99 protein-coding genes, 1 tRNA gene and 2 pseudogenes (1 of these 102 running past the window's edge) are annotated in these 115,343 nt (G+C 59.3%); 61 read left to right on the forward strand and 41 right to left on the reverse strand.

The window, feature by feature from the left end; all coding sequences use genetic code 11:
* Positions 1-1,065: 1,065 nt before the first annotated feature.
* From B9Z49_RS03165 to B9Z49_RS03175, 4 genes and pseudogenes are all read left to right on the forward strand, one after another.
* Complete coding sequence (locus tag B9Z49_RS03165; protein WP_158273404.1) at positions 1,066-2,613, forward strand: IPTL-CTERM sorting domain-containing protein; 1,548 nt, start codon at positions 1,066-1,068, stop codon at positions 2,611-2,613.
* Positions 2,614-2,669: 56 nt separating this feature from the next.
* A pseudogene (locus tag B9Z49_RS22160) lies at positions 2,670-2,843 on the forward strand (M3 family metallopeptidase); the annotation flags it as partial.
* 382 nt (positions 2,844-3,225) lie between these two features.
* Entirely contained in the window at positions 3,226-4,122 is an 897-nt protein-coding gene (locus B9Z49_RS03170; protein WP_146188455.1) for an IPTL-CTERM sorting domain-containing protein, read from the forward strand.
* Positions 4,115-5,779 carry a beta-propeller fold lactonase family protein gene (locus B9Z49_RS03175; protein ID WP_158273405.1) on the forward strand — a complete coding sequence of 555 codons (1,665 nt, stop codon included), beginning with the start codon at positions 4,115-4,117 and terminating at the stop codon, positions 5,777-5,779. The genes B9Z49_RS03170 and B9Z49_RS03175 overlap by 8 nt, the downstream gene beginning before the upstream one ends.
* A 798-nt stretch (positions 5,780-6,577) precedes the next feature.
* Here B9Z49_RS03175 and B9Z49_RS03180 read toward each other — a convergent pair.
* A pseudogene (locus B9Z49_RS03180) lies at positions 6,578-6,826 on the reverse strand (integrase core domain-containing protein); the annotation flags it as partial.
* Positions 6,827-6,832: 6 nt separating this feature from the next.
* Between B9Z49_RS03180 and B9Z49_RS21730 the strand changes: the two are divergent.
* Entirely contained in the window at positions 6,833-7,126 is a 294-nt protein-coding gene (locus B9Z49_RS21730; RefSeq protein WP_233254491.1) for an IPTL-CTERM sorting domain-containing protein, read from the forward strand.
* Positions 7,127-7,181: 55 nt separating this feature from the next.
* A complete protein-coding gene (locus B9Z49_RS03190) occupies positions 7,182-7,631 on the forward strand; it encodes a hypothetical protein (RefSeq protein WP_108352012.1) in 450 nt (149 codons plus the stop codon).
* 162 nt (positions 7,632-7,793) lie between these two features.
* On the opposite strand, the gene B9Z49_RS03195 is transcribed toward B9Z49_RS03190, so the two are convergent.
* The 10 genes from B9Z49_RS03195 to B9Z49_RS03240 all read right to left on the reverse strand — a co-directional run bounded on the left by B9Z49_RS03195 (position 7,794) and on the right by B9Z49_RS03240 (position 20,065).
* Positions 7,794-9,017, reverse strand: coding sequence for a phytanoyl-CoA dioxygenase family protein (locus B9Z49_RS03195; RefSeq protein WP_108352013.1), 1,224 nt, complete (start codon positions 9,015-9,017; stop codon positions 7,794-7,796).
* A gap of 440 nt (positions 9,018-9,457) precedes the next feature.
* The gene (locus B9Z49_RS03200) at positions 9,458-10,792 is read right to left on the reverse strand and encodes a dicarboxylate/amino acid:cation symporter (RefSeq protein ID WP_233254492.1); all 1,335 of its coding nucleotides are present in this window, start codon (positions 10,790-10,792) and stop codon (positions 9,458-9,460) included.
* A 56-nt stretch (positions 10,793-10,848) separates the two neighbouring features.
* Positions 10,849-12,018, reverse strand: a complete 1,170-nt coding sequence (locus tag B9Z49_RS22165; protein ID WP_233254493.1) for an ABC transporter substrate-binding protein — start codon at positions 12,016-12,018, stop codon at positions 10,849-10,851.
* On the reverse strand, positions 12,015-14,216 hold the full coding sequence (locus B9Z49_RS03210; RefSeq protein WP_108352014.1) for an adenylate/guanylate cyclase domain-containing protein: 2,202 nt from the start codon (positions 14,214-14,216) through the stop codon (positions 12,015-12,017). The genes B9Z49_RS22165 and B9Z49_RS03210 overlap by 4 nt, the downstream gene beginning before the upstream one ends.
* Positions 14,217-14,267: 51 nt before the next feature.
* On the reverse strand, positions 14,268-14,912 hold the full coding sequence (locus B9Z49_RS03215) for a formyltransferase family protein (protein ID WP_108352015.1): 645 nt from the start codon (positions 14,910-14,912) through the stop codon (positions 14,268-14,270).
* Between the two features lie 382 nt (positions 14,913-15,294).
* Positions 15,295-15,582, reverse strand: coding sequence for a hypothetical protein (locus B9Z49_RS22485; RefSeq protein WP_369913367.1), 288 nt, complete (start codon positions 15,580-15,582; stop codon positions 15,295-15,297).
* A complete protein-coding gene (locus tag B9Z49_RS03225) occupies positions 15,579-17,084 on the reverse strand; it encodes an amidohydrolase family protein (protein WP_108352016.1) in 1,506 nt (501 codons plus the stop codon). Before B9Z49_RS03225 ends, B9Z49_RS22485 begins: the two co-directional genes overlap by 4 nt.
* Positions 17,085-17,245: 161 nt before the next feature.
* Positions 17,246-18,499 (reverse strand): MFS transporter, encoded by a 1,254-nt coding sequence (locus tag B9Z49_RS03230; protein ID WP_108352017.1) that lies wholly within the window; start codon positions 18,497-18,499, stop codon positions 17,246-17,248.
* Complete coding sequence (locus B9Z49_RS03235) at positions 18,496-19,245, reverse strand: GntR family transcriptional regulator (protein ID WP_108352018.1); 750 nt, start codon at positions 19,243-19,245, stop codon at positions 18,496-18,498. The genes B9Z49_RS03230 and B9Z49_RS03235 overlap by 4 nt, the downstream gene beginning before the upstream one ends.
* A 13-nt stretch (positions 19,246-19,258) precedes the next feature.
* Positions 19,259-20,065 carry an SDR family NAD(P)-dependent oxidoreductase gene (locus tag B9Z49_RS03240; protein WP_146188457.1) on the reverse strand — a complete coding sequence of 269 codons (807 nt, stop codon included), beginning with the start codon at positions 20,063-20,065 and terminating at the stop codon, positions 19,259-19,261.
* A 181-nt stretch (positions 20,066-20,246) separates the two neighbouring features.
* Between B9Z49_RS03240 and B9Z49_RS03245 the strand changes: the two genes are divergently transcribed.
* From B9Z49_RS03245 to B9Z49_RS03270, 6 genes are read left to right on the forward strand one after another with little or no spacing between them, the layout of a single operon-like run.
* Positions 20,247-21,116 carry a tripartite tricarboxylate transporter substrate binding protein gene (locus B9Z49_RS03245; protein ID WP_158273407.1) on the forward strand — a complete coding sequence of 290 codons (870 nt, stop codon included), beginning with the start codon at positions 20,247-20,249 and terminating at the stop codon, positions 21,114-21,116.
* A 5-nt stretch (positions 21,117-21,121) separates the two neighbouring features.
* Positions 21,122-22,282, forward strand: a complete 1,161-nt coding sequence (locus tag B9Z49_RS03250) for a CaiB/BaiF CoA-transferase family protein (RefSeq protein ID WP_199224969.1) — start codon at positions 21,122-21,124, stop codon at positions 22,280-22,282.
* On the forward strand, positions 22,279-23,076 hold the full coding sequence (locus B9Z49_RS03255; RefSeq protein WP_108352021.1) for an enoyl-CoA hydratase/isomerase family protein: 798 nt from the start codon (positions 22,279-22,281) through the stop codon (positions 23,074-23,076). Before B9Z49_RS03250 ends, B9Z49_RS03255 begins: the two co-directional genes overlap by 4 nt.
* Before the next feature lie 36 nt (positions 23,077-23,112).
* A complete protein-coding gene (locus B9Z49_RS03260; RefSeq protein WP_108352244.1) occupies positions 23,113-24,063 on the forward strand; it encodes a hydroxymethylglutaryl-CoA lyase in 951 nt (316 codons plus the stop codon).
* Positions 24,064-24,118: 55 nt separating this feature from the next.
* Positions 24,119-25,312, forward strand: a complete 1,194-nt coding sequence (locus B9Z49_RS03265) for an acyl-CoA dehydrogenase family protein (RefSeq protein WP_108352022.1) — start codon at positions 24,119-24,121, stop codon at positions 25,310-25,312.
* A gap of 1 nt (position 25,313) precedes the next feature.
* Positions 25,314-26,705: an MmgE/PrpD family protein gene (locus tag B9Z49_RS03270; protein WP_108352023.1), complete on the forward strand. Its 1,392-nt coding sequence runs from the start codon at positions 25,314-25,316 to the stop codon at positions 26,703-26,705.
* A gap of 238 nt (positions 26,706-26,943) precedes the next feature.
* On the opposite strand, the gene B9Z49_RS03275 is transcribed toward B9Z49_RS03270, so the two are convergent.
* The 4 genes from B9Z49_RS03275 to B9Z49_RS03290 all read right to left on the reverse strand — a co-directional run bounded on the left by B9Z49_RS03275 (position 26,944) and on the right by B9Z49_RS03290 (position 33,571).
* Entirely contained in the window at positions 26,944-31,005 is a 4,062-nt protein-coding gene (locus tag B9Z49_RS03275; RefSeq protein WP_108352024.1) for an IPTL-CTERM sorting domain-containing protein, read from the reverse strand.
* Positions 31,006-31,634: 629 nt separating this feature from the next.
* The gene (locus B9Z49_RS22490; protein ID WP_108352245.1) at positions 31,635-31,985 is read right to left on the reverse strand and encodes an FMN-binding negative transcriptional regulator; all 351 of its coding nucleotides are present in this window, start codon (positions 31,983-31,985) and stop codon (positions 31,635-31,637) included.
* Positions 31,898-32,647 (reverse strand): IclR family transcriptional regulator, encoded by a 750-nt coding sequence (locus tag B9Z49_RS03285; protein WP_158273408.1) that lies wholly within the window; start codon positions 32,645-32,647, stop codon positions 31,898-31,900. The genes B9Z49_RS22490 and B9Z49_RS03285 overlap by 88 nt, the downstream gene beginning before the upstream one ends.
* 69 nt (positions 32,648-32,716) lie before the next feature.
* Entirely contained in the window at positions 32,717-33,571 is an 855-nt protein-coding gene (locus B9Z49_RS03290; RefSeq protein ID WP_108352026.1) for a carbon-nitrogen hydrolase family protein, read from the reverse strand.
* A gap of 131 nt (positions 33,572-33,702) precedes the next feature.
* Between B9Z49_RS03290 and B9Z49_RS03295 the strand changes: the two genes are divergently transcribed.
* The 5 genes from B9Z49_RS03295 (at position 33,703) to B9Z49_RS03315 (ending at position 38,854) form a co-directional block, all read left to right on the forward strand.
* Positions 33,703-34,674, forward strand: coding sequence for a tripartite tricarboxylate transporter substrate binding protein (locus B9Z49_RS03295; protein ID WP_108352027.1), 972 nt, complete (start codon positions 33,703-33,705; stop codon positions 34,672-34,674).
* A gap of 20 nt (positions 34,675-34,694) precedes the next feature.
* Positions 34,695-35,912 carry an amidohydrolase family protein gene (locus tag B9Z49_RS03300; RefSeq protein ID WP_158273409.1) on the forward strand — a complete coding sequence of 406 codons (1,218 nt, stop codon included), beginning with the start codon at positions 34,695-34,697 and terminating at the stop codon, positions 35,910-35,912.
* Entirely contained in the window at positions 35,912-37,150 is a 1,239-nt protein-coding gene (locus tag B9Z49_RS03305; protein ID WP_108352029.1) for an FAD-binding oxidoreductase, read from the forward strand. The genes B9Z49_RS03300 and B9Z49_RS03305 overlap by 1 nt, the downstream gene beginning before the upstream one ends.
* A gap of 26 nt (positions 37,151-37,176) precedes the next feature.
* Complete coding sequence (locus B9Z49_RS03310; RefSeq protein WP_108352030.1) at positions 37,177-38,154, forward strand: tripartite tricarboxylate transporter substrate binding protein; 978 nt, start codon at positions 37,177-37,179, stop codon at positions 38,152-38,154.
* A 385-nt stretch (positions 38,155-38,539) separates the two neighbouring features.
* A complete protein-coding gene (locus B9Z49_RS03315) occupies positions 38,540-38,854 on the forward strand; it encodes an NIPSNAP family protein (RefSeq protein WP_108352031.1) in 315 nt (104 codons plus the stop codon).
* Positions 38,855-39,718: 864 nt separating this feature from the next.
* On the opposite strand, the gene B9Z49_RS03320 is transcribed toward B9Z49_RS03315, so the two are convergent.
* The gene (locus tag B9Z49_RS03320; protein ID WP_108352246.1) at positions 39,719-40,543 is read right to left on the reverse strand and encodes an IclR family transcriptional regulator; all 825 of its coding nucleotides are present in this window, start codon (positions 40,541-40,543) and stop codon (positions 39,719-39,721) included.
* Between the two features lie 98 nt (positions 40,544-40,641).
* Between B9Z49_RS03320 and B9Z49_RS03325 the strand changes: the two genes are divergently transcribed.
* The 7 genes from B9Z49_RS03325 to B9Z49_RS03355 all read left to right on the forward strand — a co-directional run bounded on the left by B9Z49_RS03325 (position 40,642) and on the right by B9Z49_RS03355 (position 50,858).
* On the forward strand, positions 40,642-41,808 hold the full coding sequence (locus B9Z49_RS03325; protein WP_108352032.1) for an acyl-CoA dehydrogenase family protein: 1,167 nt from the start codon (positions 40,642-40,644) through the stop codon (positions 41,806-41,808).
* Positions 41,809-41,946: 138 nt separating this feature from the next.
* Positions 41,947-42,900, forward strand: coding sequence for a tripartite tricarboxylate transporter substrate binding protein (locus B9Z49_RS03330; RefSeq protein WP_158273410.1), 954 nt, complete (start codon positions 41,947-41,949; stop codon positions 42,898-42,900).
* A 7-nt stretch (positions 42,901-42,907) separates the two neighbouring features.
* Positions 42,908-44,071 (forward strand): acyl-CoA dehydrogenase family protein, encoded by a 1,164-nt coding sequence (locus B9Z49_RS03335; protein ID WP_108352034.1) that lies wholly within the window; start codon positions 42,908-42,910, stop codon positions 44,069-44,071.
* Between the two features lie 95 nt (positions 44,072-44,166).
* Positions 44,167-46,296, forward strand: coding sequence for an acetate--CoA ligase family protein (locus B9Z49_RS03340; RefSeq protein ID WP_108352035.1), 2,130 nt, complete (start codon positions 44,167-44,169; stop codon positions 46,294-46,296).
* Between the two features lie 179 nt (positions 46,297-46,475).
* The gene (locus tag B9Z49_RS03345) at positions 46,476-47,777 is read left to right on the forward strand and encodes a DUF1254 domain-containing protein (protein WP_108352247.1); all 1,302 of its coding nucleotides are present in this window, start codon (positions 46,476-46,478) and stop codon (positions 47,775-47,777) included.
* A 4-nt stretch (positions 47,778-47,781) separates the two neighbouring features.
* Positions 47,782-49,080, forward strand: coding sequence for a DUF1254 domain-containing protein (locus B9Z49_RS03350; RefSeq protein ID WP_108352036.1), 1,299 nt, complete (start codon positions 47,782-47,784; stop codon positions 49,078-49,080).
* A 62-nt stretch (positions 49,081-49,142) separates the two neighbouring features.
* The gene (locus B9Z49_RS03355) at positions 49,143-50,858 is read left to right on the forward strand and encodes an AMP-binding protein (protein ID WP_108352037.1); all 1,716 of its coding nucleotides are present in this window, start codon (positions 49,143-49,145) and stop codon (positions 50,856-50,858) included.
* A 13-nt stretch (positions 50,859-50,871) separates the two neighbouring features.
* Here B9Z49_RS03355 and B9Z49_RS03360 read toward each other — a convergent pair whose 3' ends face one another.
* Positions 50,872-52,848: an alkyl/aryl-sulfatase gene (locus tag B9Z49_RS03360; protein ID WP_108352038.1), complete on the reverse strand. Its 1,977-nt coding sequence runs from the start codon at positions 52,846-52,848 to the stop codon at positions 50,872-50,874.
* 280 nt (positions 52,849-53,128) lie between these two features.
* Here B9Z49_RS03360 and B9Z49_RS03365 point away from each other — a divergent pair, with 280 nt between their 5' ends.
* The 9 genes from B9Z49_RS03365 (at position 53,129) to B9Z49_RS03405 (ending at position 62,024) form a co-directional block, all read left to right on the forward strand.
* On the forward strand, positions 53,129-53,857 hold the full coding sequence (locus B9Z49_RS03365) for a TetR/AcrR family transcriptional regulator (RefSeq protein ID WP_108352039.1): 729 nt from the start codon (positions 53,129-53,131) through the stop codon (positions 53,855-53,857).
* 1 nt (position 53,858) lies between these two features.
* On the forward strand, positions 53,859-54,941 hold the full coding sequence (locus B9Z49_RS03370; protein ID WP_108352040.1) for a Zn-dependent alcohol dehydrogenase: 1,083 nt from the start codon (positions 53,859-53,861) through the stop codon (positions 54,939-54,941).
* Between the two features lie 11 nt (positions 54,942-54,952).
* Entirely contained in the window at positions 54,953-55,825 is an 873-nt protein-coding gene (locus B9Z49_RS03375) for an SDR family NAD(P)-dependent oxidoreductase (RefSeq protein WP_108352248.1), read from the forward strand.
* Between the two features lie 29 nt (positions 55,826-55,854).
* Positions 55,855-56,175 carry a 2Fe-2S iron-sulfur cluster-binding protein gene (locus tag B9Z49_RS03380; protein ID WP_108352041.1) on the forward strand — a complete coding sequence of 107 codons (321 nt, stop codon included), beginning with the start codon at positions 55,855-55,857 and terminating at the stop codon, positions 56,173-56,175.
* Between the two features lie 28 nt (positions 56,176-56,203).
* Complete coding sequence (locus B9Z49_RS03385; protein WP_108352042.1) at positions 56,204-57,466, forward strand: cytochrome P450; 1,263 nt, start codon at positions 56,204-56,206, stop codon at positions 57,464-57,466.
* A gap of 14 nt (positions 57,467-57,480) precedes the next feature.
* A complete protein-coding gene (locus B9Z49_RS03390) occupies positions 57,481-58,968 on the forward strand; it encodes an NAD(P)/FAD-dependent oxidoreductase (protein ID WP_233254494.1) in 1,488 nt (495 codons plus the stop codon).
* Positions 58,969-59,021: 53 nt separating this feature from the next.
* Entirely contained in the window at positions 59,022-59,993 is a 972-nt protein-coding gene (locus tag B9Z49_RS03395; protein WP_108352044.1) for a tripartite tricarboxylate transporter substrate binding protein, read from the forward strand.
* A 97-nt stretch (positions 59,994-60,090) separates the two neighbouring features.
* Positions 60,091-61,059: an alpha/beta hydrolase gene (locus B9Z49_RS03400; protein ID WP_158273411.1), complete on the forward strand. Its 969-nt coding sequence runs from the start codon at positions 60,091-60,093 to the stop codon at positions 61,057-61,059.
* Positions 61,056-62,024 carry a tripartite tricarboxylate transporter substrate binding protein gene (locus tag B9Z49_RS03405; RefSeq protein ID WP_108352046.1) on the forward strand — a complete coding sequence of 323 codons (969 nt, stop codon included), beginning with the start codon at positions 61,056-61,058 and terminating at the stop codon, positions 62,022-62,024. The genes B9Z49_RS03400 and B9Z49_RS03405 overlap by 4 nt, the downstream gene beginning before the upstream one ends.
* 860 nt (positions 62,025-62,884) lie before the next feature.
* Here the strand turns inward: B9Z49_RS03405 and B9Z49_RS03410 are convergent.
* From B9Z49_RS03410 to B9Z49_RS03420, 3 genes are all read right to left on the reverse strand, one after another.
* Positions 62,885-62,961 (reverse strand) — tRNA-Val (locus B9Z49_RS03410).
* A 61-nt stretch (positions 62,962-63,022) separates the two neighbouring features.
* Positions 63,023-65,263, reverse strand: coding sequence for a bifunctional (p)ppGpp synthetase/guanosine-3',5'-bis(diphosphate) 3'-pyrophosphohydrolase (locus B9Z49_RS03415; RefSeq protein ID WP_108352249.1), 2,241 nt, complete (start codon positions 65,261-65,263; stop codon positions 63,023-63,025).
* 64 nt (positions 65,264-65,327) lie between these two features.
* Positions 65,328-66,188, reverse strand: a complete 861-nt coding sequence (locus B9Z49_RS03420; RefSeq protein WP_369913380.1) for an alpha/beta fold hydrolase — start codon at positions 66,186-66,188, stop codon at positions 65,328-65,330.
* 180 nt (positions 66,189-66,368) lie between these two features.
* Between B9Z49_RS03420 and B9Z49_RS03425 the strand changes: the two genes are divergently transcribed.
* The 4 genes from B9Z49_RS03425 to rpoD all read left to right on the forward strand — a co-directional run bounded on the left by B9Z49_RS03425 (position 66,369) and on the right by rpoD (position 72,132).
* Positions 66,369-67,139 (forward strand): 3-hydroxybutyrate dehydrogenase, encoded by a 771-nt coding sequence (locus B9Z49_RS03425; protein ID WP_108352251.1) that lies wholly within the window; start codon positions 66,369-66,371, stop codon positions 67,137-67,139.
* A gap of 4 nt (positions 67,140-67,143) precedes the next feature.
* Positions 67,144-67,872, forward strand: a complete 729-nt coding sequence (ompR, locus tag B9Z49_RS03430; protein WP_108352047.1) for a two-component system response regulator OmpR — start codon at positions 67,144-67,146, stop codon at positions 67,870-67,872.
* Positions 67,859-69,250: an ATP-binding protein gene (locus B9Z49_RS03435; RefSeq protein WP_108352048.1), complete on the forward strand. Its 1,392-nt coding sequence runs from the start codon at positions 67,859-67,861 to the stop codon at positions 69,248-69,250. The genes ompR and B9Z49_RS03435 overlap by 14 nt, the downstream gene beginning before the upstream one ends.
* Before the next feature lie 377 nt (positions 69,251-69,627).
* Positions 69,628-72,132: an RNA polymerase sigma factor RpoD gene (gene rpoD / locus B9Z49_RS03445; protein ID WP_199224970.1), complete on the forward strand. Its 2,505-nt coding sequence runs from the start codon at positions 69,628-69,630 to the stop codon at positions 72,130-72,132.
* Positions 72,133-72,220: 88 nt separating this feature from the next.
* On the opposite strand, the gene B9Z49_RS03450 is transcribed toward rpoD, so the two are convergent.
* The 5 genes from B9Z49_RS03450 to paaZ form a co-directional block, all read right to left on the reverse strand.
* Positions 72,221-72,625 (reverse strand): YkgJ family cysteine cluster protein, encoded by a 405-nt coding sequence (locus tag B9Z49_RS03450; protein ID WP_019430691.1) that lies wholly within the window; start codon positions 72,623-72,625, stop codon positions 72,221-72,223.
* A 7-nt stretch (positions 72,626-72,632) separates the two neighbouring features.
* A complete protein-coding gene (locus B9Z49_RS03455) occupies positions 72,633-72,926 on the reverse strand; it encodes a HigA family addiction module antitoxin (RefSeq protein ID WP_108352050.1) in 294 nt (97 codons plus the stop codon).
* On the reverse strand, positions 72,926-73,204 hold the full coding sequence (locus B9Z49_RS03460; protein WP_108352051.1) for a type II toxin-antitoxin system RelE/ParE family toxin: 279 nt from the start codon (positions 73,202-73,204) through the stop codon (positions 72,926-72,928). The genes B9Z49_RS03455 and B9Z49_RS03460 overlap by 1 nt, the downstream gene beginning before the upstream one ends.
* Before the next feature lie 81 nt (positions 73,205-73,285).
* Positions 73,286-73,636, reverse strand: coding sequence for a hypothetical protein (locus tag B9Z49_RS03465; protein WP_108352052.1), 351 nt, complete (start codon positions 73,634-73,636; stop codon positions 73,286-73,288).
* A 199-nt stretch (positions 73,637-73,835) separates the two neighbouring features.
* Positions 73,836-75,881, reverse strand: coding sequence for a phenylacetic acid degradation bifunctional protein PaaZ (paaZ, locus tag B9Z49_RS03470; RefSeq protein WP_108352053.1), 2,046 nt, complete (start codon positions 75,879-75,881; stop codon positions 73,836-73,838).
* A 209-nt stretch (positions 75,882-76,090) separates the two neighbouring features.
* Between paaZ and B9Z49_RS03475 the strand changes: the two genes are divergently transcribed.
* The 4 genes from B9Z49_RS03475 to maiA all read left to right on the forward strand — a co-directional run bounded on the left by B9Z49_RS03475 (position 76,091) and on the right by maiA (position 80,021).
* Positions 76,091-77,302 (forward strand): 3-hydroxybenzoate 6-monooxygenase, encoded by a 1,212-nt coding sequence (locus B9Z49_RS03475; RefSeq protein ID WP_108352054.1) that lies wholly within the window; start codon positions 76,091-76,093, stop codon positions 77,300-77,302.
* Between the two features lie 18 nt (positions 77,303-77,320).
* Complete coding sequence (locus B9Z49_RS03480) at positions 77,321-78,358, forward strand: cupin domain-containing protein (protein ID WP_108352055.1); 1,038 nt, start codon at positions 77,321-77,323, stop codon at positions 78,356-78,358.
* A 226-nt stretch (positions 78,359-78,584) separates the two neighbouring features.
* A complete protein-coding gene (locus B9Z49_RS03485; protein WP_108352056.1) occupies positions 78,585-79,298 on the forward strand; it encodes a fumarylacetoacetate hydrolase family protein in 714 nt (237 codons plus the stop codon).
* A gap of 87 nt (positions 79,299-79,385) precedes the next feature.
* A complete protein-coding gene (maiA, locus tag B9Z49_RS03490) occupies positions 79,386-80,021 on the forward strand; it encodes a maleylacetoacetate isomerase (protein ID WP_108352253.1) in 636 nt (211 codons plus the stop codon).
* Positions 80,022-80,077: 56 nt separating this feature from the next.
* Here maiA and B9Z49_RS03495 read toward each other — a convergent pair whose 3' ends face one another.
* Positions 80,078-81,082, reverse strand: coding sequence for an aldo/keto reductase (locus B9Z49_RS03495; RefSeq protein ID WP_108352057.1), 1,005 nt, complete (start codon positions 81,080-81,082; stop codon positions 80,078-80,080).
* Positions 81,083-81,255: 173 nt separating this feature from the next.
* Here B9Z49_RS03495 and B9Z49_RS03500 point away from each other — a divergent pair, with 173 nt between their 5' ends.
* The gene (locus tag B9Z49_RS03500) at positions 81,256-81,642 is read left to right on the forward strand and encodes a diacylglycerol kinase (RefSeq protein WP_108352058.1); all 387 of its coding nucleotides are present in this window, start codon (positions 81,256-81,258) and stop codon (positions 81,640-81,642) included.
* A gap of 10 nt (positions 81,643-81,652) precedes the next feature.
* Here B9Z49_RS03500 and B9Z49_RS03505 read toward each other — a convergent pair whose 3' ends face one another.
* The 3 genes from B9Z49_RS03505 to B9Z49_RS03515 are packed head-to-tail and all read right to left on the reverse strand — an operon-like array spanning position 81,653 to position 85,521.
* Positions 81,653-83,344, reverse strand: a complete 1,692-nt coding sequence (locus B9Z49_RS03505) for a phosphoethanolamine transferase (protein WP_108352059.1) — start codon at positions 83,342-83,344, stop codon at positions 81,653-81,655.
* Positions 83,345-83,401: 57 nt separating this feature from the next.
* Complete coding sequence (locus tag B9Z49_RS03510) at positions 83,402-84,844, reverse strand: histidine kinase dimerization/phospho-acceptor domain-containing protein (protein WP_108352060.1); 1,443 nt, start codon at positions 84,842-84,844, stop codon at positions 83,402-83,404.
* Complete coding sequence (locus B9Z49_RS03515) at positions 84,844-85,521, reverse strand: response regulator (RefSeq protein ID WP_199224971.1); 678 nt, start codon at positions 85,519-85,521, stop codon at positions 84,844-84,846. Before B9Z49_RS03515 ends, B9Z49_RS03510 begins: the two co-directional genes overlap by 1 nt.
* A 176-nt stretch (positions 85,522-85,697) precedes the next feature.
* On the opposite strand from B9Z49_RS03515, the gene B9Z49_RS03520 reads away from it, so the two are divergent.
* Positions 85,698-86,411, forward strand: coding sequence for a phosphatase PAP2 family protein (locus B9Z49_RS03520; protein WP_233254495.1), 714 nt, complete (start codon positions 85,698-85,700; stop codon positions 86,409-86,411).
* A gap of 11 nt (positions 86,412-86,422) precedes the next feature.
* Here B9Z49_RS03520 and B9Z49_RS03525 read toward each other — a convergent pair whose 3' ends face one another.
* The 8 genes from B9Z49_RS03525 to B9Z49_RS03560 all read right to left on the reverse strand — a co-directional run bounded on the left by B9Z49_RS03525 (position 86,423) and on the right by B9Z49_RS03560 (position 93,651).
* Complete coding sequence (locus B9Z49_RS03525) at positions 86,423-87,304, reverse strand: sugar phosphate isomerase/epimerase (protein WP_108352062.1); 882 nt, start codon at positions 87,302-87,304, stop codon at positions 86,423-86,425.
* A gap of 94 nt (positions 87,305-87,398) precedes the next feature.
* Positions 87,399-88,274 carry a 4-hydroxyphenylpyruvate dioxygenase gene (locus B9Z49_RS03530; protein ID WP_108352063.1) on the reverse strand — a complete coding sequence of 292 codons (876 nt, stop codon included), beginning with the start codon at positions 88,272-88,274 and terminating at the stop codon, positions 87,399-87,401.
* Positions 88,275-88,295: 21 nt separating this feature from the next.
* Positions 88,296-89,129, reverse strand: coding sequence for a shikimate dehydrogenase (locus B9Z49_RS03535; RefSeq protein WP_108352064.1), 834 nt, complete (start codon positions 89,127-89,129; stop codon positions 88,296-88,298).
* Between the two features lie 154 nt (positions 89,130-89,283).
* Positions 89,284-90,279, reverse strand: a complete 996-nt coding sequence (locus B9Z49_RS03540) for a TRAP transporter substrate-binding protein (RefSeq protein WP_108352065.1) — start codon at positions 90,277-90,279, stop codon at positions 89,284-89,286.
* A gap of 91 nt (positions 90,280-90,370) precedes the next feature.
* Positions 90,371-91,648 carry a TRAP transporter large permease subunit gene (locus B9Z49_RS03545; RefSeq protein WP_108352066.1) on the reverse strand — a complete coding sequence of 426 codons (1,278 nt, stop codon included), beginning with the start codon at positions 91,646-91,648 and terminating at the stop codon, positions 90,371-90,373.
* A gap of 17 nt (positions 91,649-91,665) precedes the next feature.
* On the reverse strand, positions 91,666-92,199 hold the full coding sequence (locus B9Z49_RS03550; RefSeq protein ID WP_108352255.1) for a TRAP transporter small permease: 534 nt from the start codon (positions 92,197-92,199) through the stop codon (positions 91,666-91,668).
* 99 nt (positions 92,200-92,298) lie between these two features.
* Positions 92,299-93,060 (reverse strand): TetR/AcrR family transcriptional regulator, encoded by a 762-nt coding sequence (locus B9Z49_RS03555; RefSeq protein WP_108352067.1) that lies wholly within the window; start codon positions 93,058-93,060, stop codon positions 92,299-92,301.
* Between the two features lie 81 nt (positions 93,061-93,141).
* Positions 93,142-93,651 carry a MarR family winged helix-turn-helix transcriptional regulator gene (locus tag B9Z49_RS03560; RefSeq protein WP_108352068.1) on the reverse strand — a complete coding sequence of 170 codons (510 nt, stop codon included), beginning with the start codon at positions 93,649-93,651 and terminating at the stop codon, positions 93,142-93,144.
* A 119-nt stretch (positions 93,652-93,770) separates the two neighbouring features.
* Between B9Z49_RS03560 and badH the strand changes: the two genes are divergently transcribed.
* The 12 genes from badH to B9Z49_RS03620 all read left to right on the forward strand — a co-directional run bounded on the left by badH (position 93,771) and on the right by B9Z49_RS03620 (position 104,923).
* A complete protein-coding gene (gene badH / locus B9Z49_RS03565) occupies positions 93,771-94,538 on the forward strand; it encodes a 2-hydroxycyclohexanecarboxyl-CoA dehydrogenase (RefSeq protein WP_108352069.1) in 768 nt (255 codons plus the stop codon).
* Between the two features lie 34 nt (positions 94,539-94,572).
* Positions 94,573-95,355, forward strand: coding sequence for a 2-ketocyclohexanecarboxyl-CoA hydrolase (gene badI / locus B9Z49_RS03570; protein WP_108352070.1), 783 nt, complete (start codon positions 94,573-94,575; stop codon positions 95,353-95,355).
* Between the two features lie 225 nt (positions 95,356-95,580).
* Positions 95,581-96,432, forward strand: a complete 852-nt coding sequence (locus tag B9Z49_RS03575; protein ID WP_108352071.1) for a branched-chain amino acid ABC transporter permease — start codon at positions 95,581-95,583, stop codon at positions 96,430-96,432.
* A gap of 16 nt (positions 96,433-96,448) precedes the next feature.
* Positions 96,449-97,429 carry a branched-chain amino acid ABC transporter permease gene (locus tag B9Z49_RS03580; protein WP_108352072.1) on the forward strand — a complete coding sequence of 327 codons (981 nt, stop codon included), beginning with the start codon at positions 96,449-96,451 and terminating at the stop codon, positions 97,427-97,429.
* A gap of 18 nt (positions 97,430-97,447) precedes the next feature.
* Positions 97,448-98,167 (forward strand): ABC transporter ATP-binding protein, encoded by a 720-nt coding sequence (locus B9Z49_RS03585; RefSeq protein ID WP_108352256.1) that lies wholly within the window; start codon positions 97,448-97,450, stop codon positions 98,165-98,167.
* Positions 98,164-98,868, forward strand: coding sequence for an ABC transporter ATP-binding protein (locus B9Z49_RS03590; RefSeq protein WP_108352073.1), 705 nt, complete (start codon positions 98,164-98,166; stop codon positions 98,866-98,868). Before B9Z49_RS03585 ends, B9Z49_RS03590 begins: the two co-directional genes overlap by 4 nt.
* Positions 98,869-98,943: 75 nt before the next feature.
* On the forward strand, positions 98,944-100,131 hold the full coding sequence (locus B9Z49_RS03595) for an ABC transporter substrate-binding protein (RefSeq protein WP_108352074.1): 1,188 nt from the start codon (positions 98,944-98,946) through the stop codon (positions 100,129-100,131).
* A gap of 108 nt (positions 100,132-100,239) precedes the next feature.
* Positions 100,240-100,743: a PaaI family thioesterase gene (locus tag B9Z49_RS03600; RefSeq protein WP_108352075.1), complete on the forward strand. Its 504-nt coding sequence runs from the start codon at positions 100,240-100,242 to the stop codon at positions 100,741-100,743.
* An 18-nt stretch (positions 100,744-100,761) separates the two neighbouring features.
* On the forward strand, positions 100,762-101,016 hold the full coding sequence (locus B9Z49_RS22495; protein WP_108352076.1) for a MaoC family dehydratase N-terminal domain-containing protein: 255 nt from the start codon (positions 100,762-100,764) through the stop codon (positions 101,014-101,016).
* Positions 101,017-101,282: 266 nt separating this feature from the next.
* Entirely contained in the window at positions 101,283-102,440 is a 1,158-nt protein-coding gene (aliB, locus tag B9Z49_RS03610) for a cyclohexanecarboxyl-CoA dehydrogenase (protein ID WP_108352077.1), read from the forward strand.
* Positions 102,441-102,476: 36 nt separating this feature from the next.
* The gene (gene aliA / locus B9Z49_RS03615; protein WP_108352078.1) at positions 102,477-104,132 is read left to right on the forward strand and encodes a cyclohexanecarboxylate-CoA ligase; all 1,656 of its coding nucleotides are present in this window, start codon (positions 102,477-102,479) and stop codon (positions 104,130-104,132) included.
* 14 nt (positions 104,133-104,146) lie between these two features.
* Entirely contained in the window at positions 104,147-104,923 is a 777-nt protein-coding gene (locus B9Z49_RS03620) for an enoyl-CoA hydratase (RefSeq protein ID WP_108352257.1), read from the forward strand.
* Between the two features lie 190 nt (positions 104,924-105,113).
* Here the strand turns inward: B9Z49_RS03620 and B9Z49_RS03625 are convergent, their stop codons facing one another.
* Positions 105,114-106,040: a helix-turn-helix domain-containing protein gene (locus tag B9Z49_RS03625; RefSeq protein ID WP_108352079.1), complete on the reverse strand. Its 927-nt coding sequence runs from the start codon at positions 106,038-106,040 to the stop codon at positions 105,114-105,116.
* Positions 106,041-106,145: 105 nt separating this feature from the next.
* Between B9Z49_RS03625 and B9Z49_RS03630 the strand changes: the two genes are divergently transcribed.
* The 6 genes from B9Z49_RS03630 (at position 106,146) to B9Z49_RS03655 (ending at position 112,169) form a co-directional block, all read left to right on the forward strand.
* Complete coding sequence (locus B9Z49_RS03630) at positions 106,146-106,964, forward strand: SDR family NAD(P)-dependent oxidoreductase (RefSeq protein WP_108352080.1); 819 nt, start codon at positions 106,146-106,148, stop codon at positions 106,962-106,964.
* A gap of 10 nt (positions 106,965-106,974) precedes the next feature.
* Positions 106,975-108,675: an FAD-dependent oxidoreductase gene (locus B9Z49_RS03635; RefSeq protein ID WP_108352081.1), complete on the forward strand. Its 1,701-nt coding sequence runs from the start codon at positions 106,975-106,977 to the stop codon at positions 108,673-108,675.
* A gap of 36 nt (positions 108,676-108,711) precedes the next feature.
* The gene (locus B9Z49_RS03640; protein WP_108352258.1) at positions 108,712-109,512 is read left to right on the forward strand and encodes an SDR family NAD(P)-dependent oxidoreductase; all 801 of its coding nucleotides are present in this window, start codon (positions 108,712-108,714) and stop codon (positions 109,510-109,512) included.
* A 111-nt stretch (positions 109,513-109,623) separates the two neighbouring features.
* On the forward strand, positions 109,624-110,415 hold the full coding sequence (locus B9Z49_RS03645; RefSeq protein WP_108352082.1) for an SDR family NAD(P)-dependent oxidoreductase: 792 nt from the start codon (positions 109,624-109,626) through the stop codon (positions 110,413-110,415).
* 1 nt (position 110,416) lies between these two features.
* On the forward strand, positions 110,417-111,196 hold the full coding sequence (locus B9Z49_RS03650) for an SDR family NAD(P)-dependent oxidoreductase (RefSeq protein ID WP_108352083.1): 780 nt from the start codon (positions 110,417-110,419) through the stop codon (positions 111,194-111,196).
* A gap of 91 nt (positions 111,197-111,287) precedes the next feature.
* Complete coding sequence (locus B9Z49_RS03655) at positions 111,288-112,169, forward strand: NAD(P)-dependent oxidoreductase (RefSeq protein WP_108352084.1); 882 nt, start codon at positions 111,288-111,290, stop codon at positions 112,167-112,169.
* A 191-nt stretch (positions 112,170-112,360) separates the two neighbouring features.
* Here B9Z49_RS03655 and B9Z49_RS03665 read toward each other — a convergent pair whose 3' ends face one another.
* From B9Z49_RS03665 to B9Z49_RS03675, 3 genes are all read right to left on the reverse strand, one after another.
* The gene (locus B9Z49_RS03665; RefSeq protein WP_108352085.1) at positions 112,361-113,854 is read right to left on the reverse strand and encodes a tripartite tricarboxylate transporter permease; all 1,494 of its coding nucleotides are present in this window, start codon (positions 113,852-113,854) and stop codon (positions 112,361-112,363) included.
* Positions 113,851-114,360: a tripartite tricarboxylate transporter TctB family protein gene (locus B9Z49_RS03670; protein WP_108352086.1), complete on the reverse strand. Its 510-nt coding sequence runs from the start codon at positions 114,358-114,360 to the stop codon at positions 113,851-113,853. Before B9Z49_RS03670 ends, B9Z49_RS03665 begins: the two co-directional genes overlap by 4 nt.
* A 94-nt stretch (positions 114,361-114,454) precedes the next feature.
* Positions 114,455-115,343: the 3' portion of a tripartite tricarboxylate transporter substrate binding protein gene (locus tag B9Z49_RS03675; protein WP_108352259.1), read on the reverse strand. 125 nt of this gene lie beyond the right edge of the window; the window shows 889 of its 1,014 coding nt (coding positions 126-1,014); the start codon falls outside the window, past its right edge — the gene reads right to left on this strand; the stop codon is at positions 114,455-114,457.

Consider the following 115,343-nt stretch of genomic DNA (forward strand, 5'->3'; position numbering starts at 1 on the left):
ATCTTGTCGGTCTCGGTATTCGAGAAAACCGAGGTTTCAAGCGCCTTGCAGCTCGATGGCAACACAATCGACAACCCGTCCGACGCTAACCAGTTGAATTTATTCACTTTTTAACCGGACACTACTGTAAGTACATACAGATTCAGACCGTTGGTGTCGGCAGTTGCAGTAGTCAGTAGTTTTTGCTTTTGGCACACAAGTGCTTGGGCTGTTTGTACTGGGGATTCCGTCATCAACTCAGCCGTCACCACAACACAAGTTATTTCAACAGAGTTGTGCAGTTTTACGGTAGCAAATAGTCGATCTATTACTACTTCCACAGATTACAGCTATGGCATTCAAAATAGCACTGGCACGATCACATCGTTAAGCAACTACGGCTCGATTTCAACCAATGGCAGGGAAGCCCACAGCATCCTCAATTTTTTCGGGACAATCACATCACTGAAAAACACCGGCTCGATATCTTCAGCCGGCTCTCTCAGCAATGCCATTCTCAACGATTACAGCACCATCACCACGCTCACCAATACCGGCACCGTATCAGCGCCCAATGGTGCTGGCATCTCTAATAATTATGGTGCCATTGGCACACTGAACAATCAACAGGGTGGAAGCAGCCCCCTGACCTACTCAGGTCAGTTGCCAGCCAATTACAACATCATGATTGGCAGCTCGACCAATTACGGTAAGTTGTCGGTGACAGCTCCCACAAATGCTTCGGATACGAGTGGCATCACGTTTAACATTTATGGAAATACCGGCACAACACTGCTGTCAGGTGTTTCTGCATCGACTTTGGCCGCCGGTACTTATAGCGAAGTGATCACTGGATTATCAGCCAGCAATATCGCGAGCAGCAGTTTAAGCGGCACCTTCCCAGGTGGTTTCAATTGGCAATTGGCGGCTAATGGAAACGTTATTGGTTCCACCACTTGGGATTTGGTCGTAACTGCTCCACAAGCTGCTCCACAAGCGACCCTTTCGGCAGTATCAACACCCAGCAGCATCACCGTCAGCGGCACTTCTACACTGAGCACAACCGGCGGCAGTGGCTCGGGTAATGTGACCTATTCATTGGTCAGTGGCCCATGCACCTTGAGCGGTGCCACCTTGACAGGAACGGGCGCGGGCAGTTGCATCGTGACCGCGACCAAAGCCGCCGACAGCACTTACGCTTCTGCCACGTCTTCACAGCTGTCGGTCGGTGTTTCTCTGGCCCCTCAAACAACCCTTGTGGTTGCCACAACTACAAGCAGCATCAATGTCAATGGAACAACAACACTGAGCACAACCGGTGGAAGTGGCACGGGCGCTGTGAGCTATTCACTGATCAGTGGCCCATGTACCTTGAGCGGTGCCACCTTGACAGGAACGGGCGTCGGCAGTTGTATTGTGACCGCATCCAAGGCTGCCGACAGTACCTATTCTTCTGCAACGTCATCACAGTTGACCGTCACCATCACTGCGTCAGCAAGCCCATCCACCACCATTGGGGCTGGCTCCTCCGTATCTGTCAGCAACTTGGGCGTTAACCCCGCCTTGTCAGGTGGCACACTGGTTCTAAATTCCGGAGATTCTTCTACGGTTGCTATTGCTATCACCAACAGCAGTGGGACCATTCAACAGCCGACTTCGGGTTCTGCCACCCTCTCGGGTGTGTTTTCTGGCAGCGGGGGCTTAACGTTCATCGGCAATGGCATTACCATCTTTTCAGGTGCCAACACCTACTCGGGTGGCACCACGGTTTCAGGCGGCACGCTGGTGGTCGCTGGCCCTTCGCCAACGGGCACTGGCGATATCTTTGTGGCAACGGCAGGATCGTTGATGGGCACCGGCACCATTGCGGGCAATAGCATTGTTTCCGGTGTTATCAAACCCGGTAACTCACCCGGCCACCTGTCCATACTGCAAAACCTCACCTTGAATTCTGGCGCCACATTCATTGAAGACATTGCCGGTACCACCCCATCGAGCAGCACAACACCGGTTGGCGCCACGGGTTATTACGCGGTTTTGAATGTGGGCGGCCAGTTGACGATCAATTCAGGCGTCACCTTGACCCCGCGTTTGTCCAACCTGTTCAGCTCAGGTGAACCGGGCTACGGAAGTGCCATCTACGTTCCCGTGCTGGGCGATGTGTTTCGTATCGCCACTGCCGCGGGCGGCATCTCTGGGCGCTTTGCCACACTGACGCAACCGGCAGAGTTAACCAGCGGCACGCAGTTGCTCGCGTTTTACAACGTGAACAACAGCAACAGCCTCGATCTGGCGGTGGTGCCCACGTCGTACAGCGCAAGCCTGGCGGGCAGCACGCCCGCAGTGGTGTCAGCGGCCAGCGTGTTGGACCAGTGGGTGGCTTTGAACAAAGCAGGCACAGCAACTGCAACGCAAAACCAGCTGCTGTTGGGTGTGGCCAGTCAAACCGCGGCCAACCTGTCTGCTCATGTGCAGCAGAACGCAGCACAAATTCTTGCAACTGCCGCAGCAACTGCCCCCATCCCAACCCTGAGCCAATGGGCCATGATTTTGTTGGTCAGCTTGATGGGGATGCTGGGCTTTGTGCGGATGCGCCGTGGCCGCCAGCCTGGCTTTGCTGGGGACATTGCCTGAAGAGGCTTGAAGCCGAGTCTGGGTGGCATGCGGAAACGGGCGAGCCCCTACCCCTGTTCGACAAAACCGCCGCCGACGGCACGCCCAGTGTGGGAACCGGACGCCTGTACCGCTAGGCCATTCTTAAACCGGGCGGCAACCATCAGGCGCTCGAATCATTCAAAGCCTTCCGGGGCCGCGAGCCCAGCTTAGACGCCTTGCTGCGGCATCAGGGCATGGTCGCCGGTTGAGGGCTAGCGAGGCCAAGCTTGATCCAGTTGATGGCCGGATTGACGTTGGCCCTGCCGTTTGGGCAAGTCCAACCTTGGCATGGGTACAGCTCATCAAAAAACTCTTCCGTGGATTGACAAAAACCATATTTTCGATACAGTAGTTCCGAAATTTGAAACTCGTTATCTTTTTTGCGTGTGACGAACACCCAAATTTATTTGGCTTCATCCATACAAATTCCTTTTTTGGGGTGTCCATGAGTTTCCTTGAACGTCAAGTGGTGCTTTTTTGAACCTCGTAAAACCCGTTGCCAATTGTCTTGTATGGATGCTCTTGGCCTTTTGCGCCCCAGCGGCCGCAACCCCCATTGACCTGTCCCAATTGTGCGGTTCAGGTGATTGCGTGGTTTCCGCCAACACCACCATCGGCTCTGCCAGCAGTCCTCTGGCGGTGCAAGGCAACTTCACCATCAATTCGGGCGTCGTCCTGGAATACCGCGTTCCCATCCGCATCGATGTTGCCGGCAACATGCTCTTGGCGGGTACGCTCGGCGCACCCGGTCACGGCGGCGATGGGGGCGTAGGCGGCAACTCGGGCCAAGCGGGGGGAGCTGGAGGAAGCGCGCCTGCGGTGGTCAGTGGGCTTTTCAACGTACAAGGATCGATCACCCTTGGCGCGAGCGCGGCCGCTGCGGCCGATGGCGGCTCCGGTGGCTCAGGTGGTTTACCCGGTTTTGGGCTAAGCACGGGAGGTGCCGGAGGCAGCGGAGGGGCTGCAGGCACCCTCACCTTCAACACCTGCGGCTCATTCACCAGCGCCACCGGTGCACGAATTTTGACCAACGGTGGCGCCGGCGGTATTGGACAAATCGGGGCTTTGGGCGGTGTCGGTGGAGCCGGCGGCTCGGTCATCATTCAGGCCAAGCAGACCATCGTGAGCAATGCGGGCATCACCGCCTTGGGCGGTGCAGGTGGCAGTGGAGGATCGGGGGCCGGAGCCCAAGGGGCAGACGGGTCGATTGCGCTGACTGCGTTGGGATCGATCACGTTTGGCGCAGGCACCCTGAACTCTGGGGCCAACACAGCTTCTGTCAACCCAAATCAGACATCCATCGCTTCATTGAGCTACTGCACAGCACCCAATGGAGGTGCCAACCTTCCCGCCATTCCAACACTGTCTGAATGGGCCATGGTGTTACTGGCTTCTTTGGTGGCGATGTTGTCCATGTTGATGTTGCGCCGCAAAGCCGGATCGCGTTCAAACCCCAAGTCTGGGATGAAGGCGAAGACCCATGCGTAAACAGTCTTTTTTAAATCCTCTCCTTGCTGTTTTGTTGGCTTGGGTGGCCCTGTCTGGACAGGCGCATGCGGTGGCGTCTGCCAATGGCGCAGGTGGTGCCGGTGGTGCCGCAGCCTCGTTGCTGGGCAACGGCGGCAAAGGGGGCAATGGAGGTACGGGAGCGAACGGTTTGAACGGTGTGGGCGGCGCAACCCCAGGCGCTGCTGGGGGGGCAGGCGGTAACGGAGAAGATGGCGGCGCAGGCGGTGCAGGCGGCCGTGGTGGATCGCTCGCGGGCAATGGCGGTGCGGGTGGCAACGGCGGCAATGCCGGTTTGGGGGGTAATGGCGGCCAAGGTGCGGCAGGCAACGCTAGCACGCCCAATGGCGGCGCTGGCGGCAATGGTGGCAATCCGGGAGCGGCAGGCGCGGGCGGTTCAGGCGGCTCTGGCGCAGTGGCTGGCGTCACAGGTGCTGCGGGAGCCGCAGCAACCTCAGGCGGCAATGGCGGCAATGGCGGGGCGGGTTATGACGCCAGCGCCGACTTGAGCGCGGTCGCGGGCACGGCGGGCGGCAACGGCGGCGCTGGCGGCAATGGCGGCTCGGTGGGCAATGGCGGCAACGGCGGAGCCGCGGGGAGTGGTGTTGCAGGAGGTCTGGCTCCGGCCCCCAACACCGTGACCAACACCATAGTTGTAGGCAGCAACCCGAGCTGGGTTGCGGTCAACCCGGCCGGCACCCGCGCCTACGTCGCCAACCCAAGCGGAAACTCGGTGTCGGTGATCAACACGGCCAACAACACCGTGACTGCCACCATCAGCGTTGGCGCCTTCCCTCTCGCGGTGGCGGTCAATCCCGCGGGCACCCTTGCTTACGCCACCAACGCAGCCGCAGACTCGGTGTCGGTGATAGCCACGGCCACGAACACCGTGACTGCCACCATCCCTGTTGGCGCCTTCCCGTTCGCGGTGGCGTTCAATCCAGCCGGCACCCGCGCCTACGTCGCCAACGCAAACGGCGATTCGGTGTCGGTGATCGACACGGCCACCGACAACTCGATCGCCACCATCCCTGTCGGCGACTTCCCGGTCGCTGTGGCGGTCAACGCGGCCGGCACCCTCGCCTACGTCACCAACCAAAACGGCAACACGGTATCGGTGATCAACACGGCCAACAACAACGTGACCAACATTGCGGTCGGCCGATACCCGCGCGGGGTGGCGTTCAACCCGGCCGGCACCTTCGCCTACGTCACCAACCAAAACGACGACACGGTATCGGTGATCGAAACGGCCACGAACAACGTGACCGTCACCATCGCTGTCGGCAACCTCCCGAACGGGGTGACGGTGAACCCGGCCGGCACCCTCGCCTACGTCACCAACCTAGGCTACAACTCGGTGTCGGTGATCGACACGGCCACGAACACCGTGACCGCCACCATCCTTGTCGGTGGCACCCCGATCGCGGTGGCGGTCAACCAGGCCGGCACCCTCGCCTATGTCACCAACCAACGCGACAACTCGGTGTCGGTGATCGACATCGCCTCCCCGGTGGTGGCCGGCGGCAACGGCGGCAACGGAGGCGCGGGTGGCGCCGGCGGCCTGACGGGCAACGGCGGCAACGGTGGCAATGGCGGCGCCGCGGGGAGTGGTGGCACTGGCGGCACTGGCGGCTAGGTCAGACGGTAAAAATAGAGATTGTTTTTATCGTGCTGACTGTCGGTGCACCCAGCGACAGATGTGGAGTTGGCAGGCCAAAGTTGATCGGGGCGATGGCGGCGCTCCTAGCTTGGTCAGATCCAGTAGCGCCACGAGTGGCCAACATGTGATGAGGGCTAACCAAAGATGGTTGCCGCAAAAAAGGGCCGCACGGCCCAAAGTTTGGCTGTCTGTGAAGTCCCGATGAAAGCAAGAAACAAAAAATGTTTGACGCCTGCTTCATGGCTTCATCGGGTCTGGTCTGGTCTGGTCTTGAACCCAAAACCCAGTACCCACGGGATTGTGATTCAGGGGTCTGACTCACTGACTACATAGCTGGAAACTCAGCGCGATGCAGCGCTTAAAGACGGGCTTCACGCCACAGATCGCGATGGTGGCCTATGCAAATTTTTCGGTTTCTAACGAAATTGTAATTTTCTAATTTAAAAAATTTCGTAAAATTAAATTTATTATTTCTAGTATTAAAGCAATAGCAAACTTAAACCAGCGCCTCAATGGCCTCGGGTTCGTTTTATAGCTTACAACATCAAAGTTTTTTGAAAATGCAACTCTCTGACTGGATTCGTATTTGCCGAATGAAGTGGACCCCAAAGTCAGGACAGACTTGATGGCAGTTTAAGTTGCACTCAACTTCTCGCAGCTGGACGGCGCTGCCCCGGTTTTTGCCTTTTGTCTTGCAGGCTCAATCTTAATCCTGACTTCCCCGGTCGCAGTCCCGCTGGAGCGCAGCGCAACTGGGTGGCTTTCTCCAGTCCGGTATTTGTCCACGATCATCGCACCGCCGCCGCTTGAAGTCTTGTGAACCTCTTGCGGTGTCTGGTTGTCCAGTGACTGGTGGGGGCGCTCAGTGTTGTAGAAGGCAAAGTATTTCGTCAGGCCGACCAACAACTCGCCCATGGTGGCGTAGCCGTTGAGGTAGATGTCTTCATGCTTGACGCTCCTCCAAAGCCGCTCCACAAAGATGTTGTCATACGCCCGACCCCGGCCGTCCATGCTGATGGCAATGGGGTTTTGAACAAAGCAGGCACAGCGACTGCAACGCAAAATCAGGTGCTGTTGGGTGTGGCCAGTCAAACCGCGGCCACCCTGCCCGCTTATGTGCAGACGCACTTGGCGGAAATTCTGGGGACTGAAAACGCCCCCATCCCGACCCTGAGCGAATGGGCCATGATTTTGTTGGTCAGCTTGATGGGGATGTTGGGGTTGGTGTGGATGCGCCGTGTCAAATCGCCATGCCACACTACAAGTCCGTCAGCGTTAACGCTGCGCCGTCAAGCGCTGAGCCCAATAACCCCCAAGCCTTGAATCTGCCCCTTTTGAATACACAATAGCACTTATCAAAATTTTTTGGATTCATATCATGCGCAAAACCAAACAAATCTTAGCCTTGGCATTTGCTGCCTGTGTTGTGGGTGCGCATGCGGCTGACTCCAGCCCGTCAGAGCCTGCGTCATCTTGGCAAGCTCAAGCCCAAAAAGAAATCAAGGCAAACAATTATTCAGGAGCGATCAGTACGCTGGAGGCGGCCAACCAAAGCAACTCAGCCGATTGGAATAACCTGCTGGGCTATGCACAGCGAAAAAAATCCACCCCAGATTTGGCCGCAGCTGAGCGCTTTTACCTGGCAGCGCTCAAGATTGATCCCAAACACAGGGGCGCTTTGGAGTATTACGGTGAACTCTTGCTCATGAAGAACGATCTTGCAGGCGCTGAACAGATGTTGGCGCGCTTGGACAAAGCCTGTGTTTTCTCTTGCGAAGAATTTCGTGATTTGAAAGAGGCCATCGCGCGCTTCAAGAGCAAGAAATAGCGGATTGGTAGATCTGCAGTTCACCTGCGATTACTTATTGGCACCCCAGATGGTCGGTTTTCGGTCAGCGGCAACAGTCCCCGCTTGCCCACCCGCCTGATGGTCTCGCTCCTCAACCCCAAAAACGCCTTCAACGAAAGCGACGAAGACTTGATTCAGCGCTCAGATGCTCAGGTCCAGCCGGTTGTAGTCCTTCAACGTCGCGCGCACGGTCTCGTCCCAGCTGAAACGCTCGCCAGATTCGGCGTGCGGCCGATAGACGAAGGGCGTCTCCTGTGTGAAGCGCTGCCGCCGGGCGTCGATACCGTAGCCGATAGCGCGGGCCCGCTCGCGGATGCGGGCGTCGTCGAACACCGCCGGCGTCGCATGGATGCCGCCGCCCATCACGCCGAGCACCGAGCGTCGCCGGTGAAAGCCGAGGTTGAGCGTGATCCGCCAGTCGGGGCTGGTGTTGGCGAACGAGCCGTGCACCGCCTGCCGGTTGGTGATCGCCACGTCTCCGGGCTGGCAGATGATCGGTACCGCCTCGGGCAACCGGTCGGAGCCGGCCCGCGCCACCATTGCCTTGATGTCGACGCGGCGCTGGGCGTGCGACCCGGGCACCACCCACACGCCGTTGGCGGGCGTGCAGCCGTAGACCTGCGCCATGAAGTTGAAACCGTGCGAGCCGGCGTCCCAGTCGGGGCTGTCCCAGTGGGTGAGGCCGTCACGGTGCCAGGCCACCGATGCGCCCAGGCCGGGCTCCTTGATGAACAGCGCCTCGTTGAAGGGCACGAAGTCGTCGCCGTTGACCGCGGCGGCCACGGCGAGCAGGTCGGGATGCCCGTAGACCCGCAGATGTGTCTCGGAGAACTGCAGCGAGCCGAGGATCAGGTAGACGATTTCGTCGGGTGCACCAGCTGCCGCCGTAGGTTCATGCATCTTCACCGGATGGCGGCCCCCGGCAAGCGCGGTGCCGCCGAACGGATCGGCCAGGGGCTTCGACCAGAACAGGGTCGGTGCGGTGTTGTCGACCGCCAGCGCGGGCCGTCCCAGGGCATCCACGGCAGCGCCGCGATGGACGGGCAACCGGCCGAGCACGTTGTCGCGCAGGTCGGCCTCGATGTCGGCCAATTCCTCCGGGCCCAGCACGCCTTCGAGCACGTAGAAGCCGCAGCGCCAGTAGGCGTCGAGGATCTCGGGGTGGATTTGGCCGTCTGCGGTGCGGCGGATGGGGCCGCGGTTGCCGAGCGCGAAGGCCCGGGCCTCGCCGTCGCGCAGGTAAGACTGCATCGCGGCGGCATGCGCTTCTTGCGTCTCGTCAGCCGCGCTGACCGTGTCGGCGGCAGATGACGTGGATGAAGCGGATACCGCCGTTGTTTCTTGCCGGTTGTTCGGATGTTCCATTGCCTGGTCTCCTGACGATCGTGATCGGTGTTGCGTTGCTGATACCCTGAAGCCGTCCGTCGTTCAGTCCGGCAGCGAGAATCGGTCCTAGCGCCAGCGTGACTTGGCGTCCACAATGGTTCGCGGCCGCTTGCCACAAACTTATACCACACGAAGCGCGGGCCACCGGAGGTGGCACAAACACATGGGTGGTGTGATTCCAAAGAGCCGTATGTTGCCGCAGATCCAATATTGACCACCTGGGGGTGCGGCTAAAAACTTGGACTGGTTTATGCCGTAAGTCCCAGGCTGTTTCTATATTGGATCGGCGTCAAAACTATAGACGCCGAAAGTCCATCAAAGCTGCCTCAACGCCGCCTCGAATATCTCCAGAGAGAGTTTGCCTGGACATTGCTGAAGGCATGTCCTTCTGCAAACTACACGAGAAGCAGTGCTGGCGACTAAGCCATGATGGAATCGAGGGGTTCAGGCGGCGGCGGTGGCGGAGGCTTAGGACAGATGATGGCAACTGATGCACATCCGGCAACAACGGTCACCGCCGTTCTTGCCATCGCGCAAAGCGGGTCAACTGCTACAAACAAGATAAACGCCGCTTCAAAGGGTAGGTTGAGGTATCCGCACACGGTACCAACCAGTGTAATGGTCACTATTCCGGCCATGCCCGAAGAAGCGAACCCGGAAAGAATAGAAACAATTACAACGATACCCATGTCCGCCATTCCAATGGGTCTGTCATACAACTCCGCAACGAAAAGTGTTGCGCAAACGAAATAGGCAACAGCCCCCACTTTGAGCAAAGAAACACTCAATGGAACCAGCAACTCCACTTGAGTCTTCGAGAAACCCAAGTGTTTGACAAGAGACTCAATCATCGCCGGCATACATGTAACGCTATTGTTGGTTGCAACGCCCAACGCAAACGGAGCGCGCATGGCGTGTGCCGCTCGCAAAAATGGAACCGATGCCCGACGACTCAGCGCATACGTTGAAATCACCAACAGTAAGGTACTCAGCGCTAGAAACGTGATCACAAATCCTGACATGGCCTTTAAAGGTTCCAGACCTGTTTCTGCGAGCTGGCTGGCCGCAAGACAAATCAGAACAAGCGGTATCGGTAAATTGACCCAATGTGTCAGTGTTTGGCACGCTTGATAAACGGTTTCAAGTGTTCTGTTCAAGCCATCAGAGACATGCGTTGGCACCTGCCCCACGGCAAAGCCAAACAATATGGCGAACACAAGGGCCTTGAGGGTGTCGCCTGTTGCCAGTGCACTAAAGATGTTCGATGGAATAAGGGATGTCAGAACGTCACCCACTGTTGTCTCCTTCGGAATTTCGTCGGCTTTTCTCAAATACATTTCAAGATTGCTACTTTGTGTATCAGCACCAACAATCTTCCCAAGTGCCGACGTAACACTCTCCGGCATGTTGTCACCAAGACTGGTGGTAGCGAAGAATCCTGCTGAGAGTAAGGCGGATGCACTGGCAAAGACTGCAAAGACGACAACTACCCTGCCAATGATTTTTGCGGCCCCACCCTCATGAAACAGGTTTTGAAGGGAGAAGATGACCGCTGACAACATAAACGGCAGAACGATCATCTTCAAGAGATCCACATACACCACACCCACCACAGCCAGGTTCTTCGAGAGATTCGGTAGGCTCAAACCCAGAATGGCGCCGAGAATCACACAACCCAACACGGTCAGTGGATGCGTAGCAAAGACTTTGTATTTTTGCATCTGGGTTATGGGCTTTGGAATGGCATCTTTCATGGCGGTTTCCTGAAAAAACGCGGGTGAAGTCATTGCGTTTTCTGGATTATTTGCGTTCACTTCAGCTCCTTTAGCATCTCTTCGACAGTCGGAATTTCCGTGCGTTGGGCGATGACTTCATCGATGAAAGTCAACAACGAGACATCATTGATTCCCACCATCACACTGATTGGCGAATAAAGGTCATTGAAGGTTACGGTCCGCAGGGTCAACGCAAGTTCAGGGTTGGGACGCATGATCTGCTGGATTTCGAATTCGTCGCGGTAGATGGCAACGACCTCCCCTTTCTTGACGGCCTCAACTGTCTTGGCCCAAGTTGGATAGGGCACGATCTTGGCCTTGGGGAAGTTTCTGCGCCCAAATTCTTCCCACGCAGAATTAGCAATCACGCCCAACTTGCCGGTGAAGTTTCTGATAACCCGTGGCGCAGCCCGGTCGCCCGAGATCTTGGCGAATTCCACTCGGTTGATTAGGAACGAGTGTCCCAGTCGGATGTAGACCTGACTGAAGTTGACCTTCTGCGACCTCGCAAGGGTTCTTGCAAGTCGTCCCATGGCAATGTCTGCGCGCCCGTCTGCGGCCATCTCTACGGCTGCATCGAAGGTCTTTGAGGTACGGTCAAACCGCACTGGCACTCCCAACTCTTTGGCGATCAAACGCGCCAGATCAATATCCGTTCCGACGTGTTCGCCGTCTTTATTTATGGAAAAAAACGGGAATGAGTCTGTGCCGATGAATGCCACCACCAGCTCCCCTCGACTCAGAATTCTGGCAATATCAGCGGCGACCATCTTGCCATTTGGTGCCTTGACCAGGGGTGACTTGCGCGCTGGAACAGATGTCGGTGGCACTTCAACGGCGGACTGCGGTACGGCGGCACCTGGCTTGGCCGGAACTGCCTGAGGCGCGACGACGGCCGGCTTTGCAGGTACTGCTTGCGGCGCTGACGTCGTGGGCTTCACAGGCAGCGCTTGCGGTGGCAACGTTGCGGCCTTGGCGGGGACCGCAGCCTGTGGAGCAGATGCAACTGGCTTGGGTTGGGTCGCCTGCGCAAAAGCCGGTGCATGCAGGCCCACCGAGAAAGCGATGGCGGCGAAAACGCGCACTAGGCGCTGGGTCAAACTCTGCCGGCCCGATTCAGCTCGCATGGGTTTTTGTGGAATCACGGATTCTCCTGTAAATGCTTCTTGTGGCGACAACTTGGTGCTGGGCTGAAACAGGCTCACGTAGCCATCCTTTCACGACATCTCTCCATCATGATGTTGGACAGCCCGTCGTCGTAGGTCTCGATAATCTTCTTGTACAGGTCACCCGCCTCTTTGTATTTGGCCGCCGTGTATAAAGTGAATGCCTCCCGCGTCAACTTGCACAGTTGCACATCATTCTCAGTTGCCGAGATTTCGGGTTCGTCACCGCAGATCGCGACCACTTCGTAGATAGGGATCTCACCCTTGCGGCCCTTCACGGTAATCACATCGATTGGGCGCGTCCAAAGACGCTCGCCAGCCTCCTTGTAGGTCGCGTGGCTGATACAGATGGAAGTAGCGAATTCCTTGTTGATACCCTCCAGGCGGGCTGCAACGTTCACACCGTCCCCCATGACCGTGTAGCTCATGCGCTCGGCAGAACCGATGTTGCCCACCAGAACCGCATCGGAGTGGATACCGATGCGGACGGTTAGGGGCGGCAGTCCTTCCTCAACTAGCTTGCGGTTCAATTCAACCATCCTGCGCTGAGACTTCACGGCTGCTCTGCAGGCGTGGTACGCATGATTCTGGTCCAGGAGCGGCGCCCCCCAGAAGGCCATCACCGAGTCCCCAATAAATTTATCGACCGTTCCCGATTCCTCCCGCACTGCATAGGTGACCAAGGACAAGTATTCCGAGACGAGTCGGACCAATTCGCGCGATGGAGTGACCTCGGAAATGGACGAAAAGCCCTGAAGGTCGGTAAAGAAAATCGTCAGGTAGCGACTCTCGCCACCGAGTTCAATGTCATTGCCATTTTTGAGTAAATCGTTGACCAGATCCCGAGGCACGTAAGAGGTAAATGCTTTGAGCGTATTACGCAGTTTATTGACAGTATTATAGAGAATGGTGATTTCCAAAATTCTGGACTTGATAACCTTCCTGGGTCGATTGAATTCGAGCAAATCACGAATCTCTTCGGTAAGGGTTTCAATAGGTCGAGAAATGGCTCGTGACAGGATGAAGGTCAGCAGCACCAGAAAAATGCATGTTGAGCCGCCGTAGACAATGAGTCTGCTATTGATCGCGTTGAGTCCAACCAGAAAGTCACTGACTGGAGCCAGCGTCAAAACTTCCCAATTCTTGTTGAAATTGTTGGGAAACGCTGTGAATCTGGCGAGGTAGGTCTCCCCGGTCAGTTCATTCTTGAACTCAAACGCGCGATCCTGTGTCGACAAGTACCTGTCATACGCCTGCTTGACCGCCTTGCCGCTGGACTCACGCACATTTTGCTTTTTCAGCCCTAACTTAATGATCGTGTACCCGTTGTCGGCAGCCGTACTGACCACAATATTGCCATCGACATCAATGATGTAGGACTCACTGTTTTTGCTGATCTGAATCGATTTGAGGAATTTGGCGATGGAGTTCAACTCGAAAGACTCACCAACCATTCCCTTGAAAACATTGTCTTTGAATATTGGCGTAGAGACAGTCATCGTGGCCTGAGAAGTGCTGCCCGACACATAGGGCTCGTCGAGCAGCAGGAAGCGATTTCGCTTCTCCTGGGGGATCTTTTCGACGGTCGAAAGCAAACTCTTGTAGAAGGGTCGGCCACGCGGATCGTAGTTATTCGGAACCGCAAACGTCTCAATGGGTGCGGCATCGCGGGTCTTGTAGAACTTGAAGACCGACTCCACCGGCTTTCCAGTCTTGGACGCGTCAGCAGGCATGCCAGAACGGTCGACGCTCCAGAAGTTAAAAACGGCGTCCGGTGACGGCACGCGATTGGCGATAATCATGCCTTCCCGCATGCGCTGGACTTGGCGGAAGTTTCCCTTGTCTGACGCCACAAATATAGACACCAGATTAGGGTTGTTCTCAAGGTGCAGCAACAACGTGTCGTTGACGTTATCAGTGTCAAACAGCCTTGGGTCATCACGCACTTGTTTGGCAATAGTCAGCAATGAGTCACCGATGGGGTCAAGCAGCGCAAGCAGCTTGTCAGTCATCTGGGTGTTGTGATTGGTGATGAGCGCTGCCGCGTTTTCCTTATATATCCCCAAATTGGTTTTGTAGATAAAGGCCACAAACACCGCGAATGCCGGCAATATCAAGCACAGAAAAAGTGTTGAGATGCTGACGTGAAGCTTGATCGCGAGTTTTGATACCTGCTCTTGTACGACGCCATTAACGGGCGCAATTACAGAGAGGTCTTTTGTGTGCGAACTTACCATGGTGATTTGCTTGTTGAAGTGAGCGAGAGTTGGCTCCCCTGGCTTTCAGGCTTATGAACTCGCAGCCTCATGTTTGGCAAAGATTTTTTGCATCTCCCGACTGGCCAATTGAGCCGCTTCATAACTGGTCGCCTTGTGCATGTCCGTCACAGTGGCTTCCTTTGGCATCGCGATCTTGCCCGACATTCCCAGCAGCGGGCCCGTGTCGAAACCCAGGTCCACTGAATGGAATGCAATGGTGCAGTAGGTCTTGCCATCGCGTTTAAGGGCATCGAACGGGTTACCGCCAACGTACTTCGATGGCCAACTGTCGTCAATACAGGGGTGCATGTTGTAGAACCCAAGTGGCGGGGTGTTAATGAGGCGGTCTTTGATGCGCTGTCCAAAGGTTGCCATCACGCAAATATCGGGCTTCCAGCCATCGATCACTTCGTAGAACGCGTCTTCATTTACTCGACCGGTAAAGCAGTCAATCCCGTTTTCTTTGGCAAGCTCGGCCACCATGACCTCTTCGTAGTCCGTATGGGGATACTGCCAAACACGCTTGTCCGCGCTGATGAAGGTCGCTTTTGGGTCGTCGGTGGCGACACCAACGACCGTCACCTTCTCGCTGATTTCGCCTATCAGCAGTTCACTGAGCAAGTTGAGTCCGCGGTAGTAACTCCCAAACATTGACACTCGGTATTTCTTGCCCATTATTCATTCCCTTACTAGTAAAAGCCTTCGCCTAACAATTAACACACTCCAGCGTCAACAATCCGCCTCCCGCTAAGGCGGGCTGATCATGGTCAATTCATCAAAAGATAGAAAACTGTTAAGTATGGCATATGATTGTGACTTCTCATGACCCACATTGGGATATGCTTGGATGATTGCACCGGGCCAGTTGCCCGAGGTTTTTCGAGATTTTTCGCCATGACCCGTTTTGGGCGGCGCCAGGCACAGCCATTCCCCGCAACGTTGGCAAAACCGCTGTTGCCCCCCTTACCAACTCAACTCACCAATTGACGCATGCGTGGTGACTCTGCACCCACCACGATGTGCTCCAGTATCTGCCGAATGTCGGCGCTGTGCGTGATCAAGGCGATGATTCGCATTGGCCCGCTACAGATGGGCATACCAGCGGGAACACCTCGTAGATGCGGGCGATCAACACCGCCCACAGGTAGTGCGCCGGGCGCTTGGGTGGCACCAGTTGGGCCGACTCGGCCTGAGTTGGGAGTGGGTTGCCTGCCCCAAGTGCGCCCTCGCCTGCATCGGTGCTGGTTGGCTCGGCCTGCGCCGGTCTGCTTGGCGCAGCTGTAGACCAGCTCTCTGTCCGCCTTGCGCAGCCGCTTACAGGGCTGAGGGCTGTCAAACCGCTCAAGCCCTTTGCATATAACCGTAACGCAAGTTGGTGCGGCCTTCGCCGTGCAAGTCGTATTCGGCGCGGGCCAGGGCCACGGGGTCGCCGTCCAGCGCGGCGCGTTGTTGCGGTGTGAAGGCATAGAGGCGCGCTGAGTTGCCGCCAAAGATGGCGTTCTTCACTGCGCCGTCGGGCGCGCCAAGGGGGGCAAAGCCGTATTTCTCTTGCATTTGTTGTGGAATTTCCAAGCGCCGCAGGCCTTCGATTTGCCATTGCGGCGCGCCAGTCCACACCGCGTCCGAGCCCCACACGATGTGGTCGGCGCCCAAGCCCTTGACCAGTTGACCCATCATGGCTGCGCACAAGCGCGGCTCGGCCAAGGTGCTTTGGGCAAAGATTTGACCCAGGTCGCCGTAAACGTTGTTGACGCCGTACTTTTGCGGGATCTCGGCCAGGTCGGTGACCCAGTCGATGCGCCCGGTTTGTTCAAACTGCTCCCAGCCCGTCATGTGGGCCCCACCGGTAAAGCGAAAGCCCGAGTGGTAGATGATGAAGTTGAGATCGGGAAAGTCTTTGGCCGCTTTGCCCACGTCGCGCACGTCAGCGTATTGCAGCAAGTTTGGAAACTGTTTGGTGGTGGAGGGCGGGAACAGGCCTTTGTGCACACACACATTGGCCAGGCTGGGTTTGGTTTTGCTCCATTTGACCAATTTTTCATAAAACGGGTAGAGCAGTTTTTCGTCGTCCAAATGCCAGGGGTGGCGCGCCAAACGTTTGTTGGTGTTGTCGCCAATGGTGTAACCCTTGAACGAGTCGGGCCGCAAGGTCTCGTGGTCTTGCTCGGCTTTTTCCAGCCAACCGGGCATCCCGGGCATGAAGATGGCGTGCGAGAACATGCGCTGGCTGCCCGCTTGTTGGTTGACGTTGCTGCGCGTTTGCGCCTTCATCTCGTTGGTCAAAAACCAGTCGCGAGGCTCCTCCGAACCCGAGCCAGAAATGAGCGCCACCTTGGTGTCGCTGTCGAGGTAAATTTCTTTGAAGTAGTTGGCAAACTTCAAGTCGTCCAGGGTTTGCGGTTTGTTCACCAGCGTGGGGTTCCAGCCCGCTCTGCCCACTGCTTCGCGGGATCGCACAAAGCCTTCGAGCCGCGTGTCGTCGCGCAAAAAGTGGGTGTGCATGTCCATGATGAACTGGCCCTTGAGCGCATTGGCCCGGGCATTGGCCATCTCGGGGGTTTGCGCTTCGGCACTGCTAACCATGTACAGCGGGCCGTAGGTCTCGTTCATGGCCAGATAAGCGGCAGCCATGCCCGCGGCACCTTGGAAAAATTTACGCCGCGAGACGCCTTGTTTTTTGGCCAGCGCGCTGCCGATTTGCTTGATGCGGGCTTCAAACTCGCGCTGCCTGGGCGTTTGGGCGGCGGGGTAAAACTCGTCGCTGGACACCGACTGGGTGGGGATGGGCGAGCGAAATTTAGCGTTTTCAGCGGGGATGAGCTTTTCCATCTCGTCGGTTGTCAGCATGGCGGTCTCCTGTGGGGTGTGGGCGCGGGGCTACAGTTGTTGTGCTCAACAATTTAGCCACAAGCGCAGTAGCGCGCAAGGCGAGAAACACGGGTTTATTTCGGGTGGCAAATTGCTAAAGCTTGTCTTAGAAGCAATCTGAACTGATGGCCATTTCAGATTCACCGGCCCCGTGATTCGGTAGATGGAATAGTCACCGCCGCATCCGCCGGCGTGCGCAGCATGGCCAAAGCCGCCAATGCGGTGACACCCGCCAGGAACAGGTAGCCCAGCGCATGGCTGCCGCCCTGCTGCACCAGCGCACTGAAAAGCACCGGGCCGAGCATGCCGCCGAAGAAGATGAAAAACTGCGTACCACCGCTGCTGGCCACCAGGTCTTCGCGCGGAACGGTGCGCAGCAACTGCGCGAAGAAGACACCATTCCAGCCCATGGTCGTGGCGCCGCAGGCGATCACGACCATGGTGATCACGGCGAAGCTGGCGTCGCGTGGCAGCAGCCCCAGTGCCAGGCAATTGAGCGCCATGCACAAACCCATGACGGAGAGCAGCACGCGCGGGCTCACCCAGCGATCGGCCACATGGCCCAGGGTGATGCGTGCCACCACACACGCCACCTGCGACGCCGCCAGTAGCCCAGCCGCCAGCGCCAGCGAGAGTCCCAGCTCCAGATAGAGACGGGCCACCACGAAGGTGAGAAAGCCTTGCTGCGCCAACGCATAGACACAAGTCACCAGGCTCAGTGCCCGTAGCGGCGGGTGGCGTAACACGGCGAGGAGATTGCTCAGTCCGCCCGGACCGGTGGGTACCTCGGTGCGTGTGCGTGTGCGTGCGCGATCTGCGCCGTCGAGCCGGCTGACGGCCGGCCCCAAGGCCAGCGCCAGCAGCAGGCAGGCGAAGGCCACGGCCCAAGCGGCGCCTCGCCAGCCCACAAGGCCCAGGCCCAAGGGCATCAGCATTCCCGCCAAGCCCACCCCGATCGGAACGCCAGTTTGCTTGAGCGAAAAGAACAGGCCGGGCGCGCCGGGTGGTGCATGGCGCCCGAGAATGTCGGCGGCCGCCGGGTTCACCGTGCCATAGCCCAGACCGATCAGGCCAGCCGCCAACCCAAACAAAATCAGGGGCTGGCCGATGGCGCCCAGCATCGTGCCAGCGGCAATCACCACCAGCACGCCCTGCGTCACTCGACCTGCGCCAAAGCGCGCCACCAACGGACCGCTGGAGAGGCCGGCGACCATCGCGACGGCATACACGCCCCCGACGAAAAAGCCCACCTGCTCTGGGGCCAACCCCAGCGCGGGCGCCACCGCCGGCGCCAGAATGGGGGCGACACTCATCACGAAGCTGGCCATGACCTGCGCAGCCAGCGTGACCTGCAAGGCCAGCCAGGGTCGTCGCTGCGGCGGCACGTCGCTCATGTTCCCCCGCCGCCGCCACCACCTTCTTCCAGGTGCCAGCGCGTCGTGAGCTCAAAACGTCCCACCGGGTGCACGTTGATGGAAACCGAGAGCAACCGATCGTTGCGACCGATGTAGAAGCGGCGCACCAGCAAGCCCGGCGACTTGGGCTTGACCCCCAGCACCCGCGCGCTCTGGGCGGGCACCGCGACGCTGCTGACCACCTGCTGCGCCTCCAGGATGCGCTCACCGCCGTATTTCTCGACCAGCCCGAACACCCAGGCCTGCCCCTCTTCGAGCTCGCGCTGCAGGCCGTGTGCCTCGGGGCGCACAAAGACTCGCATGTGCACGATAGGCTCGTCGGTGTCCAGCGTCTTGCGGCAGGTATTGAGTTCGAGCCAGGACTCGCCTAGCCCACATCGCAGCTGGTGGGCGAGCTCGGCGTCGGCTTCGATTGCGCGCGCACCAAGTACCTCCAGCCGTGTGTCTTGCGCGTAGGCCATGAGGTCGCCCAGAGACGACAGCGAGGCGACGTATTGCTTGCCACTGCGCAGCGCCCGCACTCGCGTGCCCACGCCCTGGTGACGCGACACCAGCCCCAGCTCGCACAGGTGGCGCACCGCCTCGCGCACCGTGTGCCGCGACACCGCAAAGCGTTGGCACAACTGAGGCTCGGGCGGTAGCAGCGACCCGACCGGGTAGCGGCCCTCACCGATCTCGCGCACGAGCGTGGTGGACAGCTGCTGGTAACGGGGCGAGGTGTTCACGGCGGCGTCCCGGTCAATACATGTAGTGGCCGCCGTTGACGTGGATCACCTGGCCGGAAATGAAGCCGCCGCGGTCGCCGCACAACAGGTCGCAGGCGGCAGCGAGTTCGTCGGTCGTGCCGTAGCGGCCCAGCGGAATTTCTTTCTCGAGTTGCTCGCGTTGCTGGTGGGTGTACTGCGACCAGTCGCGAACGGTGTCGATTGCGCCCGGCGCCACGGTGTTGGCGGTGATGCCGTCCACCCCGAACTCGCGCGCTAGGGCCATGGACAGACCGTGCAGGCCGGCCTTGGCGGTGATGTTGTGGGCCCGGTGCGTGACCTGCCCCCAGAAGCCGTCAAAGCCGGAGATCAGCACGATGCGGCCCCAACGACGCGGCTGCATGAGGGGAATGGCATGGCGGGTCAGGTAGAAGGCGGCCGAGAGGTTGGTACGCATCACCTCATCCCACTGCTCGGGCGTGATCTGCAGATAAGGCTGCTTGCGTCGGATGCCGACGTTGGACACCACGATATCCATCGAGCCAAAGTGCTCGGCGCCCGTGTGCACCAGCCGGGCCACCTCCGCATCGACGCTCACGTCGGCCATGACGCCCAAGGCCTTGCCACCTTGGGCGCGGATCTCGTCGACCACCCCATCCACCGCGGCGCGGTCGCTGTGCCCATTCACCACCACCTGCGCGCCTTGGGCGGCCAATGACAGCGCGATGGCACGACCAATGTTGCGGCCAGAGCCCGTGACCAGGGCCGTGCGGCCTGCGAGCGGGGCGAGAGGGTTGGCGGCAGTGACCATGGGAGTATTTCGGTTGACTTGGAGATGCACATCAGCATAACATGCGGACGTCCGGACGTTATCAGTCCAAGCGGGCACCGCCTACCCCACAACAGGAGACAACATGATCAACAAACGCCAAGCCGGCCTTGCACTGGCCACCCTCGTCCTTTCCCTCTCGGCGGTCGGCACGGCGCTGGCCCAGAGCTATCCGGACAAGCCTATCCGCCTCGTGGTGCCCTACCCCCCCGGCGCCTCCACCGACGCAGTGGGCCGCATCGTCGGTCAGAAGCTCTCGGCCAACATCGGCCAGACCGTGATTGTGGACAACCGCGCGGGCGCCAGCGGCAACATCGGCACCGAGTTTGTGAGCCGCTCAGCACCCGACGGCTACACCTTCGTGATGGGCACGGACGCCACCCACGCGTCCAACTCCTTCCTCACGGCCAACCCGACCTTCGATCCGATCAAGGACTTCACGCCCCTGGCCATCGTGGCAATGAACCCGATCGCGCTGGTGGTGCACCCCTCGGTGCCCGCCAAGGACTTGAACGAGCTCGTCGCCTGGCTCAAGGCCAACCCGGGCAAGGGCGGCTTTGGCAGCTCGGGCACCGGATCGCCCCACCACTTGGCGGGCGAGTTGCTCAAGGCCCGCACGGGCGCGCCGCTCATTCACGTGCCCTACCGTGGCGGCGGCCCGGCCCTCAACGACCTGATGGGCGGTCAGATCAGCCTGCTCTTTGCCAGCGCCATCACGGTGGTGCCCCATATTCAGAGCGGCAAGGTCAAGGCCATCGCGCTGACCAGCGCTAAGCGCTCGGGCATCCTGCCCAATGTGCCCACCATGGGCGAGAGCCTGGACGGCTTCGAGATGCCGTCGTGGCTGGCCTTCTTCGGCCCCGCCAAAATGCCCGATGCCGTGACCCGGCGCCTGAGCGACGAGCTGGTCAAGGTGCTGAGCGACCCTGACGTGCGCACTCGTCTGACCGCGGCAGGCATGGACGTTGTCGCCGGCGGCCAAGCAGAACTCACCGAGCTGCAGCGACGTGAATACCAGAGCCGCGGCAAGCTGATTCGTGACGCCAACATCAAAGGGGAGTGATCGTCTTGACACAAGCTTCTCCTGCCGCGGGCGCTGCGCCGCTCGCCGGCATCACGGTCATTGAGCTCGGTCACAGCGTGGCGGCCCCCTTCGCCGGGCAGATCCTGGCCGACCTTGGCGCCGAGGTGATCAAGATCGAAAAGGCCGCCGGCGACGACGCGCGCCACTGGGGGCCGCCCTTTTTGGATGGCGCGGCCGCCACCTTCCAGGGCATCAACCGGGGCAAGCGCTCGTGGGTCCTGGACCTGCGCGACCCCGATTGCCTGGCGCAGCTTCACGCGCTGATCGAGACTCGGGCCGACGTCGTGCTGCAGAACATGCGGCCCGGCCAGGTCGAGAAGCTGGCTCTGGACGCGGCCAGCCTGCGCGCGCGCAAGCCGGCGCTGGTGTATTGCAACCTCGGCGCCTTCGGCTCGGTCGGCCCCCTGGCCGATCGCCCTGGCTACGACCCGCTGATGCAGGCCTTTGGCGGCATCATGAGTGTGGTCGGCGAAGCCGGCGGCGCGCCGGTGCGGGTGGGGCCCTCCATCGTCGACATGGGCTCGGGCATGTGGGCGGCGATGGGGATCCTCTCACTCCTGATGCGCCGGCACACCACGGGCGAAGGCGGCGTGGTGGACGTCTCGCTGTTCGAGACCGCCGCCTGCTGGATGACCATGTACGCCACGCAGTACATGGCCGGCGGCGCGATGCCAGGCAAAAACGGCTCCGGCCAAGCCGGCATCGCTCCCTACCGCGCCTACCGCACCATCGACGGCGACCTGGTCGTCGCCGCGGGCAATGACAAACTTTTTCGTGCCTTGTGCGGCGTGGTGGGCCACCCCGCGTGGGCCGACGAGCCGCGCTTTGCCAGCAACGCGCTGCGGGTGGAAAACAGCCCCGCCCTCTACGCCTTGCTTGAAGCCTGTTTTGCTACCCAAACCACGCAGGCGTGGACCGAACGTCTCGACGCCGACGGCGTGCCCTGCGCCCCGGTGCAAAACGTCGCGCAGATGCTCGAGCACCCGCAGACCCAGGCCCTGGGCCTGATGCAGGACGTGCCTGGCAGCTCCGTGCCCCTGATGGGCCTGCCGCTGCGCCTAGACGGCCAGCGCCTGCGGCCCCACGGTCCCTCTCCCCGATTGGGTGAAATGAACGAAGACGCCACGGCGTTGCCCACCGCATGAACCTGCCGACTTACGACACGCTGCAGCTCACGTTGCATGACCCGCACCTGCTGGTAGTGACCCTCAACCGGCCGGACGTGCTCAACGCGATCAACACGCAAATGGGCCGTGATTTGTTGGATTTGTGGACCCGGCTCATTGTTGATGGTGAAGTGATCCGCGCGGTGGTGCTCACGGGCGCCGGCGATCGCGCGTTTTGCGCGGGCGGCGACCTGAAGGAGCGCCACGGCATGACGGACGAGACCTGGCGGCGCCAGCACGAGATCTTCGAGCGTGCGTTCTTCGCTCTGCAGGACTTACCGATGCCGGTGATCGCCGCAGTCAACGGCCACGCCTACGGGGGCGGATTGGAAACCGCGCTCGCCTGCGACTTCCTGTACGCCAGCCGCAACGCGAAGTTCGCGCTGTCCGAGACGCGCCTGGGCATCATGCCCGGTGGCGGCGGTACGCAAAATCTGGCACGCGCCGTCGGCGAGCGCCGGGCCAAGGAATTGATCCTGCGCGCGCAGGCCTTTGACGCCGAGCAGGCCCTGGCTTGGGGCCTGGCCAATCACTTAAGCGAGCCGGGCCACGTGCTCGAGGACGCCCTGGCCAGCGCCGCCGGCATCGCTGCCAACGGGCCACTGGCCGTGCGCCAGGCCAAGAAATCCATTCACTTCGGTTTGCAAGGCGACCTGCTGACCGGCTGCCGCTTCGAGATAGAGGCCTACAACCGGCTCGTCTCCTCCGAGGACCGTCGCGAGGGCGTACGAGCCTTCAACGAGAAACGCGCGCCCGACTTCAAGGGACACTGAACCCCCATGACCCACTCCCCAATGACCCACTCCCCCATGACCCACTCCCCCATCGACGTGCTGGTGCGCGAAGTCGGCCTGCGCGACGGCCTGCAGAACACCGCCACGATTGTTCCCACTGAAGGCAAGCTGGCCTGGATAGTGGCCGAATTGGCCGCTGGCGTGCGCGAGATCGAGGTCACCTCGTTCGTGCCCCCCAAACTGATACCACAGTTCGCCGACGCTGAAGAAGTGGTGAGCCGCGCCCTGAAGTTGTCGGGTCTCACGCTCATGGCGCTGGCCCCCAACCTGCGCGGCGCCGAGCGCGCCTTCGCGCTGGGTGTGCACAAGGTCGACTACGTCACCTCCGTGAGCCGCACACACAACCTCAAGAACGTGCGCCGCGAGCGCGAGGAATCGCTGGCCGACTTCGTGCGCATCGTGCAGGCGCGCGACGCCGCGGGCCTCAAGGGCCACATCGAACTGGCCGCCGGTTTGTCCACCGCGCTGGGCTGCTCCTACGAAGGCCGCATCGCGGTCGACGAGGTGCGACGCTGCGCCGCCTTCCTGGCCGAGGCTGGCGCCGACGAGATCATGATTGCCGACACCGTGGGCTATGCCGACCCGCGCCAGGTGCGCGAGGTGTTCACTGCTGTCCTGGCCGAAGTCGGCACAGTGCCAGTCGCCGCGCACTTTCACGACACGCGCGGCACGGGCCTGGCCAACGTGGCAGCCGCCCTGGAGTGCGGCATCCGCCGCTTCGACAGCTCGCTCGGCGGCTTGGGCGGATGCCCCTTCGCCCCAGGTGCCAGCGGCAACATCGTGACCGAAGACCTGTGCTTCATGCTCGACTCCATGGGCCTGAGCACCGGCATCGACCTCGAGCGCCTGCTCGCCGTGCGCGAGATCGCAGCGTCCTACCTGGGCAGCGACAGCCTCTCGGGCGCGCTGGCCCGCGCCGGCCTGCCGCGGCACTACCAGAGCGCTGCTGCGCGCGCGAGCGCCTGACGCGCCACTGGGCGCGAACCCTTCTTCCAATTCCCAATTTCCAACAGAAAGCCCCATGAGCCAAGCCGCCCCTGACCTGTCCGCCGTCTCCATGGACCTCGGCGAGGACTACCCTGAGATCCGAGCAAGCGTGCGCCGCATCTGCGCTGATTTTCCCGGCAGCTATTGGCGTGATCTCGACGAGAAAGAAGCCTATCCCAGCGACTTCGTCCAGGCCATGACCGACGCCGGCTTTCTCTCGGCGCTGATCCCCGAGGAATACGGCGGCGCTGGCCTGCCCCTGCGCGCCGCGGGTGTGGTGCTGGAAGAAATACACGCCTGCGGTGGCAATGCCGGCGCAACGCACGCCCAGATGTACACCATGGGCACCGTCCTGCGTCATGGCAGCGCTGCACAGAAATCACTTTACCTGCCCCAGATCGCCAGCGGCGCGCTGCGCCTTCAGGCCTTCGGTGTTACCGAGCCCACCAGCGGCACCGACACCACCAAGCTCAAGACCCGCGCCGTGCGCGAAGGCGACGAATACGTGATCAACGGCCAGAAGATCTGGACTTCGCGCGCGCTCTACTCCGACCTCATGCTGCTGCTGGCGCGCACCACGCCGCTTGAGGACGTGAAGAAAAAATCCGAGGGCCTCTCGGTCTTCCTGGTGGACATGCGCAAGGCTGTGGGCAACGGCATGACGATCCGGCCCATCAAGGCCATGATCAACCACAACACCACTGAGGTGTTCTTTGACAACCTGCGCATTCCCGCCGACAGCCTGATCGGCCAGGAGGGCCAAGGACTGCGCTGCATCATGGACGGCATGAACGCCGAGCGCATCCTGGTCGCGCACGAGTCGATCGGCGACGCTAAGTGGTTCATCAAGACGGCCGTCAAGTACGCCAACGAGCGCGTGATCTTTGACCGCCCCATCGGCAAGAACCAGGGCATCCAGTTCCCCATCGCCAAGGCCTATGCGCAGACACAGGCGGCCGAACTGATGCTGCGCAAATCCGCTGCGGTCTACGAAGCCAACCAGCCTTGTGGCGAATATGCCAACCTCACCAAGCTGCTCACGGCCGAAGCCGCCTGGGAAGCGGGCGAGGCTTGCATGCAGACGCACGGCGGCTTCGCCTATGCGCGCGAGTACGACATCGAGCGCAAGTGGCGCGAGGCCCGCGTTCAGCGCACCGCACCGATCTCCACCAACCTGATCCTGTCCTATATCGCCGAGCACGTGCTGGGCCTGCCGCGTTCGTATTGAGATGGACGCGCTCACGCAGACACCGCCGACGGCGCCAACAGCGCTCACGGCCGATCTCGGACGCTTCATCGCGGACATGCCCGCCCACGCCTTGCCGGCGCAGGCCATCGCCACGATCCGCCGCGGCATCGCCGACACCGTGGGCGTGGCCTTTGCCAGCGTGGGCGAGCCGGTGCTGCGCCATGCACGCGACCTGATCACTCTGGGTCCGACCGGCCAGGCGCGGGTCTGGACCGAAGGCGGCTTTGCGGCGTCGGCTGACGCCGCGTTCATGAACGCGGTGGCGGGCCATGCACTTGATTTCGACGATACCGGCCTGGACGGCCACCCCAGCGTGGTGCTCGCACCGGTGGTGCTGGCCGAGGCCGAGCGCCTGGGCGCCGACTGGGCTGCGGCGGTCACGGCCTATGCGGCCGGTTATGAAGTCTGGGCCGAACTGCTAGGGCGCGACGCGGACAAGCACCACGGCAAAGGCTGGCATCCGACCGCGGTGTTCGGTGCGGTGGCCTGCGCTGCGGCCAGCGCCTGCCTGCGGCGGCTGGACGCGCAGCGATCGGCGCACGCCTTGGGCATCGCGGCGTCGATGTCGGCGGGCCTGGTCGCCAACTTCGGCTCCATGACCAAGCCCCTGCAGGTGGGCTTCGCGGCGCGCAATGGCATCCTTGCGGCGCACCTCGCCGAACAAGGCCTGACCGCTTCGCACGATGCGCTGGAGAGTCCGCGCGGCTTTCTGGCTGCGATCTCGCCGCGCGGCGATGTGCGGCTGCATTCCCCGATCCACGCGGGCACGCCTTGGCAGATGCTCGAGCAGGGTCTCAACATCAAACGCTACCCGGTGTGCTACGCCACCCATCGCATCATCGACGCGGCACTGGAGCTGCAGCCCCATGTTGCCGATCGCCTGGACGCCATCGAGGCGGTGGTGGCCACCCTGGGCCAACTCCAGGCGGACATGCTGCGTTCGAGCCGGCCCACCAACGGGCTGGATGCGAAGTTCAGCGCCGAGTACACCATCGCCTGCGCCCTGGCCCGCGGCCATGTGCATCTTCAGGACCTGAGCGACGACGCCGTCAACGACACGATCGTGCAGGCCCTGCTTCGAAAAGTGCGTGTCGAGATCGCCACCGAGCGCGATGCGCTGGAGCCGCTGTTCTCGCCGCAAGACCTGTTGTCGGTTCGATTGACCGACGGCACCACGCTCGACGCCGAGCCCGTTCGGCGCGCGCGGGGCCACGCGAGCCGGCCGGTGAGCGACCAGGAACTGCAAGACAAATTCAGGGCCTGCGCGCGAATGTCGCTTGACGATGCGCAAGCGAGCGTCTGGTGGGAGGCGGCCATGGCGGCGCCCGAGCGCATGGTCACTTGGCCGGACTCACCGGGGTCCGTCAGGTAGCGCCGTCAGCTTGATAAGCTTGGCCAAACCGCGGCCGAAAAGCGCATCGGCTGAAAGGCGGTTCGTCATAATATCGTCATACCGACAGGCGAAAAAAAGCACTGGGCGTTTCCGCCAAGTGCTTGATTTCCCTACCGATTTTGGTAGGCGCGACTAGATTCGAACTAGCGACCCCCACCATGTCAAGGGGCATTACGCGGTGAAAAGTAAATGCCAGCCTGGTATGGCTATGTACTGGTTAAACTTGGGACGACATGTGGGCTTTTGCGACAGCGCTTGCACGGCGAGTGGCAACGAAGGCCATCAAGCCAGCCAACACCATCAGCATCCATGCGCTCAGCGTCGGAATAGGCGCCATGCTGCTGTCGTCGGCAACTGTGATGCCACCCGGATCACTGATCTCGCCTGCTGTTGGGTTGGTGTCACCCGGCTGTCCATCCGTCAAAGTCAGGATGACCGTGTTGCCAACGATGCTCACATTAGCTGTCCAATCTACCCAGTTGCCGTTGATCAGCTTGTGGTACTTGGCATTGGGCGCGATGGAGTTCGGGTAGGTTTGTGTAATGGTGACAGAGCCCCCTGGCCCACAGCCCAATACCGTGAAGCTGAATGCACCATAGGGGAATCTCTGACCCGCAGGCGCAGTGCCTGGCATGTTGTATTGGGCCGAGCCATCTTGGAAACCTGCACAACTGCCGCCTGTGATGGCTGCCGTCACGCTGCCGCCAGCAGTGGTGCCGGTGTAGCTGGTGGCTAACGAAGTTGCGGGTGTGACGCTGTTGCTGGCGGCCGATGCCGCACCCGCTCCCGCGCCATTCGTCGCCGTCACCGTGAAGGTGTAGCTTGTTCCGTTCGTCAGACCCGTGACCGTGATCGGGCTGCTCGCTCCCGTGCCCGTCAACCCACCCGGATTGGTCGTCACCATGTAGCCCGTGATCGCCGCGCCTCCGTTGTTTGCCGGTGCGGTGAACGTAACCGTAGCTTGAGAATTGCCCGCGATGGCTGAGACCGCGGTGGGGGCGCCGGGTGCTGCCAGCGAGACAGCCGTCACTTGCGCCGAGCCACTGACATACCCAGTTTGGGTAGTAGTGACGGTGGCCGTGGATGACGTATTGGTGGCTACTCCGCTGACCGTGACCAAACCGGTGCCGGATATCGACACGGTCCCACCCGCAGTGGCGGTGCCGCCATAGGCAAAGTTGGCATCGTAGTTGCTGATCTGAACGGTGAAGCCAACTGCAGTTCTCGTTGGCGTGCCAAACGTCGGCGTGTTGGCTGCATTCAACGACGTCTCAGCCACCTGGGCAGAGCCGTTCTCGTAACCAGCTCGGGTGGTGGTGATCGTTGCAGTGAATGAAGTGTTGACTGCAACGCCGCTCACCGTGACAAGACCAGTGTTCGATATCGCTACGGTGCCACCCGCAGTAGCGGTATCACCATAAGCGAAGTTGGCATCGTAGTTGCTGATCTGAACGGTGAAGCCATCTGCAGTGCTCGTTGGCGTGCCAAACGTCGGCGTGTTGGCAGCATTGACAACGGCAGCAGTCTGCCCCGTGAAAGCGATGCTGTTTAAAAGCACGCTGGTATTGTCAGAGTCGAAATTTGCAGTGGCGATATCGAGTCTGCCATCGCCGTTCAGATCGCCCAAGGCGACCGCGAGTGGGCCATCACCTGCGGCGAAGGTGGATTCAGTTTGAAACTTGCCATCGCCATTGCCTAAAAGCACGCTGGCGGTGTCGGAACTGTAACTCGCGGTGATGATGTCGAGTCGACCATCGCCGTTTACATCACCCAAGCTCACGGAGTGTGGACTGTTCATTGCGAAGGTGGATTGTGTTTGAAAGGTGCCATTGCCATTGCCCAGGAGCACGCTCAAGCTGTTGCCACCGAAATTCGCGGCGATGATGTCAAGGTTGCCATCGCCGTTCACATCGCCCACCGTCACAGCGAGTGGGTTACTTCCCGTGGCGAAGGTGGCTTGAGCCGCAAAGGTACCATCGCCGTTGCCCAAGAGCACGCTGACGTTGGAGGAGCCATCATTCGCCGTGATGATGTCAAGTTTGCCATCGCCATTCACATCGCCCAAGGTCACAGCGCTTGGGGTAGATCCCGTGGCGAACATGGCTTGAGCTTGAAAGGTGCCATTGCCATTGCCCAAGAGCACGCTGGCGGTTTTGGAGAAAGCATTCGCGATAACGATATCGAGCCTGCCGTCGCCGTTCACATCCCCCAAGGTCACAGAGCGTGGGAAATCCCCCGTGGCGAAGGTGGCTTGAGGTTGAAAGGTGCCATTGCCATTGCCCAAGAGCACGCTGGCGTTGTTGGAGGTGCGATTCGCGGTGACGATGTCGAGTCTGCCATCGCCGTTCAGATCGCCCAAGGCGACCGCGTTTGGGTAACCACCTGCGGCGAATGTGGATTGAATTTGAAACGTGCCATCGCCAATGCCTAAAAGCACGCTGGCGGTGTCGTCGCCAACATTCGCAGTGACCATGTCGAGCCTACCATCGCCGTTCACATCCCCAAGCGCTAGAGACTGTGCACCATTTCCCGCAGCGAAGGTTTGCTGGGGCGTGAAAGTAGCAAAAATGGCACTCCCACCCGTGCCCAACAGCACGCTGGCGTCATCCGAGTTGTAGTTCGCGGCAACGATATCAAGTCTGCCATCGCCGTTCACATCGCCCAAGGTCGCAGATTGCGAATTAGTTCCCGTGGCGAAGGTGACTGCAGATTTAAAGGTGCCATTGCCATTGCCCAAGAGCACGCTGGCGTTGGTGGACCCAAAATTCGCGGTCATGATGTCGAGCCTGCCATCGCCGTTCACATCGCCCAACGTCAAGGAGCGTGGGTTCGTTCCCGCACCGAATATTATCTGGGATTGAAAGGTGCCATCGCCATTGCCCAAGAGCACGGCAATGGCGGTGTTCGTATTTGCCGTGACGATGTCCAGCTTCCCATCGCCGTTCAAATCGCCCAAGGCCACGGCGAATTGATTATCACCTGCGCTGAAAGCTTGGGACGCTTGGAAGGTGCCATCGCCATTGCCCAGAAGCACGCTGACCCTACTGTCGCTCCTATTCCCGGTAACGATGTCAAGCTTACCATCGCCATTCACATCGCCCAAGGCCACGGAGTATGCCCCATTTCCCGTGGCGAATGTGGCTTGACGTGCAAAGGTCCCATTGCCAGTGCCCAAGAGCACGCTGACGTTATTGGAGTCTTGATTGGCGGTGACGATATCAAGTGTTCCATCGCCGTTCACATCGCCCAAAGTCACGGAGCGAGGCCGAGTTCCCGTGGCGAAAGTGGTTTGAGCTGCAAAGGTGCCATCGCCATTGCCCAAGAGCACGCTGACATTATTGGAACCTTCATTGGCGGTGATGATATCGAGTGTTCCATCGCCGTTCACATCGCCCAACCTCACGGCGAATGGCTGAGTTCCCGTGGCGAAGGTTTGCTGGCCTTGGAAATTGCCATTGCCATTACCCAGGAGCACGCTGACGTTGCCGGAGTTGAAATTTGCGGTGATCATGTCGAGCTTGCCGTCGCCATTCACATCGCCCAAGGTCACGGAGGCGGGCTTGAATCCCGTGGCGAAGGTGGCTTGCGTTGCAAACGACGGCAAGGCGGTAATGGTCGCCAAGTTCGCGAGGCTCACACCAAGGGTGCCGGCACCGGTGATCCCGGTAACATTGACGGTGTAGTTTGCCCCTGAACCAGTTACGGAGGAGATGGTTCCGTTGGCCGCCGTTCCAGTAGCCATCAAATCGAAGTCGGCAGCATCCACCCCGGTAACAGGTTGATTAAAACTAACTGTGAACGAAGCGGAAGTGGTGACAGCACTTCCAGGTGCAATGATGGACAGGGCATGCGGAAATGCCGGCGAGAAAGGAACAGCGGCCGGAATAAGATCACCAGCAGTATAGTTAAATGATGTATTCGCTGTCGTTGAATTCGTTCCATCGGGAGTTGTCACCAACACATCTGCAGCCCCAAAGGTGCCAGGTGGTGTGACTGCAGTAATTTTTTGTCCGTTCACCACGGTAAAACTAGTCGCAGGAATGCCGCCAATGGTGACAGCAATGGCGCCGGCCAAGTCGGTGCCTGTGATGGTGATGCTCGTACCGCCTACAGCAGGTCCGGCAGAAGGCGAAACACTCGTTACCGTGGGTGCTGCGGCCGTTGCGGGTGTACTGAATAAGCTCAGACACAGCAACAGGCTCCAGAGCAATGCAAGCCATGAAAACCTTTTCAGGCTCTTGTGGCCTGGACCAAACTGCAGCGCTTTTGACTCGTTCATCGAATTTCCATAAATAATTCTCGAAAGCCATCACAAATTTGCGGAATATTTTACCCGTCGTTCCCGTTTTTTCTACCACTTGAAAAATTAATTGCAGTCGGAATTCACTCTTGCTCGGGGTAAAACCCTTTCAAGCAATGCTGAAAGGACGCCTGCGTTTGAAGTTGATCCCCGGCACCTGAGTAATGTTGTTTTGAGTGCCATCGAGTGCAGATTCGACTTATAGGAACGATAACTTTACTGGCGCTGTTACTGAGGCTATGAATCGCGGGTCCTTCCAGGAATCGCGATTTTGTCGATCATCAATTAATAGATTGAGATTCGTGGTTCGTACAAATGCCTCCGTGACCTCTTTGGGCCATCGTTTGAGGCAATTCAGCACTGATTCGCCTTTTACCTCACGGTTGCGGTAGACGGCCAGCACTCCCTAAACGTTTACCAACACGCTGTACCAATTACCAACAGGTTCGACCGCTTCGGTTTGCCACGACTGGATGATTGAACCGCCCCTGAAGTAAGCCGCCAACGCCCTTTGAGTGAGGCTGTTTGCAATTTTGGTTCAATACGGCAACCGTACGGCAAAAGCGATCCATCATCATTTGCCTAGGTCACCCTGATTTGTACGGCTTTTAGACTGTCTTTGCCGTATGTTTGACATACGGCCAAAAAAAAGCACCTAGCGATTCGGTGTTCAATATTGGATCGGCGTTAACAGCCTTGCCCTTCATCCGGGCGATCTCGAATTCGATACCCACGATCGCCTTGAGCATGCCGTCGATGAACTCGGCGGTGAAGTCACCCATCTTCCACGGATTGAATTCGCCGGCTTCACGGGTACGCGTCAGGCGTGTCACCCCGCCGCGCGCGAACCGAGGCGGAGCCCAGCGCGCAGCTACACCGACCGAAGATCCCGCCCGATGACGGCTGCCGTCTTCAGCAGCGCGGGCACCAGCTGCGCCAGCACCTCCTCGAGCCGCCAGCGTGGCGAGGGCACGGCGATGTTGACGGCAGCCAACGGACGGCCCGCCGGGCCCAGCAACGGCGCCGCCACGGAGATGTCGCCGACGAAAGCTTCTTGGTCGTTGAGCGCATAGCCCCTCTCGCGCGCGTTCTGCAAGGCCTTGCTCAGGCCGGGCAGGTCGGTGAGGGTGCGCTTGGTCATCGCCACGCGGCGCACGCCCTTCAGGCGGGCCATCGCCTCGGCGGGGTCCATGTGCGACAGGATGGCGCGGCCGGCCGCGGTGCAGAACGCCGGCAGGCGCGAGCCGACGTGCAGATCGACGCTTACCGCATGCAGGCTGGGAAAGCGCGCCACGTAGACGATCTCGTCGCCCTCGAGCTCCATCAGGTTCACCGTTTCGCCGGTGCGCTTGTTCAGTGCGTCCAGATGCGGCTGCGCCCGTCCGCGCACGACGTGGGTGGCCAGTACGGTGTGGCCGAACTCCAGCATCCGGCCCGACAACCGGAACGCCTTGCTTGCCGGGTCTTGCCGCAGGTAGCCCAGCACCCGCAGTGTGTGCGTGATGCGCTGCACGCCGCTGCGGTCCAGTCCGGCCAGCTCGGCCAGCTCGGTCAGGCCGACCGGGCGGCTGGCGGTGTTCAGTGCCTCCAGCACCTGGAAGCACTTGGCCAGCGAGCCCATGTAAAGCGGACTTTCAGCGTCCAACGCGCCGCGGCGGGCCCTGGTGGGTATCGCGCTGGCCATCGCCGGTCAGTCGTTGGTGACCAGCGGTCCGTACAGGTCGGGGCGGCGGTCACGCCACCACGGAAATTTCTTGCGCGCCGACGTCACGGCATCCAGGTCGACCTCGACGGTCAGCAGCTCGGGCGCCTCGGTGCCCGCCTCCTGCACGATCATGCCGCGCGGGTCGATCACCATGCTGCGCCCCAGGTGGTGCCGTGCCCCCTCGGAGCCGACACGGTTGCAGGCCAGCACGAACACGCCGTTCTCGTAGGCGCGGGCCCGCAGCGGGATCTCCCAGATCGAGGTGCGCTGGGCCGGGTCGGCGTAGGTTGAATAGGCGATCGGCATCACGATAATCTCGGCGCCCTGCAGAGCGAGGGCCCGCGAAGCTTCGGGGTACAGCCGGTCGTTGCAGATCTGCACGCCGATGCGCGTGCCGGCCACCGCATAGGTCTCCAGCTTCGCGCCCGGCGTGAAGTAGAACTTTTCGAAGCTGCCGGTGCCGCCCGGCCCCTCGGTGGGGAAGTAGGCCGGGATGTGGGTCTTTCGGTAGCGGCCCGCTTCGCGGCCGTCTGTGTCGTAGACGAAGGCGCTGTTGTAGTAGCCGTCGTTGGCCTTCTCGGCGAAGGGCAGCACCAGTGCGATGCTGTGCCGGCGCGCCTTCTCGCGCAGGCCCAGCAGCACCGGGTGGGCGTCGTGCAGGAACCAGCGGTCGAAGTCCTCCACCAGCTGGTTGGCGAAGAAGGGCGTGAGGAACAGCTCGCCGAAGGTGAGCAGCCGCACCTGCCGGCGCGCGGCCTCGTCGAGCAGGGCGTGGGCCGCGGCTTCAATGGTGCGAAGGTCACCGTCCTCCACGCTGCCGGTCTGGGCTGCGGCAAGCATGAGCGATCGAGTCAAGGAAATTTCTCCAAGTTATTGCAATGCAATTTTAACGTATTGCATCGCGATACGGCGGGTCCATACAATAAGCTTTTTGCCGATGGCCTCTTGTCGCCGGCCAGCCAGGAGAACTAATGCAACGCCGTACCCTCCTCAGTGGTTCCGCCGCCGCCCTGGTGCACGGTTTCGCCGCCGCCCAGACGCCTGCCTGGCCCGCGCGCCCGTTGCGCATCGTCATCGCCTACCCGCCCGGCGGCAGCACCGACGTAGCCGGCCGCCTGTTGGCACAGCAGCTTGGCACCCGCCTCGGCCAGCAGGTCGTGGTGGAGAACCGCGCCGGCGCCGGCGGCACGCTGGGCGCCAACTCGGTGGTGCGGTCCGACCCCGACGGCTACACGCTGCTCCTGGCCGCCTCTCCCGAGGTGTCCATCGCGCCCATCACCATGAAGACCATGCCCTACGACCCGGTGCGCGACCTGCTGCCCATCACGGGTGTCGGCCAGGTGCCGTTCTTCCTGGTGGTCAACCCCGCGTTGCCTGTCCGCACGTTGGAAGAGTTCATCGCCTACGCCAGGGCCAACGGCGCGAAGCTCAACTATTCCTCGTTCGGCAACAACACCTCCAACCACCTGGCCGGCGAGCTGTTCAAGTCGCTCATCGGCACACGGAGCGTGCACGTTCCGTACAAGGGTAGCGGGCCGTCGATCATCGACCTGATCGGTGGCCAGGTCCAGTACAGCTTTGATACGCCGCCCGCGGTGCTCGAACACGTGCGGGGCGGTAAGTTGCGCGCATTGGCGGTGGCCTCGCGCCAACGCCTGCCCAGCGCGCCGGAGGTGCCCACCTTTGCCGAAGCTGGCCTGCCCGCGTTCTCAGGCGGTACCTGGTTCGGCCTGCTTGCCCCCGCCAAGACACCGCGCGCCGTGATCGACCGCGTCAACAGTGAAGTGGTGGCCCTGCTCACGGGCACCGACCTGGCCAAGGCCTTCAACGACCGAGGCATCGTGCCGTTTCCGCAATCGCCCGAGGAGTTCGGCCGCTTCGTGCAGGCCGAGGGCGCCAAGTGGAAAGACCTGGCGGCCAAGGTCGGCATCGTGGCCGAATGACGCTCACCTGCCAAGCCTCGATGCGCACCCTCCTCACCCACGCCACGCTGATCGACTGCGTCGACCCGCAGGCTCAAGCAGACTGCGCCGTCCTGCTGCAGGACGGCAAGATCCACGACATCTTCCCGGCCGGCAGCGCGCCTGCCGTTGGCGACGCGCAGGTGATCGACCTCAAGGGCGCCTACCTCTTGCCTGGCCTGTGGGACGTGCACATCCACCCCGACTACTTTCAGTCGCTGACCGACATGCCGCTGGCCGAGCAGGTCACCCTGTTCGGCCACAAGATGCAACAGGCGCTGCTCGAATCGGGCATCGTGGGCCTGCGCTGCGCTGGTGCGCACAACTACATGGACGTGGCCTGGAAGCGCGCCTTCGACTCCGGCCAGCATCTGGGCCCGCGCCTCTTCGCGGCCGGCCACTTCCTCACCACCACCGGCGGCCACTTCCTCACCTCGGGCCACGCGCTCGAAGTCGACGGCCCGTACGGCTGGGTCACGGCCATCCGCGAGCAGATCAAGAACGGTGTCGATCACATCAAGATGAACCTCTCGGGCGGCATCCTGGGCCCGGCCTGGGACCTGCACCGCCATTCCTTTCTGCTGCCCGACGAGCTGAAGGCAGCATTCGAGATTTGCAAGCAGCGCGAGTTCAAGGTGATGGCGCACGCCACCAACCCCGATGCGGTAAAGGCCGCCATCGTGGCCGGCGCGCACAGCATCGAGCACGGCTACATCCTCGACGACGAGTGCATCGAGCTGTTCCTCAAGCATGGCACCTGGTACGTGCCCACGCTGTCGATCAGCCACCTGACACCCGGCCAGGCCACCAACGACTGGGAGAAGCGCTGGGTCAAGAACCGCAACCTCGCGGTTTCCCTGTGCTGCCGCGCCGACGCGGCGGCCGATGTGCACCAGCACGGCTTCCTGAAGGCGCTGAAGGCGGGCGTGAAGATGGCGCTGGGCTCGGACATCCGGCCCCTGAAGGACGCCGCGCTGCTCGAGCTCGGCCTGTGGGTGCGCGACGGCGCCACGCCCTGGCAGGCGCTGGTGGCGGCCACGCGCAACGGCGCGGCCATCTGCGGCATGGGCGATCAGCTGGGCACGGTCGAGAAGGGCAAGATCGCCGACCTCATCGTGGTGGGCTCCAACCCCCTGGACGACATCAACAACGTGCGGCGCCTGCAGCTGGTGCTCAAGGACGGCCGCATCGTCTCCGACAAGCGCGCCAAGGCATCTTGATGCAAGAACCCGTTCGCATCGCCGTGATCGGCGCCGGTATCGTGGGCACGAGCACTGCGCTGGCACTGCGCAAGCGCGGCGCCGACGTCACGCTGATCGACCGGGGCGAGCCCGGGTCGGGCTGCAGCGCCGGCAACTCGGGCGCGGTCAGTCCCGCGTCGGTCGCGCCGCTGGCCATGCCGGGCGTGCTGGCCTCAGTGCCCGGCATGCTGTTCGATGCCGAGAGCCCGCTGTACCTGCCCCTGCGCCACCTGCCGCATGCGCTGCCCTGGCTGCTGCGCTTCGTCGCGTCGGCGCGACCAGCGGCGGTGCAGGCCGCCGCCGCGAAACTGAACGCCATCCATGCCGGCGCGCTCGATGCGCACGAGGCCATGACGCGCGAGCTGGGCGTACCCGAGCTGTTCCTGCGCCAGGGCCACCTGCACCTGTACCCCGACGCTGCGGCGCTGGCCAAGGACGCCGGCGGCTGGCGGCTGCGCGAGTCCTACGGCTTCAAGGCCGAACGGCTGGACCGTGGCGGCATCGAGGCACTGGAGCCCGGCGTCGCGGCGCGCTACCAGGTCGGCATGTTCCTGGCCGACCACGCCACCATCCTCCATCCGCTGCGCTACGTTCAAGCCATGGCCGGCGCCTATGCCAGCGCCGGAGGCCGCGTGGTGCGCGCCGGTGTCGCCGGCCTGCTGCCCGAAGGCGGCCGGTGGCGGCTGCAAGGCCCGACGGAGTCGCCGTTCGACCATGTGGTGGTGGCGGCCGGTGCGTGGTCCAAGGCGCTGCTGGCGCCGCTGGGCGTGCACCTGGCGCTCGAGAGCCAGCGTGGCTACCACCTGCAGTTCGAGGGCGCGCGCGACGTGGTGTCGCGCACCGTCATCCTGGCCGACCGAAAAGTGTTCGTCACGCCGATGGAAGAGGGCCTGCGCGTTGGCGGCACAGTCGAGATCGGCGGGCTGGTCGCGCCGCCTGACGAGCGCCGTGCCGCCATGCTGGGCCGCATTGCGCGCGACACTTTCAAGGGACTCGAGCACCTGCCCACCCGCACCTGGATGGGCCATCGCCCCTGCATGCCCGACTCGGTGCCGGTGGTCGGGGCGGCACAAGGCCATCCGGGCCTGTGGCTGGCCTGCGGCCACGGCCACCTGGGCCTGACCGATTCACTCAACACCGCGCAGCAGATCGCCCAGGCGCTGCTCGGCGTTGCCCCGGTTTCCACGCGGTCCGGCGTCGCACTGGCCGCGGCCTGAGCGCCCTTGCTTTCCCAGGAGTCTTCATGCTGCCCTCCCTCTCCCGCAGCGCGGTCATTGTTGCTGCGTCCCTCGTACTGGCCACCAGCGCGGCTGTCGCCCAGGCCTGGCCCGCAAAGCCGATCCGGATCGTCGTGCCGTTCCCGGCCGGCGGCTCCACCGACATCGTCGGCCGTCTGCTGGCCGACAAACTCTCGCAATCGCTGGGGCAGGCCGTGGTGGTCGACAACCGCGCGGGCGCCGGCGGCACCACCGGGTCCGATGTGGCGTCCAAGTCGGCGCCCGACGGCTACACCTTCCTTCTGGGCACCAGCAGCACGCACGCCATCGCGCCAGCGTTGTATCCCAAGCTGGCTTACGACCCGGTCAAGGACTTCGCACCCGTGTCGTTGGTGGGCACTGCCACCATCCTGATGGTGGTGCACCCCTCGGTTCCAGCGAAGTCGGTGGCCGAGTTCGTGGCGCTGGCCAAGGCCAAGCCAGGCTCGATGATGTTCGGCTCCACCGGCAACGGCAGCGTGTCGCACCTGACGGCCGAGTACTTCAAGTCGTTGGCCGGCATCGACATGCAGCACGTCCCCTACAAGGGCGACGCGCCGATGACGCTGGACCTGGTGGCAGGCCGCGTGCAGGTAGCTTTCGGCACCGCGGTGGCCTTCCTGCCGCAGGTGCAGGGGGGCAAGCTCAACGCGCTGGCGGTCACCGATGCCAGGCCGTCGCCGGTGGCGCCGCAGCTGCCCACCGTGGCCGCATCGGGCCTGCCCGGCTTCGAGGTGCTGCAGTGGTTCGGCCTGCTGGCACCGACCGGCACGCCCCGGGAGATCGTGGCGCGCGTAAATGCCGACGTCGGTAAGGCGCTGCAGCTGCCCGAGGTGCAGGACAAGCTCAAGGGCCTGGGCATGCAGATCGTCGGCGGCCCGCCCGAGCAGTTCAGCGGCTTCATGCGCGCCGAGGCCATCAAGTGGGGAAAGATCGTTAAGGATTCGGGCGCGAAGGTCGATTGACGGCGGCCGCGACGCCGCGATCGATGCGGTCCTTCAAGCGCTACACACTGCGGTCCGACCAGCACCCGCAATGCCGCGCCGACGCGCTCAGAAGGAGGCACAAGCCCCGAATCCCGATACCCCTTACAACGGTGCCGCCACACCCCTTTGCCGCTTCACGGCCGGTTTAACGTGCGCTGGTTTTGGTAAGCACCCGTGGGCCTGTGCAGTGCACTGGGGCCCAAACTATCAACCTAATCAGCCCTTGTTTGTAAAGGTTCAACTACGGTGTCCCAGAGTGTTTACCCTTGTGAGTAGTGAATTGCCACCAAAAATTATGGCTAGGGGGGTATAAGCGAAACGGGGTTCAATTTTGAGCTCATGCAACTCAATCGAAAGATAAACCATGTCACAAGCAGTTGTTTCTCAAGTTGTATTCAGTCCGAACCCAGGAGCTGACATGACAAAGCTCATGGCGCTGGTTGCTGAAAGTGCTGCCATTTTTCGCAAGCACGGTGCCGAAGTCTCTGTCTGGGCAGTTTCTACCGGTGAAATTGGCAACATGGTTTTCACCACACGATATGAAAGTTATGAAGCCTACGGCAAATGCGCGGATGCCGTTTATGCTGATCCAGCTTACCAAGCATGGAGCCAAAGAGGTGTTGCAAGTGGACTCAGCACTTGGGTCCGAAGCAATCTGGTTCGACAGTTGCCAATTTGATTTTTCGATGGACACACGAAGCCTTCAGTTAGAAACAATGCGGTTTCAGACAATGGCTTGAGTACAACCTAGGTTTTCAAAATTTGTCGTCACAGCAAAAATATTGTTGCGATTTTTTATGGTTGCCCTTTTTGCCTTGTGAAATTAAGCTGTGTGTTGATTAGCCAGACAAACTGAGCCAGTGGCTCAGTTTTCAAAGCCAATCAACAGTCCGGCCCAACTGAGCGGCACCTCAGCCGCGATGACGCCGGGCCTAACCCATTGATTTCATTGAACTTTTCATGAGCGAATCTTCTACGTCCTTGCGGACGGGTTGCCCTTTACCGGGCACCCGTCCAAGCGACGCGACTTGAAATCACCACAGGAGGTCATTGTGTCGACATATTTAGAGCATGTAAAAAGTCATGTCACGGCATGCGAAGCTAGTGCCGCAGAGCAACAAGCTGCTGAGACTTCGAAATGGCTAGAGCGACTCACACCGCTAGAAGATCGCCTTGCCAAGCTGTTGGCAAACATCCCCGCAGAGATCAAGAGCCAAGGGCTCTCACTACCTGCAATCCGAACCATGTTGGCAGGCAAATGGCGCGGGAAATGCCACCCGGGCGAGCTGGGTATAGCGCTAAGACGACTGGGCTATAAGCGCCGCCGGAACTGGTCTGATGGTAGTCAGAGTTTCTGCGCTTTGTGGTATCAGTCCGACGTTGAAAAATAGGCGCGAAGTGCAACTCAACGATTGAGCAAAAGTTGACTGGCAGAAGTCGATATAAAGTGGACTTACGTTGAGCTGGGATCGATGTCTGCATTGCAGCTGTTGCGGCTGGTCGTGTCCCGCAGTCACTTCTGGGCTTCCAGCCAGAAGCACACTTAGCGCACTCCGACTTGACGTCCGGCCATATTAACCAATTGAACCAGCGCTGGTCCTATCGTCTTTAGTAAATCATTGGGCTTGGCACGGTACCCTGGTACAGCACAGTTAAATAACAGCCTGCGCGAGCCGTAACGGATGTCAGAAGCCACGCCAACAGCCAGAACACCAAGACCGGCATCCCCCATATTGATCGCGAAGCCGCGCTTGCTGTAATGAGTGATACTTTCTTTCAGACCCTCTGTGCTGCGGGTGTATTCATCGGGCCTCTCCTTGCGTGCTCTCACAAGAAAGCGGTTTCGATCGGCAACTGAAAGTTGCGAGAGCCAAGAACGTCCCATCGCTGTTTCGACGATACCGCGCACTGCCCCCACACCCGGCCGCTTGAGCGTACCACTCTCGTGTGTACATGTTTCGATATAGACAACGTCAAGGTCCATGGTCACGCCGATAGAAACAGCACCTTCAAAGCGATCGGCCATTGATTGAAGAGCCGGCCTCAGGTGCGTAAGCAAGGGTGTATTGATCACATAGGGATACCCGAGTGCTACTGCGGCTGGGCCAATAAAGTACCTGTCCAGCCTTTCATCGTGGTCAAGAAATCCCAATGCTTGAAGACTTCGACACAAGCGACTGACCGTTGAGCGCGGAATTCCCAAGATTTCAGCGAACTCGCTGTTCGCATGAGCGCGCGGATTACGAACAAAACATTGCAGAATCATCAATCCCTTGGCGAGCGTCCCGGAAAAGTCGGGGTCATCCGCACGCACGCGCTGGAGGTCCAGCTGGTTTTTTAATTGATGAACTGTTCGTTCTTGTCGCATATTGACATTTTCGCGTGGAACACACTTGTCTGCACATCTCGGTTCCAATAGTTGAAACATTGGTTTGAAGTCAAGGAAGACTTGCCTAAAGTACTTGCATGATTCGCAATGACGCAAAACTTGACGCCCTGCTTGACGACATACGTTCATTTGTTCGCGAACGATGGCATCCCATAGAGGATGAAATCGAACGCTCTGAAGAGATTCCTGAGTCAATCGTCTCAGAACTGCGTAACAAGGGGTACTTTGGCTGGAGTATCCCCGAGTCATATGGCGGCCTGGGTCTCACGGCAGAAGAACTTGTCTTGTGCGCGATGGAACTCTCCCAAGCTTCAGTAGCGCTGCGCGCGCGCGTGGGAACGAATACTGGCATCGGCTCAGAAGCACTCGTCGCAGATGGCACTGAAGAGCAGAAAAGGCGCTGGTTACCGCGTATGGCCACTGGCGAGCTCACTGGCTGCTTAGCACTCACTGAACCGGACGCAGGATCTGAAGCGACCAATATTCAGACCACTGCACGCCGGGATGGCGACAACTATGTGCTCAATGGAATGAAGCGCTACATCACCAATGCGCCTGTCGCAGACGTGTTCACAGTCATTGCACGGACTGAGGAGGATTCACGTGGTCATGCAGGTCTGACCGCCTTCCTGGTTGAACGGGGACCGGGATTGCGAACTGGCGCGCAGTACAAAAAAATGGGGCAAGCTGGATCGCCGGTTTCAGATGTTTTTTTCGAGAACTGCCGTGTGCCCGCCGTTAACATGATCGGTGAAAAGGAAGGCGTTGGCTTCCAAACCGTGATGAAGGTTCTGAACAAACAAAGGATGCACTTGGCAGCGCTTTGCACCGGACCGGCAATCCGCATGCTTGATCTCGCTGTGACTCATACGACGCAACGTGCACAGTTCGGCCAATCAGTTGCCAACTTCCAGTTAGTTCAAGCGATGATCGCTGACTGCCGTACAGAAATTTTTGCTGCGCGCTCCATGATTCTCGAAGCAGCGCGTGCACGTGATCGTGGAGAGGATGTAGCCCTCGCGGCTTCCATGTGTAAATACTTCGCCTCTGAAATGTGTGGTCGGGTTGCAGACCGCTGCGTTCAGATGTTTGGCGGTGCTGGCTACATCGCAGACTTCAGCTCAATCGAGCGTTATTACCGCGATGTGCGTCTCTTCCGCTTGTATGAGGGTACGAGCCAAATTCATCAACTCAACATCGCCAAGCTGACACTGCGTGAACATGAAAAAGCAGCTGTCAAATGAAATTGCGTGAAATTGAGCTTGACCAAATGATCACATCCCTTGCAGACCACCAAACCCTGAGCGTGCCCGCGAAGAATTTTCTGCAGGGCCTGAAAAGTTGATCACTTTCCTTAACCAAAAAACCACCAGGAGATGCAAATGAAAAGACGTTCCATGATCCTTTCGGGGGCAGCTATCGCCGCATTGCCTTACAAGGCCCTGCAGGCGCAAGAGGCGTTTCCCGCAAAACCCATTCGAATCATCGTGCCTTATCCTGCAGGTGGTGTGGTGGACGTTCAAACACGGGCCATGGCACAAGGTCTAGAACTGGGTCAACCGGTTGTTATTGAAGCGCGACCAGGTGCTAACGCCAATATCGCCGCAGAAGCCGTTGCGCGAGCTAACGCGGATGGTTATACCTTGCTGGTGTCAGCACCCTACCTGCTCAACAATCCATTGCTGGAACAAAATCTCCGATGGGCGCCAAAAGACTTCATCCCTGTCGCGCGCTTTTCTCTATCACCCAGCTACCTTTGCGTACCCGCTTCATCACCCGCACGCAGTGTGCGAGAGTTCATCGAAATGGCGCGTAAGGCGAATCCGGCATTGCAGTATGGTGATGGCGGCTCGGGCACCACCCAAACCATGGCCACCGAAATCCTCAAGCAAGTCACCGGCATCAAGCTTGACCCGATTCCCTACAAAGGCGCACCACCGATGGCTGTAGACCTGATCACGAACACCTTCGCGGTGGGGATTTTGCCTTCCAGTGTGGCCTTTCCTCACATCAAATCAGGCAAGTTGCGCGCTCTGGCCAACACCAGTGCCAACCGCTCACCCCAACTGCCAGAGGTTCCCACCATTGCTGAAGCAGGATTTCCAGAAGTGACTGTGTTGTCTTGGTACGGTCTGCATGCGCCAGCAGGAACCCCACCGGAGGCCATTCGCAAACTTGAAGCTGGTGTGCAGGCTGCTTTACAAAAGAACGATACAAAAGAACGGCTGACCACTGCGGGTGGCGAAGCCGCTTTCTTGTCCACTGCCGATTTCAGCCAATTCATGCGCAATGACTTGCAGATGTGGGAACGCATCAACCGCATGCTCAAAAAGTGACAAAGCCATGACCGCTCACTCCCCTTCCGTGCAAGTATTGCTTGAACGGGCCAGACGCTTCATTGATGAAGAAGTCATTCCGCGTGAAAACCTGCGCCGTGCACACGAGCGAGACTACAACTTGGCCTTGGTGCAAGAGTTGCGTGCGCTGGCCGTCTCCCAAGGTCTGACAGCGCCTCGTGGCGCCGTGGCCGATGGCGGTCTGGGCCTGAGCTGGGCGCAGTGCTGTGCTTACCTTGAAACTGCTGGCCGCAGTTTTCTTGGACCGGGGGCGCTGCAGTGCGCGGCCCCGGGCCAGCCGGACATCACCACACTCGAGGCTTTGGCCACACCATTGCAGCGCGAACGTTACTTGCGCCCACTGTTACAAGGGACCCAGCGCTCGTGCTTTGCAATGAGCGAACCAGCCCCGGGTTTAGGGTCAGATCCTCGCATGCTCAGCAGCCGCGCTGAGCGTACGGCACGGGGTTGGCGACTCAATGGCCACAAATGGTTCGCCACTTCAGCCTCAGTGGCTGATTTCGCCATCGTCATGGCACGTACCGAAATCGGCCCCTCGCTTTTTTTGGTCGATGTCCAGCAGCCAGGCTTTGATATCGTGCGAGACGTCCACACGGTCGAGCCCTTTGACTTGGGCGGTCACGCCGAGATTCGTCTGCAAGACTGTGAAGTGCCTGCCGATGCGTTGCTGGGTGAAGAAGGAAAAGGCCTTGAACACGCGCAGCTGCGGCTAGAGGGCGCCCGCCTGTTTCACTGCATGCGTCTGATCGGTCTGTCCTCGCGCGCCATGAGCTTGGCGCAGCAATATGCTCTCGAACGTCAATCACACGGTGCCCGGGTATCCGAGCACCAAATGGTGCAAGCCATGGTGGCCGATGCGCACATCGAGTTGCATGCTGCACGCCTGATGACTCTGGACACCGCTCAAAGGCTCGATGCAGGTGAATCGATTCGACACCATTCGGCCATGACCAAAGTCTTCGTGTCAGAGGCCGTTAACCGCGTAGCTGATTCAGCTGTACAGATCACAGGTGCTCTGGGTATTTCTGAAGATTGGCCACTGTCCATGATCCAGCGACTGTTGCGCCCATTCCGTATTTACGACGGGGCCTCCGAAGTTCACCGATCCGCCATTGCACGGCGCGTGTTCCACCAAGGTCTGGAAGCATGAGATCCATCTGAAGCACATGTCAAAAATAGATGCCCATATTTGAAAATTTGGGCCAGACAAAAATCCACCATCCTTAAGAAGAACATAAAAAAGACATGTCCACTGCCCAATTCGACCTCTTGCGCATGTTCAGCGCCCGCAGCATCGCCGTCATTGGTGCCTCCACCACGGGCAGCAAACCCAGTGGACAGCCTTTGCTGCACCTGCGTAATCTGGGCTATGAGGGCCAGGTCTACCCAATCAACCCGCGCTACACAGAAGTTTTTGGCTGGCCGTGTTTTCCGGACGTGGCTGCGTTGCCCGAAGTGCCCGATGTGGCGCTGATCGCAGTGAGCGCCGATCAGGTCATCGCCCAACTGGAAGCTTGTGGTCGCAAAGGCATCTGTCAGGTCATCGTGATCACCTCCGGCTTTGCCGAGATGGGCGGTGAGGGTGTGGCTGCCCAGCAAGCACTGGTCGATATGGCCAATCGGTATGGCATCGCCATGATGGGGCCCAATTGCCAAGGCATGATCAGCGTGGGGCAGGGTTTCAGCTTGGGATTTGGTGCGCCCTATGGGCTGCGGTACCGAAAAGGGCCCATCAGCATGAGCTCACAAAGTGGTGCCTGGGGCAACACCGTGCTGATGCTGGCCAACGATGCTGGACTGGGTTTCCAGCACTACCAATCTACCGGTAATGAAGCCCAGACCACCAGTCTCGACCTGGTGCAAGCTTGGGCAGACGATCCGCAGACTGGCATGGTGGTGTCGTATGTCGAAGGCTTTAAGGACGCCCACCGCATCGTTGATGTAGGTCGTCATATTTTGCGGGCCGGTAAACCTTGGTTGCTGTGGAAGGTGGGCACTTCCGAGGCCGGTGCACGCGCTGCCGCCTCCCATACTGCCAATTTGGGCGGGGACGCTGCGCTGTATCAGGCTGCATTTGCTCAAGCTGGGGCCATCGAGGTCACGGATGTTCAAGACCTGGCTGACCGCGCCCTGGCACTGCTGTCGCCACGCCAGCCCACTGGACCGCGTGTCGCGGTGGTCACGCTTTCGGGTGGAGCGGGCGTGCTGCTGGCCGACCACTGCGCACCCGCAGGCTTGGTGCTGCCGCCTCTGTCAGAGACAACCTTGGAGGCGTTAAGACAAGTGCTGCCGCCCTATGCCGGACTGCACAACCCGATCGATGTGACGGGCAACATCATCGCTCAAGAAGACAAGCTGATCACCTCCCTGCGTCTGATCGTGAACGATCCTGCGGTAGACATGATGGCCGTGTGCCTGGCAGCTGTCTCCGGGCCGGTGGGTATCAGGTTGGCCCAATGGGTGGCCGAGGTGGCTCAGGCGACCGACAAGCCGGTGCTGGTGTCCTGGACCGCCGACACCGCCACCACACAAGCCGGATATGACGCGTTGCTGGAAGCGGGTGTGCCGCGCTATGACACTCCTGTTCGCTGTGCCACCGGTATGGGAGCCATGTGGCAATTTGTCGCTGCCTGCCGTCGCGAAGCCGAGCGTGCGCGGGAGCCGGTGCTCAACTGCTCTCGCCCGTTGCGGCGCCAGCAACTGGCCACTGCCCACAAGGACCTGACCGAATACGAGGCCAAGCAGCTGCTGGCCGACTATGGCCTCCCGGTCACAGCCGAAGCATTGGCACACAGTGCTGACGAGGCCGTGCAGCAGGCTGCTGCCATTGGTTTTTCAGTAGCCTTGAAAGTGGTCTCACCCGACATTGCACACAAGACCGAAGCGGGGGGTGTGCGCATCGGCCTTAGCGATGCCGATGCCGTGCGTCAAGCTTACGATGAGATCCTTCTCAATGCGCAGCATCATGCGCCACACGCCACCATCGACGGGGTGCTGGTGCAATCCATGGTCCCTAGCGGGGTCGAGGTGATCTTGGGGGTCACGAACGATCCGCTGTTTGGGCTGGCCATCATGTTCGGTCTGGGCGGCATCTATGCAGAGGTACTGCGTGACGTGAGCTTCAGGATGTTGCCCATCACCCGCAGTGAAGCCGAGGCCATGGTGTGCGAGATCCGTACCTTCGCCTTGCTGGATGGTGCACGCGGTCAGCCCAAGGCCGATGTCGATGCGCTGGTGGACACCATCCTGAAGCTGGCGGCATTGGCACAAGATTTAGGCGAACACATCTCCGGCATCGACATCAACCCCTTGTTCGTAAAACCGGCTGGGCAAGGTGTTGTGGCGGCCGATGCGCTGATCCAGATCAAGCGCTGACCATCGGCCAGCGACCAGCCACGCCAATACCTGCCCTGGGTGGTCAGTGCGCCTGCGTCCATCCGCATGCATCGAACGGGCTGGTTTGTCGTATAGGTGACGAAAAAGCTGTCACCCACGTGCCATTCACAGGGTTTTTGGCGTTGTCAGAGTGGTTCAGTTTGACTACGCTCAAAAACATGAATGCACATTCACAAAATCAATCACCCCAAACGGCGGTCACTGCGGTGATGGCCAAGCCTCTAGTGCTGTGGGGCTACCCCTTGCTCGAAGTCCTTCGAACCTGCCAAGTGCAAAGCAATCCAGAAGCCACACCTGCATTCGGTCGCGGCCCCTTCGGGATGTTCCACGGCAGTGACAGACCCTGGACACACGAAGACCGAGATATCGTCACACCCTCGTGCGATCTGTTGTATTACAACGCTTGGATCTGGATCGGAGCTTCCCCGGTTCGACTGCACATCCCTCCGAACCACGGCCGGTATTACGTGGTGCAACTGATGGATGCCTGGAGCGAAAACTTCCACAACGTGGGTCTGCGCAACACGCCAGCCGAAGGTGCGGATTGGTGGCTGATTCACACCGAGGACCCGATGCCAGCGGGAGTTGATCCAGCGCGCGTGGTGCGCTGCCCCACTCGCTTGGTCTGGCTGCTGGGGCGCGCGCTGGTGGGGGATCTCTCCGATGTGCCCAAGGCACGCGCATTTGGAGATGGCGTTCAGTTGCAAGGCAGCGGACCTCGCCCTTCATGCGTTAGCCAGTGGCGAGACAGCGACCATGCCGCCGACGATTTTTTTGCCAACCTGCTGCAGGCGGTCGATGAGATCGGGGTACCGAGCAACGCCAGTGACCTGCGTCCACTGATGCGCAGCTTGCGCTTGCCACCAGGTGGGCTGGATGCGCTGGAGCGCAGCAGCCAGCGTGTACGAGAGGGCTTGCGACATGCCTACTCCGAAGGGATACATCTGATCAAACAGCACATCGTTAACTTGACACGAAAGCCCTGGACCTGGAGTCCCCATTTGGGCATCTGGGGCGACAACATCCTGATGCGCGCCACAGTGGCCATGAAGGGGCTGGGCGCGTTAGCGGCCACCGAAACCCTCTATGCACAGGCCGATTTCGACGCCGACAGTGAACCTTTACACGGCCAGCATGGCTACACCTTGCGCTTTGAGGGTGGCCACATGCCGCCGGCAGACGCCTTTTGGTCGGTATCGCTCTATGGCGAAGACCGCTATTTCGCGGCCAATCCGATGGGTCGCTATGCGATTGGGGATCGAACCAAAGGCTTGCGACTCGGTCAAGACAACTCTCTGACGCTTCAAATTCAGCACGAACGCCCCGCTGAAGGCGATGCGAACTGGTTGCCAGCGCCATCAGGACCGTTCTACCTGATTTTGCGCATGTACCACCCGCGCGAAGAGATGCTCAACGGCCGCTATACCCTCCCCCCCGTCCAACGCGTCAAAGAAAGATGACCCCATGAACCGCAACGATCTGGCCAGAGAGGCCATCCTCTACACGCTGCCCTTGTATGAAACAGCACGGATGCAAGCAGCAAGCAGTCCACGCAAAAATACAGAAGGGCTCTTTGCGGACCCGGCGGGTGGTCCCGAATCTAAGCGCCGCTGGGCCAATGTGTTTTCACACACGCGCCAACTGCTCAATGCCAAAGACCGCCGAGTGGTCACACCCAACACTGACACGCTCTACACCAGTACCTGGATCGATCTGTCAGACGGACCTTTGTTGTTGCACACCCCGGACACTGGCGAGCGCTACTACGTGCTAGGGCTGTTGGACTTCTACACCAACCCTTTTGCGCATCTGGGCACCCGCTTGAATGGCAATGCGGCCCACACGTTTTTTCTTCATGGACCTGGCTGGCAAGGCACCCCACCGGCTGGTACGCTGCCCATTGAGTGCGCCACCCCAACGGTGTGGCTGATTGGCCGTATTCTGGCCCTGCCACATGAGGACCTGGCCCCTGTTCACGCACTCCAGGACGCCTTTCGCTTGACCACCCTTCAAGGTGAGCCAGCGGCCCGTATCGTCACATGCAGCCTCCATGGGCAAGACAAGCTGGGCGACGCCGCCACCTTCGTCCAAGTGGTCAATCGACAGCTGGCCATCAACCCACCACCTGCTGATGAAACGGCCGACCTGGCTCGCTTCGCAGTCATGGGCATCGGAGCGGGTCTGGACTCATCACAGGCCGACTTGCCCTTGTTGCAACAAACCTTGACCGAGATCCTGTCCGAATTGGATGCCCCGGCTTCTTCCGATTTGGAGGGCGGCTGGAATGCCTCGGTCGAAGTCACTGACCACTATGGCCGCGATTGGTTTACCCGAGCCCGCGTGGCCCGTTGCTACATTGGTCTGCTGGGTACGCAGGAAGTCATTTACCAGATGGCACACCGCGACAGTCAGGGCCGCCCACTGGACGGGCGTCACCGTTACCGCCTGCGGTTCGCACCAGGAGGCTTGCCACAGGTCGATGCCTTCTGGTCGCTGAGCCTTTACCGCAAAAGCGATTACCTGTTCGTGGACAACCCGCTGCAGCGCTACGCCATCGGTGACCGCACAGCCGGCTTATGCGACGACCCCGATGGCGGTTTGACGATCTGGCTAGGCCATACGTCACCCCCGCAGACCAGCAACTGGTTGCCCGCACCGGCTGATACTTTTTACGTTGCCCTGCGCCTGTACCTGCCTCGCAAAGTTCACCAGAATGGCCATTACAACTACCCGCTCATCGAGCGGGTCAACGACAGCGCCTGAGGGTCAGGCCTGACCGCAATGCCTGCGCCATGAACCTGACATCCTCAACCAAGGCGTCACTTATGACCACCCACCTTCAACCTGCAACGGCCACTTACCGTCTGATTCTTGACCATGTTCAGGACCACGAAGTTCAGCGGGCTGACCAGGTCTACCTGACCCAGCCTGTGGGTCAAGGCCAAGTGCGTGATTACACTTGGCGCGAAACACTCGATGAGGCACGCCGCATGGCGCGGCACTTGCAGTCGCAAGGTCTCGAGCAGGGCACTCGAATCGGTCTGATCACCAAGAACTGTGCCCATTTCATCATGGCGGAACTGGCCATCTGGCTGGCCGGTGGCACAACTGTGGCCTTGTTCCCGACCGAGTCGGCCGACAACATTCGCTTCGTCCTGGAGCACAGCGAGACACGCCTGCTTTTCGTGGGCAAACTCGACAACTGGGCGCGTCAGCAAACAGGAGTGCCCCAAGGTCTTACCTGCATCGCGCTGCCCCTGTCAGATGCCACAGCAGATCAGCCTGATCTACCCCGCTGGGAAGACATCGTCGCCAGCACCGAAGCATTGAACGGTCGCATTAGGCGCGATTCGAAGGATCTGGCGCTTATTTCTTACACATCCGGATCGACCGGCGAACCCAAGGGAGTCATGCACAGCTTTGGCGGTATCAGCGATGCTTCCGAACGCACCATGGCGTTGATCAACGAGCGCACAGGTCACCCGTCTGAGCACCGCGTCTTGTCGTATTTACCGCTGTCCCACGTATTCGAACGCTCAAAGATCGCCTGCTGGTCTCTGGTGGCTGGCAATGTGCACGTGTTCTTTTCCGAATCGCTGGTCACGTTTGTGGATGACCTCAAGCGCGCACGGCCCAACTCCTTCATTTCAGTGCCCCGGCTGTGGCTCAAGTTCCAGCATGGTGTCTTCGCCAGAATGCCGGCAGAGCAGCTGGACGCGGCGCTGGCAGACCCTGTCAAAGGCCGAATGGTCGCCAAGCAGGTACTGGCATCGCTCGGTCTGGACGCGGTGGTGTCGGCCGGCAGCGGCTCGGCGCCCATCTCAGCCGAGCTGATTGAGTGGTACCGCAAGCTGGGGCTGGACTTGATGGAAGGCTACGCGATGACCGAAGACTTTGCGTATTCACATGGTTCGCTGCCGCAGTACAGCAAACCGGGGTATGTTGGAGGAGCGCTTCCAGGCGTGCAATCGCGGCTATCACCCGAGGGTGAAATTTTGGTCAAGTCGCCTGGCTGCATGGTCGGATACTACAAACGTCCTGACCTGACGGCCGAAGCCTTCACCGATGACGGCTATTTCCGCACTGGCGATTGCGGACATTTTGAGCCCAATGGCATGCTCAAACTCACTGGACGGATCAAGGAGCTGTTCAAGACGACGAAAGGCAAATATGTGGCACCTGCACCGATCGAAAGCCGATTGAACAACCACCCAATGATCGAACTCAGCATGGTGTGCGGCACCGGTCAGAGCGCTGCATGCGCCCTGGTTCAGCTGTCAGAGCAGCACCAGACACAGCGCCAGGACCCTGCGATGCGAGAACAAATCGAACTCGAGCTGGCGCGGCTGCTGGAGGACGTCAATGTCACACTGAGCGATCACGAACAGCTGCGCTTGATGGTGGTGATGAACGAGCCATGGACCATTGACAATGGTTGCCTAACGGCCACGCTGAAAATCAAGCGCAACGCCATCGAGGCCAGCGTCCAGCAACGTCTCTACGACTGGTACGCACAACCGGATCAGGTCCTCTGGGCCTGACAAATCGAAGGGCCTACTCAGGCAGCTGAAAACTGCTAATAGGTGGCAAAGGCTCCAGCACAGCAAAGCCACGGTCAAAGGTGTCGAGCAGCATCAGGAATTCCTCAAAAATTTCTCGCGGGCCTTGCAGCTGTATGCGTCCGCTGTCCAGCGCATCTGCAAAACTCAGCTGCTCGAGAGAAATGTCATCGAGTGTCGCGCGGCTCAGGCGCAATTGGACATCCACTTTGCCAACAGGTTCTTCGCAGGCATGGCGCAACACACCATTCGACAGTGTCAGCACATGGCTGGCGTCTGGTTCGCTGAAAAGCCAATGCATCACCAGGCAATGCCGCGCTGCGCGAGGTCCGTTCAGGCGCATGGCCAAATAATCAAAATAATGCAATAGGGGCAGCGCACGGATCATGTCGCGGCTGGCAGCCATCCCAGATGCCAAGCGCGGCGGCCCATGGCGCAGCTCCCGGGCGCCTTGCAGGTAAGCATTACGCCAGGTGGATGACTCGGTCTGATAACCCAGTTGTTCCATGGCTTGGGCGCACAGTCGCCGCGCTTCGGCGCAAGACGGATCCACCCACACAATTCGGGCACAGACATCGGCCACCCAACGGTATTCACCCGCAGCCAAGTCGGCACGTGCCTTGCTCAATACGACGTCCACGCCGCCCATGTAATCGATGGTCTTGCGCGCCTGTGCTTCACGCGGTAACGGGTCCAGGAATGCCGGGTGGCCTTCATAGGCACCCAGGTAGCGCTGGTACACGGCCTTCACGTTGTGCTTGAGGTGACCATAAAAGCTGTGTGTTGACCAATCCTGTTGGAGTGCCTCTGGCAAGCGAATGGCTTCGGCGATGTCGCCCCCCGTGTGTCCGTGGTTCATCAACCGCAATGTCTGGTCATGCACGAACTTGTAAAGATCGTGCTGGCGCAACAGATACTCGCCCATGGACTGACTGCCCCAAACTGGCCAATGGTGCTGAGCAATCAGCACATCGCTGTGAGCAGCATACCGTTGGCGTGCACCTACCAAATAGCTCGCCCAGGCACGGGCATCGCGCACCTGGGCTCCGCGCAGGGGCAGCAGGTTGTGAAAGTTGTGGCTGGTGATTTCGGCCATGTTGAGCACACGCAGGCCAGGGTGGTGGATGATCATCTCGGCTGGGGCTTCAGCCCCAGGTGTCAACTCGAACACACATTCGATGCCATCCACGTCGAAACTCTCTACCGGTTGGGTGATCAGCCGATTGGGTGCAATCAGTGTGACGGTCCCAGCTGAGACCGCCTTGCCCAATCCCGCATCCACCTGACCAAGCTCACCGCGAGGTAACAATGCGCCGTACTGAAACAAGGCACGCCGTGTCATGGCATTGCCTGCCATCACGGTTTCGCTGATGGCGTCATCCATGAAGCCCACAGGTGCAATCACCTGAACTCGGCCGGCTATGACATCGGCCTCGTCGATGACGCCACGCACGCCGCCAAAATGGTCCACATGGCTGTGTGTATAAACCACCGCCACCACCGGCCGTTGTGGCCGATGCTGGTGGTACAAGGCCAGCGCCGCAGCGGCCACCTGGGTCGACGTGAGCGGGTCAATGATGATGAGTCCGGTGTCACCTTCCAGAATGGTCATGTTGGCCAGATCCATGCCGCGAACTTGGTAAACACGGTCACAGACCTTGAACAAGCCGGTGACCATATTGAGGCGGGCATGTCGCCACAGACCGGGGTGCACACTGTCGGGCGCCTGCTCATTAGCCAGGAAACCATAGGCCTGCAGGTTCCAGACCGGGCGGCCGTTGGGGCGCAGAACGCCTTCGGGCGGCAAGGGTGCGACCAGTCCCCGACGCGCATCGTCAAACGCACGGTCATCGTGCAAGGGCAAATGCAGCCGCTGGGCGGCTTGGCAGGCACGGGTGTGCATCGAGGCCGGTTGAGGATCTTCTGTCGCCAGGTTTTTTGCAGGCTTACGAGCAGGTGTGTCAGAGGTCATGCGTTGAAGCGACAATACGTCGCGATGGGTGACGAAGTTTGGCCATTAAAAATGGATACGAATCAGGCCCTTGGCGAACCCATTGCGATCGCATGATGAGCGAGCCGATTGGAATCAAACACATGGTTTTCCCTTGGTTCTTAAAACTGGTGCTTGACAAGTGCTGCCAGGCGGAATTATTGTGAACCCAAATTCATGTTCTGTATTTTGCTTTTGAAAGCCGCACTTGTCCACCCTTCCATCGACTGCCTCAGCAACGTCTAGAAAATCAGCTTCAAACATGGAGAAAAAACCCATAGAGGCTGTCGTCAAGGCCTTTCCAGCCAAGCAACAAAGGTCCGAGCAAACCCACGAAAAGTTGCTGCAGTCAGGTCTCGATTTGTTGCGCGATGGGGTTTTTGATGACATTTCCATTGCGCAAATTGCGGCCCGAGCAGGATGCGCTGTGGGTTCCTTTTATCTGAGATTTCGCAACAAAGAGGCTTTTTTCAAATTTCTCATTGAAAGCATCAGCGAAACCTTAGAAGCAGACCTGCACGCTAATCTCACCCCAGAAAGCATCAAAGAACTCAACTTGGCACAAACGGTGCGTCACTGTGTGGACCATTACGTGGAGACCAACCGACAGTACGAAAGCATCATTCGTGCGGCCGTGCAATACAGCATCAATGACAGCGATGACTGGCAACCCGTAAGGGACAACGGGCTAAAGCTGCACGATCATTACATTGATTTGATCCTCAGTAAATCAAGAAAATCAAACCAAGAAGAAGTCCGGCAACAACTGATCGTCGGCTTACAAATCATCAGTGGACATTTGGTCAATAGCATTACCCACCCGATCAACCGCTTACCCCTGCATGACCCTAACCTCAGCCATTGGCTGTTTGAAGTGGTCATGCACTGCTTAAAGGTCAAGCCGCCAGAACCCGCCATGTCACAGCAAAAAAAGGGGCATTTGCGGACCGCATCCCCAGCGAAAAAAACCATCATCAAAAGGAGCAAATAAATTGAAAGCCGCCGTATTTCATGGCCCAGGTCAGCCCATGACCATCGAGAACATCGAGATCGAAAAACCCAAGCGCAACGAGGTTTTGGTGCGCACCCGTGTCAGCGGTCTGTGCCACAGCGACTTGCATTTCATCGAAGGCAAATACCCCACGCCAGTGCCCGCTGTGCTCGGCCATGAAGCTGCAGGGGTGGTGGAAGCTGTGGGGGAGGACGTTACCCACGTGAAGCCAGGCGATCATGTGGTCACCTGCTTGTCGGTGTTCTGCGGCCATTGTGAGTATTGCGTGACGGGCCACCAAACACTTTGCAGCAACACCGCCGTCAAGATGCCGCCCGGCTTGGCCAAACGCCTGCGCTGGAAGGGGGATCACCTCAACCAATTCCTCAATCTCTCGACTTTTGCTGAGCAAATGCTGGTGCATGAAAACGCATTGGTCAAAATCCGCGAAGACATGCCTTTGGACTTGGCGGCACTGCTGGGTTGCGGGGTTCTGACAGGTTATGGCTCGGTGGTGCACAGCGCACAACTGGAGCCTGGCACCACGGTGGCTGTGCTCGGTTGCGGCGGCGTGGGCCTGTCCACCATTCATGCGGCTCATCTTGCTGGCGCAGCCAGGATCATCGCCATTGACATCGATCCGGCCAAACTGGAGATGGCCAAGATTTTTGGTGCTACCGATGGCATGGATGCCAAAGACCCGGATATGGCAGCCAAGATTATCGAGATGACCCAGGGCGGCGTGCATTACGCATTCGAATGCATCGGTCTGAAGTCCACCACTGAAGCTTCATTTGCGATGCTGCGCCCTCGCGGTTTGTCCACCATTGTGGGCATGATCCCGTTGGGTACCAAGATCGAGTTGCACGGCTTTGACTTTCTACGCGAGCGTCGCATTCAAGGCACGATGATGGGCTCGAACCACTTCCGACTTGATATCCCCCGCTTGGTGGAATTTCACATGCAGGGCCGAATGAAACTCGACCAGCTGGTTTCGAACCGACTCAAGCTGGAGCAGATCAACGACGGTTTTTCTGCTCTTCAGCGAGGCGGTATCGCTCGCAATGTGATCGTCTTTGTCTGATGGAGCGAGCCATGAAACGATTGCAGAACAAAGTCGCCGTGATCACTGGCGCCTGCTCGGGCATTGGGTTGGCCACCACCGAGCTGTTTCTTTCTGAAGGTGCCCAAGTGGTGGCGGCAGACGTTCAGGACGAGGTAGGCCAGCAACTGCAAGAGAAATATGCAGGTCAGCTGCATTTTGCGCATTGCGATGTGACCCAGCTCGATGAGTTGCGCGCCGCCATCGACAGTGCCGCCAAGCATTTTGGTGGGCTGGACATCCTGTTCAGCAACGCAGGCCGTATCGGCACCATGGGTGGCGTTCAAGCTTTCAATGCCGAGGCTTGGGATAGCACCCAAAACCTTTTGTTGCGATCTGTCGCGGCAGGCACCAGCTACGCCGTGCCCCACATGATCAAGCGCGGCGCAGGCGCCATCGTCAACACATCGTCCATCTCTGCGTTGCAGGCTGGCTACGCCCCATTGGCCTATTCGGTGGCCAAGGCGGGAGTGCTGCATTACACGCAAGTGGCAGCGGCCGAACTCTGCGCCTTAAATATCCGCATCAACGCTGTGGTTCCGGGATTCATTGCCACGCGCATCTTCGGTGGGCTTTTTGGCATGGACCAACAGGCCTCGCAAGACTTGGCCAAGCGTGTGAGTGACCACAGCAGCAGCGCCAATCCGATTGGCCGTGCCGGTCAGCCGCAAGACATTGCCGAGGCCGCTCTTTATCTGGCCAGTGATGCCGCCCGCTTTGTCACTGGCACCCACATCACTGTGGATGGCGGGATCACCATCGGCCCCCGCCACAGCTGGGATCCTCAGACAACCAGCCCCATGAGCCAAGCACTCGGCGTGTCACGCGAGCAGATCGAAGCCATGCGCAAGTCAGCCGATTCCTGAATTTCGATTTTCCAGAAAGATTTTTGTCCATGTCACAAGTTCATTTCATCAGCTTTGACGGTATTCGCCGCAGCGTTGAGACCCCGATTGGCGAGAACCTGATGCGCGCTGCCACCGATAACGCTGTGCCTGGCATCGATGGCGATTGCGGCGGCCAGTGCGCTTGCGCCACTTGTCACGTTTACGTGTCCGGGCCCTGGGCAGAGCGGCTGCCCATCATGCGCACCAATGAGAACGATATTTTGGAATTCACCAACGAGCGCAAGGAATCTTCCCGACTGGCCTGCCAGATCGTCATGACGGCCGAGCTTGACGGCATCGAAGTCCATATGCCCGAAGGCCAACACTGAAGCTGTCGATGAACCGAAAGAAAACCACATGAAACTGTCACAAGCCGAAATTCAGGCTTCAGCCCGTGCCGAAGCCTTTGCCATGCCGATCGAGCAGATCGACCCCGGATCACCTGCTTATTTTGAGAACGACACCGTTGTTCATTATTTCGAACGCCTTCGTCGTGATGATCCTGTCCACCACTGCGACAGCGCTTTGTACGGACCGTATTGGTCGGTGACCCGTTTCCAGGACATCATGCAGGTGGACACCAACCACGGCATTTACTCTTCAGACTGGACAAATGGTGGGATTGCCATCACCGAACCACCACCGGGTGAAGCGAAGTTGCAGATGTTCATCGCCATGGACCCTCCGCGCCATGACGTACAACGCAAGGCAGTTCAGCCCATTGTCGCGCCGGGCAACCTGGCCAACATGCAGAACCTCATTCGAGAGCGGACCTGCAAAGTTCTCGACGGCCTGCCTCGTGGCGAGACCTTCAATTGGGTAGAGCATGTGTCTATCGAGCTCACCACTTTGATGCTGGCGACTCTTTTTGACTTTCCGATCGAGGACCGTCACCTGTTGACGCACTGGTCAGATGTGGCCACCGCCAACAAGGATGTGGACCCCAACGCGCCAACGCGTGAAGAACGCCTGGCTGAATTGCAAAAGATGGCGGCTTATTTCACCCGCCTGTGGAATGAACGCGTCAACTCAAGTCCAGGATCCGACCTGATTTCCATGATGGCCCACAACCCGGAAACCCGGAACATGTCTCCGCAGGAATTCATGGGCAATCTGGTGTTGCTGATCGTGGGTGGTAACGACACCACTCGCAACTCGATGACCGGAGGCCTGCTGGCCCTGCACAACAACCCGGCCGAATGGGACAAGCTGCGAAACAATCCAGCCTTGGTGGACAACATGGTCTCGGAAATCATTCGCTGGCAGACACCGCTGGCCCACATGCGCCGCACAGCCTTGCAAGACACAGAACTGGGCGGCAAACAGATCAAAAAAGGCGACAAGGTGGTGATGTGGTACCTCTCGGGCAACCGCGACGAGGAAGCCATTCCCAACGCGAGCCAGTTCATCATTGATCGGCCACGTGCACGCCAACACTTGTCTTTTGGCTTTGGCATCCACCGCTGTGTGGGGAACCGCTTGGCAGAGATGCAACTGCGGATCCTGTGGGAAGAAATTCACAAGCGCTTTCCCGTCATTGAAGTCGTGGCCGACCCGGTGCGAGTGCGTTCGCCCTTTGTGCGTGGCTTCACCGAACTCATGGTGCGCATACCCACATGAGCGAGGCGCCTGACATGAAGCCGTTGCCCGAGCAATTGGATGTGCTGATCATCGGCGCCGGTATTTCTGGCGTCGGTGCTGCCTGCCACCTGCAGCAACAGTGCCCGGACAAACGTTTTGCGTTGGTCGAGGCCCAGGCCAGTTTCGGCGGCACATGGCGGACTCACAACTATCCCGGCATTCGCTCCGACAGCGATCTTTTCACCTTTGGCTACCGATTCAAGCCGTGGCGCGGCAACCCGATCGCCAGTGGCGATCAGATCTTGAACTACATGAACGAGGTCATCGACGAATACGACTTGACTGCGCGGATCCATTACCGAAACCGTGTGACCTCGGCCCGGTGGTCTTCTGTCGACGCCCGCTGGCATGTCGAGATCCTGCACACGCCACAAGAAGGCAAGCCTGTCATCCGCCAAGTGCGCTGTCAGTTTTTATGGATGTGTCAGGGTTACTACAGTCACGCCGCGGGTTACACGCCGGAATGGTCCGGTATGAATGACTTTGCCGGTCGCATCGTCCACCCGCAACAATGGCCGAGAGACCTCGACCTGACCGGTCAGCGTGTGGTGGTGATCGGTTCTGGCGCGACCGCCGCAACACTGGTACCTTCCCTGGCGGGCCGCTGTGCGCATGTGACCATGCTGCAGCGATCACCCACTTGGTTTGCAACTGGGCGCAACGCCAATGAACTGGCCGACACGCTGCGCGCACTGGACATACCGCACGAATGGACCCATGAAATCGTGCGCCGCAAAGTGCTTTTTGACCAAGCTCACATCCAGCGGCGATGTGTGCAAGAGCCCGAGACTGTGGCGGCTGAACTGCTCGCCGCAGCCAGAGAGGCACTCGGCCCCGAACACGCACACTTAGTCGATGTCCATTTCAAGCCGACCTATCGTCCATGGCAACAGCGTTTGGCCTTTGTGCCCGATGGCGACCTTTTCAAAGCGATACGTCATGGGCAGGCCAGTATTCAAACTGGTTCGATTGAGCGCTTCGTGCCAGAAGGCATTCGCCTGAGCAACGGTGAGACTGTGCCCGCCGATGTGATTGTGACTGCCACAGGTTTTAACCTGAACGTATTGGGTGACATTGATTTCCAGATCGATGGCAAGCCGCTGGACTTTGCGGGCAGCGTCACTTGGCGCGGCGCCATGTTCACAGGCTTGCCCAATTTATTGTGGGTGTTCGGCTATTTCCGTGCCAGTTGGACGCTGCGCGCCGACTTGCTGGCCGACTTTTTCTGCAAGCTTGTGAAGCACATGGACCAACACGAATTGCGCAGTGTGGTGCCAGCGATTCGACCTGAAGACCAAGACATGACCTTGAGCCCCTGGGTGCGGCCCGACAACTTCAATCCCGGTTACCTGGCCCGAGGCATGCATCAGTTGCCACGCCAAGGTGATCGTGCACCCTGGTTGCACCTGCAAGACTATTCGACCGACAAGAACGATCTTCCAGTGGCCGCACTCGATGACGGCTCTTTGATTTTTACCTGATTTTTTCTCAACGCACCTAGAAAATTTTCACCACAACAACCAGGAGACACTTCATGACAAATGCATTGACACGCCGCCAGACTCTTCAAGCGTTGGGGGCCAGCTTGCTGCCGATGCCGCTGATTGCAGCAGCGCAAGCCGCTTTTCCAAACAAGCCCGTTCGAATCATCGTGCCGCTGCCTGCCAGCGGTGCAGCCGACGTGTCGGTGCGCATCTTGACAGAATTCATGCAACAGCCTCTGGGCCAAAGCCTCGTGGTGGAGAACCGACCCGGTGGGATTTACCAAATCGGCATTCAGGCCATCACCAGCGCTCCAGCGGACGGTTACACCCTGATTCACCTCAATGCAACCATGTGTGCCGTACAGGCTTCGCTCAAACGCTTTGACATGCTCAAACAACTCATTCCCGTGGGGTTGATGGGCTCAACAGATGCCATGCTTTGCATTGCCAACAATGCGCCATTCAAGACTGCACAAGAAATGGTTGCATGGGGCAAGGCCAACCCCGGCAAGCTCAACTATGGCTCCACAGGTCCGGGCTCGATGGAGCATTTGAGCATGGTTAGCATCATGCAACGTGTAGGCATCACGGGTAACAACATTCCATTCAAAGGCGGTCCAGATGGTGCCTTGGCGCTGGCGCAAGGTGAGATCCAGGCTATGGCATTGCCAGCGCCACTGATCATTCAGTTCAGAGACAAAATCAGACCTGTGATTGCCCTGACGGAACAACGGATTGGCTTCTTGCCTGATTTGCCCACCGCCAAAGAGCAGGGGCTGGATATCCCCACGGTGAATTACTGGGGTGGCCTAGCGGTCCCTGTTGGCACCCCAACTGCTGTCGTCGAAACCCTTGAAAAAGCCATGAGCGTTGCCGTGAATAACCCGGCGCTGTCTCAGCGCTACACCCCATTGGGACTGAATGCACGATTTGCAGGTGGTGCCGCATTCAAAACCATCATCGAACGTGACCTTCAGTGGTTGGGCGATGCAGTCAAGTCGGCCAATTTGCAATTGAGCTGATGCATTCAATCCAAGAGCGGGCCGGCCTATCGCTTGCCCGCTTAGTGGCTTCATCACGTACCCCTTGCATGCCATGACTACCTACCCGGATCCTGCATTGCTGCACCCTGGCAGCATTCCACCAGACATTCACCAGCGAAACGCGCTCATCGCCCAAGCGATGGCTGCGATGCCCGAGTGGTGGGAGATTGGAGCGCCCGCTTTTCGCCAGAAGCAGCGCGAGGGCGCAGGTATTTTTCCACCCTTGGTTTTCAGCGAGCGTGCCCATACAAGAACCATTGATGGCCCGGCAAGCCCATTGCGCTTGCGTGAATTTCTTCCAGCCCAAGGTCAAGCCCGTGGCGTTTACCTGCACATGCATGGCGGCGGATGGGTCATTGGTGGGGCCGACATGCAAGACACCATGCTATTGGCACTGGCGGACTATGCGCAGGTGGTGGTGCTGAGTGTGCATTACCGACTCGCCCCCGAGCACCCTTATCCTGCAGCCCCTGACGACTGCCAAGCAGCCGCACTTTGGCTGCTGGATCACTGCTCTGAACTTTACGGGACCGATCAGTTGCTCATTGGCGGCGAATCCGCCGGAGCACACCTCAGTGCCGTCACCCTGCTGCGCTTGCGCCAACAACTTGGGTATTGTCCCTTTGCAGGTGCAAATTTCAATTTCGGCCTGTTCGACATGGCATTGACGCCCAGTGCGCGCGCCTTTGCTAATGAACGGCTTTTTTTGCGCACCATCGACATGGTTCAATTTCGGGACGCATTTTTACCGGGAGAACAAAACCTGCGTGACCCGGATATTTCCCCACTTTATGGTGACCTTCAGAATTTATGTCCAGCGCTTTTCACTATTGGTACGCGGGACGCCCTCCTAGACGACAGCCTATTCATGCATGCGCGATGGTTGGCGGCTGGAAACGCAGGGCAACTCGATGTCTATCCAGGCGCACCTCATGTGTTCTTTCGGTTGGGTGATGCACACGGCCAAAGTTCCATGACACAGCAAATTCAATTTATCTGTCGCCAATTGAAATCAGCAGCATCTACATCAGGAGACCATAAATGACCCCCTCACACCGAATCCGCACCATCGTATGGCTCACTGCCGCACTCACCGCTGGTCCAGCCCTTGCTTCCTACCCCGACCGCCCCGTCAAGCTGGTCGTACCTTTTCCTGCAGCTGGCAGCACTGACCTTGTAGCGCGTGCTCTTTCCGCTGAGCTGGGGGCCACCTTGGGGCAGCAGATCGTCGTTGAGAACAGAGCGGGTGCTGGCAGCCTGATCGGGTCCGAGGCAGTGGCCAAGGCTGCGCCAGACGGCTACACCATTCTGATGGCCGGGCTCACCAACGTCTTCCTGCCCTACGTGTACAAGGACTTGAAGTGGAACCCGATTGATGACTTTGTGGGCATCGGTCTTGTGGCAGATCTGCCCAACGTGATCGCAGTGAATTCAAAAACGCCTTACATGTCGCTGAGCCAGCTCGTTGCGGCCGACAAAGCCAAACCGGGCGCCATGTCGTTTGGCTCTGCCGGGGTTGCCACGCCATCGCACTTGGTCTGCGAAATGGTGAACCATCAGACCCAAATCAAGCTCCAGCACATCCCCTACAAAGGCAATGCACCTGCAGTGAACGACCTCATGGCCGGACACATTCCTGTGATGTGCAACAACCTCGGTGGCACGCTGCCTTTCATGCAAAGTGGACAAATTCGCATCCTTGCACAAACTGGCAGAACCCGTTCAGCTGCTGTGCCAGACGTTCCGACCTTCAGCGAGCTTGGATTGCCTGGGCTTGATGCCGGACTTTGGATGGGACTGGCGGCGCCCAAAGGCACTCCAAAACAAGTGATCGACACACTGAACGCTGCACTCACCAAAGTGATGGCCATGCCAACAGTCAGGGAAAAACTGTCTAAGCTGGGTGCAACCCCGCTGAACCCATCACCGACAGCATTTACCGAGCGCGTCCAAGCGGACCGCAAGGCATGGGATCCTGTTCTGAAAACGCTTGATTTAAGAGCCAACTGAATCGCCCAGATTTTGGGGAGTCGCCTCACTTTGAGAAGATGGTGCTATGCGCAAGAAATCACACGCTTTTTCACCTAAGATGTGCGAGAGCGCTTTTCGCATGGTTCTAAATACCTAGGTGAGTACGCCTTACTTTTGGGCGTCCATTGAGACCATTGCCTCCAAGATCAGGTGTGTGCCGCAAACCATCAATGACTGGTTTCGCCAGCATGTAGTAAACCCAACCGTAGTTAGTCGAATGTCGGATAACAAGAAACTAGTTGCTCAGAGAGTCTTCCATTAACGACCGCATCCAGCCTGAACCGGACTTCAAGGGTAAAAATACCAAGGACAGCTACACACCAGAAGCCGACCGCCAAATCTTGGGCAATGCCTCGTGTAGTTGTAAAAATTAAACGCTCAAAAAACAATAAGTCAGGGTGCCGCGTTCCCAATCAACTTCTCTGCAGCTTATTTGGACAAAAAAATTGACCTTTGCTGTGAGAGCCCCTCATAAAGCTATCCCCCACTCCCCCTGGGCTTGGGGGTCCTACTGGGAGTGGCTAACAGCTACTATCACCATCTTCTGCCACCTTGTCAGCGAAACTACTATCAAGTGTGACTACTATCCCCCAGCCCGAGATGTCTACTATCAATGCTGGCCAACCTACTATCAGGCCGAAGCTGGGCGCCTACTATCAACAATGACTCATGATTAGATCGAATCAAGAGACACAACCAAGGAGACCGCCAGCGCCGACCTGAAGTTTCATTGAGTCAAGTTTGCGAAGTGCCCGGGATTGAATTCCCGTACTTTTCCCGTACAGACGAAAAAAAAGCACCGAGCGTTTCCGCCAAGTGCTTGATTTTCCTACCGAATTTGGTAGGCGCGACTAGATTCGAACTAGCGACCCCCACCATGTCAAGGTGGTGCTCTAACCAACTGAGCTACGCGCCTGCTAAGCCTTGAATTATAGCGAGAAAAACCCCCATTTGGGCTGCGATTCAATTACGGGTGTTTACCGCCTGCGGGCCGCCCTCACCCCTTTGACGCTGCGAACGCTGCCCAGAACTTTGTTCAAAGTGACCGCATCACCAATTTCCACCGTGAAGATCATCCAGGCCGTGCCCTTGACGGACTGGGTCTGCACGCCGATCACGTTCATCTTCTCTTTGGCAAAGACTTCAGAGATGTCGCGCAGCAAGCCTTGCCGATCAAAGGCTTCCACCGCCACGTCTACCGGGTAAACCGAGGCGTCGGCCCCCTTGTGTTCCCCCCAGCGAACATCGATCACGCGCTCGGCGTTGCGCGAGGCCAGTTCGCGGAAGTTGCTGCAGTCTTGGCGGTGGATGCTGACACCCTTGCCGCGTGTGACAAAGCCACCGATCGCATCGGGTGGTGCGGGTTTGCAGCAGCGCGAGAGTTGAGTGAGCAAGGAATCCACCCCCACCACCAACACGCCCGATGCCGATTTGCGGGTGCCCGCACCTTTGAATTTTTTCTGAAAGTATTCATCGGGCTCCAGCGCGGGCGCGGGTGGGTTGAGCAAGACCTCGATGTTGCGCAGCGAATACTCGTCCTTACCCACCACCTCAAACAAGCCGTCGGCCGATTTGAAGCCCAATTGACTGGCCAAATCGTCCAAGCGGATCGCAGTGCGGCCCATGCGCTGCAGGGATTTTTCGACCGCCTCGCGGCCTCGGGCAATGGTCTCGGCGCTGACTTGCGCATTGAACCAAGCCCGCACTTTGGCCCGTGCGCGTGGGCTGGCCAAAAAGCCTAAATCGGCATTGAGCCAGTCGCGAGACGGTCCGCCCTCCTTGATGGCGGTGATCTCCACCGTCTGGCCGTTGGCCAACGGGGTGTTCAGGGGCACCATGGCCCCATCCACTTTGGCACCCCGGCAGCGGTGCCCCAGGTTGGTGTGTACGGTGTAGGCGAAGTCGATGGGCGTGGCGCCTTGCGGCAGTTCCACCACGGCGGCCTCGGGCGTCAGCACATAAATGCGGTCGTCAAACAGGCCGTTGCCTGGCGCACTGGCTTGCGCAGCCCCTGACAGGTCGCGCTCCCAAGCCAGTAACTGACGCAGCACGGCAATCTTGGTGTCGTATTCGCTGGTGGCCGAGACCCCTGAGTAGCCTTTGGCCCCAGCCTCCTTGTAGGCCCAATGTGCGGCCACCCCGTTTTCGGCGTGCTCGTGCATGGCCTGGGTGCGGATCTGCACCTCAATAGGGCCGCCGTCGGCGTCGCGCACCACGGTGTGCAGTGATTGGTAGCCGTTGGCTTTGGGCTTGGCGATGTAGTCGTCAAATTCTTCAGCAATGGGCGCAAAGTGTTCGTGCACCCAACTGAGCACTTGGTAACAATCGGCCACGCTGGGCACCACCACACGCAGGGCGCGGATGTCAAACACGCGGTCAAACGCCAGCAACTTGCCCCGCATCTTGCGCACGATGCTGTAGATGTGTTTGGGTCGCCCCGCCACAGTGGCAGCGATGCCCTGGCTGGCCAAAGCTTGTTGCAGGCGCTCGCGCAGGGCCACCATGTAACGTTCGCGTTCGGTGCGCTTTTCATCCAGCAGCCGGGCAATGTCCTTGTAGGTGACAGGCTCCAAAAAGCGGAAGGACAGGTCTTCCATCTCCCATTTAATTTGCCAGATGCCCAAGCGGTTGGCCAAGGGCGCAAATACCTGCAGGGATTCGCTGGCCAACTCGGGGGGCACGGGCAATTTGGTGGCGGCAAAGTGGCGCAGGGTTTGCAAGCGCGAGGCCAGGCGCAGCATGACCACCCGAAAGTCACGGCTGAACGCCAGCAGCATCTTGCGCACGTTTTCGGTCTGCAAGCGGGGGCTGAGCGGCGTGTTGTCCGGCCCACGGGTGTGAGCCTCGGCCGCCCGGGACAAGCGCTGCACGATCACCAACTGGTGGGTCTGCATGGCCAGTTGCGCCAGCTGCGGGCCAAAGGCCTTGGCCATCACCTCCTCGGGCTTGTTCAAGTGCGGGCAGGCATAGACCAAATAACTGGCCGCCTGCATGGCCACCGAACCGCCAATGTCGGCCAAGATCGCGGCCACAGCATCGGCATGCGCCAAGATATTTTCGCCCGTGTCCAGAGTTTCGCCCGCGATCAGCGGCTCGGCAAAGGCGCGGGCTTTGACCAAAGTTTCGCCCTGCTGGGCACTTTCGGCGGCATCGGCCGTGGCGAGCATCACTGGCGGCAATGAGGCGGGCGGCAATGCCGCGGGGGGGAAGTGCGGCATGTGCAAGCGCCCCGATGGCGACATCGGCTTGGCGGAATAGCTGGAGGTGGGGCTGACCATGACCTCAATCGCCGAGCAAGAACTTGGCCACCACCGCAATTTGGTCGTCGCCTGTCAAGGTGGGGGCATGGCCAAAACCCGGCCAGGTGTCCAGCCGGGCGCGGGGGCCACGCTCGGTCATGGCGGAGGCGTTTTCGCGAGTGAGCAAGTCAGATTCTTGCCCGCGAATGAGCAATGTTTTGGCTTGAATCTGGTCGTACAAAGCCCACAGTGCGGCTTCGCCCGCCGAGGCTGCTTCGGGTGTCAGGGCCCGCACCGGCTCGCCAATGGCCGGGTCGTAATGCAAGGTCACGGCTCCATCGCTGCCGGGGCGCAGCATGTGCGCAGACATCTCGCGCCACACATCAGCAGACACAGGCCCAAAACCAGTTGACAAATCCCACAGAACGGCAGCCGCCTCATCCAGATCGCGGTACTGGCCGTATTGGCCCACATAGGTTTGCATGCGCTGCACCGAGCCCCAGGCGATGGCTGGCCCCACATCGTTCAGCACCAGATGGCGAATCGGCGCAGGCAGCGGCAGACCCGGCTGCCCCGCCAGCACCATGCCGATCAGCCCCCCCATGCTGGTGCCTACCCAATCCAGGGTTTGAATGGGCTGATCTGCGCCCATTTGGGTTTTGACCTGGGCCAGCATGGCCAGCATGTCGGCGGCGTATTGCGGAATCTGATAACCAGTTGGCTCGGCCAGCCAATCGCTGCGACCACGCCCCACCACATCGGGGCAAATGACCTGCATGGGATGCGGACTTTGGGCGACCAAGGCCTGGGCCAGTCGGTCAAAATCCCTGCCCTGACGCGTCAGGCCATGCACACAAACCACCAAGTGGGCCGCTTGCGCGTCGCCCCAGCGCCAAAAAGCCATGCGGTGCTCTCCCTGGGGGTGGGGACAGGCCACAAATTCAAGTTCAGGTTGGGAGTGAGCGGGCATCGTGGCAGTCATGACAAAGCGTAACAATCAACAGCGCTGCGGCTCAAACCGAGCTTTTGCAGCGCCATAATGGGTTTTTTCAAACATCCTAATTCATCTTTCGGAGTGGACATCATGTTGCAAGGTAAAACAGCGTTGGTCACCGGCTCTACCAGCGGTATTGGTCTGGGCATTGCCAAGTCTTTGGCCAAACAAGGTGCCAACATCGTGCTCAATGGCTTTGGCGATGCCGAAGGCCCCAAAGCCGAAATTGCCGCACTGGGCGTCAAAGTGGTTCACCACGGCGCCGACATGAGCAAAGCTGGCGAGATCGAAGCCATGATGAAATTCGCTGCCGACACCTTTGGCCGCGTAGACATTTTGGTCAACAACGCAGGCATCCAGCATGTCGCCAAGATCGAAGATTTTCCGGTGGAGCGCTGGGACGCCATCATCGCCATCAACTTGACAAGCGCCTTCCATGCCACCCGCCTGGCCTTGCCCGCCATGAAAGCGGCCAATTGGGGTCGGATCATCAACGTGGCCTCGACCCATGGTTTGGTCGGCTCTGCCGAAAAATCGGCTTATGTCGCCTCCAAGCACGGCGTGGTGGGTTTGACCAAAGTCACGGCTCTGGAGAATGCCACCACCGGCGTGACCTGCAACGCGATTTGCCCCGGCTGGGTGCTGACCCCTCTGGTGCAAAAACAGGTGGACGCCAAAGCCGCCGCCATGGGCCTGTCCAACGAAGAAGCCAAAAAAGTCCTGCTGCTGGAAAAAGAACCTTCCATGCAGTTCACCACCCCCGAAGAGCTGGGCGAGCTGGCGGTGTTTTTCTGTTCAGCTGCTGCCAACAACGTGCGCGGCGCAGCTTGGAACATGGACGGCGGCTGGACCGCCCAATAAGACCATGAGCAACACCCCTCGCTTAGACAAAATTGTCATCGTCGACGATGACGCCCGCATTCGAGACTTGTTGCGCCGCTTTTTATCGCAAGAAGGTTTTGACGTGTTGTTGGCCGAAGACGGTCGGGCCCTGGATCGCATCCTGCTGCGCGAGACCATCGACCTGATGGTGCTGGACCTGATGCTGCCCGGCGAAGACGGCCTGAGCATCTGCAAACGCTTGCGGGCCAGCGGGGTCAAAACGCCCGTGATCATGCTGACCGCCAAAGGCGAAGACGTAGACCGCATCAACGGTCTGGAGATTGGGGCCGACGACTACTTGGGCAAACCCTTCAACCCCCGTGAGTTGCTGGCCCGCATCCATGCGGTGCTGCGCCGCAGGCCGGTCAACGAGCTGCCCGGCTCACCCTCCACCGAAGACGAGGTGATCAACTTTGGCCCCTTCAAGCTCGACTTAGGGGTCCGAGCCCTCAGCAAAGACGGCGTGGACATGGCGCTGACCACCGGCGAATTTGCCATGCTCAAGGCTTTGGCAAGGCACCCCCGTCAATCGCTCACCCGCGACAAGCTGGCCCAACTGGCGCGTGGCCGAGAGTTCGAGCCCTTTGACCGCAGCCTCGACGTGCAAATTTCCCGTCTGCGAAAAATGATCGAAGTCGACCCTGCCACGCCCAAAATCATCCAGACCGTCTGGGGCGTGGGCTACGTCTTTGTGCCCGATGGACAACCGTGAATCAGCGCCCATTGCCGCAGATGAGGTGACGACCCCAACGGCAGCTGGCCCCCTGGTCAAGCTCAGTCTGTTTTGGCGCACCTTCATCTTGTTGGCCTTGCTGATTTTTTTCAGCAGCGTGGCGTGGTTGCAGATGTTCAAAACGCAGGAATACGAGCCCCGCATCCTGCGCAATGCCCACCAAATTGCCACAGTGGTCAACCTGACCAAAACCGCGCTGAAAAACAGCGATGAGATAGCGCGCTTGGCGCTCATCACCGTGCTGGCCGACGAAGAGGATGTCAGCATCCAGCTGCGCGAACCGACAGATCGCATCGTGGACTTCACCGATTCCAGCATGGACAGCCGACTGGTCGATGAGATGATCAAACGTCTGGGGCCCGGCACGGTTGTGGCCTCCAGCGTGAACGATGAAGAGGGTTTGTGGATTGGCTTTGCCATAGAACGCGACAGCTATTGGTTACAGATGGACCCCTCTCGCCTCAAGCCTCTAGGGGGTACTGCCTGGTTGATCTGGCTGAGCATCACCACATCGCTGTCCTTGTTAGGGGCGGCCGTCATGGCTGGCCTGATTAACAGACCGCTCAAGCGCCTGTCTTACGCCGCCAGTCGCGTGCGGGAGGGGCATTTTCATGGCGCAGCCCTGGACGAGGGAGCTGCGACCAGCGAGATACGTGAAGTCAACATCGGCTTCAACCGAATGGCCGAACGCCTGGCCAAAATAGAAGCCGAACGCGCTTTGATGCTGGCCGGGATCTCGCACGATCTGCGCACACCCTTGGCCCGCTTGCGGCTAGAGACAGAGCTGAGCGTGAGCGACCCGCAAACCCGCGAGCTGATGGTGGCCGACATTGAGCAACTGGACGACATCATTGACCAGTTCTTGGACTATGCCCGCCCAGAGTCCACCGAGTTGGGGCCTGTACTTTTGACCGGCGTCATCAGCCGCTGCATCACCCCTTGGCGCAACAACACACGCTTGCAAATCTCGGTCGACGTGAGCGAAGACCTGCAAATTCAAGCCGAACCTGTGGAACTGGGACGCGTGCTGTCGAACCTGCTGGAAAACGCACGGCGCTACGGCCAGAGCCCCGCTGACGGCATCACACGCGTCGAAATCGTCGCCCGCGTTCACGAAGGCTGGGTGCTACTTCGCGTGCGCGACCAAGGCCCAGGGGTGTCAGTAGAAACACTGAAAAACCTCACCCAACCTTTCTTCAGGGGCGATTCAGCTCGAACTTCAGCCACGGGCTCTGGCCTGGGCCTGGCCATCGTCGAGCGCGCCGTTCAGCGCATGGGCGGCACTTTTTCGGTATTCAACAACAGCGCTGGCGGCTTGATGGCCTTGATGAAATTCAGGCAAGCCGACAACGACTGAAAAAGCCCACTGCTGCCCGGAGCTTCACCCGGTGCGGGAAAACAGGGACGCCGCTGACCTTGCCACACCACCCAGTCTTATCCATCGGCACAAGCCAATTTAAGCCTGTCCATAGAAAATTAGGTACAATCTATGGTTTTCGGCAAGCGCGACAGCAGCACCTCCGGCCCGACCACCGCCTTCAGCGCGACGCCCCCAAGTGGGCAGGTCACCGTTCCGCAAGGACTGCATTCCAAATGTTCGCCCACCCTCTTGCCAATGCAGATTCAACGCTCATCTGATGCATTGATCTGTGACTTAACCCACGCCTGCGCCGGGATGTATTTGGCGCTGACTGTGTCTGTTTCCTTGTCCCTTTTTGTGATCTGAGGTTGACCATGCCCGCTCAAAAGCCCAAGAATCCTGCCCAGGCCCCTGCCAAGTCCAAAGCCGTTGCAAAGACCCCTGTCACTGTCAAAGCCAAAGCGCCCGTCGCCAAGGCAGCAGTGAAAGCGCCAGCCAAAACAACTGCCAAGGTGTCCGCACCAGCGGCGGCCAAAAAACCTGCCCAACCGGTGGACAAAGTGGCCCCCAAGGCAGCCGCGCCCAAAGTCAAAACCACGCCAGCCCCAGCTGCACCTGCTAAGCCTGTCAAGAAAGACGCCTCCGTGCCCGCAAAGAAATCCGAAGCCATCGAAAAGAAACCCGCTGCCAAAGCCAAAGAGGTTGCAGCCGACGCACAACTCAAAAAACCAACCAAAGTGGCCAAAGCCGCAGTGCCAGCCGAAGACAAAAAGCCTGCAGCCAAAAAAGTAGTGGTTGGAGCCAAACGCGGACCCAAGAAAAAAGGCAGCATTGCCGAGCCGAGCATCGACGATGAATTGGCCGAAATCGAAGCCGAACTCTACGAAGAACCGGCGGCGGAGGCCGATTCGGGCACCACTGAAAAGGTCAAGCCCCTGCGCATGAAGATCAGCAAGGCCAAAGAAAGAGCCTTGATGAAAGAATTTGGCCTGGACGAGACCGTCCTGACCGAAGCCGAAATGAAGTCGCGCCGCGACCGTCTGAAAGCGCTGATCAAGCTGGGTAAAACCCGCGGCTACCTGACCAACGGCGAAATCAGCGACCACTTGCCCGACAAACTGGTCGATGCCGAAACCCTGGAAGTGGTGATCGCCACCCTGAACGACCTGGGTGTGGCGGTGTACGAGCAAACGCCCGACGCCGAGAGCCTGATCATCACCGACAACGCGCCTACCGGCTCAACCGAAGAAGAAGCCGAAGAGGCCGCCGAAGCCGCCCTGTCCACCGTGGACAGCGAATTCGGCCGAACCACCGACCCCGTGCGCATGTACATGCGTGAAATGGGCACGGTGGAACTGCTGACCCGCGAAGGCGAAATCGAAATCGCCAAGCGCATCGAAGGCGGTTTGATGGACATGATGGCCGCGATCAGCGCGTCTCCTGCCACCATCGCTGAAATTCTGCGCCTGGCCAACGAGATCCGCGAAGGAAAAATCGTCATCTCCACCGTGGTGGATGGTTTCGCCAACCTGAACGAGGCTGACGACTACGTGGCCGAAGAAGACTTCGACGAATTCGACGAAGCCGACGACGACGACGGCAAAGGCGGCTCCAAAGCCCTGACCAAGAAGCTCGAAGAGCTAAAAACCCAGGCCTTGGAACGCTTTGACCGCATCACCGATTATTTCGAAAAAGTGCACAAGGTCTACGACAAGGAAGGCTGGGGTACACCCGCTTACGTCAAGGTGCAATCGGTCCTGTCCGAAGAGCTGATGACCATTCGTTTCACCGCCAAAACCATCGAAAAATTGTGTGACATGGTGCGTGGTCAGGTGGACGATGTGCGCAAGAAAGAGCGCGAATTGCGCCGCATCATCGTGGACAAATGTGGCTACCCGCAAGACAACTTCATTGCCGACTTCAGCGGCCGCGATAAAAACGGCAAGCGCATTCCCTCCAACTTGCTCAACCTCAAGTGGATCGAAAAACAAGCCGCTGCGGGTAAGAGCTGGAGCGCCGTCATTGGCCGCAACATCCCGCCTGTGCAGGACCTGCAGCAAAAACTGATGGACTTGCAATCGCAAGTGGTGGTGCCGCTCGATGAACTGAAAGACATCAACAAGCGCATGAACGCCGGCGAGCGCTCGTCACGCGACGCCAAGAAAGAGATGATCGAGGCCAACTTGCGTCTAGTGATCTCGATCGCCAAGAAATACACCAACCGCGGCCTGCAATTCCTCGACTTGATCCAGGAAGGTAACATCGGTTTGATGAAGGCGGTAGACAAGTTCGAATACCGTCGTGGCTACAAATTCTCGACTTACGCCACCTGGTGGATCCGTCAGGCCATCACCCGCTCGATTGCTGACCAGGCCCGCACGATCCGCATCCCGGTGCACATGATCGAGACCATCAACAAGATGAACCGCATTTCGCGTCAGCACTTGCAGGAATTCGGCTTTGAGCCCGATGCCTCGATCCTGGCCGAGAAGATGGAAATTCCCGAAGACAAGATCCGCAAGATCATGAAGATCGCCAAAGAGCCGATCTCCATGGAAACGCCGATCGGTGACGACGACGACAGCCACCTGGGCGACTTCATCGAAGACAGCACGCACACCGCACCCATCGACGCGGCCCTGCAAGCCGGTCTGCGCGACGTGGTCAAGGACATCTTGGACAGCCTGACGCCCCGCGAAGCCAAAGTTCTGCGCATGCGTTTTGGCATCGAGATGTCCACCGACCACACGCTGGAAGAAGTGGGCAAGCAGTTCGATGTGACCCGCGAACGCATCCGCCAGATCGAAGCCAAGGCGCTGCGCAAGCTCAAGCACCCCAGCCGCAGCGACAAACTGCGCAGCTTCATCGACACGATGTAAACCTGCCGGTCTGCAAAAAAATAAAGCCTCCCGACTGCAAAGTCGGGAGGCTTTTTTTATGGACGCAGTTGGATGGGCAAAGCGCCGATCAGCGTGACTGCGCCTTGTTGCCGTAAGGGCAATGGTTGGGGCGTGGTCCCACCTGCGGGTGCAGGCGGCAGGTATTGGGCCGCTTGTCGTACACCGTGCAACGGCGCGTCTTGGCATCCAGAAACTGGCAGTCCCCGCTGGCGCGACGCGCCAAGCTGAAGATGCTGTTCTTGAAATTGAAGTGCTCGATCAGTCCGGCTTTGCTTAAGCGTTTCGCTATCTGTTTGGGGTCTTCGTGCTCGGCCTCGAATGGGTCCACCAGTTCCAACCGCACCAGATCGGCCAGCTTGACCTCGACCGGCATGGTGCAGCAGTTGGCCGCGCAGGTGTCGCACAAACCGTTTTTGTAACGGGTCCAGGTTTCGCAACGGTCAACGTCAACAACAGCTATGGGAGATCTCATGAGGCCATCAGACCGCAGAAAACTGCAAAGGCACCACGCGTTTCATGTCCACGTTTTGGCGGGCAATCCAAAGATCGTGAGCATCTTGCAGGCTCAACCAGCTTTCGGGCGTGCGCCCCAAGGCCTTTGACAAACGCAGCGCCATCTCAGGCGTGACCCGGCTGCTGCCTTTGAGAATGCGGCTCAGCGTGGAAGGCGCTACATCCAGTTTTTCAGCCAGTTCCCGACCGGAAATGCCGTGCGGATCAAGGTAAATTTCCTGAATGAACTCACCAGGATGAGGGGGGTTGTGCATGGCCATCAGTGATAGTCCTCGTAATCCAATATGTGGGTATTGCCGTCTTCAAACTCAAAGGTCAAGCGCCAATTGCCGTTCACGGTGATGGACCACCGCCCGCGCATCTCGCCTTTGAGTGAGTGCAAACGAAAGCCCGGAATGTCCATGTCGTCGATGACTTGCGCGGTGTCCAGCGCCGCCAATTGCATGCGCAAGCGCTTAACATGACTGGCATGGACACCCGCCGCCTTGCCTGACTCAAACAGACTGCGCAAGCCTTTGTGGCGAAACGACTTGATCATGGGTGGACTTTAGCATGTTGCGCAGCGCGCAACATAGCAGCTTCACACACCTTTGAGCAACAAGGCCAGTGAATCCAGGCTTCACGAAGCCTGCGCCTGACCCCGGTAGTGAAAAGTCATGGGACGCGGCCCAGCCACGTAGGCCGATTGCATGTGGGCGGCAAAGCCTGCATCTTCTAGCAATGCTGGTATGTCTCGCCCCAACTGGCAACCGCCGGCAAGCGGACCCCACAGCGGCTGCAAGCGATCTTGCCAGCGGCGGACACCCGCATCAGGTGCTCGGCCGTGCTCGCAAAAAAGCAGTTTCCCACCCGGCACCAGCACACGGCCTTGCGCTTGGGGCACCAGTTGGCGGCGCTGCGCCTGAACCATGGGCAGGTCACAGGCGATGTCGATCAGATAAGGCAAGACGTAGCGGTCATAAACATTCATGGCAACGGCCTCCTGCCGTGTTCATTCAACACCGTGAGCAAAGTTTTTAGGGCGTGTGCCACGCCCATCGCGCACGGGGTGCGCTCCTACAAAATCGGAGCCTTGTATTTTGTAGGAGCCCACCCCGTGGGCGAAAAATCTATGTGCCCCCGGGCGATCAACAAAAGCTGGGGCTCATGCAAGCGCAACCGGCATGGCTTCAGCCCTTCTTGGCCACCAGCGTCAAGATGTCGTAGCTGGCCACGACTTCGCCCAGCTGATTGGTGACCTCCACGTCCCACGCCACCACGCCCTGCCCCACGCCGTTCGCGTCTTTCTTGTGGCGGTCAATCTTGCGCTTTGCGGTCAAGCGGGCCTGGATGGTGTCGCCAATGCCCACGGGTTTCACAAAGCGCAGCGTGTCCAGACCGTAGTTGGCCAACACCGGACCGGGCGCGGGGGACACAAATAATCCAGCCGCTGCCGACAGCACAAAGTAACCGTGCGCGATGCGCTTGCCGAAAGGCGACTCCTTGGCCGCGATCTCGTCGAAGTGCATGTAGAAATAGTCGCCCGACAGGCCACCAAAGGCCACGATGTCGGCCTCGCCCACGGTGCGGCGGTGGGTCAGCAGGCTCTCGCCAATTTGCAAATCTTCAAAGTAGCGGCGGAAGGGGTGGACTTCGGTCTCGATCAGCCTGGCACCACGCATGTATTCACCCGTGACGGCGGCGATCATGGTGGGTGAGCCTTGCAGCGCTGTACGTTGCATCAGGTGCTTGACGGCGCGGATACCGCCGAGTTCTTCACCACCACCTGCGCGGCCAGGGCCGCCGTGCTTGAGCTGGGGCAAGGGTGAGCCATGACCAGTCGACTCGACGGCCGATTCACGGTCCAGGATGTGCATGCGGCCATGCAAAGCGGCTGCAACCGGGATCATGCGGGCGGCGATGTGCGGGTCTTTGGTGACCAGCGTGCCGACCAGGCTTCCCTGCCCGCGAGCGGCCAGTTGCAGGGCTTCGTCCATGCCGTCGTAAGGCATAAGGGTGCTGACGGGGCCAAAGGCCTCCACATCGTGCACGCTGTTGTTGTACAGGGGCTTTTGGCACAGCAGCAGCGTGGGCTGAAAGAAGGCACCACCCTCGACACCCTGCCCCACGGGTGCGAAATCGGCACCGCCGCCAAACACCAGTTCGGCGCTTTGGCGAAGCAAGGCCACACGTTCGGCCACATCGGCCTGCTGCGAATGCGACGCCAAAGCGCCCATCTTGACGCCTTCAACAGACGGATCGCCCACCACCACTTTGGCCAGGCGTGCTTTGAGCTTTTCAACGACGGCATCGAGGTGATGGCGCGGAACGATGGCGCGGCGAATCGCCGTGCACTTCTGGCCCGCTTTGACGGTCATCTCGCGAGCAACTTCTTTCACGAACAGGTCAAACTCTTCGTCGTCGGGCGAGACATCGGGCGCGAGGATGGCGCAGTTGAGCGAGTCGGCTTCGGCGTTGAAAGGGATGCTGTGCTTGACCACATTGGGGTGCACGCGCAGCATGGCGGCCGTGTCGGCCGAGCCGGTAAAAGTCACCACGTCTTGGCCATTCAGGCGGTCCAGCAGATCACCGGTGGAGCCGATCACCAGCTGTAAGCTACCCGCAGGCAAAATGCCCGACTGCTCGACCAGGCGCACCATGGCCTCAGTCAGATAGCTGGTGGACGAAGCAGGTTTGCCGATGCAGGGCATACCCGCCAAAAAGCTGGGCGCAAACTTTTCGAGCAAGCCCCAGATGGGGAAATTGAACGCGTTGATGTGTACCGCGATGCCGCCACGCGGCACCAAAATGTGCGTGCCCGCAAAGCCGCCTTTTTTACCCAAAGGGAAAGCCGGGCCTTCGTGGATCAGGTTGCCGCTGGGCAGCTCGTTGCTGCCCATGCCCGAGTATGCGAACAGCGTGCCTGCACCGCCTTCGATGTCCACCCAACTGTCGGCCCGCGTGGCACCGCTGTGGGCCGAGATGGCGTAAAGCTGCTCTTTGTGCTCACCCAGGTACTTGGCCAGGGCTTTGAGGCGCTGGGCGCGTTCCTGAAAATCCAATTTCAGCAAATTAGGCAGGCCCACGGTGCGGGCGTAGTGCACCGCATCTCCAAAGTCGATGGCTTCGGCGTGGGTTTGGTAAACCGTCTGGCCGTTGAGGGCGCTGCGCAGGGCTTGCGCGCCTTGCTGGCCGATCCATTGGCCACCGATGAAACTTTGCAGGACTTGGGACATGGGGTGCTTTCTAAAAAGAACAAAGCTCGGTTCATCAGGGTTAACCAACCGAGCGGTCGGTTAATTTTAGTCGCTTTGCCTGCTGTGACCTCATCAGAGTCCCCCTAGGGTTTTCACTGAATAGCAAACCGACCGAACGGGCTTACCGAAATTAATAAGCATGCTTATAATATCGCCAATTTCTTGCCCTTCATCATGCTGGAGCACACATGAGCACTCAAGCTTTTCAACTTCCCGTCATCGTTGCAGGCGGTGGCATCGGCGGCCTGGCCGCTGCTTTGGCGCTGGTGCGCCAGGGCTTTGCCGTCACCGTGCTGGAGCAGGCCCCCGAGATCGGCGAGATCGGCGCGGGCATCCAAATTGGACCGAACGGGTTTCATGCTTTTGACGCATTGGGCGTTGGCGACAAAGCCCGGGGCCGTGCGGTCTACACCGACTTCATGGTGATGCACGACGCGATCGACGAGTACCAAGTCGGCAAGATCCCCACCGACGAGAAATTCCGCCAGCGTTTTGGCAATCCTTATGCCGTGATCCACCGCGCCGATGTGCATTTATCCTTGCTCGAAGCCGCGCAAGAAACCGGGCAAGTGCAATTTCACACCAGCACCCGCGTCGAGCGCATCGAACAAGACGACAACAGCGTGACCGTGTGGGACCAGAACGGCAAAGCCTTTCAGGGCTGCGCGTTGATCGGGGCCGACGGTGTGAAATCGGTGGTGCGTGAGCAATTTGTGAGCGACCCGGCCCGCGTCACGGGCCATGTGGTGTACCGCGCTGTGGTTGACAAAAAAGACTTTCCCGAAGACCTGCAATGGAACGCGGCCGCCATCTGGGTCGGCCCCAACTGCCACCTGGTGCACTACCCGCTGCGCGGTGGTGAGCAGTACAACGTGGTCGTGACCTTCCACAGCCGTGAGCAAGAAGAATGGGGTGTCAAAGACGGCAGCAAAGAAGAAGTGCAAAGCTACTTCCAGGGCATTTGCCCAAGAGCACGCCAACTGATCGACCTGCCCAAGACCTGGAAACGCTGGGCCACGGCCGACCGCGAGCCGATTGGCCAATGGACTTATGGCCGCGTGACCCTGCTGGGCGACGCCGCGCACCCCACCACCCAATACATGGCCCAAGGCGCCTGCATGGCCATGGAAGACGCGGTCACCTTGGGCGAAGCCCTGCGCACGCACCACAACGACTGGCCTAAGGCTTTGGACATGTACCAACGCGCCCGCGTGGCCCGCACCGCCCGCATCGTGCTCTCCAGCAGAGAGATGGGCCGTATTTACCACGCCAAAGGCGTCGAACGCCTGGTTCGCAACGACCTTTGGCGCGGCCGCAGCCCCGAGCGCTTTTATGATGCGATGGCATGGCTGTATGGTTGGAACGTGGGCAACTGCCTCGACGCCGCACAGCACAACTGATTGAACGGAGACACATTCATGAACGATCTCGGACGCATCGAAGACCTGCCCCAAGACTATGTGCAGGATCTGCGCAACCTGAACCTGGTGCCGCTGTGGCCCAGCCTGCGCGGCGTGCTGCCACCCAAAGTGCCCACACGCCAGACTCAGCCTACCTGCTGGGCTTATAAAGACATCAAGCCCCTGCTTCTGAAGGCAGGCGAGCTGACACCGATTGAAAAAGCCGAGCGCCGCGTGCTGGTGCTGGCCAACCCCGGCCATGGCCTGGACAAAATGCAGGCCAGTGCTGCCATGTACTTGGGCATGCAACTGCTCATGCCTGGCGAATGGGCTCCCAGCCACCGCCACACGCCCAACGCGGTTCGCATGGTCGTTGAAGGCGAAGGCGCTTGGACTACGGTGGACGGCGAAAAATGCCCCATGAGCCGTGGCGACTTGATCCTCACGCCCACAGGCCTGTGGCACGAACACGGCCACGACGGCACCGACCCCGTCATCTGGCTCGATGTGTTGGACCTGCCCTTGGTCTATTACATGGAAGCCAGCTACCACATCAACGGCGACCGCCAGGCCGTGGTGCCTGGCCGCAGCGACCAGCAATACGCCCGTGGTGGCGTGGTGCCCTCGCATGTGTTTGACCGCAGCAAAAAGGCCTACCCCATGCTGCGCTACGCATGGAAAGACGCCAAGGCCGCGCTTGAATCGCTGGCCGCTGACGATGCCGGTTTGGAGCAAGTGCAAGTGACTTACACCAACCCCGAAACCGGTGGCGACGCTGAAAACATTTTGGGCTTTTACGCCCTGATGCTGCGCCCCGGCCAGAGCTTGCGTTTGCCTGCGCGCTCGCCCGCCCAGGTGTTTCACGTCATCGAAGGCGCGGTGCAAGCGCAAATCGTGGCGAGCAACTTTACCCTGTCCGAAGCCGACACCTGCTGCGCGCCCGGCTACGAGGCTGTGACGCTGAAAAACCTGCGCGCAGACCAACCCGCCTTCGTGTTCATCGCCGACGAATCGCCGTTGCACCGCAAGTTGGGTGTGTTCGAAAATCGGGGCTGAAAAGCGAATTCACTCGCCCCCCAAGCAATGGTTTGCCATGCCTCCAACCGCCTTCGCCCACAGGGGTGGGCTCCCACAAAGACAGAACCGTCCCCTGCAGGAGCCCACAAAACAGCGGCTCACCCTGTAGGAGCCCACCCCGTGGGCGATGGCTTGTGAACAACCGCCCTTCCCGAAGCACAGTGACCTTCGCACACCCATTTCATTGACCCCAACTGACCAACCCATGACCTCTTACCTCTTCAATCCCCCCTCCGTCCAATCCCTGCCCATCCGCGGTCAACAAGAGCGCTTCCCGATCAACCGCATCTTCTGCGTCGGCCGCAACTACCATGCGCACGCCGTCGAAATGGGCCGCCCTGTGGACAAGAGCGTCGAGCAGGCGTTTTACTTCACCAAGTCGTCACAGACCTTGGTGGAAAGCGGCGTGGACTCTGCTGCCGTGGTCGCCTACCCGCCACGCACCAACAATTACCACTTCGAGATGGAACTGGTGCTGGCCATTGGCAAAGCGGGTTTTCGCGTGAGCGAAGCCAACGCGCATGAGCTGGTCTATGGCTACGCAGCCGGTCTGGACATGACGCGCCGCGACTTGCAACTGGTGGCGCGCGACAAGGGCCGCCCTTGGGACATGGGCAAAGACATCGAGCAAGGCTCGGTCTGCTCCGAGATCGTGCCCATGCCCGGCGTGGTGATCGAGAACGGCGCCATTGCGTTGGAAGTCAATGGCGTCACCAAGCAATCGTCAGACGTGGACAAGCTGATCTGGAACATCCGGGAAATCATTGCCGACTTGTCCACCTATTACCACCTGCAACCCGGCGACCTGATCTACACCGGCACGCCCGAAGGCGTGGGGGCGGTGTTGCCGGGTGACCGCATCACCGGCCGCGTGGAAGGCGTGGCCGAACTCGCCTTGACCATCGGCGTTGCCGAGTAAGGCGGCGGCTGTAAAGTCAGGAGTGGGTATCCATCACAATGCATGGCTTGCCGCACGTCTCTCGCAATGACAAACCTTGAAAAATCCATGAAGCTCTACAATTTTTTCAGAAGCAGCACATCGCACCGCCTGCGCATTGCGCTCAACCTCAAAGGGATCACCACCGACTACGTTGCGGTGAACTTGCGGGTCGATGAACAACAAAACGACGATTTCAGAGTGGTCAACCCCCAGCAACTGGTGCCCGCCCTGGACACCGGCGACAAGGTCATGATTCAGTCACCCGCCATCATTGAATGGTTGGAAGAAAAATACCCCACCCCAGCCCTGCTGCCTCAAGGTGCTGACGCGCGCGCCCATGTGCGAGCGCTGGCGGCCATCGTGGGATGCGATATCCACCCCATCAACAACCGACGCATTTTGCAAACCCTGCGCAAGCAGTTCGGGGCCAACGAAGACGCCATCAATGCCTGGTGCGACACATGGATCAGTTCCGGGTTTGACGCCTACGAAGCGCTGATTGCAGCAGACCCGACACGGGGACGCTTCAGCTACGGCGATGCACCGGGCATGGCCGATGTGTATTTGATCCCACAAGTCGAAAGCGCACGGCGCTTCAATGTGGACATGAACCGATGGCCCCTCATCAGCGCCATCGACAAGGCCTGCGGCGAGCTGGAGGCATTTCAAAAGGCTGCGCCAATGGTTCAACCCGACGTTTGAGCGGTTGGGCGATGAGCAATGCCAGCGACACACGCTCAACGCTCAATGCTGAATGCTCAGCCAAACACCTCGGTATCCACCTCGCTGTTGGCCTGCGCGCTGTAGCGGTTACCGGCCACCGTGTTCTGGTTGATCAGGGCATCCAGGCGCTCCAGCAAACCCGCATCCAGTTTCACATCCACCGCGGCCAGATCGTCCAGCAAGTGGGCCACCGAAGACGTGCCGGGGATGGGGATGATGTCTTCGCCTTGGTGCAGCAACCAGGCCAGCGCGAGTTGCGCGGGGCTGCAGCCGACTTCTTGCGCCAAAGCCTCGTAGGTGGGCAAGAGCTTTTGGTTGGCCGCGAAGTGGTCAGGCGTAAAACGCGGCATGCCGCGGCGAATGTCTTTGGGCTCAAACCCTGCAATGTCCAGCGGCGCACCACACAAAAAGCCCCGCGCCACCGGGCTAAAGGCCACAAAGGCCGCGCCCAGCTCTCGGCAGGCTTGCAGCACCGCGATTTCGGGGTTGCGAGTCCACAATGAATACTCGGTCTGCACAGCGGCAATCGGGTGCACCGCATGGGCTTTGCGCAAGGTGCTCGCCGACACCTCAGACAAACCGATGGCCTGAATTTTGCCCTGGCGCACCAAGTCACTCAATGCGCCCACGCTGTCTTCGATGGGCACTTTTTTGTCCCACCGGTGCAGGTAGTACAGGTCGATCACCTCGGTCTGCAAACGGCGCAAAGAATCCTCACAGGTCTTTTTGATCGTCTCGGGGCGGCCATCGATCACCCTCACCTTGCTGCCGTCGCTTTGCTCAACGCCTTGCATGCCGCATTTGCTGGCCAGTGTGAACCGATTGCGGTGCGGCTTCATCACCTGGCCCAACAAAGCTTCATTCGATCCGAAGCCATACAACGCGGCCGTATCAAAAAAAGTCACACCCTGGTCGAAGGCGGTGAGCAACACGCGCTCGCCCTGCTGGGCCGAGACGGGTGCGCCATAAGCGTGGCTGAGGTTCATGCAGCCCAGACCGATGGCGCTGACGGAAAAGGAGGCTATTTGGCGGTTTTTCATGGCGGTATCTTAGCGAACCCGCATCACATGCGCCGCTCGGCACACGAGTGCAAGAGGTCTTTTTCGAACTCGATCAAAATAATCAGGGCGCCAGCCAGTGGCCCAATCACGGATAAGACCCCGTTAACATCACGCCCTTAAGCTACAAGCCCCAACTCCATACCCCCCCACACATGAACGACAACACCTCCGTAGAGCCCAAACGCCAGGGCCTATCGCGCGTCTGGCACGCGTTTTTTTATTCGGTCGAAGGTTTGCGGGCCGGATGGCATGAGCCCGCGTTTCGGCAAGAGGCGATTTTGGCCCTGCTGATATTGCCGGGCGCCTGGTGGCTGGGCCAAAGTTGGGTCGAGGTGGTCTTGTTGATCGGCGTGGTGGTGGCGGTGCTGGTGGTGGAGTTGCTCAACACCGCGGTCGAGTCGGCCATTGACCGCGTGGGGCCGGAGTGGCATGCCTTGTCCAAACGGTCAAAGGACATCGGTAGCGCCGCCGTGTTGCTGAGTCTGCTGCTGTGTGGCGGCGTCTGGCTGACAGCGCTGTGGCGGTGGTGGGCGGCCTGAGGTTTTTGGTTTAGGGGGAACGTGCACCGCAACCCGCAAAAATATCCAGCTCAGGCTGCTGCAAACGGGTCTTTACCTCTGCCAGCGTCAAGACCGAATGGAACAGGTGGTCGTGCGACATCGGTGCGGACGCCTGTTTTTTCCAACAATGGGCATCCCATTTCAGCTGCGACTGCAGCGGCTTGGACAACCACATCACCATGGGCACATGAGTTTGCTCTTTCGGCGCCATCATGTACGGCATGCCGTGCAGGTACAGGCCTTTTTCGCCCAGCGATTCGCCGTGGTCAGAGACATACAACATGGCCGTAGGGCGCGGCTGGCTTTTGAGCCAGCGCACGGTTTGTGCCAGCAAGTGGTCGGTGTAACGCACCGCGTTGTCGTAAGCGTTGACGATCTCCTGCGCCGGGCAATCTTGCAGCACAGTGCTGTGGCACTCAGGCTGATAGGCCTTCATGTCGGCCGGTGTGCGTTTGTAATAAGCCGGGCCGTGGTTGCCCATTTGGTGCAGCACCACGACGGTGCCTGCCGCCTTGCCACTGGCGCTTGACTTTTCCAGCTGGGCCAGGCGCTCAGGCAAAACGCGCAGCATGATTTCGTCGAAGCATTCGCCATCCGGGCACAGCGCTGGGTCTTTCAACGCCAAGGTGTTGGTGTTGGGCACGCGATCGCACAACCCTTTGCAGCCGGACTGGTTGTCCAACCACAGCACCTGCATGCCAGCGCGTTGCAACACGTCCAGCAAATTTTCGTAAGGGATGTCATTTTTGCCATAAGCTTCGCGCCCCAAATGAGAAAACATGCAGGGCACAGAGACTTGGGTGTTGGTGCCGCAAGAACTGACGTTGGCAAAGTAGGCCAGCTCGCCGCTGCCCTGCAGTTGGCGCAGTTGCGGTGTGGTGTCACGCGCGTAACCGGCCAGACCGAAGTTGGCCGCACGCGCGGTTTCGCCCACCACCAGCACGATCAACGGGGGCTTGTGGCCAGCCAAGGTTGCGGGTGCGAAAACAGCGTCTTGTCCAATGGGCTGCAAAGGCTGGCGAGCCTGAGCGGTCTGCCCAATCACCAAGCGTGCGCTGGCATAAAGGGTGTTGAAGGGGTTGAGCATGTAGCGCATGGATTTTTGGTTGCGCATGGTGGAGGCCAAATCCTGAAACGAAGCCCAGACCACCACCAGCAAGACCAGCGCAGCCAAAGCGGCGAGGCCCAGTTGACGCCCCACCAAGCGCTGGGCGGTCAGCTTTTGCACGGGCTGACGCCACCACCACCAGCCAGGCAGCACCACGCCCAGTGCCAGCACCACCAGCATGGACCACGACAACAAATCTCGCACCTCGCGCACATCGGTCTGCACGGTGTTGGCCATCATGGTGGGGTCGATGACGACGCCGTAGGCGATCATGAAATAACTGTTGGCCGCGGCCACCAAGAGGAGCAGCACGCCTGCCGGTTTCCGCCAGCGGGGCCAAACCAGCAGGCTGAGCAGCACGGTAGTGGACGACAACACGATGAGCGCAAAACCCACCAAGCCCATCCAGGTGCGCAGGCTGTGGGCATCGGTCAAGGCCCACATCGCACGCCAAAGGGGCAAGTTGCCCAAGGTGCTCAGCCACAAGGCCAGAACCAGCAGAAGACTCAAGGGGTGCCAGGGGCGGAGCACCAGCACATCAGCAGGAGCAAGATCGGGAGAAGTGGGGGTCATGGGCTACAGATGGCAAAGCAAGAGCCGCCATTCTCGAAACCCAGTCTTATCGCAACATTAAGCTTTACCCGACAGGTGGCCTGCGGCGGGCCAAACCAGCGCAAAACGCTTGCCAAAAGGGGCTGCACCCGCATCGCTCACCAGCTGCGCCCCCTGGCTTTGGGCGATGCGCTCGACCAAAGTGAGGCCTATGCCCAGGCCCGTGTCGGAGCCCGATGTGCAGGCGGCGCTGAAGTCACCGCCATCGTCGCTGACCGACAGCGTCACCTGACCTGCCCCATCGCAGGCCACACGCACCTCAACATAAGTGCCTGCCGGGTTGTGGCGCAAGGCGTTGTCCACCAGGTTGCGCAAGGCAAGCTCCAGCAAGGTGGCCTGCCCGGGCAGCGCCAATGATTCGGGTGCTTCGAGCGCGATGTCCTGGCCCAACTCGTGGGCCAGCGCCGCATGCTCAGACACCACGCGCAGCGCCAAAGCGCACAGGTCCACGGGTTCGGACTGGTCACCCGTCATGCTTTGGGCCCGCGCCAGGTCCAACAGTTGCGACAGGATGCGCCCCGCACGCAAAGCGCCCTGCTCCACAGACTGCAAGGCCTGGGCTTGTTCAGCGGCTGGGCCATGTCGGGCCAGCCGGGCCTGCAGCACCAGCGCGGTCAATGGGGTGCGCAGCTCATGGGCCACATCGGCTGCAAAGCGCCGCTCACGCCCGATCTGGGCCTGCAGGCGAAGCACCAACGCGTTGATGGACTGGACCGTCACGCCCAGCTCCCGATAAGGCTGCTGCGGCACCAGGGTTTGGCCTGAATCAACATCAAGCGCCGCGATCTTGCCCGACAAACGCTGCAAAGGCAGCAGGCCGCGCCGAATGGCCGAGGCCAGCATCAAGGCCACCAATGGCAAGAACACCAGCGCAGGCAGCAAGATGTGCTCAGAAATGTCGGCGGCCAGCGCTTCTCGCCGTGCCGGGTCCATGAACACGGCCACGCGGCGCACAGAGCCACCTTCTGTCGACTCACCCACGTACACGCGCCAATCCTGCGAGACGCCTTGCATCGTCAAGCCCTGCGTCTGGTGGCCCAGAGCCAGGCGCGTTGGCCATTGGGCGTGCACACCGTGCGAATCCCAGACCAGGCGTTCGTCCTGCCAGACGAGCACATGGAATTCAGGCGCGTAGGCGTTGGGCGGATGCTGTGCCAAGGCTTTGGGCAGCGCCGCCTGTGGGGCCGCAAAGGGTTTGGACGCATCAGAGACCGTCAAGGGCATTTTGAGCGCCTCACTCAAGGGTGCGTCCAGGGGCAGGCTGAGCAGCAGTTGCGCGGCCGACACCAGCAGGCCATCGCTGATTTCTTCGGCCTCGTGGTAGCCGGTGGAATAGGCCAGTCCGGCCAGCAAGAGCCACAGTGCCACCACCCCTCCCAGCGCCCAGGCCCACAGGTAGCGCCACAACGAGCGGGGTTGGAGCTTGCCAGGATCGACCTGCGGTTTGCTCGCTAGTTTCATCAAGCCCCACCTTGGGATTCTGGCACCGGCACAAAATAGCCCACGCCGCGCACCGTCTTAACCAGGCCTTCACCCAGTTTGCGGCGCAGGTGGTGCATGTGCACTTCCAGGGCATTACTGTCCAGCACTTCGTCAAAACCATAGAGCGCCTGCTCCAGCCGCTGGCGCGAGAGCACCTGCCCGCTGCCGCGCAGCAGTGCCAGCAGCAAGGCAAATTCCTTGGCCCGCAGCGCCACGGTCTCACCGTTGCGCACCACCGTGTGGCCAGCGGGGTCAACCACCAGATCGCCATGGCGCAGCAGCGGCGAGGCGCGGCCTTCGCTGCGGCGCAAGGCCACGCGCATGCGGGCCAGCAGTTCCTCGGGCTCGAAGGGCTTGACCACGTAGTCGTCGGCCCCCTCGTCCAGCCCCGCCACCCGGTCGGGCAAAGCGTCTCGGGCGGTCATGATCAGAACCGGCATGACGCGGCCCGAGCGACGCACCTGGCGCAGCCAGTCCAGACCGTCGCCGTCAGGCAGGCCAAGGTCCAGCAGCACCAGGTCAAAGGGTTCCACGCGCAATGCTGCCGAAGCCAATGCCAGCGTGGACGTCACGTCCACCGCATAGCCGCTGGCCCGCAGGGTCGCGGCCAGGCCGGTGGCAATACCCGCGTCGTCTTCCACAATCAATACCCGCATCGTCCCAGCTCCATTGGCTTGAGTGGTCATTTGTTGAGGCTCGATTGTCTCAGTTGTGGTGTTCATGTTGCACACCTTGTCACAGCGACTTTAAGCCTGGCTTAACCCGGGCAGCATTTAATTGAACGATGCAGAAATCAGACATGCGAATCCCCACCCAACCCCACCTGAGCTAGATGCACAGTACCCACCGACATCCTCATACGATCGCCAGCCTATGGCTTTGGGGCACGCTGCTGGTGCTCACCCTGGTTTGGGACGCATCGGAATACGATCTCAGCGCCATGACCTGGTTGGGCGGCCCAAAGGGCTTTGCTTGGCGCGACCACTGGTGGTTGAGCAGCGTGATGCACACCGGTGCCAAACAACTGGCCGTGCTGATTTACCTGGGGGTGTTGGCGATGACCGTGTGGCCGCAGGGTGTTTGGCGGCGTCTGGAACGCCATCAACGTTGGGAGATCGCTGCTGGAATCACCCTCAGCTTGTTGGCGGTTACTGCCATCAAACGCATCAGTCTGACCAGTTGCCCTTGGGAATTACAAGCCTTTGGGGGAGTGGCCAGCTATGTGTCGCACTGGTCGTGGGGGGTGAGGGATGGCGGCTCCGGTTCATGTTTTCCGGGTGGGCACGCCTCGAGTGCTTTTGCCTTCATCGCCCTGAGCTTGCCGTGGTTGACCTCGACGGACACCAACCAGCAACGCCTGGGACGGGCCATGACCGGGGTGATTGTGCTGAGCGGGTTGGTCTTGGGGCTGTCGCAGACCCTCAGAGGGGCCCACTACCCCAGCCACACAGCGTGGACCGCCTTGGTCTGCGCGGCCACGGCCTGGGCCAACCATGGTTTGTTTGCGTGGTGGCGCATCAAGCGTGAACTTTCAATCAACCGCTAAAGGTCCGCAAGTCAAGCCCTGCGCCGTGTCCATTCAGGCAGCGGCGCGGCTTTGTGCAGCACATCCTGGTGCAACCAAGTCGCGCTTTTGCGGGCCCGCTCGGCCACGGTGTCCAGCGGCAGTTGCTGGTAATCGTCGTTGAAGACCTCAAAGCTGTAGTCGCCCCGGTAGCCGATGCGGTCCAGGCGCAGCACCAAATCGGCCAACTGTTCGCTGTGTACACCCTCACCCGGAAACACGCGGAAAGTGCGCGCCGTGGTCATGCGCTCTTCAAAAGTCGGGGTTTCTTGCCACATGAAGTCTGACAGTTGCACCAAAAAGATTTTGGACGGATCCAGTTCTTCGATGGCGTCCAAGGAGGTCTTGGCCGCAAAGATGTGGAAGGAGTCGATGCCAATGCCGAGGTTGGGGCAGTCGGCGCGGCAGACCACGTCCCAACTGGTGGTGAATTCGTTGACGGTACGGCCCCAAGACAGCGCTTCGTAGGTGATCTGGATGCCCAGCGGCACCGCCAGCATAGCGAGTTTTTTCAGGTCGGCGGCGATGGCGTCGAGGTCTTGTGTGGCATGGCGAGAAGTGGACGAGCATGCGAGCAAGACCTTGCTGCCAGTAGCCGCGCACATCTGGAGCATCGATTTGGCGATGTCGAGTTTGTAGCTGTGCAGGTGTCCCGACAAGCCTTCAAAATCGCGCAGCACCTGAAAACCCGTGGGCCGCATGCCGCTGGCCTGCACTGCTGCCACAGCAGCTTGCACACCCCCGGGGTGCGTGACCAAATCGCGCGCCATCAACATCACCTGAGAAAAGCCTGCGCCCTTCATGGCGGCCAGCTTGGCCTCCAGGGTGCCCGCCATGGTGATGGTGTCCATGCCGTAACCGTCGAGCATGCTCATGGCAGGTCTCCCGCAGGGCCGCCCCAAGGGAGACCGACGCCCCCTTGGGGGGCAGTGAATACACGAAGTGATGAACGTGGGGGCTTCATTTTTTTCACTGGTGAACCAGTTCAAAAGCGACCGAGCCCAGCGTAGCGCGGGTGAGCGCACCCCGGTCCTCGGGGTGCAGCTGGGTCGATTCGACAAACTCCACGCCTCGCGCCTTGAGCGTGGCCACCGCCAGCCCCACATCGGGCACGCCAAAGCCAATGCGCTGCAAGCACTCGGGGCTGTCGTCGGCGTCCATCCAGGGCTCGGGCTCCACCAGTTGCCATAAGAAGCTGCCGCAAGGGCTTTTCATCAGCTTGCCCTTGGGCAAGATCCCAAAGCGCTCTTCATCGGGAATGCTGCTGAAGTCGAACATGTGTTCGTAATAGGTCTGCCAGTCGGCGCTGCGCGCCGCACCGATGTACTGCACCACGCCAAAGTAGCTCATGCCAGCCAGCGCAGGAGGGTTCGGGTCCACGGTGGGGATCGGCTTGAAGTCGATGTCGTAGATGGAGAATTCTTGCCAGCGGTCCACAAAGTAAAAACGGCTACCGCCTGGGCCGTGGATGGCAGGGATGTGCAGCTCCATCGCTTGGGCGTGGCTGTCCACGTTCCATGCACCCAAATCCAGGCAGCGGGTGTGCGCCTTCAGGGCGTCTTGCACCCGAAAAGCCACGGCCGAGATCGCGGGCTGGCCATCGACCGTGCCGCTCACGCGGGCATCATCCGGGCTGGCGTTCACCACCAGGTTCATGCTCCCCTGGCGGTACAGCGTCACCTCGCGCGAGCGGTGACGGGCCACCGGGCGAAAGCCCATGTTTTCGAGCACCTGACCCAGAGCCTGCGGGCGGCTAGTGGCGTATTCGATGAATTCAATGCCCGCGATGCCCAATCGATTGGGCATGTCGGGAACGGCTTCGCGGTTGGCAGGTTTCAGGGTCATCTCAAGGCTCCAGTCGGGCAATCAATAACTCAGCTTTGCCACACGACGCAGGACTTCAGCCGTGGTGGTGGGCAGGCCAAAAAATTCCAGATAAGCAGGGATTTGCTCGTAAAGCATGTCGGTGCCCACCTGAGTTGGGCAGCCACGTGCTTGGGCCGCCGCCAAAAATGCCGTGGTCTCGGCACGCATCACCACCTCGCCCACAAAAGTGTCGGGCGACAAGCGCGACACATCCAGGGGCAGCGGATCGCCTTCGTTCATGCCCAAGGGTGTGGCGTTGACAACCAGGTCATGCCCCGCCGCATCATTAGAGCTGGTACGCACATCGATTTGCGGGTAGTTATCCCTGAGCCGCTGGGCCAGCGCTTCGCAGCAAGCGGTGTTCACATCGAACAGGCTGATGGCCGCAATGCCTGCGCCCGCGAGTGATGCTGCAATCGCGCAACCCACGCCCCCTGTGCCGACGACGAGCACGCGTTTACCCATCAGGCCAAAACCCTTGCGCTGCACACCGCGCACAAAACCGGCACCGTCAAACATGTCTCCCACCAGGCGACCATCGGCCAAACGCTTGACCGCATTGCAGGCTCCGGCCACGCGCACGGTGGCGGTCACTTCATCGAGCAAACCCACCGTGCTGACCTTGTGCGGCATGGTGATCAATGCGCCCCGGATGTTTTCCAGCGTGAACACAGACTTGAGGAAAGCCGGGTAGTGCTCGGCTGTGCAGCCCATTGGCACCACCACCGCGTTGATCCCCGCCTCGTTGAAGTACGGGTTGTAAATCATCGGTGACTTGAAGGTGTGCGTGGGGTAACCGATGTGGGCGATGAGTTCGGTATGGCCGTTGATCATGGGCTAAAGGGAAAAAGACCCGCATCGTCAATGCCTGCGGGCTGAAGAAACCAGAAAATACCTCCCTGCATGCGGAGGCCGGGTCCGCTGCAGCACCAGGCTGCAGCGGGTCTGTCTCAAGCCTGAGCCACGGCGCATGCCGTGGCCTTGGGGCTTACTTGCGCAGCTTGGTCAGCTCGGCTTGCAACTCGGCCACGGTGGCGGCAATCGCCTCGCCGTGCTTGGCAATCACAGGCTTCATCTTGTCGCGCAAGATGGCCACTTCAGCGGCGGGCAAGGTGGTCACTTGCATGCCGTTTTTCTTCAGGTTCTCCAGCAAACTGGCTTCCTGGGCGCGCGCTTGGGTGCGCTGGAACTTGGAGGACTCGGCAGCCGCGTCGCTCAAGATTTTCTTTTCAGCGGCGGACAAGGTGTCCCAGAACTTCTTGCTGATCACCACCGACTGGGGGTTGTACTGGTGCCCAGTCAGGACCATGTGCTTTTGCACTTCGAAGAGCTTGGCGCCGTTGATGGTGGCCACCGGGTTTTCTTGGCCGTCCACAGCTTTTTGCTCCAGTGCAGCGTACAGCTCAGGGAATGGCAGCGGTGTGGGGTTGGCACCCAGCGCCTTGACCCAGTCCACGTTGATCGGGTTGGGGATCACGCGCAGCTTCAGGCCATCGATGTCCGACACTTTGTTGATGGCGCGGCGGCCGTTGGTCACATGGCGAAAGCCCAGCTCATAAAAGCCCAGACCCACCAGACCTTTTTCTTCCAGTTTGGCGTGCATTTTCTTGCCAAAAGCACCGTCCACCACGGCATCTGCTTCTTGGCCGCTGGCGAACATGAAGGGGAAATCAAAGACTGAAAAATCGCGCACTTGTGAGGCAAAGATGCCCGAGTTCATCGAGGCCATCTCCAAAGTGCCGCCTTGAATGGCCGACACGTTGGCCTGGTCGCTGCCCAAAGCGCCAGCGGGGAACACGTTGACCTTGAGCTTGCCGCCGGAGTTTTTCTCGACGATTTCCTTGAACTTTTCCATGCCCTGAATGATGGGGTGACCCGCAGCATTCTGGTTGGCGAACTTGATGGTTTTGTCTTGCGCCGATGCCACACCCAAAGCCGCCAAAGCGACGGTCGCGATCAAGGACTTGATGAATACACGTTTCATGAGCTGTCTCCAAAATAAAGTGAATCGGACGTACGCTTGAAATCGAGTGGCTTGTCGTCTGGCGTACCCGGTCAGACGTCAAACCGGGAATTCAATAGAACCAGCGGGCTGGCACCATGACCAAAGCCGGGAAGGCCACCATCGCGAACATGATGGTGAACTGAGCGATCATGAAAGGCATCACGCCCCGGGTCACCTCGTCCATGCTGATTTTTCCGACACCGGCCACCGCGTTGAGCACCGTGCCCACAGGCGGCGTGATCAGGCCAATGGCACAGTTGATGATGAACAGCACGCCGAAGTAAATGGGGTCGATGCCTGCTGCCTTGACCACCGGCATGAGCACCGGGGTCAAAAGCAAAATGGTAGGTGTCATGTCGAGCGCGGTGCCGATCACAATGATGATCACCATGATGGTGAACATGAGCAAACGGGGGCTGTCCAGCAAGGGCTGCAGAAACTCGATCAACTGTGCGGGCAAATTGGCCACTGTGATGAGCCAGGCCGACACCATGGCTGCGGCCACCAAAAACATCACCACTGCGCTGGTTTTGGCCGAGCTCACAAACAAGGGATACAGGTCTTTCAGACCCAGTTCGCGGTAAACGCAGGTGGAGATGAACAAGGCATAGACCGCTGCCACCACCGCTGCTTCGGTGGGTGTGAATACGCCAAACTTCAGGCCAAACACCACGATGAGCGGCATCACCAGGGCCCAAGTGGCTTCGCGCATGGCCACGCCAATTTCTCGCAGGGTTTTGCGCGGCGGCACCTGCACCAACTCGCGCCGCGCCAACCACCACCAAGTGACCCACAAGGAGGCACCCAACATGATGCCCGGCACGATACCGGCCATGAACAGTTTGGAGATGGACACATTGCCTGCCACACCAAAGATCACAAAGCCAATGCTGGGCGGAATCACCGGGGCGATGATGCTCGCCGAGGCAATCAAACCCGCCGAGCGGGCCCGGTCATGACCGGCTGCCACCATCATGGGCAAAAGCAAGGCCGACAGCGCCGCCGCATCGGCCACAGCCGAGCCCGACAACGCCGCCATGATCACGGCCGCCATGATGGTCACATAACCCAGGCCGCCCTTGATGTGGCCCACGCAGGCCATTGCAAAGTTCACGATGCGGCGCGACAAGCCGCCTGCATTCATGATCTCGCCGGCCAGCATGAAAAACGGCACGGCCAGCAAAGGGAAACTGTTGGCGCCTTCGAGCAGGTTTTGCGCGAGGATCTGCGCATCGAACATGTTCAGGTGCCACATCAGCGCCACGCCGCAGATCAAGAGCGAAAACGCAATCGGGATGCCAATGGCCATGGCCCCGAGCAGAGAAAAAACAAAAATAGCGATCGTCATGTCAGTCCCTTGTGCGCTCAGGCTTTGCCGCCGCCATGGGGCGACTCTTCGGATTCCTGAACCATGACCAGGTCTTCATCGCGCACTTGGCCGGTGAGCAAACGAAACAGATCGGTCAGCAAGATCAGGCCGCCCAACACCGCAAACACCACCCCGGGGGCATACACCCATGCCATGGTCACTTCCATCACAGCACTGGTGCTGCCCAGGTTGATCACGGTCTGCTGGTAAGCCCCTTTGAACAGCAGCCAGCAGATGAACAACATGGCCAGGTAGGACAAACCAAGGCAAAACTTCTTGCCTGCAGGGCCAAGCCGGCCCAGCAACATGTCGGTGCCCAAGTGACCGTGCTCCTTCAAGGCAACGACCGCGCCCATGAAGGTCATCCAGACGAACAACCAGCGTGACAACTCCTCTGACAAGGTGATGCCTGAGTTGAAACCGTAGCGCATGACCACATTGCCAAAGACCAGCAACACCATCACGGCCAAACACAGGGCCATGACGACGTTCAGGACTTTGCAAAAACCATTGATGAATTTTTGAACCAACACACGACTCCGAAAATGGGTTATCGATAATGTACGAACTGGTTAGTTTTCATGGATCCGTGATTACCCTGATGTTTTAGTGACATTCAAACTTAACTGTTATGCCGAAATGGTATGACTGACAAAACGCAGGATCAACTCGACCACATGCACCCTTTTGAGGGTGTTGGCTTTGTCCTGGCTGGCCCGGTCCTGAAAAATCAGGCCAAAGGTGTGGCGGTTGGAGACGTTGAAAAACGTGAACGCCGAAATCGCCGAGTGAATGTCCACCGGGTCCAGCCCTGCCCTGAACACGCCCTGCGCCACGCCGCGGTCGTACACGGCCTGGACGGACTGAATGGCATTGGAGTTGAGCGCCTGAATGCTCTGGCTTTGCCGCAAATAGTCACCGCGCTGGATGTTCTCGTTCATCACCAGACGGATGAAGTCTTCGTTGTCGCGGTGGTGGTCGTAAGTGAACTCCACCAGCTTTTGCAGTGCCTGCTCAGGCGGCAGGTCGTCCAGGTGCAGGTCAGACTCGATGGCGCGCATGCGGCGATAAGCCTCTTCGAGCACCGCCAGGTACAAGCCGTCCTTGCTGCCGAAGTAGTAATAGATCATCCGCTTGCTGGTTCGCGTGGCCGCTGCGATCGCGTCGATGCGCGCGCCCGAGAGGCCCTTGTCGGCGAACTCGTGCGTGGCCACAGCCAGGATCTCGGCCATGGTGCGGGCGGGGTCGTTGGTGCGACTGGTTTCTTTGGTCGAATCGGCTTCATTGCCTTGGCCAACAGATTCCGAGAGGCCCGGCCCCTTGGCTTGGACAAGCGTTGCTGAGGCGCGCTGACTCGTCGGATGCAGTTCTGAATGAGCTTGAGCTTTCATATTCGCAAATGTACCAGCGGGTCCATTAATGAAGCAAAAGTGGGGCCTGATGCTCCCTCATGCCAACACCCCACCCTGACCTCAATCGTCCATGGCCGCATCCTCAGGCACGGCGTTGTCAATTTTTTCCATGTTGTCCAGCAACTTCAAAAAGTAATGCAGGGTGTGGGCCATGTCGCCCATAGAAAAATCCTGTAGCGCCTGCTCGTAATAAGCCTTGATCTTGGGCTTCGCCAGGTCCAGCCAAACATGCCGACCTGAGTCGGTCATGACCACCAAGCGCGAGCGTCTGTCACGTCCGTCGGTGCTGATGGCGATGTGGCCGTCACGCGTCATGCGGGTGATCAGACCGGAAAGATTTTGGCGGCTGACCATCAGATAGCGCGCCAGTTCGCCCACCCCCATGCCTTGTGCCGCCTCGGGTCGCGACAAGGCCCCCAGCACCGCCCACTGCTGCGTGGTCAGTCCCTCGTCCTGCACCGCTCTGCTGCCTGTTTTGTGCAACATATTGGCGCATTGATACAACTTGAAAAAAATACGGTTGGCCAGTTCCATTCGGGCATCACTTAATTTATTCATAGGGAAAACCATAGGATATTAAACATGGAAAAGCATTGAGTGGGGATATCGGAAACCCCATAATGAGACAACATATTGACATATAAAACCAAATCCATTTATTCACTCTATTCTATTTTCAGGAGAACCTCATGAAAGACCTCAAAGGCAAAACAGCAATTGTGACCGGTGGCGGCGGTGGCATAGGCGGGGCCGTCAGCCGCCGTTTTGCACAGGAGGGTGCCCAAGTCGCCGTTTTCGACATGAACATGCAATCAGCTCAAAAAGTCGCTGAAGGAATCATGGCTGCCGGTGGCGTTGCCATGGCTTTTCAGTGCGATATCACCGACCGCGAGCAGGTCGACGCTGCGATTGCTGCCGCTGAAAGCCTGCTCGGCCCCATCGACATTCTGGTCAACAACGCCGGTTGGGACATCTTCAAACCCTTCACCAAGACCGTGCCTGCTGAGTGGGACAAGCTGATCGCCATCAACCTCACAGGCGCATTGCACATGCACCATGCCGTACTGCCTGGCATGGTGGCGCGAGGCGGTGGCCGCGTTGTCAACATCGCCTCTGACGCAGCCCGTGGCGGTTCGTCTGGCGAAGCGGTTTACGCCGCTTGCAAGGGCGGTCTGGTCGCCCTGTCCAAAACCTTGGCACGCGAGCACGCCCGCCACAGCATCACCGTCAACGTGGTCTGCCCTGGCCCAACTGACACCTCTTTGCTGGCGGGCTTTGCCGAAGGCGCAGCCAACCCAGAAAAGCTGATGGACGCCTTCAAAAAAGCCATTCCACTGGGCCGAATTGGCCAGCCCGACGATTTGGCCGGTGCCATCGTCTTCCTGAGTAGCGGCGACGCCTCCTTCATCACAGGCCAGGTCATCAGCGTGTCTGGTGGCTTGACCATGCACGGCTGATCGGCCACCCCGCACTATTTTTTTGGAGAACTCCATGCAATTCGAAGACATCCTGTACGAAAACCGCAACGGCGTGGCCTGGATCACGATCAACCGCCCCGAGAAGATGAATGCTTTTCGCGGCACCACCTGCGACGAACTCATCAAAGCCTTGAACAAGGCGGGATACGACCGCGACATCGGCTGCATCGTTTTGGCCGGTGCCGGTGACCGTGCTTTCTGCACAGGCGGCGACCAGTCGGCTCACGATGGCAACTACGACGGCCGTGGCACCATTGGTTTGCCCATGGAGGAACTCCACACCGCCATCCGTGATGTGCCCAAACCCGTGATCGCCCGCGTGCAAGGTTTTGCGATTGGTGGCGGCAACGTGCTGTGCACCATCTGCGACCTGACCATTTGTTCTGACAAAGCCATCTTCGGCCAGGTCGGCCCCAAGATGGGATCGGTCGATCCGGGCTACGGCACCGCCTTTTTGGCGCGCGTGGTCGGTGAAAAGAAAGCCCGTGAAATCTGGTACCTCAACAAGCGCTACTCAGGTCAAGAGGCCGTGGACATGGGTCTGGCCAACATCTGTGTGCCGCACGAGCAGCTCGACGCCACCGTACAGGAATGGGCTGAGACCATCTGTGAGCGCAGCCCCACGGCGATTGCCATTGCCAAGCGCAGTTTCAACATGGACACCGCGCACCAGGCGGGCATCGCTGGCATGGGCATGTACGCGCTCAAGCTGTACTACGACACCGAAGAGTCGCGCGAAGGCGTGAAGGCCTTGCAGGAAAAGCGCAAGCCCGACTTCCGCAAGTACGCCAAATAAGCGCCGAACTGGGGACAGCAAGTCAAGGTGATCGTTGCGTTCACTAAGGGCCCTAAAGCCCCGATCTGTATCAGGGTCGACTTGCTACCCAAAACCGATTTATAGCCACCGTGCTGGTGTTGACGAAACGGATTGAAACAGAACTATGAAGAGTTTCACAAAAAAGAGGCCTTTTCAGGCGGCTCTCGCCGACTTCAGAAATAACCTCTTACAAGGAGACAAGACATGCTGACCATTAACTTGTTCAACGGCCTGGTGTACGGGTCCTTGCTCATCATCATGAGCTCGGGCCTGGCGTTGATCTATGGTCTACGACGCGTGGTGAACTTTGCCCACGGTGCTTTGTACATGCTCGGGGCTTACATCGGCTTTACCGTTGCCATGCAAAGCAATTTCTGGGTGGCGTTGGTGGTTGCTCCGACGGCCATGGCCATCTTCGGTGCACTGCTGGACCGTTATGGTTTTCGTTTGTTGCAAGACCGTGAACCTCTGAGTGTGATGCTCGTGACTTTCGGCCTGTTGCTGATTCTGCAAGACTTGGTGGTGTTCATCTGGGGCAAGGCCAACCACTCCCTTTTTACCCCTGAGTTGTTGAACTTCACGGTGGATCTGATGGGCAATCAGGTGCCAGCCTACCGTATTGGTGTGATCGTTGTCGGTCTGACGGTCGCTCTAGGCCTCACGCTGTGGCTTCGCTTTTCACGCGTCGGTTTGTTTGTTCGTGCGGCCAGCACCGACCCAGTGACCACCTCAATGCAGGGTGTCAATACTGACGCGATCAGCGCTGGCGTGGTTGGCCTGGGCAGCGCGCTGGCCGGTCTAGCAGGTGTCGTCGCTGGCCCGTTTTTGTCGCTGACACCGCACATGAGTTCGGATGTGTTGATCGACTCGTTTGTGGTGGTGGTGATTGGCGGCCTCGGCTCGCTCGCAGGAGCCTTCATCGCTGCGTTACTGCTGGGGATGATGCAGGCCATTGGCGCGGTGTACATGCCGCAGGTGTCGGTGCTATTGCCCTTCATCTTCATGATCGCCATCTTGATCTGGAAGCCGTCCGGTCTGGCCGGTAGCCGCACTTAAATCCGGAGCAAGCATCATGCGATTTTCCCGAATTTTGATGTTGGCGCTGCTGGCTTTAGTGGCGGGCGTGGCAATTGCCTTTCTCACACCCTCCAGCAGTTTGCTGGGCTTGTTTGCACAGGCGGTGATCTATGCCATCTTCGCACTCGGTGTGGGGGTGTTGTTGCGCCAAAACGGCTTGACCAGTTTTGGCCATGCACTATTTTTTGGCGCTGCCGGTTACGCCATGGGCGTGATCCTGACACTGGACTGGTTTAGTGCCGAAATCGCCATTTTCGTGGTCTTGCTGGGCATTGGCGTTCTGGCGTTTCTGATCGGCCTCGTCATTGTGCGTGTGCCAGGTATCGCCTTTGGCATGCTGACGCTGGCCATAGGGCAAATGGCCTATTTGCTGGCCACCCGCTCTCGCGGCCTCACGGGCGGTGCGGACGGCATGAGCATCCCCTGGCCCAGCACCTTGTTTGGGGTGAAGCAGTCGGTACTTCTAAAGCCTGACGTGTTGTTCCTGATCGTCTGGACCGTGTTGATTGTGGTGACGCTGGCCGTGGTGTGGCTCTTGCGCACGCGCTTTGGCTCCATCACTGAGGCTGTTCGTGACAACGAAGAGCGCGCCCGCTTCATCGGCATCACCACCACCGTGCCTCGCGCTTTGGTGTATGCGATGTCGGCGGTGGTCACAGGTGTGGCGGGCGTGATGTCTTCACTCAACACAGGATTCATCTCGCCAGAAAGTCTGCACTGGAGCGTCTCGGGCATAGCCCTGGTGATGGTGGTGGTGGGCGGTTTCAAGTCGGTCATCGGTCCCATTTTGGGCGCCATCGTGTACTTCCTGTTCAAGGAATTGTTGGGCGATTTCGCCACCTACTGGATGGCGATTTTCGGGGCCGCCCTGATCGCCGTGATTGTGTTCTCGCCAGATGGCATCGCAGGGGCTTTGGAGCGCCTGATGAAGCCGCGTCACACGAGAGCTAACGCCACCAGCAAGTCAGGTCATTGAACCTTCATGGAGAAACGCATGACTTCTTATGTGCTTGAAACACGGGACGTAGCCATTCATTACGGCGGGGTCAAGGCCCTCGATGGCGTTTCACTGACGCTCGGGAAAGGGCAAATTCTCGGCCTGATTGGCCCTAACGGTGCGGGCAAATCGACGGTGATTGACGCCATCACCGGACGCCGCCCGCTGACACGCGGTCAGGTGATTCTGGACGGCCAGGATGTGAGTCAGCTTGGTGCGGTGGAACGACGCCGCCTGGGGCTGTCGCGCAGCTTTCAGCGCACCAGTATTTTTGGTGGCATGCCGGTGCGAAAACAGGTGGAATTGGCCTCTTACAAGATGGGCATGAGCGACTCGGCAGCCGATGCCGAAGCCGTTTTGGAAGAACTGGACCTGGCCCGCTTGGGCAATGTGATGGCCGAAGACCTGGGCTATGGCGAACAACGCCGCTTGGACCTGGCGCTGGCCTTGGTGGGTCGACCCAAGATGCTGATGTTGGACGAACCCATGGCGGGCTTGTCGGTCAAGGAGTCGCACGACTTGGCCCAGCACTTGAAAGCGCTGACCTCACGCTGGGAGGTATCGGTATTGCTGGTCGAGCACGACATGGATGTGGTGTTTGGCATCTCCGACGTCGTCACTGTTTTTGAATTAGGCCGCGTCATCGCCAATGGCGCACCCGCCCAAGTGCGCGCCGATCCTCGGGTGCGCGAAGCTTATTTGGGAAGCTCAGCATGACCAACCTCCTCGAACTTGACAACGTCAATGCCTTTTATGGCTCGGCCCACATCCTGCACGACCTGAGTCTGAATGTCCGTGCGGGTGAGCAAGTGGCCCTGATCGGGCGCAACGGGGTGGGCAAGACCACGGTGGTCAACACCATCTTAGGCCTGGCCCAAATGAAGGGCGGTCACATTCGCATGGGTGGCAAAGAGATCACTCAACCTCGCCCCTATGTCGCAGCCCAACATGGCATGGCGGTGGTGCCGCAGGGACGTCGCATCGTGGCCAACCTGACGGTAGAAGAAAACTTGCTGCTGGGTGCGGCCACCGGCCGCAAAGGTCCCTGGAATGTGTCAGAAATCTACAAGCTGTTTCCTATTTTGCAAGAGCGCGCCCACACACCCGGAACGGCCTTATCGGGTGGGCAGCAGCAGATGCTGGCGGTCGGCCGAGCGCTCATGGCCAACCCCGATTTGATCTTGCTGGACGAACCCACCGAAGGTCTGGCCCCAGTGATCGTGGATCAACTGGCCGGCACCTTCCAGCGGGTGGCTGACCAAGGCACCTCTGTGCTGCTGATTGAGCAGAACCTTAGCCTTGTGGTGCGCGTTGCGCACCGCTACCTGGCGATGGCCAAGGGCAACGTGGTCGCGCAAGGCCCGGTGTTGAATAGTCCAGAGGGCTTGAAAGACATCGAGCAACACATTTTGGTGTGAGGCAGGCGCAAGCCCACCTCATTTTTTGTAAGCAGAGTGCCATTGATTGGCCATTTTTCAAATCAAGGAGACTGTATGTTTCAACGTACAAAAATTCATCAACTCATCGCACTGACCACCTTAGCCGCCACCATGCCGCTGGCCGCACTGGCCCAAGCCAAAGACCCGGTGCGCCTGGCGCTCATCACATCCAAGTCCGGGGGCTTTGCCACCATGGGCGCTGACGTGGCCAACGGCATTCGTTTCGCGGTGGAAGAAGCCAACGCCCGTGGCGGCGTGGATGGGCGGCGCGTTATCGTGGCCGAAGGCGACGACGAGAGCACACCCGACGCAGGCCGTCGCGCTGCAGAAAAACTCTCGCGCGAAGGCCACAACCTGATCATCGGACCAATCAGCTCGGGCATATCTTTGACCATCAGCCAGAACCTGAGCCGCTGGGACGCCGCCCTGATTGGTACCATCAGCAAGGCGGACCGCTTGACAGGCGACTCCTGCAACACACGCTTCATCCGCACCAACCACTCGGATGCGATGGACATGGCCATGGTCAATGACTGGCTCAAAGGCGTTCCTGGCAACAACTTTGCCATCATGGCCGCCGACTACCTTTGGGGCCAGGATTCGGCCAAAGCCTTCGAATCGGCCGTAACGGCACAGGGCAAGAAAGTGGCGCTCAAGCTGATGGTGCCCATGGGAACCAAAGACTACGCGCCCTACATCCAGCAGCTCAAGGCCGCCAAGGTTGACGCCATCTGGACCGCCGAAGTGGCCGGTGCCATCGCATTCACCAAGCAAGCGTCTGACTTCGGCCTGATCCCGCAAACCCCGCTGATCGGCCACGCCCTGTTGTCTAACTTCGTGATCAACGCCACCGGCAACGCCTTGACCAATGTGCCAGGCAACGTGGGCTTCACTCCCGACATCGATACCCCGCAAACCAAAGCCTTTGTGAGTGCCTTCAAGGCCAAGCACAACCGCTTGCCATCTGATACCGAAGGCCAGGCTTACAACGGTGCCATGGTGCTTTTCCAAGGTGTGACTTTGGCCAAGAGCGTCAAGCCCGAAGACGTGACCAAGGCGCTGCGTGGTGCCACGGTGGACACCCTGTACGGCAAAGCGCCGGTGCGTGCGGCCGACAACCAGATGGTGATCCCCAACTATGTGGCCCGCGTCAAGACAGCCGACGGTATGTTGCGCCCTGTCATTGAGCGTTCTTTCCCAGCCTCGATCACACCTGCAGCCTCGCCTGCTTGCAAGATGTAATGAACTGGGCTGTCTTTGTGCCGCCTTTGAGCGGCATTTAAGCGGTTCTGTCCACCTGCATCACAACTGTCTGTTGTGGTGCAGGTCATTGTGTGAGAGGGTGTTGAAATGAGTGCTCCTGCAGATTCGCTGCAAGACCGTGCAGCCCCACTTATGGTTTGCTACTGCTGCGGCCCGGCGCACCCCACGGGGCTGCGCATCAAGAGCCATTGGGACGCATCTGGCCAATTTGTCGTGCTGCGCCACACGCCCCGTCCTGAGTTCACCGGCTTTCCGGGTCTGGTCTACGGTGGCTTACTGGCCATGCTGGTGGATTGCCACAGCGGATGGACAGCCATGGCCTGGCATTACCGCCAAGAGCAACGCCCCCCAGAAAGCAGCCCCGCCATCCAATGTGTCACCGGCAATCTGAACATCGACTACCTTAAGCCCACCCCCATGGGCGTGGAACTGCTCCTCAAGGCCTGGGTCGATGGGCCACTGGCCCGCAAATCCAAAGTCATGTGTGAAATTTGGGCCGGCGAGGTCCTCACTGTGCGCGCAGACACGGTGTTTGTGCGGGCCGACACAGAGCGCCTGCGCGCCCTGGCGCACCGACCTTCTGGCTTTTGAGATGAGCCCACACACCCGATGAAGGACGCCCGGAACCAAGGCAGTTGGCTTAGTCCGTTTGAGGGCCATGCTGCTCGCCCCCGTTTGCAGGCTTTCGATCAGGCTATAGGCCAAACCGACCCTCTGAACTACGGTGTCCAAGCTGCGCAGGCCATGGGGCATCCGGATCTGCTCATTTCCCCCAATTGGTTTTTGGGTCTCGAATGGGGGCCCCACAACCAACCGCAGGAGCTCAAAGTAACAGGCTGCGCCTTTGTTGCCCCTGCCTCCTGAGCCGCTGAATGGCCTAGCCTGCGAATGACAATGTGTGTCAGAGCGCGACCAATACTCAACTTCGTGGCTTTGCTTAATTGAATCAATATGTTGTCTCAATTTTGAATAAATTTACTGACCGAAACGATCGAAAAAAAGTTCCAACCCTTTTTTATTGGGGTTAACGATAAGTTTTGTGATTTCAAAATGTCTTGAAGACTTTCATTAAAGAACTCTAGAATAGGACAACATATTTACATATAAATCAGATACCGGATCGAGAAACCATGAACCCCAATCCCTACATCAACGAAGACCTGCAGGCACTGGCCGAGACCGTTCGTCGATTTGCCGATGAAAAGATCAAGCCCGGCTTTCTGGAGCGTGACAAGACGCGCGAGTTTGACTGCACCTTGCTGCGCGAGATGGGCGAGTTGGGCTTCATCTGCCCCGAGGTCCCAGAAGAATTCGGTGGCCTGGGTATGGGTTGCGTGGCTGCAGGCGTGATCCACGAGGAAATCGCCCGAGCCGACCTGAGCTTTTCGTATCTGAACCTGTTGGCCTCTCTGAACAGCCAGATCCTCTACAAATACGGCAATCCAGAAGTGGTGCGCCCCTGGCTCGACAAGATCCGCGAAGGCCGCGCGATTTGCGCGATTGCCCTGACCGAGCCGCGTGGCGGTTCGGACGCGGCCAATCTGCGTTTGCGGGTCGAACGCGACGGTGACTTTTACGTCATCAACGGCGAGAAAACCTCGATCTCTGCCGCCGATCAAGCCGACATCACCGTGGTATTTGGCCGCACCGGCACACCCGAGTCGGGCGCGCACGGCGTCACCGCCTTGCTGGTGCCCATGGACACACCAGGCCTGAGCACCAGCCGCTTTGACTGCCATGGCCAGCGCTCGATCGGCCGCGGTTCCATCTTTTTCGAAAACGTGCGTGTGCCTGCAAGCCACCGCTTGGGCGACGAGAACAAGGGCTTTGTGCAGGTCATGCACGGGTTTGACTACTCGCGATCGCTGATCGGCCTGCAGTGCTTGGCCGTGGCACGCGCGGCCCTCGATGAAACCTGGGAGTACATCACCCAGCGCCAGGCCTTTGGCCAGCCGCTGTCGGCCTTCCAAGGCGTCACCCACCCACTGGCCCAGTACGACACCGAAGTCGAAGGTGCGAGACTGGTCTGCCTGCAGGGCTTGTGGCTCAAGGACCAAGGCTTGCCTCACTCCGCCGAGGCTGGCATGGCCAAGTGGTGGGGCCCCAAGCTGGCTTATGACGTGATCCACCAGTGCCTGCTGTGCTTTGGCCACGGCGGCTACGACCGCGGCCTGATGGAGCAACGCCTGCGCGATGTGCTGGGCTTTCAGATCGGGGACGGCACGGCCCAGATCATGAAAACAATCATTGCGCGCACCCGTGCCGGTCGCAAGAACGTGCCCGCCTGACATTCAAAAAAACATTTCGCCCCCAAGGAGACCCACATGGAATTCGATGCCGTTTTATTGCCCGCCCGCCGTGCCCCGATGATCGCCCAAGGCCTTTGGCACGACCGCACCATCAACGGCGAACTCGACGCCTGCTTGGCCGCCTGCCCGGACAAGCTGGCCCTGACCGCCTACCGCGTCGAAGCCGGCGATGTGAAGCACTTCACCTACCGCGAACTGTCGAAAATGGCCGACCGCATCGCTGTGGGCCTGACGCGCCTGGGTGTACAAAAGAACGACATCGTGGCCTGCCAGTTGCCCAACTGGTGGCAATTCACCGTGACTTATCTGGCCTGCTCGCGCATCGGTGCGGTCATCAACCCGCTGATGCACATCTTCCGGGAGCGCGAGCTGAACTTCATGCTCAAGCACGGTGAAGCCAAGGTCATCATCGGGCCCAAGACCTTCCGGGGTTTTGACTTCGAGCAGATGATCACGGCCATTCAGCCAGGCCTGCCTGACCTGAAACACATTGTGGTGATCGACGGCCAGGGCGCCAACAGCTTCGAGGCCCTGCTCAGCGGCCCTGAATGGGAAAAGGAAGCCGATGCGGCTGCCATCCTGAGCGCTCACCGTCCCGCCCCGGACGACATCACCCAGCTGATCTACACCTCTGGCACCACCGGCGAGCCCAAGGGTGTGATGCACTCGGCCAACACCGTGATGGCCAACATCATTCCTTATGCACAGCGCTTACAACTCGATGCCGAAGACGTGGTGCTAATGGCCTCGCCTATGGCGCACCAAACCGGCTTCATGTACGGCCTGATGATGCCTATCATGCTCAAGGCCAGTGCCGTGTTGCAAGACATCTGGGAGCCCAAGAAGGCGGTGGAGATCATCAACACCGAAAAGGCCAGCTTCACCATGGCCTCAACACCCTTCCTCTCCGACTTGACCCGCGCGGTTGTCGAGGGCAAGACTCCCGTGCCCACGCTCAAGACCTTCTTGTGCGCCGGTGCCCCCATCCCCGGCCCGCTGGTGGAGCAGGCCCGCGCGGCGCTCGGCACCAAGATCGTATCCGCCTGGGGCATGAGCGAAAACGGCGCTGTGACACTCATCCAGCTGAACGACTCTGACGAACGCGCTTTCACTACCGATGGCCTCGCATTGCCCGGCGTGGAACTCAAAGTGGTGGAGATCGATGCTTCTGGACCCGCACTTCCTGCGGGCACGCCCGGCAAGTTGTATGTGCGTTCGTGCTCCAACTTTGGCGGCTACCTCAAGCGCCCACACCTGAACGGCACCGACGCGCAAGGCTGGTTTGACACCGGTGACCTGGCCCGCATGGACGAGCAAGGCTACATCCGCATCACCGGCCGCAGCAAGGATGTGATCATCCGTGGCGGTGAGAACATACCGGTGGTCGAGATCGAATCGCTGCTGTACCGCCACCCCGCAGTGGCCATGGCGGCCATCGTGGCCTACCCTGACGAGCGACTGGGCGAGCGCGCCTGCGCCGTGGTGGTGACCAAGCCCGGTCAAAGCATGGACTTGCCCGAAATCGTGCGTTACCTGAAAGAAAACAAGGTGGCTATTCAGTACATTCCCGAGCGCCTGCAGGTGATGGATTCCATGCCCGCGACGCCCTCGGGCAAGATCCAGAAGTTCAAGTTGCGCGAACAACTTCAAGCCATGCTGACCCCAGGCTGATGGTCACCCGCACCATGACCGAGCCCACCATCCTCACCGAAACCCATGGCCGCGTGGGCCTGATCCGCCTGAACCGTCCTGCGCAACTGAACGCCCTCAACGACGAGTTGATGGACGCGCTAGGCGCGGCCCTGCTGGCTTTTGATGGCAACGCCGACATCGGAGCCATCTTGATCACCGGCAGTGACAAAGCCTTTGCCGCCGGTGCCGACATCGCCGTGATGGCGGACTGGTCCTATATGGATGTTTACCAAAGGGGCTTCATCACCCGCAATTGGGAAACCATCCGCCAAGTGCGCAAGCCGGTGATCGCAGCGGTGGCCGGTTTTGCCATGGGTGGAGGCTGCGAACTGGCCCTGGCCTGCGACATCATCGTCGCGGCCGAATCGGCTAAATTCGCCCTGCCCGAAATCAAGCTGGCCATGCTGCCTGGCGCTGGGGGCACGCAACGACTTCCTCGCGCCGTGGGTAAGGCGAAGGCCATGGACATGTGCCTGTCGGCCCGCATGCTGTCGGCTCAAGAAGCGGACCGCTATGGCCTGGTCTCGCGTGTGGTGCCTGACGCGGAACTGCAAAACACCGCTTTGAAACTGACCACACAGATTGCGGGCTACTCCTTGCCCGCGCTCATGGCCATCAAGGAATCCGTCAACCGCGCCCACGAGAGCAGCCTGAGCGAAGGCATCCTTTTTGAACGGCGCGAGCTGCATGCCCGCTTTGCCAGCAGCGATGCGCACGAAGGCATGCACGCCTTCCTTGGCAAACGCCAACCTGTTTTCCAGCACCGTTGATTGAATGTCTGAAATAGCCACTTTTGCTAGGGCTGAATCTTTGAACCACGTCATTCAATTGAAGTACGACAAGCGCCAAGTGCAGCGAATAGGGGTGCGTCTCCAAAAACCTGCATGTGTGCCAGACGGTCAAATCAGTACGCCGCATGTGCAGCAACTGCAAACTCCCGGCCACCTTTGGCGAAGGTGCTCAGAAATGTGTCTGAACATCAATGCCCATCTGCGCCAAAGACTTGGCACGGTAAGCCTTGGGGGTCATGCCGATGTGCTTGCGAAAGAAACGGCTGAAGTAAGCGTCGTCCTCAAAACCGAGTTCGGAGGCCAGTTGTTTGATGGGCAAAGCGGTGTAAACCAGTTCGCGTTGCGCTTCCTGAATCAAGCGGTCATTCATGACCTGCAGGCTCGATTTGCCCAAGACCTCACGACACAGGCGCGAGAGTTGCCCCACCGTCACGCCGACCTGGTTGGCATAGGTTTGCAAGGAATGCTCGGAGCGGAAACTTTTGTCGATCAAGCTGCGGAATTTTTCGATTTGCCGCGCCTTGCGCGAGATGCTGTAGTGGGTTTGGGTGTCCGTCAGATCGGACAATTTGCAAATGCGGTGCACTTGCACCATCAGGGCCAACAACAAAGACGTACCTGCGGCCACCTGACCTTCAGCCGGTGTGTGCGACTCTTGCTCCAGCGCCAAAAACAAGGGCATGAGTTGGTCGATGTAGCGCATCTCCGACTGCAAGGAGAGCAAACGCGGGGTGCGTATGGTGTCCAACAAGGGCGGCATCATCAACGCCGCCGCCGATTCCAGTGCCTTTTGCATGGCCGTGACCACCGGGCCATTGGTGTCTTGAGAAAACCGGAACCCGTGCACATGACCTGCCGGGATCAACATCACGCAGGGCGCATGCAGTGTTTGCTGAACATGCTCAATCTGTACATCCACATGCCCCTCTGTGAGGTAAAGCACCTGGATGAACGAATCGTGTCGATGGGGATGGATCAGCCAGTTGTACAAGGTCGAACGCTGCGGAATCCATTCGAAATTGAAAGCAGCCGAATCTTCATGCCGGCTCGAATCGCCATACAAATCGTAATTCGGGATTACCCTAGAAACCACCATTTTTACGCTCCAGTTCGCACGAATTGTCCTGTTATTCGATCGAATCGTCAAAAATTTTCTCGACCCTCATTCCAACAATGTTTGACATAGATCAGGAATAAGGACATGAACATGAGTGGAGACAAAAGCTGGCTTGAGTTGGACGACCGCGTGTGTGTGGTCACCGGCGCCGCCAGCGGCATCGGCGCATCGGTCGCCGAGCGTTTGACGCAAGTGGGGGCGCGCGTGGTGCTGCTTGATCGCGATGCACAGGGCTTGAGGCGCATGCAAGATCAACTGCAAGCGAAAGGCGCGAAGACCTTGGCCGTGACCTGTGACATCAGCGATGCGGCCAGCGTGCAGGCCGCCGCAGAAAAAGTCCTGTCCACATGGGGCACCGCCTATGCGCTGATCAACAACGCGGGACTGCTGCGTTCTGGCGGTTTGGCCGACGTAAGCTTGGACGAGTGGAACGAAGTGCTGGCGGTCAACCTGACTGGCTACCTGCTGTGCGCCCGCGCCTTCGGTGCGGCCATGCGTGCTGCCGGTGAAGGCTGCATCGTCAACGTGGCGTCCATCTCGGGCCTGTTCCCGCAAAGCCACAGCGGTGCCTACAGCGCCAGCAAGGCCGGCGTGCTGCTGATGTCACGTCAGATGGCCGTCGAATGGGGCCCGCAAGGCGTGCGCAGCAACGCGATTTGCCCCGGCATGATCCGCACCGCTTTGTCGGCCAAATTTTATGAAGAGCCTGGCTTTGAGGCCAAGCGTTCAGCCGTCACAGCCAGCCGCCGCATCGGCGAGCCGCAAGACATCGCCGATGTGGCGGTGTTTCTAGCCAGTCCACGCTCGGGCTACATCAACGGCGCCGAGCTCGTTGTCGATGGCGGCATGTCCTGCATGTTGATGGACATGGTGCCGCGTCCTGGCTACAACCAAACCGCTTGAGGAGACAAAGATGACAAGCCATTTCGATTGTGATTTGCTGGTGGTGGGCTCTGGAGCAGCAGGTTTGTCTTGCGCGATCACGGCCAAAAAACGTGGCCTGGATGTGCTGGTCATCGAGAAAGAACCCGTGTTCGGCGGCACCACCGCCCTGTCGGGTGGCGTGCTCTGGATCCCCCTGAACGCGCATGGCCGCAAGCAAAACCCACAAGACACGCTGGATGCCGTGCGCACTTACATGATGCAAGAGACCGGCACTTACTACGACGAAGCGGCGGTCGCCGCTTTCATGGATCAAGGTCCGAAGATGGTGGACTTTTTCGAGCGCGAGACCGAGATGAAATTTATTCCTACGCTCTATCCGGACTACCACCCCGACGTGCCAGGTGGCGCTGCCATTGGTCGCTCGATCCTGGCGCAGGCCTATGACATCCGAGGTCTGGGCAAAGACATGCCGCGCTTGAAGCCCCCGCTCAAGACCATCACCTTCATCGGCATGATGTTCAATTCCTCCAATGCGGATCTCAAGCATTTTTTCCAATTCACGAAGTCACTGACGTCCTTTTTGTATGTGGCCAAACGCCTGGTCAATCACATCAAGGAACTGGCGCTGTACCAACGCGCCATCAACGTGACCAGCGGCAATGCGCTGGCAGCGCGTCTGGCCAAATCGACGCTGGACTTGGGCATTCCCATCCTGACCTCAACACCAGCCAAGCGAGTTTTGACCGAGAACGGCCAGGTGGTCGGCATGCTGGTCGGCGGCGAAGGTGGTGACCGCGAGATCCGTGCACGCCGTGGCGTGGTACTCGCTTGCGGTGGCTTTCCGCAAGACGTGCAACGCATCGCCAAGGCTTATCCGCACCTGCAAAGTGGCGGGGAACATCTCTCCCCTACCCCCGAAACCAACACAGGCGATGGCGTGCGCATGGCCGAGACCGCCGGTGCCGATGTGGACTTGCGCTTGAAAGATGCAGCCGCCTGGATGCCGGTGTCCAAAGTGCCATTTGGAAACGGCGAATTTGGTGTCTTTCCCCACTTGCTGGACCGCTACAAACCCGGCGTGATTGGCGTGCTGCGAAACGGCAAGCGCTTCACGAACGAATCGAACTCGTACCACGATGTGGGCGTGGCCATGATCGAGGCCTGCAAGGGTCAAAAGGAAACCGTGATGTGGCTGGTCTGTGACAAGACCACCTTGGGCAAGTACGGGTTGGGCTTCGTCAAACCTGCGCCCATGCCTTTTGGCAAATACATCCGCAATGGTTACCTCTTTGAGGGCAAGACATTGGCCGATCTGGCGCAGGTCACCGGCATTGATGCGGCCGGCCTGGAAGCCACCGTGCACGAATACAACACCGGTGCCGTCAACGGTGTGGACGAACAACACGCCCGCGGCACCACCGCCTTCAACCGCTATCTGGCCGACCCCAACCACCAACCCAACCCCTGTGTGGCACCGGTTGAAAGAGGTCCGTTCTATGCGGTCAAACTGTTGATGGGCGACCTCGGCAGCTTCGATGGCATCCAGACCAGCGTGGTGGGTGAAGTCAAGAAAAGCGATGGCTCGGTGATCCCGGGTCTATACGCCGTCGGCAATGACCGTGCCAGCATCATGGGCGGCAACTACCCGGCCGCCGGCATCACACACGGCCCCAATATGGTGTTTGCCTATGTGACGGCCAACCACATCGCGGACAAGGTGGGTGCCTGAAATGAACACACTCATCAAGCCGGTATGGAGCGCAGCATGAGCGGCGCACCTGTGGCCATCGTCACCGGCGCGGCCGATGGCATTGGCTGGGCCACGGCACAGCAGTTGGCCCATGCGGGATGGACCGTGGCCTTGTTCGATTTGAACGGTGCGCTCGCGCTTGAACGTGCGCAGGCCCTGGGTGCCCAGCACTCGGGCTGGTCCTGCGATGTGACCAATGCGGACACGGTGCAAACGCGTGTCAGCGATGTGGTGGCACGCCATGGCCGCATCGATGGACTGGTCAACAACGCCGGGATCGCCGATCAGACCGCCCCGACTTTGCAGCAAGACATCGTCGCTTTTGACAAGGTGTTGTCGGTGCATTTGCGGGGTGTGTTTCTCATGTCCCAACAGGTGATCGCGCAGATGACCCAGCAGCCGCGTGATGCACGCGGCATCCGAGGCGCCATCGTGAACATCGGCTCCATCGCCAGCTTTGGCGGCATTCCCGGTCGCAATGCTTACTGCGCGGCCAAGGCCGGCGTGCTCGGCATGACCCGGGCTCTGGCCAGCGAATGGGCGCGCCGTGGCATACGCGTGAATGCCGTGGCACCCGGTTATGTGAAGACCGCCTTAGTGGCCAACCTGGTCGAGCGCGGTGCCATCGATGCCCAGGCAATTGCCCGCCGAACCCCCATGGGGCGCATGGCCGCCCCCGAAGAAATTGCCCAAGTGATCGCCTTTTTGGCCTCACCCCTTGCCAGTTACATCACCGGTGCGGTGTTGCCGGTGGACGGTGGCTGGACCGCCTTGGGTGCGCCCGAGGCGGCACTTGGCCCCCTTGAAGAAGATTAAAAAGGAGACAAACCAGATGTTGACGATCAATTTATTCAACGGCCTGGTCTACGGCGCATTGCTCTTCGTGATGAGCTAAGGCCTAGACGGCTTTTTTACCCGAGACAAAAAATGCATGTTTTAGTAACTGGCGCGACTGGGGGAATTGGCCGAGGCATCTGCGAGGTGCTGGCCTCGCAGACCACACAAGAACTGAAGCTGACTGTGGCCAGCACACAAAACGGCGAACGCCTGTCGGCCTTGCTTCAGGCCCTGCGTGACATGGGCTTACAGGCTCAGGGTGTAGTGGGCGATGTGACACGCCCCGAGGATGCAATGCGAATGGTGCAAGAGGCCCTGATGGTCCATGGCGATCTGGACGCCTTGGTCTGCGTGGCGGGCGCATCAGGGCCTGGCAAATTGGCCGAATTGTCGGTCGAGCAATGGGACTTGACCTTCAACCTCAACACCCGCTCGGTGTTCCTGATGGCACAAGCGGCATACCCGTCGCTCAAGCGCACAAGAGGCAGCATCACCGCCATTGCTTCCATGTCAGGCTTGCATCCGCATCCGGGCTATGGCGCTTACTCGCCGGCCAAAGCAGCACTCATCATGCTTTGTCGTCAATTGGCACAAGAGTGGGGGCCAGAAGGTATTCGAACCAATACGGTATGCCCGGGCATGGTCCGAACCCCGCTGACCGAGGCGGTCTACCAAGACGCCGACACCAAAGCGCGGCGCGAAGCCCTGGTTCCCATGGGGCGCATCGGCCGGCCCGATGACATTGGGCAAGCCGTACATTACCTGATCAGTGCGGGCGCAAGCTACGTCAATGGTCAAAACCTCGTGGTCGACGGTGGCGTAGCCGACCACATGCTGACCATGATCCCGGGACGCCCCGGCAAACCACCCACGAAAGATTGACATGAATTCAACTTATCTCTCGCAATCGTTTGGCCTGCAAGGTCGCACCGCTTTGATCACCGGCTCGGCCAGAGGCATTGGCTTGGCCATCGCCACGGCACTGGGACACGCCGGAGCACGCGTGCTGATCAACGACCTTCAAACGCAAGCCGCAGACGATGCTGTGTACAGCCTGCAGGTACTGGGCATTGAGGCGCGTGCGGCCTGCTTTGATGTCGCTGATATGGCAGCTGTTCAGACTGCAGCGCAAGCACTGGACACCGCAGGCTTGACGGTCGACATCCTGGTGAACAATGCAGGCAACCAAAATCGCAAAGCCCTCGTGGAGATGAGCCGGGAAGAATGGCAAAAAATCCAAGACGTGCATGTGGGCGGTGCGTTCAACTGTTCTCGCGTGTTTTTGCCCGGCATGTGCACACGGGGTTTTGGCCGAGTCGTCATGACCTCGTCGGTTTCGGGCCAGTCCACCATGCCGCTCATTGGCGCTTACTCCACAGCGAAGGCTGCTTTGGGGGCCATGGCCCGCGCCATCGCTGTGGAGTACGGCGCCAGCGGCATCACGGCCAATGCGATTGCCCCCGGCTTTGTCCGTACCGAATTCACAGCGGGTCTGCAGCAGCGCGAAGGTTTTGAGGATTTCTTGCGCCAAGAAGTGCCACAAGCTCGTTGGGCCACGCCAGAAGACGTCGCCCCTGTCGTCTTGTTTCTGGTGTCCCCTGCAGCGGGGTATGTGAATGGCCAGACGCTGGCGATCGATGGCGGCTTGCTGGCCCAGATGTGAAACTCTCAAAAGCGAAACACGCGAAGCTTCAGATGTGACAGGACTGGCGCTTGGTACATTCCATACTTGCAAGCAATCACTTGGAGCAAGCATGAAAAAAATCGGCATGATCGGCATTGGCATGATGGGCCATGGCATCGCGAGCAACTTGCTCAAGCACGGGCAAAGCCTGTCGGTGCTCGAACACCCAGGCAACCAGCCGCTGGACGCACTGCTGGCCGCTGGCGCACGCACCTGCACCACGCCCCAGGCACTCGCCGCACAGTCGGATGTGATCATCCTGTGCGTGACGGGCACGCCACAAGTTGAGGCGGTGTTGCTGGGCGAAGACGGTGTCTTGAAGGGCATGCGCCCGGGCACCATCGTCATCGACTGCTCGACTGCCGTGCCCTCCTCCACCGAAAAAGTGGCGGCCACGGTGATCGCCCAGGGCGGGCAGTTTCTCGACTCGCCCATGACGCGCACCCCCAAAGAAGCCGCCGAGGGCCGCCTGAACTTGTTGGTGGGTGGCGATGCGGCCTTGTTTGAAAGCTGCAAACCCATCCTGGCCTGCTTTGCAGAAAACATCGTGCACACCGGCCCGATTGGTTCGGGCCACCGCATGAAGCTGTTGCACAACTACGTGTCGCTTGGCACCGTGACGCTGCTGGCCGAAGCCGCAGCCTGCGCACAACGTGCGGGCGTGGACGCCCACACTTTTGTGGAAGTGCTGTCCAAAGGCGGCGGCTGGGGCGCTGCGCTCGACCGCCTCAAACCCACTCTGACGTCTGGTGACACCTCGGGCCTGCGGTTCAGCATGCGCAACGCGCTCAAAGACTTGAGTTATTACAACCAGATGGCCATCGACACCCACGCCGACCACACCGTGGCTCAAGCGGTCAAAAATACGCTGGAGACCGCTTGTAAGGAAGGCGATCCGAATGCGCTGGTGCCTGAGCTGGTAGCGCTGCTGGTCAAGCGTCCAAAGGCCTGACCCTGGATAACCATCGCGTCAGAACCATTGGATTCGCGTGATTGGATTGCGGGTCTGAAAAAAGGTCTCCACATCACTGAGACTTTCGACGCTGCACACCCGTGCCTGAGTGCCACCGAAAAGGGCGAACGCTTCGGTATGACGGTCTTCAAGTCATTGGCTGGTCCTTGCAAGACAAGCCTGCAGACCGATCAGTTCAGTCCGCGAAGACGCCTCCACCATTGCGTTTGGCTGACCAAGGTGAACACGACTGCCGCCAGGATAATTGCTGAAAGGGGCGTAGTGAAAAACTCGGTGACAAACAACCACCCATCGTTGTTGGTGGCCATCATGGCCTGGCGGTAACTGCGGTCCATCATCGGGCCCAAAATCATGCCAAGAACCACGGGACCCACTTGGAAGCCGTACATCTTCAGAAAGTACCCCAACACACCGAAGCCCAACATCCAGTACACATCGACCGGGTTGTTGTTGATGGCATAGGCCCCCACCGCCGACAAGACCAAAATCAAGGGCAACAAAACGGGCTTAGGGGTCTCCACAATCTTGGCAAAAATCTTGATTCCAGTGAGACCAAAGATCAGCAAGAAAATATTCGCCAATGTGAGCGATCCAACCACAAACCAGAACAAGTGAGGGGTCTCGATCATCAGCATCGGACCGGGTTTGAGGCCATGAATGTAGAGCGCGCCAATGATCACAGCAGTCACGGCATCTCCTGGGATACCCAGTGTCATCATCGGAATATAAGCACCACCGACAGCCGCGTTATTGGCCGACTCAGGTGCCACCAGGCCTTCATATGCACCTTCACCAAAGGGTCTTGAAGGATTTTTGACCGTGCGCTTGGCATGGTCGTAGGCCATCAAAGCGGCAATATCACCGCCCGCACCAGGCAAAGCACCCACCACAACGCCAATCCCAGATGTTCGTGTGGCCAGTGGAAGATATTTTTTCAGCAAGCCCCATGAAGGGATGATTTTGCTCACGTTTTGCTTGACCGCTTTGATTTTCAACTCATGGATTTGCGCAATCACTTCGGCCACACCAAAGAAACCAATCATGGCGGCCACATAAGAAATGCCCGCCGACATTTGAAGGCTACCAAAAGTCAGGCGATTTTCACCGGTCATCGGGTCCAGGCCCACACAAGCAATGAGCGCGCCCAAGGCGCCTGCAAAAATACCCTTTGACAGCGATTGTCCAGACAAACTGCCCACCAGCAAAATGCCCCACAAGGCCAACAAAAGATACTCGCGTGGGCCAAACATCAAGGCCAAATCAGCCACGGCAGGCGCTGCGATAGCCAGGGCCAAAATACCAATGAACCCTCCATAGACCGACACCACCGTGGTCAAACCAATGGCCTGCCCTGCTTCACCAAGTTTGGCCAAGGGATAGCCATCCAAACCTGTGGCAATGGCAGCAGGCGCACCAGGAATGTTCAACAAAATTGCACTTCGAGAGCCTCCATACACACCCCCCAAATAAATACCCGAGATCAGCGCCAGCGCTTCGTTGATGTCCCACTTGAAAGTGAATGAAATCAAAATGGACACTGCCATGGTGACCGACAACCCCGGAATGGCACCGATGTAAATACCTGCAAAAGTTCCTGCTGCCGTCAGCAACAACATTTTCACGTCCAGCCAGGACATGAAGAAATAACCCAACGATTCCATCATTTCAACCACTCCGGTGTGTAGGGTCCCAACAAAGAGCCTGCAGGTAACACCACAGAAAACGCCGTTTGAAAAACAATGAAAATACAAAAAAGGACCAAGGCACTGACCCAAAGATTGACAACAATCTTTTTGCTGCCCAGAACCTGCATTGACATCAGGAGAAACGCGTAGGAAGAAACCAAAAATCCCGTCACTTCCAGCGCCAACATGTAACCCACAATCAGTGCTACAAACAAAATTAGCTTCAAGGGCGCCAACTGAATCACAAACTGTTGAAACACCGTTTGATCAGTATCGGCACTTGGTGAAGCCTTCCATGCCTGGCGCAAACTCATCAGGCCAGTGACCAGCATCAAGCCAGCGCAGAACATTGGGAAGACGCCAGGTGAAGAAATAGAATCAAATTTGGAAATGCGGAAGGATGACCAGAGCATGAATGCACTGAACGCTACAACCAGTGCCATGAAACTCAATTCGCCCGGCAGTCGCGGAGGGTTGGTGCTCATGATAAATAATCCTAAAACAAAAATGCCCTTAACGGACTCAGTGAAGCAGGCACATCAGGCCACCACAAAGGGGTGCCTGATGTGCCTATCTGCATCAAGGTTTGGGGATGCCTAAGGTGGCTGGGTCTACTTTGGCGGCACCCGCACCTTGGTACAACCAAGCGGTGGTGGACTGGAACTTCTTGATGAACTTTTCGGCCTCAGCACCACTGATGTTGAGCATGGTGGTGCCGCGTCCTGTCATCATGTCGCGGTATTGGGGGTTCTCACCGGCCTTCTTGAAAGCGGCAACCAACTTGGCCTTGACATCTTCAGGTGTCTCTTTGCGCACAAAGACGCCGTACCACGAGCCCCAAGGCAAGAACTTGGTGATGTTCTTAAGTGAAGGCGCATCTGTCACGGGTGCAATACCCTGAAAAGACTTGCTGTCCACCACACCCAGCGCTTTCAGACGACCAGCCTTGATGTGCTCAATGGCAGGGCCTGAAGCGATGAATCCAATGTCAACGTGCCCCCCTGAAAGGGCGGCAATCGCAGGACCTTCTCCGTCAAAGGGCACTTTGATGGTTTCAAATTTGGTCAACGTGGTGACCATGGCGTTCATGGTGAAAGGCACCGTCCCTTGTCCAGCAAGGTACTGCTTAACCTTGTTGGGGTTGGCCTGCACATGGCTGATCAAATCCTGAGTGGTGTTCCAAGGCGCATTGGGACGTGCCACCAACAAAATGGTGTTGGCCACTGCAGCGATGTTGATCGGGGTGAATTTATCGTAATCAAAATCGGCCACACCCATCACACGGAACAGCGCTTGTGGCTCGGCACCCATCAAAATGGTGTAACCATCTGCAGGCTGTTGCAACACAAAGTTTGCGCCAATCACACCAGCGGCACCGGGTTTGTTTTGCAGCACGATTTTTCGGCCCAGTGCTTCTTCTGCATAGGGCGCATAGCCGCGCATGGCCACGTCGGTACCGCCACCTGCG

Origin of the sequence: Limnohabitans sp. 2KL-51, from assembly GCF_003063645.1 — a bacterium.
In the GTDB taxonomy this organism is placed as follows: Bacteria; Pseudomonadota; Gammaproteobacteria; order Burkholderiales; family Burkholderiaceae_C; genus Limnohabitans_A.

Excerpts from the sequence above, each read along its gene's own strand:
- B9Z49_RS03175 (WP_158273405.1), top strand. The coding sequence starts at position 4,115 with ATGCGTAAACAGTCTTTTTTAAATCCTCTCCTTGCTGTTTTGTTGGCT.
- B9Z49_RS03190 (WP_108352012.1), top strand. The coding sequence starts at position 7,182 with ATGCGCAAAACCAAACAAATCTTAGCCTTGGCATTTGCTGCCTGTGTT.
- B9Z49_RS03195 (WP_108352013.1), bottom strand. The coding sequence starts at position 9,017 with ATGGAACATCCGAACAACCGGCAAGAAACAACGGCGGTATCCGCTTCA.
- B9Z49_RS03200 (WP_233254492.1), bottom strand. The coding sequence starts at position 10,792 with ATGAAAGATGCCATTCCAAAGCCCATAACCCAGATGCAAAAATACAAA.
- B9Z49_RS03210 (WP_108352014.1), bottom strand. The coding sequence starts at position 14,216 with ATGGTAAGTTCGCACACAAAAGACCTCTCTGTAATTGCGCCCGTTAAT.
- B9Z49_RS03215 (WP_108352015.1), bottom strand. The coding sequence starts at position 14,912 with ATGGGCAAGAAATACCGAGTGTCAATGTTTGGGAGTTACTACCGCGGA.
- B9Z49_RS03225 (WP_108352016.1), bottom strand. The coding sequence starts at position 17,084 with ATGCTGACAACCGACGAGATGGAAAAGCTCATCCCCGCTGAAAACGCT.
- B9Z49_RS03230 (WP_108352017.1), bottom strand. The coding sequence starts at position 18,499 with ATGAGCGACGTGCCGCCGCAGCGACGACCCTGGCTGGCCTTGCAGGTC.
- B9Z49_RS03255 (WP_108352021.1), top strand. The coding sequence starts at position 22,279 with ATGAACCTGCCGACTTACGACACGCTGCAGCTCACGTTGCATGACCCG.
- B9Z49_RS03260 (WP_108352244.1), top strand. The coding sequence starts at position 23,113 with ATGACCCACTCCCCCATCGACGTGCTGGTGCGCGAAGTCGGCCTGCGC.
- B9Z49_RS03265 (WP_108352022.1), top strand. The coding sequence starts at position 24,119 with ATGAGCCAAGCCGCCCCTGACCTGTCCGCCGTCTCCATGGACCTCGGC.
- B9Z49_RS03270 (WP_108352023.1), top strand. The coding sequence starts at position 25,314 with ATGGACGCGCTCACGCAGACACCGCCGACGGCGCCAACAGCGCTCACG.
- B9Z49_RS03275 (WP_108352024.1), bottom strand. The coding sequence starts at position 31,005 with ATGAACGAGTCAAAAGCGCTGCAGTTTGGTCCAGGCCACAAGAGCCTG.
- B9Z49_RS03285 (WP_158273408.1), bottom strand. The coding sequence starts at position 32,647 with ATGGGCTCGCTGGCCAAGTGCTTCCAGGTGCTGGAGGCACTGAACACC.
- B9Z49_RS03290 (WP_108352026.1), bottom strand. The coding sequence starts at position 33,571 with ATGCTTGCCGCAGCCCAGACCGGCAGCGTGGAGGACGGTGACCTTCGC.
- B9Z49_RS03295 (WP_108352027.1), top strand. The coding sequence starts at position 33,703 with ATGCAACGCCGTACCCTCCTCAGTGGTTCCGCCGCCGCCCTGGTGCAC.
- B9Z49_RS03300 (WP_158273409.1), top strand. The coding sequence starts at position 34,695 with ATGCGCACCCTCCTCACCCACGCCACGCTGATCGACTGCGTCGACCCG.
- B9Z49_RS03305 (WP_108352029.1), top strand. The coding sequence starts at position 35,912 with ATGCAAGAACCCGTTCGCATCGCCGTGATCGGCGCCGGTATCGTGGGC.
- B9Z49_RS03310 (WP_108352030.1), top strand. The coding sequence starts at position 37,177 with ATGCTGCCCTCCCTCTCCCGCAGCGCGGTCATTGTTGCTGCGTCCCTC.
- B9Z49_RS03315 (WP_108352031.1), top strand. The coding sequence starts at position 38,540 with ATGTCACAAGCAGTTGTTTCTCAAGTTGTATTCAGTCCGAACCCAGGA.
- B9Z49_RS03320 (WP_108352246.1), bottom strand. The coding sequence starts at position 40,543 with ATGCGACAAGAACGAACAGTTCATCAATTAAAAAACCAGCTGGACCTC.
- B9Z49_RS03325 (WP_108352032.1), top strand. The coding sequence starts at position 40,642 with ATGATTCGCAATGACGCAAAACTTGACGCCCTGCTTGACGACATACGT.
- B9Z49_RS03330 (WP_158273410.1), top strand. The coding sequence starts at position 41,947 with ATGAAAAGACGTTCCATGATCCTTTCGGGGGCAGCTATCGCCGCATTG.
- B9Z49_RS03335 (WP_108352034.1), top strand. The coding sequence starts at position 42,908 with ATGACCGCTCACTCCCCTTCCGTGCAAGTATTGCTTGAACGGGCCAGA.
- B9Z49_RS03340 (WP_108352035.1), top strand. The coding sequence starts at position 44,167 with ATGTCCACTGCCCAATTCGACCTCTTGCGCATGTTCAGCGCCCGCAGC.
- B9Z49_RS03345 (WP_108352247.1), top strand. The coding sequence starts at position 46,476 with ATGAATGCACATTCACAAAATCAATCACCCCAAACGGCGGTCACTGCG.
- B9Z49_RS03350 (WP_108352036.1), top strand. The coding sequence starts at position 47,782 with ATGAACCGCAACGATCTGGCCAGAGAGGCCATCCTCTACACGCTGCCC.
- B9Z49_RS03355 (WP_108352037.1), top strand. The coding sequence starts at position 49,143 with ATGACCACCCACCTTCAACCTGCAACGGCCACTTACCGTCTGATTCTT.
- B9Z49_RS03360 (WP_108352038.1), bottom strand. The coding sequence starts at position 52,848 with ATGACCTCTGACACACCTGCTCGTAAGCCTGCAAAAAACCTGGCGACA.
- B9Z49_RS03365 (WP_108352039.1), top strand. The coding sequence starts at position 53,129 with ATGGAGAAAAAACCCATAGAGGCTGTCGTCAAGGCCTTTCCAGCCAAG.
- B9Z49_RS03375 (WP_108352248.1), top strand. The coding sequence starts at position 54,953 with ATGAAACGATTGCAGAACAAAGTCGCCGTGATCACTGGCGCCTGCTCG.
- B9Z49_RS03380 (WP_108352041.1), top strand. The coding sequence starts at position 55,855 with ATGTCACAAGTTCATTTCATCAGCTTTGACGGTATTCGCCGCAGCGTT.
- B9Z49_RS03385 (WP_108352042.1), top strand. The coding sequence starts at position 56,204 with ATGAAACTGTCACAAGCCGAAATTCAGGCTTCAGCCCGTGCCGAAGCC.
- B9Z49_RS03390 (WP_233254494.1), top strand. The coding sequence starts at position 57,481 with ATGAAGCCGTTGCCCGAGCAATTGGATGTGCTGATCATCGGCGCCGGT.
- B9Z49_RS03395 (WP_108352044.1), top strand. The coding sequence starts at position 59,022 with ATGACAAATGCATTGACACGCCGCCAGACTCTTCAAGCGTTGGGGGCC.
- B9Z49_RS03405 (WP_108352046.1), top strand. The coding sequence starts at position 61,056 with ATGACCCCCTCACACCGAATCCGCACCATCGTATGGCTCACTGCCGCA.
- B9Z49_RS03415 (WP_108352249.1), bottom strand. The coding sequence starts at position 65,263 with ATGCCGCACTTCCCCCCCGCGGCATTGCCGCCCGCCTCATTGCCGCCA.
- B9Z49_RS03420 (WP_369913380.1), bottom strand. The coding sequence starts at position 66,188 with ATGGCTTTTTGGCGCTGGGGCGACGCGCAAGCGGCCCACTTGGTGGTT.
- B9Z49_RS03425 (WP_108352251.1), top strand. The coding sequence starts at position 66,369 with ATGTTGCAAGGTAAAACAGCGTTGGTCACCGGCTCTACCAGCGGTATT.
- ompR (WP_108352047.1), top strand. The coding sequence starts at position 67,144 with ATGAGCAACACCCCTCGCTTAGACAAAATTGTCATCGTCGACGATGAC.
- B9Z49_RS03435 (WP_108352048.1), top strand. The coding sequence starts at position 67,859 with ATGGACAACCGTGAATCAGCGCCCATTGCCGCAGATGAGGTGACGACC.
- rpoD (WP_199224970.1), top strand. The coding sequence starts at position 69,628 with ATGCCCGCTCAAAAGCCCAAGAATCCTGCCCAGGCCCCTGCCAAGTCC.
- B9Z49_RS03450 (WP_019430691.1), bottom strand. The coding sequence starts at position 72,625 with ATGAGATCTCCCATAGCTGTTGTTGACGTTGACCGTTGCGAAACCTGG.
- B9Z49_RS03455 (WP_108352050.1), bottom strand. The coding sequence starts at position 72,926 with ATGGCCATGCACAACCCCCCTCATCCTGGTGAGTTCATTCAGGAAATT.
- B9Z49_RS03460 (WP_108352051.1), bottom strand. The coding sequence starts at position 73,204 with ATGATCAAGTCGTTTCGCCACAAAGGCTTGCGCAGTCTGTTTGAGTCA.
- B9Z49_RS03465 (WP_108352052.1), bottom strand. The coding sequence starts at position 73,636 with ATGAATGTTTATGACCGCTACGTCTTGCCTTATCTGATCGACATCGCC.
- paaZ (WP_108352053.1), bottom strand. The coding sequence starts at position 75,881 with ATGTCCCAAGTCCTGCAAAGTTTCATCGGTGGCCAATGGATCGGCCAG.
- B9Z49_RS03475 (WP_108352054.1), top strand. The coding sequence starts at position 76,091 with ATGAGCACTCAAGCTTTTCAACTTCCCGTCATCGTTGCAGGCGGTGGC.
- B9Z49_RS03480 (WP_108352055.1), top strand. The coding sequence starts at position 77,321 with ATGAACGATCTCGGACGCATCGAAGACCTGCCCCAAGACTATGTGCAG.
- B9Z49_RS03485 (WP_108352056.1), top strand. The coding sequence starts at position 78,585 with ATGACCTCTTACCTCTTCAATCCCCCCTCCGTCCAATCCCTGCCCATC.
- maiA (WP_108352253.1), top strand. The coding sequence starts at position 79,386 with ATGAAGCTCTACAATTTTTTCAGAAGCAGCACATCGCACCGCCTGCGC.
- B9Z49_RS03495 (WP_108352057.1), bottom strand. The coding sequence starts at position 81,082 with ATGAAAAACCGCCAAATAGCCTCCTTTTCCGTCAGCGCCATCGGTCTG.
- B9Z49_RS03500 (WP_108352058.1), top strand. The coding sequence starts at position 81,256 with ATGAACGACAACACCTCCGTAGAGCCCAAACGCCAGGGCCTATCGCGC.
- B9Z49_RS03505 (WP_108352059.1), bottom strand. The coding sequence starts at position 83,344 with ATGACCCCCACTTCTCCCGATCTTGCTCCTGCTGATGTGCTGGTGCTC.
- B9Z49_RS03510 (WP_108352060.1), bottom strand. The coding sequence starts at position 84,844 with ATGAAACTAGCGAGCAAACCGCAGGTCGATCCTGGCAAGCTCCAACCC.
- B9Z49_RS03515 (WP_199224971.1), bottom strand. The coding sequence starts at position 85,521 with ATGCGGGTATTGATTGTGGAAGACGACGCGGGTATTGCCACCGGCCTG.
- B9Z49_RS03520 (WP_233254495.1), top strand. The coding sequence starts at position 85,698 with ATGCACAGTACCCACCGACATCCTCATACGATCGCCAGCCTATGGCTT.
- B9Z49_RS03525 (WP_108352062.1), bottom strand. The coding sequence starts at position 87,304 with ATGAGCATGCTCGACGGTTACGGCATGGACACCATCACCATGGCGGGC.
- B9Z49_RS03530 (WP_108352063.1), bottom strand. The coding sequence starts at position 88,274 with ATGACCCTGAAACCTGCCAACCGCGAAGCCGTTCCCGACATGCCCAAT.
- B9Z49_RS03535 (WP_108352064.1), bottom strand. The coding sequence starts at position 89,129 with ATGATCAACGGCCATACCGAACTCATCGCCCACATCGGTTACCCCACG.
- B9Z49_RS03540 (WP_108352065.1), bottom strand. The coding sequence starts at position 90,279 with ATGAAACGTGTATTCATCAAGTCCTTGATCGCGACCGTCGCTTTGGCG.
- B9Z49_RS03545 (WP_108352066.1), bottom strand. The coding sequence starts at position 91,648 with ATGACGATCGCTATTTTTGTTTTTTCTCTGCTCGGGGCCATGGCCATT.
- B9Z49_RS03555 (WP_108352067.1), bottom strand. The coding sequence starts at position 93,060 with ATGAAAGCTCAAGCTCATTCAGAACTGCATCCGACGAGTCAGCGCGCC.
- B9Z49_RS03560 (WP_108352068.1), bottom strand. The coding sequence starts at position 93,651 with ATGGTTTTCCCTATGAATAAATTAAGTGATGCCCGAATGGAACTGGCC.
- badH (WP_108352069.1), top strand. The coding sequence starts at position 93,771 with ATGAAAGACCTCAAAGGCAAAACAGCAATTGTGACCGGTGGCGGCGGT.
- badI (WP_108352070.1), top strand. The coding sequence starts at position 94,573 with ATGCAATTCGAAGACATCCTGTACGAAAACCGCAACGGCGTGGCCTGG.
- B9Z49_RS03575 (WP_108352071.1), top strand. The coding sequence starts at position 95,581 with ATGCTGACCATTAACTTGTTCAACGGCCTGGTGTACGGGTCCTTGCTC.
- B9Z49_RS03580 (WP_108352072.1), top strand. The coding sequence starts at position 96,449 with ATGCGATTTTCCCGAATTTTGATGTTGGCGCTGCTGGCTTTAGTGGCG.
- B9Z49_RS03585 (WP_108352256.1), top strand. The coding sequence starts at position 97,448 with ATGACTTCTTATGTGCTTGAAACACGGGACGTAGCCATTCATTACGGC.
- B9Z49_RS03590 (WP_108352073.1), top strand. The coding sequence starts at position 98,164 with ATGACCAACCTCCTCGAACTTGACAACGTCAATGCCTTTTATGGCTCG.
- B9Z49_RS03595 (WP_108352074.1), top strand. The coding sequence starts at position 98,944 with ATGTTTCAACGTACAAAAATTCATCAACTCATCGCACTGACCACCTTA.
- B9Z49_RS03600 (WP_108352075.1), top strand. The coding sequence starts at position 100,240 with ATGAGTGCTCCTGCAGATTCGCTGCAAGACCGTGCAGCCCCACTTATG.
- B9Z49_RS22495 (WP_108352076.1), top strand. The coding sequence starts at position 100,762 with ATGAAGGACGCCCGGAACCAAGGCAGTTGGCTTAGTCCGTTTGAGGGC.
- aliB (WP_108352077.1), top strand. The coding sequence starts at position 101,283 with ATGAACCCCAATCCCTACATCAACGAAGACCTGCAGGCACTGGCCGAG.
- aliA (WP_108352078.1), top strand. The coding sequence starts at position 102,477 with ATGGAATTCGATGCCGTTTTATTGCCCGCCCGCCGTGCCCCGATGATC.
- B9Z49_RS03620 (WP_108352257.1), top strand. The coding sequence starts at position 104,147 with ATGACCGAGCCCACCATCCTCACCGAAACCCATGGCCGCGTGGGCCTG.
- B9Z49_RS03625 (WP_108352079.1), bottom strand. The coding sequence starts at position 106,040 with ATGGTGGTTTCTAGGGTAATCCCGAATTACGATTTGTATGGCGATTCG.
- B9Z49_RS03630 (WP_108352080.1), top strand. The coding sequence starts at position 106,146 with ATGAACATGAGTGGAGACAAAAGCTGGCTTGAGTTGGACGACCGCGTG.
- B9Z49_RS03635 (WP_108352081.1), top strand. The coding sequence starts at position 106,975 with ATGACAAGCCATTTCGATTGTGATTTGCTGGTGGTGGGCTCTGGAGCA.
- B9Z49_RS03640 (WP_108352258.1), top strand. The coding sequence starts at position 108,712 with ATGAGCGGCGCACCTGTGGCCATCGTCACCGGCGCGGCCGATGGCATT.
- B9Z49_RS03645 (WP_108352082.1), top strand. The coding sequence starts at position 109,624 with ATGCATGTTTTAGTAACTGGCGCGACTGGGGGAATTGGCCGAGGCATC.
- B9Z49_RS03650 (WP_108352083.1), top strand. The coding sequence starts at position 110,417 with ATGAATTCAACTTATCTCTCGCAATCGTTTGGCCTGCAAGGTCGCACC.
- B9Z49_RS03655 (WP_108352084.1), top strand. The coding sequence starts at position 111,288 with ATGAAAAAAATCGGCATGATCGGCATTGGCATGATGGGCCATGGCATC.
- B9Z49_RS03665 (WP_108352085.1), bottom strand. The coding sequence starts at position 113,854 with ATGATGGAATCGTTGGGTTATTTCTTCATGTCCTGGCTGGACGTGAAA.
- B9Z49_RS03670 (WP_108352086.1), bottom strand. The coding sequence starts at position 114,360 with ATGAGCACCAACCCTCCGCGACTGCCGGGCGAATTGAGTTTCATGGCA.